Origin of the sequence: Burkholderia sp. Bp8994 (assembly GCF_003853805.1) — a bacterium.
Classification (GTDB): Bacteria; Pseudomonadota; Gammaproteobacteria; order Burkholderiales; family Burkholderiaceae; genus Burkholderia.
Genome location: NZ_QTQH01000002.1, coordinates 169,138 through 280,936 on the forward strand (window position 1 = coordinate 169,138; position 111,799 = coordinate 280,936).

Annotated in this window: 107 protein-coding genes and 2 pseudogenes (2 of these 109 running past the window's edge); 44 read left to right on the top strand and 65 right to left on the bottom strand. The window is 67.9% G+C overall.

What is annotated here, in order from left to right; translation table 11 throughout:
• A protein-coding gene (locus DIE04_RS02645) for an SDR family oxidoreductase (protein WP_124523727.1) crosses the window boundary here: on the bottom strand, positions 1–260 show its 5' end (the start). The gene continues 445 nt to the left of window position 1, outside the view; 260 of the gene's 705 nt are visible here — the first part of the coding sequence; the start codon lies at positions 258–260; its stop codon lies beyond the left edge, outside the window.
• Positions 261–380: 120 nt separating this feature from the next.
• Between DIE04_RS02645 and gcvA the strand changes: the two genes are divergently transcribed.
• From gcvA to DIE04_RS02660, 3 genes are all read left to right on the top strand, one after another.
• Positions 381–1,280 (top strand): transcriptional regulator GcvA, encoded by a 900-nt coding sequence (gcvA, locus tag DIE04_RS02650; RefSeq protein WP_124489037.1) that lies wholly within the window; start codon positions 381–383, stop codon positions 1,278–1,280.
• A 122-nt stretch (positions 1,281–1,402) separates the two neighbouring features.
• Positions 1,403–1,711: a helix-turn-helix transcriptional regulator gene (locus DIE04_RS02655; RefSeq protein ID WP_044846683.1), complete on the top strand. Its 309-nt coding sequence runs from the start codon at positions 1,403–1,405 to the stop codon at positions 1,709–1,711.
• A 71-nt stretch (positions 1,712–1,782) separates the two neighbouring features.
• Positions 1,783–2,844: an alkene reductase gene (locus tag DIE04_RS02660; RefSeq protein ID WP_044846682.1), complete on the top strand. Its 1,062-nt coding sequence runs from the start codon at positions 1,783–1,785 to the stop codon at positions 2,842–2,844.
• 15 nt (positions 2,845–2,859) lie between these two features.
• Here DIE04_RS02660 and DIE04_RS02665 read toward each other — a convergent pair whose 3' ends face one another.
• Positions 2,860–3,387 (bottom strand): GNAT family N-acetyltransferase, encoded by a 528-nt coding sequence (locus tag DIE04_RS02665; protein WP_124523725.1) that lies wholly within the window; start codon positions 3,385–3,387, stop codon positions 2,860–2,862.
• A gap of 83 nt (positions 3,388–3,470) precedes the next feature.
• Here DIE04_RS02665 and DIE04_RS02670 point away from each other — a divergent pair, with 83 nt between their 5' ends.
• Entirely contained in the window at positions 3,471–4,082 is a 612-nt protein-coding gene (locus tag DIE04_RS02670; RefSeq protein WP_044846680.1) for a LysE family translocator, read from the top strand.
• A gap of 40 nt (positions 4,083–4,122) precedes the next feature.
• Complete coding sequence (locus DIE04_RS02675) at positions 4,123–4,323, top strand: hypothetical protein (protein WP_124523723.1); 201 nt, start codon at positions 4,123–4,125, stop codon at positions 4,321–4,323.
• Here the strand turns inward: DIE04_RS02675 and DIE04_RS02680 are convergent.
• Entirely contained in the window at positions 4,309–5,229 is a 921-nt protein-coding gene (locus tag DIE04_RS02680; RefSeq protein ID WP_185500297.1) for a phosphatidylinositol-specific phospholipase C, read from the bottom strand. The two genes, DIE04_RS02675 and DIE04_RS02680, sit on opposite strands and share 15 nt — an antisense overlap.
• Before the next feature lie 6 nt (positions 5,230–5,235).
• Here DIE04_RS02680 and DIE04_RS02685 point away from each other — a divergent pair, with 6 nt between their 5' ends.
• Positions 5,236–6,258, top strand: a complete 1,023-nt coding sequence (locus DIE04_RS02685) for a LacI family DNA-binding transcriptional regulator (RefSeq protein WP_124523721.1) — start codon at positions 5,236–5,238, stop codon at positions 6,256–6,258.
• A gap of 9 nt (positions 6,259–6,267) precedes the next feature.
• Here the strand turns inward: DIE04_RS02685 and DIE04_RS02690 are convergent, their stop codons facing one another.
• From DIE04_RS02690 to DIE04_RS02760, 15 genes are all read right to left on the bottom strand, one after another.
• Positions 6,268–7,128, bottom strand: a complete 861-nt coding sequence (locus DIE04_RS02690) for a carbohydrate ABC transporter permease (protein WP_124523719.1) — start codon at positions 7,126–7,128, stop codon at positions 6,268–6,270.
• Positions 7,125–7,994 (bottom strand): carbohydrate ABC transporter permease, encoded by an 870-nt coding sequence (locus DIE04_RS02695; protein ID WP_124523717.1) that lies wholly within the window; start codon positions 7,992–7,994, stop codon positions 7,125–7,127. The genes DIE04_RS02690 and DIE04_RS02695 overlap by 4 nt, the downstream gene beginning before the upstream one ends.
• A 34-nt stretch (positions 7,995–8,028) precedes the next feature.
• Positions 8,029–9,267, bottom strand: a complete 1,239-nt coding sequence (locus tag DIE04_RS02700; RefSeq protein ID WP_124523715.1) for an ABC transporter substrate-binding protein — start codon at positions 9,265–9,267, stop codon at positions 8,029–8,031.
• Between the two features lie 193 nt (positions 9,268–9,460).
• The gene (locus DIE04_RS02705; RefSeq protein ID WP_124523713.1) at positions 9,461–10,669 is read right to left on the bottom strand and encodes a porin; all 1,209 of its coding nucleotides are present in this window, start codon (positions 10,667–10,669) and stop codon (positions 9,461–9,463) included.
• A 176-nt stretch (positions 10,670–10,845) separates the two neighbouring features.
• Positions 10,846–11,784: a helix-turn-helix domain-containing protein gene (locus tag DIE04_RS02710; protein ID WP_044846726.1), complete on the bottom strand. Its 939-nt coding sequence runs from the start codon at positions 11,782–11,784 to the stop codon at positions 10,846–10,848.
• A 60-nt stretch (positions 11,785–11,844) separates the two neighbouring features.
• The gene (locus tag DIE04_RS02715; RefSeq protein WP_124523711.1) at positions 11,845–12,435 is read right to left on the bottom strand and encodes a DUF3156 family protein; all 591 of its coding nucleotides are present in this window, start codon (positions 12,433–12,435) and stop codon (positions 11,845–11,847) included.
• Positions 12,432–13,934: an APC family permease gene (locus DIE04_RS02720; RefSeq protein ID WP_124523709.1), complete on the bottom strand. Its 1,503-nt coding sequence runs from the start codon at positions 13,932–13,934 to the stop codon at positions 12,432–12,434. Before DIE04_RS02720 ends, DIE04_RS02715 begins: the two co-directional genes overlap by 4 nt.
• 252 nt (positions 13,935–14,186) lie before the next feature.
• Complete coding sequence (locus tag DIE04_RS02725) at positions 14,187–15,527, bottom strand: aspartate aminotransferase family protein (RefSeq protein WP_044846672.1); 1,341 nt, start codon at positions 15,525–15,527, stop codon at positions 14,187–14,189.
• A 106-nt stretch (positions 15,528–15,633) separates the two neighbouring features.
• A complete protein-coding gene (locus DIE04_RS02730) occupies positions 15,634–17,136 on the bottom strand; it encodes an aldehyde dehydrogenase family protein (RefSeq protein WP_124523707.1) in 1,503 nt (500 codons plus the stop codon).
• Positions 17,137–17,454: 318 nt separating this feature from the next.
• A complete protein-coding gene (locus DIE04_RS02735) occupies positions 17,455–18,186 on the bottom strand; it encodes a LuxR C-terminal-related transcriptional regulator (protein ID WP_124524218.1) in 732 nt (243 codons plus the stop codon).
• 426 nt (positions 18,187–18,612) lie between these two features.
• Positions 18,613–19,491 carry a neutral zinc metallopeptidase gene (locus DIE04_RS02740; RefSeq protein ID WP_124489049.1) on the bottom strand — a complete coding sequence of 293 codons (879 nt, stop codon included), beginning with the start codon at positions 19,489–19,491 and terminating at the stop codon, positions 18,613–18,615.
• 365 nt (positions 19,492–19,856) lie between these two features.
• Positions 19,857–21,884, bottom strand: a complete 2,028-nt coding sequence (locus tag DIE04_RS02745; RefSeq protein WP_260426321.1) for a sigma-54-dependent Fis family transcriptional regulator — start codon at positions 21,882–21,884, stop codon at positions 19,857–19,859.
• A gap of 347 nt (positions 21,885–22,231) precedes the next feature.
• Positions 22,232–22,738, bottom strand: a complete 507-nt coding sequence (locus DIE04_RS02750; RefSeq protein ID WP_034180969.1) for an acetone carboxylase subunit gamma — start codon at positions 22,736–22,738, stop codon at positions 22,232–22,234.
• A gap of 40 nt (positions 22,739–22,778) precedes the next feature.
• Positions 22,779–25,103: a hydantoinase B/oxoprolinase family protein gene (locus tag DIE04_RS02755; RefSeq protein ID WP_124489050.1), complete on the bottom strand. Its 2,325-nt coding sequence runs from the start codon at positions 25,101–25,103 to the stop codon at positions 22,779–22,781.
• 11 nt (positions 25,104–25,114) lie between these two features.
• Positions 25,115–27,259: a hydantoinase/oxoprolinase family protein gene (locus DIE04_RS02760; protein ID WP_185500298.1), complete on the bottom strand. Its 2,145-nt coding sequence runs from the start codon at positions 27,257–27,259 to the stop codon at positions 25,115–25,117.
• A gap of 427 nt (positions 27,260–27,686) precedes the next feature.
• On the opposite strand from DIE04_RS02760, the gene DIE04_RS02765 reads away from it, so the two are divergent.
• From DIE04_RS02765 to DIE04_RS02785, 5 genes are all read left to right on the top strand, one after another.
• Positions 27,687–28,478 carry an SDR family NAD(P)-dependent oxidoreductase gene (locus DIE04_RS02765; RefSeq protein ID WP_124523703.1) on the top strand — a complete coding sequence of 264 codons (792 nt, stop codon included), beginning with the start codon at positions 27,687–27,689 and terminating at the stop codon, positions 28,476–28,478.
• 222 nt (positions 28,479–28,700) lie between these two features.
• Positions 28,701–29,741 (top strand): LysR family transcriptional regulator, encoded by a 1,041-nt coding sequence (locus DIE04_RS02770; RefSeq protein ID WP_124523701.1) that lies wholly within the window; start codon positions 28,701–28,703, stop codon positions 29,739–29,741.
• Positions 29,742–29,840: 99 nt separating this feature from the next.
• Positions 29,841–30,527: a DUF4286 family protein gene (locus tag DIE04_RS02775; RefSeq protein WP_124524216.1), complete on the top strand. Its 687-nt coding sequence runs from the start codon at positions 29,841–29,843 to the stop codon at positions 30,525–30,527.
• 90 nt (positions 30,528–30,617) lie between these two features.
• Positions 30,618–31,937, top strand: coding sequence for an MFS transporter (locus DIE04_RS02780; RefSeq protein WP_044846663.1), 1,320 nt, complete (start codon positions 30,618–30,620; stop codon positions 31,935–31,937).
• A gap of 49 nt (positions 31,938–31,986) precedes the next feature.
• Positions 31,987–32,688 carry a DUF2848 domain-containing protein gene (locus tag DIE04_RS02785; RefSeq protein WP_124524215.1) on the top strand — a complete coding sequence of 234 codons (702 nt, stop codon included), beginning with the start codon at positions 31,987–31,989 and terminating at the stop codon, positions 32,686–32,688.
• Positions 32,689–32,764: 76 nt separating this feature from the next.
• Here the strand turns inward: DIE04_RS02785 and DIE04_RS02790 are convergent, their stop codons facing one another.
• A complete protein-coding gene (locus tag DIE04_RS02790; protein ID WP_124524214.1) occupies positions 32,765–33,745 on the bottom strand; it encodes an NAD-dependent epimerase/dehydratase family protein in 981 nt (326 codons plus the stop codon).
• A 99-nt stretch (positions 33,746–33,844) separates the two neighbouring features.
• Between DIE04_RS02790 and DIE04_RS02795 the strand changes: the two genes are divergently transcribed.
• Positions 33,845–34,744, top strand: coding sequence for a LysR family transcriptional regulator (locus tag DIE04_RS02795; protein ID WP_124489057.1), 900 nt, complete (start codon positions 33,845–33,847; stop codon positions 34,742–34,744).
• Positions 34,745–34,786: 42 nt separating this feature from the next.
• Here DIE04_RS02795 and DIE04_RS02800 read toward each other — a convergent pair whose 3' ends face one another.
• From DIE04_RS02800 to DIE04_RS02810, 3 genes are read right to left on the bottom strand one after another with little or no spacing between them, the layout of a single operon-like run.
• On the bottom strand, positions 34,787–35,107 hold the full coding sequence (locus DIE04_RS02800) for a hypothetical protein (protein WP_124489058.1): 321 nt from the start codon (positions 35,105–35,107) through the stop codon (positions 34,787–34,789).
• A 26-nt stretch (positions 35,108–35,133) separates the two neighbouring features.
• Complete coding sequence (locus DIE04_RS02805; RefSeq protein ID WP_124524213.1) at positions 35,134–35,400, bottom strand: hypothetical protein; 267 nt, start codon at positions 35,398–35,400, stop codon at positions 35,134–35,136.
• A gap of 59 nt (positions 35,401–35,459) precedes the next feature.
• Positions 35,460–36,332: a LysR family transcriptional regulator gene (locus tag DIE04_RS02810; protein ID WP_044846723.1), complete on the bottom strand. Its 873-nt coding sequence runs from the start codon at positions 36,330–36,332 to the stop codon at positions 35,460–35,462.
• 159 nt (positions 36,333–36,491) lie between these two features.
• On the opposite strand from DIE04_RS02810, the gene DIE04_RS02815 reads away from it, so the two are divergent.
• Positions 36,492–37,952 (top strand): MFS transporter, encoded by a 1,461-nt coding sequence (locus DIE04_RS02815; RefSeq protein ID WP_124523690.1) that lies wholly within the window; start codon positions 36,492–36,494, stop codon positions 37,950–37,952.
• 69 nt (positions 37,953–38,021) lie between these two features.
• Here the strand turns inward: DIE04_RS02815 and DIE04_RS02820 are convergent, their stop codons facing one another.
• Positions 38,022–38,219 (bottom strand): oxidoreductase-like domain-containing protein, encoded by a 198-nt coding sequence (locus DIE04_RS02820; RefSeq protein WP_409333436.1) that lies wholly within the window; start codon positions 38,217–38,219, stop codon positions 38,022–38,024.
• A 105-nt stretch (positions 38,220–38,324) separates the two neighbouring features.
• Here DIE04_RS02820 and DIE04_RS02825 point away from each other — a divergent pair.
• A pseudogene (locus DIE04_RS02825) lies at positions 38,325–38,408 on the top strand (RidA family protein); the annotation flags it as partial.
• Positions 38,409–38,496: 88 nt separating this feature from the next.
• Here the strand turns inward: DIE04_RS02825 and DIE04_RS02830 are convergent.
• Positions 38,497–39,210 (bottom strand): SDR family NAD(P)-dependent oxidoreductase, encoded by a 714-nt coding sequence (locus tag DIE04_RS02830; protein ID WP_124523686.1) that lies wholly within the window; start codon positions 39,208–39,210, stop codon positions 38,497–38,499.
• 456 nt (positions 39,211–39,666) lie between these two features.
• Between DIE04_RS02830 and DIE04_RS02840 the strand changes: the two genes are divergently transcribed.
• Positions 39,667–40,344 carry a dihydrodipicolinate reductase C-terminal domain-containing protein gene (locus DIE04_RS02840; protein WP_124523682.1) on the top strand — a complete coding sequence of 226 codons (678 nt, stop codon included), beginning with the start codon at positions 39,667–39,669 and terminating at the stop codon, positions 40,342–40,344.
• A gap of 81 nt (positions 40,345–40,425) precedes the next feature.
• Here DIE04_RS02840 and DIE04_RS02845 read toward each other — a convergent pair whose 3' ends face one another.
• Together DIE04_RS02845 and DIE04_RS02850 are read right to left on the bottom strand one after the other, a co-directional pair.
• On the bottom strand, positions 40,426–41,235 hold the full coding sequence (locus tag DIE04_RS02845) for an SDR family oxidoreductase (RefSeq protein WP_124523738.1): 810 nt from the start codon (positions 41,233–41,235) through the stop codon (positions 40,426–40,428).
• Positions 41,235–42,065 (bottom strand): molybdenum cofactor biosynthesis F family protein, encoded by an 831-nt coding sequence (locus tag DIE04_RS02850; RefSeq protein WP_124523680.1) that lies wholly within the window; start codon positions 42,063–42,065, stop codon positions 41,235–41,237. The genes DIE04_RS02845 and DIE04_RS02850 overlap by 1 nt, the downstream gene beginning before the upstream one ends.
• A gap of 170 nt (positions 42,066–42,235) precedes the next feature.
• On the opposite strand from DIE04_RS02850, the gene DIE04_RS02855 reads away from it, so the two are divergent.
• From DIE04_RS02855 to DIE04_RS02865, 3 genes are all read left to right on the top strand, one after another.
• On the top strand, positions 42,236–43,030 hold the full coding sequence (locus DIE04_RS02855; protein WP_124523678.1) for an AraC family transcriptional regulator: 795 nt from the start codon (positions 42,236–42,238) through the stop codon (positions 43,028–43,030).
• Between the two features lie 206 nt (positions 43,031–43,236).
• Positions 43,237–44,196: a DMT family transporter gene (locus tag DIE04_RS02860; protein ID WP_124523676.1), complete on the top strand. Its 960-nt coding sequence runs from the start codon at positions 43,237–43,239 to the stop codon at positions 44,194–44,196.
• 125 nt (positions 44,197–44,321) lie between these two features.
• Positions 44,322–44,870, top strand: a complete 549-nt coding sequence (locus DIE04_RS02865; RefSeq protein ID WP_124523736.1) for a permease — start codon at positions 44,322–44,324, stop codon at positions 44,868–44,870.
• Between the two features lie 97 nt (positions 44,871–44,967).
• Here the strand turns inward: DIE04_RS02865 and DIE04_RS02870 are convergent, their stop codons facing one another.
• On the bottom strand, positions 44,968–45,102 hold the full coding sequence (locus DIE04_RS02870; RefSeq protein ID WP_059449563.1) for an entericidin A/B family lipoprotein: 135 nt from the start codon (positions 45,100–45,102) through the stop codon (positions 44,968–44,970).
• A 231-nt stretch (positions 45,103–45,333) separates the two neighbouring features.
• Here DIE04_RS02870 and DIE04_RS02875 point away from each other — a divergent pair, with 231 nt between their 5' ends.
• Positions 45,334–46,629 (top strand): aspartate carbamoyltransferase, encoded by a 1,296-nt coding sequence (locus DIE04_RS02875; protein WP_124523674.1) that lies wholly within the window; start codon positions 45,334–45,336, stop codon positions 46,627–46,629.
• Between the two features lie 138 nt (positions 46,630–46,767).
• Here DIE04_RS02875 and DIE04_RS02880 read toward each other — a convergent pair whose 3' ends face one another.
• A complete protein-coding gene (locus DIE04_RS02880) occupies positions 46,768–47,187 on the bottom strand; it encodes a type II toxin-antitoxin system VapC family toxin (RefSeq protein WP_124523672.1) in 420 nt (139 codons plus the stop codon).
• On the bottom strand, positions 47,184–47,423 hold the full coding sequence (locus tag DIE04_RS02885) for a FitA-like ribbon-helix-helix domain-containing protein (protein ID WP_124523734.1): 240 nt from the start codon (positions 47,421–47,423) through the stop codon (positions 47,184–47,186). Before DIE04_RS02885 ends, DIE04_RS02880 begins: the two co-directional genes overlap by 4 nt.
• A gap of 322 nt (positions 47,424–47,745) precedes the next feature.
• Here DIE04_RS02885 and DIE04_RS02890 point away from each other — a divergent pair, with 322 nt between their 5' ends.
• The 6 genes from DIE04_RS02890 to DIE04_RS02915 all read left to right on the top strand — a co-directional run bounded on the left by DIE04_RS02890 (position 47,746) and on the right by DIE04_RS02915 (position 53,126).
• The gene (locus DIE04_RS02890) at positions 47,746–49,989 is read left to right on the top strand and encodes a TonB-dependent siderophore receptor (RefSeq protein WP_124523671.1); all 2,244 of its coding nucleotides are present in this window, start codon (positions 47,746–47,748) and stop codon (positions 49,987–49,989) included.
• Between the two features lie 3 nt (positions 49,990–49,992).
• Entirely contained in the window at positions 49,993–50,748 is a 756-nt protein-coding gene (locus DIE04_RS02895; protein ID WP_124489071.1) for a tetratricopeptide repeat protein, read from the top strand.
• A complete protein-coding gene (locus DIE04_RS02900; protein WP_124523669.1) occupies positions 50,745–51,428 on the top strand; it encodes a Fe2+-dependent dioxygenase in 684 nt (227 codons plus the stop codon). The genes DIE04_RS02895 and DIE04_RS02900 overlap by 4 nt, the downstream gene beginning before the upstream one ends.
• Positions 51,429–51,540: 112 nt before the next feature.
• Entirely contained in the window at positions 51,541–51,780 is a 240-nt protein-coding gene (locus DIE04_RS02905) for a type II toxin-antitoxin system Phd/YefM family antitoxin (protein ID WP_011659184.1), read from the top strand.
• Positions 51,777–52,172, top strand: coding sequence for a type II toxin-antitoxin system VapC family toxin (locus tag DIE04_RS02910; RefSeq protein WP_044846647.1), 396 nt, complete (start codon positions 51,777–51,779; stop codon positions 52,170–52,172). The genes DIE04_RS02905 and DIE04_RS02910 overlap by 4 nt, the downstream gene beginning before the upstream one ends.
• Before the next feature lie 369 nt (positions 52,173–52,541).
• On the top strand, positions 52,542–53,126 hold the full coding sequence (locus DIE04_RS02915) for an NTP transferase domain-containing protein (RefSeq protein WP_124523732.1): 585 nt from the start codon (positions 52,542–52,544) through the stop codon (positions 53,124–53,126).
• 411 nt (positions 53,127–53,537) lie between these two features.
• Here DIE04_RS02915 and panE read toward each other — a convergent pair whose 3' ends face one another.
• Positions 53,538–54,476, bottom strand: coding sequence for a 2-dehydropantoate 2-reductase (gene panE / locus DIE04_RS02920; RefSeq protein ID WP_124523667.1), 939 nt, complete (start codon positions 54,474–54,476; stop codon positions 53,538–53,540).
• A 245-nt stretch (positions 54,477–54,721) separates the two neighbouring features.
• Here panE and DIE04_RS02925 point away from each other — a divergent pair, with 245 nt between their 5' ends.
• On the top strand, positions 54,722–56,275 hold the full coding sequence (locus tag DIE04_RS02925; RefSeq protein WP_124489075.1) for a methyl-accepting chemotaxis protein: 1,554 nt from the start codon (positions 54,722–54,724) through the stop codon (positions 56,273–56,275).
• 227 nt (positions 56,276–56,502) lie between these two features.
• Here DIE04_RS02925 and DIE04_RS02930 read toward each other — a convergent pair whose 3' ends face one another.
• The 3 genes from DIE04_RS02930 to DIE04_RS02940 all read right to left on the bottom strand — a co-directional run bounded on the left by DIE04_RS02930 (position 56,503) and on the right by DIE04_RS02940 (position 61,356).
• Positions 56,503–57,984 (bottom strand): virulence factor, encoded by a 1,482-nt coding sequence (locus tag DIE04_RS02930; RefSeq protein WP_260426320.1) that lies wholly within the window; start codon positions 57,982–57,984, stop codon positions 56,503–56,505.
• The gene (locus DIE04_RS02935) at positions 57,981–60,293 is read right to left on the bottom strand and encodes a hypothetical protein (protein ID WP_124572906.1); all 2,313 of its coding nucleotides are present in this window, start codon (positions 60,291–60,293) and stop codon (positions 57,981–57,983) included. The genes DIE04_RS02930 and DIE04_RS02935 overlap by 4 nt, the downstream gene beginning before the upstream one ends.
• A gap of 343 nt (positions 60,294–60,636) precedes the next feature.
• Positions 60,637–61,356 carry a response regulator transcription factor gene (locus DIE04_RS02940; protein WP_124522326.1) on the bottom strand — a complete coding sequence of 240 codons (720 nt, stop codon included), beginning with the start codon at positions 61,354–61,356 and terminating at the stop codon, positions 60,637–60,639.
• A gap of 375 nt (positions 61,357–61,731) precedes the next feature.
• Here DIE04_RS02940 and DIE04_RS02945 point away from each other — a divergent pair, with 375 nt between their 5' ends.
• Positions 61,732–62,223 carry a hypothetical protein gene (locus tag DIE04_RS02945; RefSeq protein WP_044846642.1) on the top strand — a complete coding sequence of 164 codons (492 nt, stop codon included), beginning with the start codon at positions 61,732–61,734 and terminating at the stop codon, positions 62,221–62,223.
• Positions 62,224–62,281: 58 nt separating this feature from the next.
• Here the strand turns inward: DIE04_RS02945 and DIE04_RS02950 are convergent, their stop codons facing one another.
• The 8 genes from DIE04_RS02950 to DIE04_RS02990 form a co-directional block, all read right to left on the bottom strand.
• A complete protein-coding gene (locus DIE04_RS02950; RefSeq protein WP_124522328.1) occupies positions 62,282–63,703 on the bottom strand; it encodes a sigma-54 dependent transcriptional regulator in 1,422 nt (473 codons plus the stop codon).
• Between the two features lie 112 nt (positions 63,704–63,815).
• Entirely contained in the window at positions 63,816–64,400 is a 585-nt protein-coding gene (locus DIE04_RS02955) for a hypothetical protein (protein WP_124522330.1), read from the bottom strand.
• Positions 64,401–64,555: 155 nt separating this feature from the next.
• A complete protein-coding gene (locus DIE04_RS02960) occupies positions 64,556–66,109 on the bottom strand; it encodes a chemotaxis protein CheA (RefSeq protein ID WP_124522332.1) in 1,554 nt (517 codons plus the stop codon).
• A gap of 44 nt (positions 66,110–66,153) precedes the next feature.
• On the bottom strand, positions 66,154–66,426 hold the full coding sequence (locus tag DIE04_RS02965) for a hypothetical protein (protein ID WP_124522334.1): 273 nt from the start codon (positions 66,424–66,426) through the stop codon (positions 66,154–66,156).
• Positions 66,427–66,498: 72 nt separating this feature from the next.
• Positions 66,499–67,089, bottom strand: a complete 591-nt coding sequence (locus tag DIE04_RS02970) for a hypothetical protein (RefSeq protein ID WP_124485385.1) — start codon at positions 67,087–67,089, stop codon at positions 66,499–66,501.
• A 111-nt stretch (positions 67,090–67,200) separates the two neighbouring features.
• The gene (locus DIE04_RS02975; RefSeq protein ID WP_124485384.1) at positions 67,201–67,524 is read right to left on the bottom strand and encodes a hypothetical protein; all 324 of its coding nucleotides are present in this window, start codon (positions 67,522–67,524) and stop codon (positions 67,201–67,203) included.
• Positions 67,525–68,649: 1,125 nt separating this feature from the next.
• Positions 68,650–69,345 (bottom strand): hypothetical protein, encoded by a 696-nt coding sequence (locus tag DIE04_RS02985; protein WP_124522337.1) that lies wholly within the window; start codon positions 69,343–69,345, stop codon positions 68,650–68,652.
• 91 nt (positions 69,346–69,436) lie between these two features.
• On the bottom strand, positions 69,437–70,363 hold the full coding sequence (locus DIE04_RS02990) for an AraC family transcriptional regulator (protein WP_044846637.1): 927 nt from the start codon (positions 70,361–70,363) through the stop codon (positions 69,437–69,439).
• Between the two features lie 180 nt (positions 70,364–70,543).
• On the opposite strand from DIE04_RS02990, the gene DIE04_RS02995 reads away from it, so the two are divergent.
• The 6 genes and pseudogenes from DIE04_RS02995 to DIE04_RS03020 all read left to right on the top strand — a co-directional run bounded on the left by DIE04_RS02995 (position 70,544) and on the right by DIE04_RS03020 (position 77,181).
• On the top strand, positions 70,544–71,005 hold the full coding sequence (locus DIE04_RS02995; protein WP_044846636.1) for a (2Fe-2S)-binding protein: 462 nt from the start codon (positions 70,544–70,546) through the stop codon (positions 71,003–71,005).
• A 2-nt stretch (positions 71,006–71,007) separates the two neighbouring features.
• The gene (locus tag DIE04_RS03000) at positions 71,008–73,218 is read left to right on the top strand and encodes a xanthine dehydrogenase family protein molybdopterin-binding subunit (RefSeq protein ID WP_124522339.1); all 2,211 of its coding nucleotides are present in this window, start codon (positions 71,008–71,010) and stop codon (positions 73,216–73,218) included.
• 472 nt (positions 73,219–73,690) lie between these two features.
• Positions 73,691–74,089 carry a winged helix-turn-helix domain-containing protein gene (locus tag DIE04_RS03005; RefSeq protein ID WP_044846633.1) on the top strand — a complete coding sequence of 133 codons (399 nt, stop codon included), beginning with the start codon at positions 73,691–73,693 and terminating at the stop codon, positions 74,087–74,089.
• A 431-nt stretch (positions 74,090–74,520) separates the two neighbouring features.
• Positions 74,521–75,688: pseudogene (sctQ, locus tag DIE04_RS03010) on the top strand (type III secretion system cytoplasmic ring protein SctQ).
• 3 nt (positions 75,689–75,691) lie between these two features.
• Positions 75,692–76,366: a type III secretion system export apparatus subunit SctR gene (gene sctR / locus DIE04_RS03015; protein WP_124485378.1), complete on the top strand. Its 675-nt coding sequence runs from the start codon at positions 75,692–75,694 to the stop codon at positions 76,364–76,366.
• Positions 76,363–77,181: a lytic transglycosylase domain-containing protein gene (locus DIE04_RS03020; RefSeq protein WP_124485377.1), complete on the top strand. Its 819-nt coding sequence runs from the start codon at positions 76,363–76,365 to the stop codon at positions 77,179–77,181. The genes sctR and DIE04_RS03020 overlap by 4 nt, the downstream gene beginning before the upstream one ends.
• A gap of 179 nt (positions 77,182–77,360) precedes the next feature.
• Here DIE04_RS03020 and asnB read toward each other — a convergent pair whose 3' ends face one another.
• From asnB to DIE04_RS03095, 15 genes are all read right to left on the bottom strand, one after another.
• Complete coding sequence (asnB, locus tag DIE04_RS03025) at positions 77,361–79,328, bottom strand: asparagine synthase (glutamine-hydrolyzing) (RefSeq protein ID WP_124522343.1); 1,968 nt, start codon at positions 79,326–79,328, stop codon at positions 77,361–77,363.
• A gap of 255 nt (positions 79,329–79,583) precedes the next feature.
• Positions 79,584–80,615 carry an EscU/YscU/HrcU family type III secretion system export apparatus switch protein gene (locus tag DIE04_RS03030; protein ID WP_124522345.1) on the bottom strand — a complete coding sequence of 344 codons (1,032 nt, stop codon included), beginning with the start codon at positions 80,613–80,615 and terminating at the stop codon, positions 79,584–79,586.
• Between the two features lie 24 nt (positions 80,616–80,639).
• Positions 80,640–81,449, bottom strand: a complete 810-nt coding sequence (gene sctT / locus DIE04_RS03035; RefSeq protein WP_124522347.1) for a type III secretion system export apparatus subunit SctT — start codon at positions 81,447–81,449, stop codon at positions 80,640–80,642.
• Positions 81,443–82,174: a hypothetical protein gene (locus DIE04_RS03040; protein ID WP_124522349.1), complete on the bottom strand. Its 732-nt coding sequence runs from the start codon at positions 82,172–82,174 to the stop codon at positions 81,443–81,445. Before DIE04_RS03040 ends, sctT begins: the two co-directional genes overlap by 7 nt.
• Complete coding sequence (gene sctN / locus DIE04_RS03045; RefSeq protein WP_124522351.1) at positions 82,167–83,552, bottom strand: type III secretion system ATPase SctN; 1,386 nt, start codon at positions 83,550–83,552, stop codon at positions 82,167–82,169. Before sctN ends, DIE04_RS03040 begins: the two co-directional genes overlap by 8 nt.
• Complete coding sequence (gene sctL, locus DIE04_RS03050) at positions 83,549–84,178, bottom strand: type III secretion system stator protein SctL (protein ID WP_124522353.1); 630 nt, start codon at positions 84,176–84,178, stop codon at positions 83,549–83,551. The genes sctN and sctL overlap by 4 nt, the downstream gene beginning before the upstream one ends.
• A complete protein-coding gene (locus tag DIE04_RS03055) occupies positions 84,160–84,900 on the bottom strand; it encodes a SctK family type III secretion system sorting platform protein (RefSeq protein ID WP_124485370.1) in 741 nt (246 codons plus the stop codon). The genes sctL and DIE04_RS03055 overlap by 19 nt, the downstream gene beginning before the upstream one ends.
• Positions 84,897–85,784: a type III secretion system inner membrane ring lipoprotein SctJ gene (gene sctJ / locus DIE04_RS03060; protein WP_044847610.1), complete on the bottom strand. Its 888-nt coding sequence runs from the start codon at positions 85,782–85,784 to the stop codon at positions 84,897–84,899. The genes DIE04_RS03055 and sctJ overlap by 4 nt, the downstream gene beginning before the upstream one ends.
• 53 nt (positions 85,785–85,837) lie before the next feature.
• On the bottom strand, positions 85,838–86,326 hold the full coding sequence (locus DIE04_RS03065) for a hypothetical protein (RefSeq protein ID WP_124485407.1): 489 nt from the start codon (positions 86,324–86,326) through the stop codon (positions 85,838–85,840).
• A gap of 124 nt (positions 86,327–86,450) precedes the next feature.
• Positions 86,451–86,660, bottom strand: a complete 210-nt coding sequence (locus tag DIE04_RS03070; RefSeq protein WP_044847609.1) for a hypothetical protein — start codon at positions 86,658–86,660, stop codon at positions 86,451–86,453.
• Between the two features lie 151 nt (positions 86,661–86,811).
• A complete protein-coding gene (gene sctD, locus DIE04_RS03075) occupies positions 86,812–88,170 on the bottom strand; it encodes a type III secretion system inner membrane ring subunit SctD (RefSeq protein WP_124522355.1) in 1,359 nt (452 codons plus the stop codon).
• Positions 88,151–90,190: a type III secretion system outer membrane ring subunit SctC gene (gene sctC, locus DIE04_RS03080; protein WP_124522357.1), complete on the bottom strand. Its 2,040-nt coding sequence runs from the start codon at positions 90,188–90,190 to the stop codon at positions 88,151–88,153. The genes sctD and sctC overlap by 20 nt, the downstream gene beginning before the upstream one ends.
• Entirely contained in the window at positions 90,190–90,468 is a 279-nt protein-coding gene (gene sctS / locus DIE04_RS03085) for a type III secretion system export apparatus subunit SctS (RefSeq protein ID WP_124485367.1), read from the bottom strand. Before sctS ends, sctC begins: the two co-directional genes overlap by 1 nt.
• Positions 90,465–92,678 carry a type III secretion system export apparatus subunit SctV gene (gene sctV / locus DIE04_RS03090; protein ID WP_124522359.1) on the bottom strand — a complete coding sequence of 738 codons (2,214 nt, stop codon included), beginning with the start codon at positions 92,676–92,678 and terminating at the stop codon, positions 90,465–90,467. Before sctV ends, sctS begins: the two co-directional genes overlap by 4 nt.
• Before the next feature lie 238 nt (positions 92,679–92,916).
• On the bottom strand, positions 92,917–93,750 hold the full coding sequence (locus tag DIE04_RS03095) for an autoinducer binding domain-containing protein (RefSeq protein ID WP_044847604.1): 834 nt from the start codon (positions 93,748–93,750) through the stop codon (positions 92,917–92,919).
• 280 nt (positions 93,751–94,030) lie between these two features.
• Between DIE04_RS03095 and DIE04_RS03100 the strand changes: the two genes are divergently transcribed.
• The gene (locus tag DIE04_RS03100; protein ID WP_124523028.1) at positions 94,031–94,936 is read left to right on the top strand and encodes a LuxR family transcriptional regulator; all 906 of its coding nucleotides are present in this window, start codon (positions 94,031–94,033) and stop codon (positions 94,934–94,936) included.
• Between the two features lie 83 nt (positions 94,937–95,019).
• On the opposite strand, the gene DIE04_RS03105 is transcribed toward DIE04_RS03100, so the two are convergent.
• On the bottom strand, positions 95,020–96,666 hold the full coding sequence (locus DIE04_RS03105; RefSeq protein ID WP_124485364.1) for an Nramp family divalent metal transporter: 1,647 nt from the start codon (positions 96,664–96,666) through the stop codon (positions 95,020–95,022).
• A 112-nt stretch (positions 96,667–96,778) separates the two neighbouring features.
• On the bottom strand, positions 96,779–96,916 hold the full coding sequence (locus DIE04_RS29645) for a hypothetical protein (RefSeq protein ID WP_185500299.1): 138 nt from the start codon (positions 96,914–96,916) through the stop codon (positions 96,779–96,781).
• Positions 96,917–97,985: 1,069 nt separating this feature from the next.
• On the opposite strand from DIE04_RS29645, the gene DIE04_RS03110 reads away from it, so the two are divergent.
• Both DIE04_RS03110 and DIE04_RS03115 read left to right on the top strand, forming a co-directional pair.
• Positions 97,986–98,255 carry a hypothetical protein gene (locus DIE04_RS03110; protein ID WP_124522363.1) on the top strand — a complete coding sequence of 90 codons (270 nt, stop codon included), beginning with the start codon at positions 97,986–97,988 and terminating at the stop codon, positions 98,253–98,255.
• A 112-nt stretch (positions 98,256–98,367) separates the two neighbouring features.
• Positions 98,368–99,858, top strand: a complete 1,491-nt coding sequence (locus DIE04_RS03115) for a carbohydrate porin (RefSeq protein ID WP_124522365.1) — start codon at positions 98,368–98,370, stop codon at positions 99,856–99,858.
• A 91-nt stretch (positions 99,859–99,949) separates the two neighbouring features.
• Here the strand turns inward: DIE04_RS03115 and treA are convergent, their stop codons facing one another.
• Positions 99,950–101,653 carry an alpha,alpha-trehalase TreA gene (gene treA, locus DIE04_RS03120; protein WP_124523027.1) on the bottom strand — a complete coding sequence of 568 codons (1,704 nt, stop codon included), beginning with the start codon at positions 101,651–101,653 and terminating at the stop codon, positions 99,950–99,952.
• A gap of 179 nt (positions 101,654–101,832) precedes the next feature.
• On the bottom strand, positions 101,833–102,033 hold the full coding sequence (locus tag DIE04_RS29650; RefSeq protein WP_185500302.1) for a hypothetical protein: 201 nt from the start codon (positions 102,031–102,033) through the stop codon (positions 101,833–101,835).
• On the opposite strand from DIE04_RS29650, the gene DIE04_RS03125 reads away from it, so the two are divergent.
• Both DIE04_RS03125 and DIE04_RS03130 read left to right on the top strand, forming a co-directional pair.
• Positions 101,984–103,372, top strand: coding sequence for an MFS transporter (locus tag DIE04_RS03125; protein WP_124485360.1), 1,389 nt, complete (start codon positions 101,984–101,986; stop codon positions 103,370–103,372). The two genes, DIE04_RS29650 and DIE04_RS03125, sit on opposite strands and share 50 nt — an antisense overlap.
• 346 nt (positions 103,373–103,718) lie before the next feature.
• Positions 103,719–104,930: a winged helix-turn-helix domain-containing protein gene (locus DIE04_RS03130; RefSeq protein ID WP_124523026.1), complete on the top strand. Its 1,212-nt coding sequence runs from the start codon at positions 103,719–103,721 to the stop codon at positions 104,928–104,930.
• A gap of 152 nt (positions 104,931–105,082) precedes the next feature.
• Here DIE04_RS03130 and DIE04_RS03135 read toward each other — a convergent pair whose 3' ends face one another.
• Entirely contained in the window at positions 105,083–106,141 is a 1,059-nt protein-coding gene (locus DIE04_RS03135; protein WP_185500300.1) for an alpha/beta fold hydrolase, read from the bottom strand.
• A 489-nt stretch (positions 106,142–106,630) separates the two neighbouring features.
• Here DIE04_RS03135 and atpG point away from each other — a divergent pair, with 489 nt between their 5' ends.
• Both atpG and atpC read left to right on the top strand, forming a co-directional pair.
• Positions 106,631–107,500: an ATP synthase F1 subunit gamma gene (atpG, locus tag DIE04_RS03140; RefSeq protein WP_124523024.1), complete on the top strand. Its 870-nt coding sequence runs from the start codon at positions 106,631–106,633 to the stop codon at positions 107,498–107,500.
• 11 nt (positions 107,501–107,511) lie between these two features.
• Positions 107,512–107,973: an ATP synthase F1 subunit epsilon gene (gene atpC, locus DIE04_RS03145; protein WP_044847595.1), complete on the top strand. Its 462-nt coding sequence runs from the start codon at positions 107,512–107,514 to the stop codon at positions 107,971–107,973.
• A 47-nt stretch (positions 107,974–108,020) separates the two neighbouring features.
• On the opposite strand, the gene DIE04_RS03150 is transcribed toward atpC, so the two are convergent.
• Both DIE04_RS03150 and DIE04_RS03155 read right to left on the bottom strand, forming a co-directional pair.
• Complete coding sequence (locus DIE04_RS03150; protein ID WP_006751720.1) at positions 108,021–108,239, bottom strand: DUF1653 domain-containing protein; 219 nt, start codon at positions 108,237–108,239, stop codon at positions 108,021–108,023.
• Positions 108,240–108,294: 55 nt separating this feature from the next.
• Positions 108,295–108,738, bottom strand: coding sequence for a GNAT family N-acetyltransferase (locus DIE04_RS03155; protein WP_044847594.1), 444 nt, complete (start codon positions 108,736–108,738; stop codon positions 108,295–108,297).
• Positions 108,739–108,884: 146 nt separating this feature from the next.
• Here DIE04_RS03155 and DIE04_RS03160 point away from each other — a divergent pair, with 146 nt between their 5' ends.
• Together DIE04_RS03160 and DIE04_RS03165 are read left to right on the top strand one after the other, a co-directional pair.
• Positions 108,885–109,145, top strand: a complete 261-nt coding sequence (locus DIE04_RS03160; RefSeq protein ID WP_124485354.1) for a type II toxin-antitoxin system Phd/YefM family antitoxin — start codon at positions 108,885–108,887, stop codon at positions 109,143–109,145.
• Positions 109,142–109,408: a Txe/YoeB family addiction module toxin gene (locus tag DIE04_RS03165; RefSeq protein ID WP_060348282.1), complete on the top strand. Its 267-nt coding sequence runs from the start codon at positions 109,142–109,144 to the stop codon at positions 109,406–109,408. The genes DIE04_RS03160 and DIE04_RS03165 overlap by 4 nt, the downstream gene beginning before the upstream one ends.
• 28 nt (positions 109,409–109,436) lie before the next feature.
• On the opposite strand, the gene DIE04_RS03170 is transcribed toward DIE04_RS03165, so the two are convergent.
• The gene (locus tag DIE04_RS03170; RefSeq protein WP_207671168.1) at positions 109,437–109,817 is read right to left on the bottom strand and encodes a DUF4087 domain-containing protein; all 381 of its coding nucleotides are present in this window, start codon (positions 109,815–109,817) and stop codon (positions 109,437–109,439) included.
• A 226-nt stretch (positions 109,818–110,043) separates the two neighbouring features.
• Between DIE04_RS03170 and DIE04_RS03175 the strand changes: the two genes are divergently transcribed.
• Complete coding sequence (locus DIE04_RS03175) at positions 110,044–110,667, top strand: HAD hydrolase-like protein (protein WP_124485353.1); 624 nt, start codon at positions 110,044–110,046, stop codon at positions 110,665–110,667.
• A 387-nt stretch (positions 110,668–111,054) separates the two neighbouring features.
• Positions 111,055–111,627, top strand: coding sequence for a DUF4142 domain-containing protein (locus DIE04_RS03180; RefSeq protein ID WP_124485352.1), 573 nt, complete (start codon positions 111,055–111,057; stop codon positions 111,625–111,627).
• 100 nt (positions 111,628–111,727) lie between these two features.
• Here DIE04_RS03180 and DIE04_RS03185 read toward each other — a convergent pair whose 3' ends face one another.
• Positions 111,728–111,799, bottom strand: the final stretch of a protein-coding gene (locus tag DIE04_RS03185; protein WP_124522379.1) for a GNAT family N-acetyltransferase. Its footprint extends 528 nt past the window's final position; 72 of the gene's 600 nt are visible here — the last part of the coding sequence; the start codon falls outside the window, past its right edge — the gene reads right to left on this strand; its stop codon occupies positions 111,728–111,730.

The following is a 111,799-nucleotide window of genomic DNA, read 5'->3' on the forward strand; positions in this document are numbered from 1 at the left end:
GGCGGATGCCCGGTATTGTTGACGACCGCATCGATACGGCCGTACTTCGCGAGCGTCTCGTTCACGAAGCGCGCGATGTCGGCGTCTTCGGTGACCGACCCCGCCACGCCGAACCCGCCGAGTTCCTTCGCCAGTTCGACCGCGCTGCCGGACGGCGACATCAGCGCGACGCGATAACCGTTGCCCGCGAGATCCCGCGCAATCGCGGCGCCCATGCCCTTGCCCGCCGCCGTCACCAAAGCCACTTTCTCTACAGTCATGCTGTTCTCCTGAATGGGTCGGCGCAGCGCCGCGATCATCGTCCATGGCAGCACTGTAGGACTCTATAATCGGCTTGTCGAACCATGATTTCTCCACCCACCCTGTAGAATTTCTACTGCATGAAGGCGCTATCGCGTATCCGCCGGTTCCCGCCGCTCAATGCGCTTCGCGCGTTCGAGGCCGCCGCGCGACACCTCAATTTCCGGCTGGCCGCCGACGAACTCGGCGTGACCCAGGGCGCGGTGGCGCAACAGGTCAGGCATCTGGAGGACGTCGTGGAGGTTCAGCTGTTCCGGCGGCTGCCCAGGGGGCTGGCGCTGACGCGCGAAGGGCTCGAGTATTTTTCGTCGGTCCAGCGTGCGCTGCAGATCATCTCCGACGCCACGGACGCGCTCGGGCAGCGCCCGACGGTTCTGGCGGTCAGCACGACGCCGTCGTTCGCGTCGAAGTGGCTGATTCCGCGCCTGTCGGACTTCGGCCGGCTGCATCCCGACATCGAAGTGCGCGTGATCGCCGACGAAAGGCTTGCGTCGTTCCGGGCCGACGGCGTCGACATCGCGATTCGACTGAGCAAGCCGCCGTTCCCGGCCGGCCTGGTCGCCGAGTTGCTGTTTCCGCTCGACATCTTTGCCGTCGCCAGCCCGAAACTGCTCGACAGCGGCTCGCCGATCCGGACGCCCGCGGACCTCGCAAAGCATGTGCTGTTGCACGACGCGCACGATCTGTGGCCCGAGTTCATCGACAAGCTCGGCGGCAAAGGCCGGGCCGATCCGACGAAAGGGCCGCGGTTCAGCCAATCGCTGCTCGCAATCGACGCCGCGGTCGCCGGCCAGGGCATCGCGCTGACCAGCGAGCCGCTGGTCGAACGCGATATCGCGGATGGCCGACTGCGGCGCGTGTTCGATTTTTCGTTTCCAATGTCGCTCGGGTTTTACGTCGTCTTTCCGCAGGCCAGTGCGCACTCGGAAGCGCTCGATGCGATGCGGCGGTGGCTGTTCGCGCAGTACGGGAACGGGTGACGCGCTGAAGTCCGACCGACCAACAACCCCACTTCCATCAGTGCCTTCACACGTATCGTTATTTTACGATATATGATTCGCCCATCGACGATACCCGTATGCCCAGAACACCACGCCCTTCCATGCCGACCGAACTCGACATCGACGCGATCCTGAAAGCGCTCTCGAACCCCGTGCGCCGGGAAATCCTCGTCTGGCTGAAAACGCCGGGCGCGCATTTCCCGGAGCAGACGCTGCCGTACGACCACGGCGTCTGCGCCGGGCAGATCGACGCGCGCTGCGGGCTGTCGCAGTCGACGGTTTCCGCGCACCTCGCGACGCTGCAGCGCGCGGGGCTCGTGACGTCGACGCGGATCGGCCAGTGGGCGTTCTTCCAGCGCAACGAGGCCGTCATCGACGCATTTCTCGACGCCCTGCGTCGCGAACTCTGACCCAGGACATGCGGGCCACCCGTCGCGCACGACGCGACGGCCATCCCGCCTTTCGTGAAGAGGTTACCTCCATGCCTACCCTGTTCGATCCCGTTACCCTCGGCGACCTGACTCTACCGAACCGCGTCGTGATGGCGCCGCTCACCCGTGCCCGCGCCGGCAGCGCGCGCGTGCCCAACGACCTGATGGCCCGCTATTACGCCGAGCGCGCATCGGCCGGCCTGATCATCAGCGAAGCGACTTCGGTCACGCCGCAGGGTGTCGGCTACGCGGACACGCCGGGCATCTGGTCCGACGAACAGGTGGAAGGCTGGAAGCGCGTGACGCAGGCCGTGCACGCGGCGGGCGGCCGCATCGTGCTGCAGCTCTGGCACGTCGGCCGGATTTCCGATCCGGTGTTCCTGGACGGCGACCTGCCGGTCGCGCCGAGCGCGATCGCCGCGGGCGGTCACGTGAGCCTCGTGCGGCCGCCGCGTCCGTACGTGACGCCGCGCGCGCTCGACATCGATGAAATTCCGGGTATCGTCGCCGCGTACCGCAGGGGCGCGGAAAACGCGAAGAAGGCGGGCTTCGACGGCGTCGAGATCCACGGCGCGAACGGCTACCTGCTCGATCAGTTCCTGCAGGACAGCACCAACCTGCGCACCGACGCGTACGGCGGCCCGATCGAGAACCGCGCGCGCCTGCTGCTCGAAGTGGTCGACGCGGCGATCGACGTGTGGGGCGCGGGCCGTGTCGGCGTGCACCTCGCACCGCGCGGCGACGCGCACACGATGGGCGATTCCGATCCGGCCGCGACGTTCGGCTACGTCGCACGCGAACTCGGCCGCCGCAAGATCGCGTTCATCTTCACGCGTGAATCGTATTCGGGCGACCAGCTGAGCCCGCGTCTGAAGGAGGCGTTCGGCGGCCCGCTGATCGCGAACGAGCAGTTCACGCTCGAATCGGCGCAGGACACGCTCGCGAGCGGCCACGCCGACGCGATCGCGTGGGGCAAGCTGTTCATCGCGAATCCGGACCTGCCGCGTCGACTCGAACTCGGCGCACCGCTGAACAAGCCGGTGCCGGAGACGTTCTACGCCGAAGGCGAAACGGGTTACACCGACTACCCGGCGCTCAGCGACGCGGCATGACGGCCGGCGGCACGTTCATGCGCACACGTCCGCGCGCATGAACACGCGCTGCGTCTCGTCGAGCCCACGCGCGACGTGATGCGCGCGGACCGCATGCAGCGTGTCGTCGAGCGATGCGTCGTCGATGATGTCGAAGCCCAGGCGCGCGTAGTACGGCGCATTCCACGGCGCGTCGCGAAACGTCGACAGCACGACCTGCGCGATGCCGTCTTGCGCGGCGCGTGTCATGATCCGTTCAATCAGGCGCGCGCCGATCCGCTGCCCCGCATGCGACGGCGCGACGTCCAGTTCCTCCAGATAAAGCCGCTGCGCATCGAGCAGCCGGTAGAACGCGAAACCCACGCAGCCCCCCGCTTCGTCCGTCGCCACATACGCGCGGCCGTCGTCGATGCGTGCGAGCACGTCGGCCGCATCGGTCGGCTCGCCTTCGGCGATGTCGGACATGCCGATGTCGCGAAAGCGCTGGGCGGCGGCCACTTCCACGGCGGCCATCGCGGCCGCGTCTTCCCGCGTGGCGGGACGAATCCGGATCGATACTGTCATCACGACGAGGTAGGCAGGCAGGAACGGCCGTCACTATAATCGAAACTTCATACCTTTCGAACGCCTTGCCCACGAGGTTCGCCATGACGCTGTCCGCGCTCGCCGTGTTCGCCATCGCCCTGCTCGTCACCGCCGGCACGCCCGGCCCGAGCGTCGCCGCGCTCGTCGCGCGCGTGCTGACGAACGGCGTGCGAGACGTGCTGCCGTTCCTCGCCGCGATGTGGATCGGCGAGGCGCTGTGGCTCACGCTGGCGGTGGCCGGGCTGTCGGCGTTCGCACGCACGTTCGAGACGGGCCTGCTCGTGCTGAAGCTGCTCGGCGTCGCGTACCTGCTGTTCCTCGCGTGGAAGATGTGGACCGCGCCGACCGACACGCAGGCCGGCGACCTGCCGCGCGGGCAGTCGCCGTGGCGCATGTTCGTCGCGGGCACGCTGGTCACGCTCGGCAACCCGAAGATCATGCTGTTCTATCTCGCGCTGCTGCCGACGATCGTCGATCTGACGCATGTCGGTGTGCTCGCGTGGGCCGAGCTGGTCGGCACGATGCTGGCGATCCTGATCCTCGCCGACTGCTTCTGGTCGCTGCTCGCGGTGCGTGCGCGCGCATTTCTGACGTCGGCACGCGCGAAGCGGGTCGCGAACCGCACGAGCGCGACCGCGATGGCGGGTGCGGCGGTGGCGATCGCGACGCGGTAGTCCGTCGATCGCACACCATCCCGTTCTCCGTAGACCTGCAATGCCGCAACTCGAGAAAATTCCCGCGGCACTTGCCGCACTGTCGATTTCTCGTCGCGAGATCGTGCTTCCGCTCGACGCCGCGCTCGAATGCATTGACTATTGCGAGCGTCATCGCATTCCGATCTATGGTTGGGAAGGTTGGGTCCTGACTGTCGGCGAGTTCGCGGTCTTCAATGCGAATGCGCTAACAACCCATTAGCCTGCGCCTGCCACCCACCACGGGCCCATCCTCATTACACTCGACCAACGCCCGCACCAGCGCCCAGTCATCGTCGTCGCAGAAATCGAGCAGCATCGCGCCACACGGACCGCGCGTTTCACGCAACCGCGCCGCGAGCCGCGCCTGAATCCCGACTACCCTGCCGTCGCCGCGCGCGACCACCGACGGATTCGCGCCCATCCCCGTGCCGCTGCAGAAATTGATCGCCCAGCGCCCGCTCTCCGGCGACGGCATGCGGCTCAGCAGCGCATCGATCACACGCCACTTGTAGTGGATCGACCCGGCGACAGGCACACGGTATTCATCCTGGATCACGAACGCCGCATCCGGATGATCGATCGTAAACGTCGCATTGTCGGGCCACGCGGTCAGGTCGATGCCCAGCGGCCGGCTGCTGCGGAACCGCCGCAACAGCACCATCGCGCCGCGCACATCGCCGAGCGCCGGCAGCGCGCGGCCCGCATGCCAGCGCAGCCGCGGATGCCGCGCGCAATGCGCATCGAACGTCGCGTCGAAACTGCGCGTGCACGCATGCGCGGGCCATTCGTCCTTCACCGACATCACGATGCATTCGCGCGGATGCGCATCGAGAAAGCGCGTGCAGTCCGCGAGCACGTCGTCGAACGACAGGCCGAGCGCGATGCCGCCGTGATGGATGTCGAACGTATCGCCCCGGTGCCGGCAGCGAATGTCGAGCAGCCGCACGCCATGCGCGAGCTGCGCATCGAGCGGCGCGCGCTGCGTGCGTACGAGCGGATCGTCGACCGTATACGCACAGGTGTCATGGCTGCCCGGTAGGGTCAGCGTATGCAGCGGCCGCGCGTCGTCGAGCGCCGACATCCAGTCGGCCAGCGGCGTGGAGGCTTCGTGTCGCGAAGGGATCATGAATCGATGACTGACAAGGAAAGAAAGACGTGGGTGACCGCGTCGGATGTCGCCGTGCGGGCCGGCGTGTCGCGCTCCGCGGTGTCGCGCGCGTTCTCGCCGACGGCGAGCATCGCGCCCGAGACGCGCGAACGCGTGATGGCGGCCGCGCGTGCGCTCGGCTACCAGGTCAACCTGATCGCGCGCGACATGATCACGCAGCGCAGCAGCATGATCGGCGTCGTGACGGCCGGTTTCGAGAATCCGTTCCGCGCACGGCTGCTGTCGGACCTGATGGCCGCGCTCGGGCAGCGCGCGTTCACGCCGCTCGTGACCAATGCGGACGATCCGCATCAGGTCCGGCAATCGCTGGAGCGGCTGCTCAGCTACCGGATCGCGGGCCTGGTGATGACGTCCGCTTCGCCGCCGCTGTCGGTCGCGCAGCAGTATCTCGACCACCGGATTCCCGTCGTGATGATCAACCGCGAAGCGAACCTGCCGGGCGCGGACGTCGTCGTCAGCGACAACGCGACGGGCGCCGTCCATGCGGCGCAACGGCTCGTGCGGGCCGGCGCGCGCCGGCTCGCGTTCGTCGGGCCGCGTACCGCGAGCTACAGCGCACGCGCGCGCGCGGAGGCGTTCGCGCAGGCGCTGCAACACGGCGACGCGTACGATGCGGCGCTCGTCCGCGTGATCGATACGGACTCCGACACGCACGCATGCGGCCTCGACGCCGCGCGGCAACTGTTCGCGACGGGCGAGCGGCCGGACGGTGTGTTCTGCTCGTCCGACCTGCTCGCGCTCGGCATGATCGACGCCGCGCGCGACGCCTTCGGCTTGCGCGTGCCCGACGACCTGCGCGTGATCGGCTTCGACGACATCCCCGCCGCCGCATACGACGCCTACCGGCTCTCGACGCTGCGCCAGGACACGCAAGGCCTCGCGCACGCGGCCGTCGACCTGCTCGCCGACCGGATCCAGACGTTCGACGGCGCGTCGCGCACGCGGGTCGTGCCGGTTACGCACGTGGCGCGGCATAGCTGCGCGTAACGCGTCGTGTCACTTCAGTCCGCCGGCGAAGCCGCGCAGCAGGTAGCGCTGCACGTAGCCGGCCACCGCAAGGGTCGGCAGCGACGCCAGCAGCCCCGCGCTCATCAGGTCGCCCCAGTCGATGCCGTTCTCCGTCACGTAACCGGCAATCGCGAGCGGCAGCGTAAAGCGGCTCGGCGTCGACACGAACAGCAGCGCGATCAGGAACTCGTTCCATGCGGCGATGAACACGAAGATCGCGGTCGCGATCAGCCCCGGCGCGCACAGCGGCAACACGATCTGCACGAGCCGCCGCGCGAGCCCCGCGCCGTCGATGCACGCGGCCTCCTCGTATTCGACGGGCACGTCGCGCACGAACGCGAGCAGCATCCAGATCGCCATCGGCAGCGCGTAGATCTGGTAAGCAAGCATCAGCCCGAGCGTCGAATCGAGCAGATGCAACCGCTTCGCGAGCGCGAACAGCGGCACCGCGATCGTGATCGGCGGCATCAGCTTCAAGGCCAGCACGAGCATCAGGAACAGCACATCCAGCCGCGCCGGAAACCGCAGCCGCACGAGCGCGTATGCGGCCGGAAACGCGAGCGTCAGCGCGAGCAGCGTCGTGCCGAACCCGACCAGCAGCGAATTGGCGAGCGGCGCGCCGATACCGTTCGACCACACCGACGCGAAATGCTCGAACGTCGGTGCAGCCGGCCAGATCCGTAGCGGATGATCGAGGCGTTCGAGCGTCGGCATGAACGCCGCGCCGGCCATCCACAGGCACGGCAGCAGCAACAGCGCGAGCGCAATGATGCGCAGCGCCAACGGCGCGGCATGCGCGAACGCGGCACCCTTTCGCGCGTGCGCGAGGTACGCGGATCGCGCCGTCATGCGCGCCGCTTGCGAACCGTCTGCCATACGTACCCCGAAACGAGCAGCGCGGACGCCGCGAGCATCAGCACCGACGCGGCGCTCGCCGGCCCGACGTTGAAGAAGCGGAAGCCCGTGTCGTAGATGTAGGTCGACAGCGTCTGCGTCGCGTTGCCGGGGCCGCCGCCCGTCAGCGCGTAGACCTTGTCGAACAGCTTGAACGTGTCGATCGATCGCAGCAGCAGCGCGAGGCCGATCTGCGGCGCCGCGAGCGGCAGCGTGATGTCGCGCAGGCACTGCCATTCGCTCGCGCCATCGGTGCGCGCGGCTTCGTACAGTTCCTGCGGGATCGATTGCAGCCCGGCCAGTACGATCAGGAACGCCATCGGCGTCCACTGCCACACGTCGACGAGCGCGAGCGACCACAACGCAAGATGCGGATCGGACAGCCAGCGCACGCCTTCGACGCCGAACGCGGCGAGCAGCGCGTTCAGGAAGCCGTCGAAGTTGAGCCAGTTGCGCCAGATCGCCGAGCACACGAGCGTCGACAGCATCATCGGCAGGATCGCGAGCGGCAGCGCAATGCGCCGCCCCGGAAACGCGCGCACGAACAGCAGCGCGAGACCGAAGCCGAGCCCGACCTCGACGAGCGACGCCGCGATCGTGAAGCGCAGCGTATTGCCGAAACCGGCCGCGAACGCGTCGTCGCCGAGCACCGCGCGATAGTTCGCGAGCCCCGCGAATGCGCGACGGCCCGCCGTGTAGTCGACCTGGCAGAACGAGTCGATCAGCACCTGCGCGACGGGGTACAGCGCGAGCGCGGCCAGCACCAGCAGCGCGGGCCCGAGCAGCGCGACGAACGGCAGGCTGCGGCCGAGGGCTTTCATGCGCGGATTCCGGACGATGCGTGGCGGCGTGCCGTCACTTGCCGGCCGCGGCCATCGCCTGCGCGATCTTCTGCTGCGCCTGGCGCAGCGCGGCGTCGGGAGTGGCCTGCCCGGTCAGCGCGAGCTGCAGCTGGTCGCCGAGAATGCTCTCGACCTGCTGCCAGTCCTTCACGCGCGGCCGCGCACGGCCGGCCTCGAGCGCCTTCAGCTGATCGGGGTACCAGCGGTACTGGCGCACCAGCGCCGGATCGGCGAACACGCTGCGGCGCGTCGGCGGAATGCCGATCCCGGCGAGACGCGTTTGCGTGTCGCGCGAGCTCAGGTAGGCCAGAAAATCCTGCGCGAGCTTCGCGTGCGGCGCATCCTTCGGAATGCCCATCTGCCAGATGCCGAGCATCGGCGCCGGGCCGGCCGTCTGCCCGGGCGGCGGCTGCAGCGCGATCTGCCCGACCACGCGCGACTGCTTCGGATCGTCGAGCGCCGGGATCCACGCCGGCCACACCTCGATCGACTGCGCGGCCGTGCCGCGCTGCAGTGCGTCGCGCACCTCGGCGGCGCCGTACACGTCGACGTCCTTCGGCGCGGCGGTCTTCAGCGCAAGGAAAGTCTTCAGCGCGGCCTGCGACTCACGCGAATCGATCGTCACGTTGCCGGCACGGTCGAACACGTCGCCGCCGTAGGCCCACAGGATCGGCAGGAAGCCCGTCACGACCGGGTTGCCCTTGGTGCCGCGGAACACGACGCCCGACACGCTCTTGTCCGCGCCGCCGATGGTCTGCGCGATCTTCAGCACGTCGTCCCAGTTGCGCGGCGGCTGCAGCTGGTACTTCGCGAGCAGATCCTTCCGGTACGCGAACATCTCGACGTTGCCGACGATCGGCAGCGCGTACAGCGCGCCCGCCGCGTTGCGGCCGAGCGCGACCGCGGACGGCACGAGATCGGCGTCGGCGAGCGCTGACGGCAGCGGCTTCAGCCAGCCGTTGCCGATGAATTCGGGTGCCCACGTATCGTCCATCATCACGAGGTCGTACGTGCCGGTGCCTTCGCGCATCGACAGCTTCAGCTTCTGGTACAGGTTCGCGTTCGGCAGCTTGAGCAACTCGATGTCGGTGCCCGGATGCAGCTTGGTGAAGCCGGCGACGGCGTCGGCCAGCCCCTTGCCGTAGATGTCGTCGCGGCCCGCGATGACGAGGTCCGCCGCGAAGGCGTGCGAGGCGGCAAGGGACAGCGCAACGGCGGCGGACAGCGCGCGCAGGCGGCTCAGCAGGGTCATGTGGTCTCTCTCGATCGGCGTGGTGGCGAGCCGCCGGGCGTTGCACACGTGTGCAACGCGGGCGACGCTTCGGGCGGCCTGAAGCGAACGCCATTGTTCACGTCGATCGTTAAGAATTTGTGGCACGCGGCGAAAGCGGCCGACGGTGCGGCCGCCCGCCCCGCCCACCGCCCGTGCCACCGTGTGCGTGCCGTCAGAAGTTCACGCGAATCCCGGCCATCACCGCGAGTTGCCGGCTCGAATTGCTGTTCGCGAGCACCGGAATCTGCGCGTAGTTCACCGCATTGCCGTTCGCGTCGGTGCCGAGCCCCGTGCCGCTCGCGATCTGGCCGATCGCGACCGCATACAGCGCGGTGCGCTTCGACAGGCTGTAGTTCGTGCCGACGTTGACCTGGTGAAAGCGCGTCGTGCCGCGGCCGTCCGTGTGCGCGGCGTTGAAGATGTACGCGACGCCGCCTTGCAGCGCGGGCGTGAACATGTACGTGGCGTTCAATTCTCCGATGTCGAACGTGAACGCCTGCGTGCGCGGCTGCGCGCCGGTCGAGAAATAGCGGCTGTCGCCGAGGCGCGTGTGCGTGTAGGTCAGCGCGAGCGTCGCCGCGCCGAGCGTCACCGAGCCGCCCGCGCCGAACGCGCGCATCGAGCCGGCGTCCTGCAGCAGGCAGTACATCGCGCCCGGATTGCTGCACGCGAAGTCGCCGATATAGCCGCTCGCGCCGCCGAGCGCCGCGTCGAGCGGCTGGTGCAGGTCGAGATAGCCGACCGAGAACGCGACCGGCGCACGCGTGTAGGTTGCGGCGACCGCATAGCCGCGCTTCGCGGAAAAGTCGCCGGCCTGGCCGCCGAAGCTGAACGTGCCGCCGAACGTCAGGCCGTTGAAATCCGCGCTGGTGAACTTCACCGCGTTGTTGAAGTTGAACGCGGCGTTCAGGTTGTCGACGTCGCCGAGGTGCGAGCCGTACGGCGTCGCCCAGTTGTTGCTCGATACATAGGCGCCGAGCATGTCCGTGTACGAGTCGTATTGCCGGCCGAGGCCGAGCGTGCCGATCGCATCCTGGCGCAGCCCGACCCACGCCTGCCGGCTGAACGCGGTGCCGCCCTGCAGCGCCTGCCCGCTCGCGGACAGGAACTGCTGTTCGAGCGAAAACACCGCGTCGAGCCCGCCGCCGAGCGGCTCGGCACCCTGGAATCCGAAGCGGGACGGCACGAGGTTGCCGCCGCCCATCTGCCATGCATGGCCGCCGCCCGTGCTGCCGTCGGCGCGCGTGAACTGCTGGTTCGTCGAATAGATGACGCCGGTGTCCACGGTGCCGTACAGCGTCACGCTGCCGGAGGTCTGCGCGTGCGCGTGCATGCAACCCAGCGTGGCCGCGGCCGCGGCCAGTCTTCGTCCGATCTTCATGTCCCGTCCCTCTGTTGTCATCGATTCGCAGTGCGAACCGATGGTGTTGTCGATTTCGGTGACAGGACTCTATCCAGCGAAAATTCGGGACCCCTATCCCAAATCAGCAAATGGTGAAACGAACGGAACGGGCGACACGCGGCGGCGCCCGGCGGCACCGTCGCGATGCGAAGACGTCATTCGGGGCGCAAGGTTTGCGACGGCAGCTCGCCGAACAGGTCGCGATACTCGCGCGCGAAATAGCCGAGATGCGTGAAGCCCCAGCTTGCTGCGGCCTCGCCGACGCCGAGCTGATGCGCGGACGTCGTGCGCAGCAGGCGCCGCACCGCGTTCAGCCGGATCGTGCGCAGATAGCCGACGGGCGTGACGTCGGCGACGCGCTGGAAGCTCGTCTGCAGCGTGCGGCGGCTGCAGCGCAGCGCGCGGCACAGCTCGAGCACGGTGACGGGTTCCTCGGGCCGGTCGCGCAGGTGTTTCTCGCAACGGCTGACGATATCGCTGTAGGTGGCGTGCGTGATGTCGCGGCGCTCGACGCCGATGCCCTGCTCGAGCGCATCGAGGAACATGCCGAGCATCGTGTCGCGGAACATCTTGCGGGTGGCCGCGTATTCGAGGCAGCCGGGGTTGCGCTGCGCGTCATCGATCAGCGACGACAGCCGCGCGCCGAGCGCGACGCCTTGTGCGTCCGACAGCCGCGTGACGTGCCGCAGCTTGCGCGCGCCGGCCGCACCGAATTCGGCCTCGCAGAGCTCGTCGACCATGTCCGACGCCGCGCTGATCCCGACCAGTCCCATCCCTTCCGGCGTATGGAATTCGAAATCCTCGCCGGCGCGCAGCGCGAGCAGCGCATAGCCGTCGACCGGCTGGCTCTGGAACGTGCCGGCGAGCGGCACCGACAGCGGCACCGCGAGCGACGTGCGCCCGGCCGGTGCGAGGCCGGTTTGCGCGACACGCCGGTTGGTCGTCTCGCGGAAGAAATGGAAGTCGTCGTACAGCACCTGCGTGACGGTGCCCCTGAAGCGGCCCGGCGTCATCTGGCGGTAGACCTGATGCCAACCCGCGATCGCGAGCCCGTGGTCATGCACGTCTTCGTGTGAGCGTGACTGGAACAGCATCGGCATCTCCGGTAAAACCCTGATTCCACGCTGCGGCCGCACGGCACGCAGCGCCACAGCTTACCCCCGCAAAATTCCGCGTAGTGCAGTTTCGAATGCAAGACAGGCCGCCGACAGCGCGGCGGCCTGCTCGCTGGTCACGCGCACGTAGCGGCGAAACGACGGCATCCGGTTCACGACCTCGCTGCCGCCGAACGGCACGACGGCGAGCGTCCAGCGGCCGTCGCGCGCGGCGATCGTGCAGTCGGTCAGGTGCAGCGGGCGCAGCGCGTCGGCGAGCGACGGCTGCGCGGCGAGTGCGGCCACCGTCCGCGCGAATCCGGGGTCGCTTCCCGGCTCGGGCGCGGCCGCGATGCCGGCGCGCCGCAGCCAGCCGGTCTGCAGCACGCGTGCAAGGCCCTGCGCGGCCGGGCCGTCCGCGCTGATCGACACCTGCACGCTGACCGTATGCATCAGGAACTGGCGGTCGACGCGTTCTTCGACGCTCACGCGCACGCCGTTCGGAAGCCGGGCCAGGATTTCGGCCGCGCCGCCGTTCGCGTCGCGCACCGCACCGAGGTCGGCCAGCACGCGCGCGGCGATCGCGCCGGGCCGGTGGCCGGGCGGCGGTGCGTCGGGCGCCGCGCGCCAGCGGGCGAGCGCGGCCCTCACGAGGCGACGTGCTCGTTGCGCAGCACTTCCTCGACCGGCACCGGCCTGAACGGATGCCGGCGCTGCACGACGAGCGTCCAGAACAGCGCGTACAGCGCGGTGAGCCCGAGCATCGCGCCGAACGGCACGTAGATGTCGCGCGCATTCATGCCGGGCGGCGTGATGTACCAGATCGCGAGCACGATGCCGACGCTCGACACGATCTGCGGCAGCGGAAACAGCGGCGAACGGTACGGGCGCGGCAGGTCCGGGCGGCGGATGCGCAGCATCACGACCGACGCGGTGACGAGCAGGTACGCCGTGCCCCATGCGCAGGTCGCGGCGAGCACGAGGTGCAGGATGCTGTCGAGGTTGCCGTTGATCAGCCACGCATGGAAGATCGGCACGATCGCCGACGCGACGATGCCGACCACCGGCGTCTTGAAGCGCGGATGCAGATACGCGAAACAGCGCGGCAGCGCGCCGTCGATCGCCATCCCGTACAGGATGCGCGGCAGCCCGGCCATCAGCGTGTTGATCGTCGCGGCGCCCGCGCACAGGAACGCGATGCCGAACCAGATGCGGCCGAAGGGCCCGAGCACCTGCAGCGCGAACGCGGGAATCGCGCCCGGCGTGTCGAGCAGGTGCGTGAGGCCGTCCGGGCTCACCGGCACGTTCGCGACCTGGCGCCGGATCGCCGCGCCGTACAGGAACATGCAGATCGCGACGCCAACGAGGCCGAGCGCCATCGCGCGCGGAATCGTGCGGCCCGGCGCCTTCATTTCCGGCGCGAGCGGCGTAACGAACTCGCAGCCGACGAACATGAACATCGCCATCCCGACCAGCGACAGCACGGCCGGCACCGACGTGCCGACTTCCGAGCCGCCGAACCAGCCGTCGAGATGCACGGCCGGCGCGGCCGCGAGGCCGAGGATGCCGAAGATCATCAGCGACAGCCACATGCCGGCCGTCAGCACGATCTCGAGCTTGCTGAACACCTTGATGCCGATGATGTTGGTGATCGCGAACGTGACCACGAGGCCGACGCCGACGAGCCACGAGCTGTTGTGCTTCTCGAGCGCGGCGTTCAGCGATTCGAAGTTCACGAGCGCCATGATGCCGCTCAGGATCGTCTCCGCCGTGCCGGCGAACACGTGCACGAGGAAATACGCGGAAATCGTGCCGGTGATCGCCCAGAAGCGACCGAGCCCGCATGACAGGTAATCGTAAACCGAGCCGGCCGTCGGCAGCATCGCGGCGGCTTCGGAGAACGTCGTGGCCTGCGCCTGCATCATCACGAACGCGATGAGCATCGCGACCGCGAACGCCCAGCCGCCCATCCCGAAGCCCGAGGTCGCGGTGAGAATCACCGGGCTCGCCATGATGAGGCCGACGGCGCTCGCCAGCGCGGTCGGAAACCCGACCGCCCCGGCCTTCAGCACCGTGCCGCCGCCCGCTTCAGCCGACGCACCGGCGGGCGTGTCGCCCGCTGCGCCGGTCATTCCAGACCATCCCGACATCTTCGTCTCCTTCCCTTTTCGGGCCGGAACCGGCGCTGCGGCGCCCGCTCCGAGCCATGCTTCGCGGTCGGCCCGGGGCGGCGCTCAAGCGCCGGCACCCGGGCCCCTGTCGATCCAAACCTGATCCGATGTCGAAAAAATACGCAGGCAAAATAATCCGGTCATAGCGCAAATCGGCAAACCGGCGGTGGCGAACGGGTTATCCCGCCCTCCACCGCCGGTTCGGCGTCATGCGCTCATGCCGTCACGGCCTCATGCGAACGGCACGGCCTCGAAGCCTGCCGCGAGCGCGTCGACGATCCGGTCGAGCTGCTCGCGCTGGATCACGAGCGGCGGCGACAGGATGATCTTCGTGCCGACCGGCCGCACCAGCACGCCGTGCTCGCGCGCCACTTCCGCGACCGCGTTCGCATAGCCGGACAGCGGGTCGATCGGCTCGCGGGTCTGCTTGTTCGCGACGAGATCGAGCGCGAGCATCAGCCCCTTGCCGCGCACCTCGCCGACCGCCGCGAAGCGTTCCGGGAACGACTGCAGCGCTTCCAGCAGATACGCGCCCTGCTTCGCCGCGTTCGCCGGCAGGTCTTCCTTCACGACGATGTCGAGGCTCGCGATGGCGGCCGCGCAGGCGACCGGGTGCCCTGCGTACGTGTAGCCGTGCATGATCGCGCCGCCGAAGTCCGCGTTCGCGGCGAACGCGTCCTCGATCCGCGCGTTCACGGCCGTCGCGCCGAGCGGCACGTAGCCGGACGAGATCCCTTTCGCGAGGCACATGATGTCCGGGCGCACGCCCCAGCCGCGGCTGCCGAACAGGCTGCCGCTGCGGCCGAAGCCGGTCACGACTTCGTCGGCGATCAGCAGCACGCCGTAGCGGTCGCACACCTCGCGCACGAGCGGCCAGTAGTTGGCCGGCGGCACGATCACGCCGCCCGCGCCCTGCACCGGCTCGGCAATGAACGCGGCGACCGTGTCGGGGCTCTGGAACTGGATCTCGCGCTCCAGCATTTCCGCGCAGATCCGCCCGAGTTCCTCCGGGTCCTGCGTGAACGGGTTGCGGTACAGCCACGGCGTCTCGACGTGGAAACAGCCGGGCAGGTTCGGCTCGTAATTGCGGCGGAACACCGTGTTGCCGTTCACCGACGCGCCGCCGAAGTGCGTGCCGTGATAGCCCTGCTTCAGCGAGATGAACTTGGTGCGGTCGGCCTGGCCGCGCACCTTCCAGTACTGGCGCGCGATCTTCAGCGCGGTCTCGATCGAGTCCGAGCCGCCCGAGCTGTACAGCACGCGGCGCATCCCTTCCGGCTCCATCATGTCGATCAGCTTCTTCGACAACTCTTCCGCGCGCGGATGCGAGATGCCGTCGAACAGCTGGAAGTATTCGAGTTCGTCGAGCTGGCGCACGATCGCATCCTTCACTTCCTGGCGGTTGTGCCCGACGTTCACGTTCCACAGGCCCGCGACGCCGTCGACCAGCTGCTTGCCGGTTTCGTCGAACACGTAGCAGCCGTCGCCGCGCACGATGCGGATCGGCTTGCGCTGTTTCATTTCGTTCGGGTGCAGCATCGGGTGCCAGAATTTCGCTTCGTTGTAGCTCATTGCAATCTCCACTTTCGGATCGTTTGAACCTCGACCGTCCGGGGTCGGGGTTCGAGGTTTTCGGGTTGTTCGCGGGGTTCGTGGTGTTCGGAGCAGGCGCCGCGCGTCAGTGCGCGATGCAGACGGATTTGGTTTCGGTGAAGCCTTCGATCGCGTACTGGCCGAACTCGCGGCCGATGCCCGATTGCTTGTAGCCGCCGAACGGCATCGACGGGTCGAGCGGAATGTGACAGTTCACCCACACGGTGCCGGCCTCGATCTGCGGCACGAGGTTCATCACGCGCTTCAGGTCGTTGCTCCAGATGCTCGCGGCGAGGCCGTACGGCGACGCGTTCGCGAGACGCACCGCGTCGGCCGCATCGTCGAACGGCACGACGACGATCACCGGGCCGAACACTTCGTCGCGCACGATCGCGCTGTCCGGATGCGGATCGGCGATCACGGCCGGCTTCACGTAGTAGCCGGGCAGGTCGTCGGCGGGCGTGCCACCCGCGAGGAACGTGAGGCCCGCGCGGCGCGCGCCTTCGATGTGCTGGACGACCTTGTCGCGATGGAGCGCGGACACCAGCGGGTTGATCTGCGCGGTGGTATCGAGCCCCGCGCCGAGCTTCATCGACTGCGCGACGCCCGCGAGGCCGTCCGCGAGCTGCGCGAATTTGCTGCGATGGACGTAAATGCGCGACGCGGCCGCGCACACCTGCCCCTGGTTGAAGAACGCGCCGGCGGCGACGCCGTCGAGCGCCTGCGCGACGTCGACGTCGTCGAGCATCACGATCGGGTTCTTGCCGCCGAGTTCGAGCGAGAAGCGCGTCATGTTCTGCACGGCAGCCGCGCCGACCAGCTTGCCGGTCGCAGTCGAACCCGTGAACGAGATCTTCGCGATCGACGGATGGCTCGACAGCGCGGCGCCGCACGTGCGGCCGCCGGTGACGACGTTGAACACGCCGGGCGGCACGCCGGCGTCGAGGGCGAGTTCGGCGAGGCGCAGCGCGGTGAGCGGCGTTTCCGGCGACGGCTTCAGCACGATCGTGCAGCCGGCCGCGAGCGCCGGTATCAGCTTCCACACCGCGATCATCAGCGGGAAATTCCACGGCACGATCGCCGCGACCACGCCGACCGGCTCCTTGCGCGTATAGGCCGTATAGCGGGCGCCGGGCGGGAACGGGATCGACACGTCGAGCGTCTGGCCGGTGATCTTGGTCGCCCAGCCGGCCATGTAGCGCACGTATTCGACGCTCGCGCCGACCTCGATCGCGCGCGACACATGGATCGACTTGCCCTGGTTCAGCGTTTCGAGCTGCGCGAGCGTTTCGGCGTCGGCCTCGATCAGGTCGGCGAGCTTCAGCAGGATGCGCTCGCGGTCCGCCGGGCGCAGCCCGCTCCACACGCGGGTGTCGAATGCCCGCTTCGCACTCGCGACCGCGCGGTCGACGTCGTGCGCGTCGGCATCCGCGACCGTCGCGAGCCGCTCGCCCGTCGCCGGGTCGTACACGTCGAGCCGCGTGGGCGAGTGCGCGCGCTGCATGGCGCCGTCGATGAAAAGGCCGAAGTCGCGTGCGACGAAGGTGCGCACGGTGTCGCTGACCGCGACGAAGTTCGTGGTGCTCATGGGCGTCTCGATGATTGTCATGACTGGGCCGCGTGCGCTTCGGCATGCGGGTGTCGAACCACTGTATCGACGGGGGATCGCGCCCGGTGAGCGCAAATTGGCAAGCGCGTGCGGGACCGGAACGCGGGTGACTCGGGAACGTGGAATGGCGGGGTGCGAGCGTCGCGTTATCGTCGGATCGATGGCGCGGTGTGGCGTGGTGCGATGCGGTGCGATCGGTGCGACGTGGACGTGGACGTGGACGTGGATGCGGACGCGGGTGCGGGTGCCGGTGCGGATGCGGATGCGGATGCGGATGCGGATGCGGATGCGGAAAAGCTACAGGAACAACGCGCCGACCAGCTCGGTGCGGTTCGACACGCCGAGCTTCCGGTACATGCGCATCAGATGTGTCTTGATGGTCGGCTGGCCGAGCGCGAGATCGCGTGCGATTTCCTTGTTCGAGCGGCCGTCGCGTACGAGTCGTGCGATCTGCTCCTCGCGGTAGGTCAACCGCTCCTCGCAGCCGATCCGGTGAATCCCGCGCCGCGCGCGCAGCAGCGGGGCCAGCGCGGCTTCGGCGACCGGCTGCAGCCGTGCCAGCGCGTCGATCTCGCCTGATGCGAACCGGCCCGCCGTGCGGTTGCCGTCCGCGTCGCCCGTCCCGAAGCGCAGCAGCGAAAACGCGCCGACCGTGCGGCCCGCGTCGTCGCGCAGCCAGATCTCGACGACGTCGGCCACCTCGTGCCGTCGCAGGAAACGGGTCCAGTACGCGGACGCATCGCGTCTTTCGTCAGGCAATTGGGACGCGAGCGTCACGACCGCACGTTCACCTGCCGCGCAGCGCGACGGGTGCAGCGGGTCGAGCATCCGGTAGCGCGCGATGTAGGTGCGATGCATCGCCTCCGGCATCCCGAACAGCTCGAAATCGGCCGGCTCGCCGCTGAGGTCGAGCCGGTAGAACACGGTCGCGGACGGGCTCGCAAATGCGTCGAACGCATCGACGCACGCGCGCAGCGCGCGCTGCCAGTCGGCGGCTTCGTGGTCGGCGGAAGCGGATGAGGTCGGCATGATGGGAGCGGCCGGCGGCCGAACGCGTCGAAGGTCGGGCCAGCCTACCCGCGCCGAAATGGGCCGGTGAGCACAAATCGGCAATTCGTCCGCAGGGGGCGGATGACGAAGCTGCCGGCCATGTCGCGACAACGGAGCCTGCGACGGGAAGTCTTGCGCCACGAGCCGTTCGGACGATGATGGCTGTCGAGGGTGACGCGAGTCATCGCACGCGCCGGCGGCGACCCGACGACAGAATCCGCGTCGCGTAGGCATGCGCCGCAAGCCGTGCAGTCGAGAATGGACGTCGAGGGTGGCGCGAGACATCGCGCGCGCCGATCGGGCACGATCGGAATGATCAGCGAAACCTGCGGAGCGGCCGCACGCGCAGCCGCGAAACGGCGGCGCGGCAGCGTGTGCGCCGCATCCTGTCAGGCAGGGTCCGCGTCAGTGCGCGTTCGCGGCGAACGTGTCGCAGGCGCTTACTTCACCCGACTCCATCCCGCGCCGCAGCCAGTACACGCGCTGCTCGCTGGTGCCGTGCGTGAAGCTCTCCGGTACGACATAGCCCTGGCCTTGCTGCTGCAAACGATCATCGCCGATCGCAGCAGCCGCCTTCAGCCCCTGTTCGAAATCGCCGGGCTCCATCAGCCGCTGGTTCGCGCGCTGCGCGTTGTTCGCCCACACGCCGGCGAAGCAGTCGGCCTGCAGTTCCATCCGCACCGACAGCGCGTTCGAGCGCGCTTCGCTCGAACGGCGGCGCGCGGCATCGACCTTGTCGGAAATGCCGAGCAGGTTCTGCACGTGATGGCCGACTTCATGCGCGATCACGTAGGCCTGCGCGAAATCGCCGCCCGCGCCGAAGCGCTTGCGCAGTTCGTCGTAGAAGCCGAGATCGATGTACACGTTGCGATCGCCCGGACAGTAGAACGGCCCCATCGCGGTCTGGCCGGTGCCGCACGCGGTCGGCGTCGAGTTCGTGAACATCACGAGCTTCGGCGCCTCGTACTGCGCATGCAACTGGGTGTTGAAGACGCCCGTCCACGTGCGCTCGATATTGCCGAGCACCTTGCGCGTAAATACCGCGCCGGGATCGTTCGCCGGCGCGCCCTGGTGCTGCGTGGGCGCGGGCTGCGCCTGCTGCTGGCGGCCCTGCAGCGCCGATGCGCCTTCGAGCACGACGCGCGGGTCGATCCCGAAGAAATACGATGCGGCCAGCGCGACCACGATCGTGCCGATGCCGATCGTCGCACGCCCGCCGCCGAACCCGCCGCCACCGCGTCGATCCTCGACGTTCACGCTTTCTCTTTCGTCGTCCAGCCTCATTGCCGGCCCCTCCCTTCCTTGTCGTTGTGCTGACCGGACAGCCCCCGGCAGACGATTGATTCCCGTTGCGACGTGCAGCGTCCGGCGCGCCATCGCACGGCGGCACCGCCCGGTCAGTGGCGCGGCACCATGCAGTACCGCGCCGCCCCGCCGTTACACGACGCACGCGGCACCCGGACGACAGGCTGGCGCACGCGCCATTTTGCCGACCTTGGCGTCTTATCGCAAAATAAGGAGCATAGAGCGACCGGACCGGCGACATCGTCATTCTTTGCAAAATGACGGCGCGTGCGGCCCGGGAGGACGAGATGACCGGCGGAAGAACCAGGCTTGCCCGTCTGCCGCCGGGCCAGGCCTGCCGCGACTTACTTCGCGTGACCTCGACGAACGTCGCTCACTGCTTCGAGCAAGCGGTACTTGCGGATCTTTTCATAGAGCGTGCTCTTCGCGATGCCGAGTTGACTCGCTGCCTTCGTCAGATTGCCGGCATGACGCGCAAGCGCGCGACGGATCGATTCCGCCTCGGCCATCTTCAACGAGTCGCCCGCATCCGGCGCGAGCGCGTCGACGGCCCGCGCGGCGCATGCATCGATCGGCGCCCCCGCGCCGATCTCGGCAGGCAGCTTGTCGGCCTTTATCACCGGGCTGTCCGACAACAGCAGCGCCCCCTCGATCGCGTTCCGCAGCTCGCGCACATTGCCGGGCCACGGATAGCGCAACAGGCGTGCATACGCATCGTCGTCGAACGACCTCGGGGAGAGGCCATACGACTCGCACAGATGCCCGAGCCAATGCGCAATCAGCGCCGGCAGGTCCTCGCCGCGCTCGCGCAAGTTCGGAATCGACACGGTCGTGACCGCGATCCGGTAGTACAGATCCATCCGGAACCGGCCTTTCGCGACTGCGTCCTTCAGATCCCGGTGCGTCGCCGCGACCAGCCGGAAATTCACCCTGCGCGGCGTGTTCTCGCCCAGGCGATAGATTTCGCTCTCCTCCAGCACGCGCAGCAGGTGCGGCTGGATATCGAGCGGCATTTCCCCGATCTCGTCGAGAAACAGCGTGCCGCCATCGGCCGCTTCGATCTTGCCCGCCGCACCGGACTTGCGTGCGCCGGTAAATGCGCCTTCCGCGTAGCCGAACAACTCGCTGGCCAGGAGGTCTCTCGACAACCCGCCGCAGTTGAGCGCAACGAACGGACCGTCGGCGCGATCGCTCGCCTGGTGGATACCCTGCGCGAACAGTTCCTTGCCGACGCCGGTTTCGCCAAGCAGCAGCACCGGCACCCTGGACGGCGCGAGCTGGCGCGCACGATTCACGGCCGCCCGCAATGCGGCGCTGTCGCCGACGATACGCTCGAACCCTCGCGGCTCACCGCCGTGCCGTTCCCGTCCGCGCGCGATCGGAACGGCGCCGCGGGGATTCGTGATGCCCGGCGTCACGATCATGTAGCCGAGCACGTCCGCACCGTCACGCACGGCTTCGATGTGGCTGCGCGACAGCCATGCCGGCGCACTCGCCGACAGGCGGCCGTCGCCCGCGTAGTGCTCGAGTTCGGGCAGCGCGAACGCCGCGTCGCACCGGATATCGAATCCGAGCCGGCGCAACACCGGAACGACCTGCGCGTTGGCCTTGACGAGTCGGCCGCGTTCGTCGACGACGATCACCGCATCGGAGGAAGACGCACCGAAGCGTGACGCGCAGCGGTCGAGCAGGCTCAGACGGCGCGCCATGCCCTCCTTCGCGAGCCGGCTTTCGATGCGGCCCGCAAGCGATACCGCGAGCGCAAGGCTGTATGGGTTGTAGGTCTGCGCGAGCCCCGAAATGTCGATCACGCCCAATACGTGCCCGTCGCGCGGATCCTGGATGACGGTCGCCGAGCAGGTCCAGCGCTTGATGCCCGCGCAGAAGTGCTCCGCGCCATGGATCTGGACCGGCTGCCTGAGCGCGAGCGCGGTGCCGATCGCATTGGTGCCGCAATTCAGCTCGGTCCACTCGCAGCCCGGAATGAGGCCGACCTCGCGCGCAGGCTCGACGATCCGCATGTCGCCCTCCTGCTGGAGGATCATCCCGCTCGGATCGGCCAGCAGCATTACCGTACCCGTCTGCGAAAGAAAATCCCGGGTGTGCTGCATCAGCGGCAGACTGGCATCGACGAGGCGACGGTTCGACGTGCGCCACTGCACGAGCCCGTCTTCATCGAGCGGCGGCGGCGCGCGGTCGACGCCGGGATCGACGCGACTGACGAGACAGCGCTGCCACGAATCGTCGACCACGCCGCGTACGTCGGGCGAACGCCACTCGCTGCCTGTCACCAGATGCTCCCATGCGGCCATGATGCTCGCGTCATGGCGTGGACTGGGAAACCAGTCCATCGGCGTGCCTCTCTGTTGCATGTCTGTCTCCTGGCGGTGTCGTGACGGCACCAACCGCACGGCCGTCTCAGCGGCCATTTTGTCGACTTTGTGGGGCGCCCGACCGCAGCCGGCGGCGAGCGTAGCGACTATCGTACTCCGTCCCGGCGCCTCGACGTCCGTCCGGACACCAATCACTGCAAGCAATGCGCGCGCCAGCAAGCGGTCGCCCGCGCGTCGTCGCGCGGCGCGGCACGCCGTCGAGAACCGGTGGCCGAAAAGAAACCGGCCGTTCGAAAATCGAACGGCCGGAAATCGAACGCTTTCCGCGCATGAAGCCGAGGCGAGGCCGGCGAACGCCGAGCCCGCGGACAGCGTCAAACGTCAGATCATTGCACGCGCTCCGGAACCGGCAGCTTCACCCATTCCGCGTAGAACGCATCGATGTCGGGTTCGAAGTCGTGAATGACCGGGTACCACGGCGTAGGCGCCTCGACGTCGTGCATCGCGCCGCAGGTCGGGCAGTAGTATTCGCGATAGACCTGCCATTGCGTATCGGGCGCCATCAAGCGTGGGTAGACCTCGTCCATCGCCTCTTCGGATTCGCGCACGAAGATGTTCGCGTGCAGTTTCCAGTTGTCGCGGTAATCGCAGAACACATGGCCGCAGTCGCATTGCGTGACCCAGTGCTTCGTCGCCCATTGCTGCACGATGTACAGGTGCGGGCCGAGCGGCAACACGATGCGGTCCTTCCAGCCGAGCTTCTGCTGCAGCGCATCGACGTACATCCGGAAGCGCTCGCCGTCCTTCGGCATCGACAGCATGCGCAACGTGGTGTCCCAGTCGAGCTTGCCGTCGACCATGTTCCTGATCTGTTCCTTGGTGTAGGTAGACATCTCCAGTCCTCCATGTGGGTGATAGTGCGCAGGGTCCGGCTCACTCCTCGACCAGCACCACCGTATTGACGTCGGGCATCTTCGACAGGTCCATGCGGAATTTCGAGCCGTAGGTCGGCACGTCGAGCTCGTCCTCGGTGAGCGTCCACGTGTCCGGCAACTCCCAGAACGCGCGGAACTGCTGCTCGAATTTCGTCGACAGACCGAAGCTCGTCGCGAACATGTGCCGCACCTGCGTCGATGCATGCTTGAGCAGGATCCGCTCGCGCTCGCCCTTCATCCATTCGCGGGTCGGTTGCGAGCGCGCGAGCCGCGCGTTGCGGATCTCGATGCGCCGCAGCGCGGTCGCTTGCGGATCGACCGTCCAGATGCCGTTGGCATCCCGCGTCGCGACCGCCCCATAGACCTTCTGCGCGTATTCGGGCAGCAGCACCGCGTTGTTGAGATCGCGTTCGATCGCGTCGATCTCGCGGTCGAGCGGATCGCCGAAGCCGGGGCCGCCGCGCAGATAGTTCAGGTAGAGATCGTAGTTGCTGTAGCAGTCCTCCGTGGTCATGCATTGCTGGTCGCGCTTGACGATCGCGCCGGCGTTCAGGTGGTTTTCGTAATCCGGCAGGTCCGGATTCGTATCGCCGCCGAGCGGCAGGCTCTCGCCGAGCGCGATGCGCTCCTCGATGCCCGTGCGATGCGCTTCGAAGCGGTAGCCGGTGGCGGGCGGGTAGCCGCCCATCAGGCCCCAGTCGCTGTTCATGTAGCCGTTGCCCATGAAGAACATCGTCCAGTCCTGCGCCTTCCAGACCATGCGCAGCGTCTCGAATCCGCAACCGCCGCGGTACTTGCCGTAGCCGCCCGAATTCGACTTCACGTTGCGGCCGAGGTACAGCAGCGGCTCGGCCATCTCCCAGATCTCGATGTCGCCCATGTCGCCTTCGGGGTTCCAGATCGCGGCCGCGTGATTCAGACCGTCCTTGATCGCGCACGCGCCGGTGCCGCACGACGACGCCTCGAAGCTGTTCACCGCATGGATGTCGCCGTCCTGGTTGATCCCGCCGCCCTGCAGCCAGTTCGACGTGTTGGCGTTCCCCGCGTTGACTTCCTCGAGATAGCCGCGGCTGAAGTACGCCTGCGACAGGGCGCGCCACATCGCGCTCCAGCCCGACACCAGGAAGTGCCACGCGTAAGCGTGTCCGGTGCGGCGGTCGTCCGGGTTCATCCACGCGCCCTTGGGCAGGTGGAATTCGGTGCCGAAATACGCGCCGTCGTTGATGCGCTGCGTCGGCACCAGCGTCTGCGTCATCATCACCCAGATGCCGCTCGTGAACGCGACCTGGTGCGCGTTGTACGAGTGCCAGCCCCAGCGGCTCGCGCCTTCGAAATCGAGACGCCACGAGCCGTCCTTGCGGATCTCCATCTCGACCGGCGAATGCATGATCGAGTCGAGCTTCGCAAACGCCGACGACGTCTGCACGTCCGGATGGTCGTACGGCACGTCGACGAACGCGACCTTGCGATACTTGCCCGGCAGCGTCATCGCCTTGAGGCGCGTCTGCAACCCGCGCCGTCCTTCCTCGATCACCTCGAAGCCGAATTTCTCGTAGGCGTCGAGGCCCTCCTCGTCGATCACTTCCTCGATCAGATCACGGATCATGTGGCAGCCGGCGATGCGCGTGCGCTCGTCGAGAATCCAGTACTTCGGCGTGCGAACCGAGCGCTGGCTCTCGTGCAGCCAGTCGCGCAGCGGCGTGTCGTTCACCCCTGTCTTACGGCACGTAATCATGTAGCCGTCGCCGAAACGCTGCACCTGGCCCGTCGACATCGATCCCGGCGTCACCGCGCCGGTATCGATCACGTGCGTGACGCCGCCAACCCACCCGACCAGCTTGCCGTGCGCGAAAATCGGCACGATCGTTGCGATGTCGCACGGGTGGACGTTGCCGATCGAGCAGTCGTTGTTGGTGAACATGTCGCCGGGCTGAATGCCCGGATTGGCTTCCCAGTTGTTTTCGATCATGTACTTGATCGCCGCGCCCATCGTGCCGACGTGGATGATGATTCCGGTCGACGTGAGCACGCAATCGCCCGCCGCGTTGTAGAGCGTGAAGCACAGCTCCCCTTCCTGCTCGACGATCGGGCTCGCGGCAATCTTCTTGGCCGTTTCGCGCGCATGCACGAGGCCGCCGCGCAGCTTCGAGAAGATCTTCTCGTAGCGGATCGGATCGCGCTCGCGCAGCTCGAGCCGTTCGAGCCCGTTGTAATGGCCGGTTTGCGCGGTGCGCTCGAGAATGCCGTCGCGAAACTGCTTGAGCGTCTGGCCGTTCTTCAGCAGATCGGCGAAGCCGACTTCCTGGCTGGACATCATGTTCATCGCATGTCTCCTTACTTGACTTCGCTGAGATGGAAGAGGCGGTGCTTGTCGAGCGTGGTGGCGAAGCCCTTCGGGACGACGAACGTCGTCGCGTCGGATTCGATGATCGCGGGCCCCGCGATCTCGTTGCCCGGCTTGAGCGACTCCATTCGCCAGATCACCGCGTCATGCCACTGCTTGTGCCGATACAGACGCCGCGTGCCGATACGCGCGTCCGCCGGCGGCGTGGGGCCGGCAATGGCGTCTTCCGGCAATACCGGCTTCTGCGTGACGACCATGCCGCGCATGATCGCGCCCGTGACCGAGAAACCCAGCTCCGGCGAGCGCGCGGAACTCGCGTACACGCGGCCGTAGGTCTCTTCGAAGGCCGTCACGATCTTGTCCCAGTCGTCCGCACCGGACGCGCCCGCGATCGGCGATTCGATTTCGAGGTCGTTGAGCTGGCCCATGTACTGCATCCGGAAGCCCGGCCGCAATATCACGTCCCGCTCGCCGAAACCGTTGATGCGAAACTCGTCGATCACCTTGGCGGTCAGTTCGGCCCAGGCTTTCTGGATCGTCTGCGCGGCCTGCGCCTTCTCGGCGTCGGACGCGAGCTGCGGCAGCGCGAGATCGACGCTCTTGTCGTAGCGATACTCGAAATCCGCGCACGCGCAGCCGAATGCCGAGAAGCCCGCCGCCCACGCCGGCACGACGACATCCTTGAAGCCGAGGCCCTCGGTGTAGCCATAGGTATGAACCGGCCCCGCGCCGCCATACGAGAAGCACACGAATTCGGTCGGGTTGTACCCTTTCGCGCTGACGTTCGAGCGCAGGTATTCGCGCAGTTGCAGGTCGAGCAGCTCGATCACGCCGGCCGCCGCATCCTCCACGGAGAGTCCGAGCGGCTCGGCGATCTGCACGCGAATGTGCTCGCGGGCGCGATTCACGTCGAGCTTGATCTGGCCGCCGAGGAAGTTGTCCGGGTTCAGGTAGCCGAGCACGACATGGCAATCGGAGACGGACACCGTCGTCAGGCCGCTGTCGGGCCAGCACGTGCCGACGCGATAGCCGGCACTGTCCGGCCCGAGCTTGATGGCCCCGCTGTACGGATCGAGCCGCACGAAGCTGCCGGCGCCCGCGCCGACCGAATCCATCGTGACGAGCGGCAGCGACAGCACCAGGCGCGCCATGTCCGGGTCGGACGCGATCGCGAATTTGCCCTTCGTGATGAGCGCCATGTCGAACGACGTGCCGCCGATGTCCGAGCATGCGATGTTGTCGTAGCCGAGCGCCTCGCCGAGGAGCTTCGAGCCGATCACGCCGCCGATCGGCCCCGACACGATGGTGCGCGCCAGTTCCTTCGCTTTCCAGCTGATCGTCCCGCCGTGCGTCGCCATCACGCGCAGGTCGAATTTCGCGCCGTGCTTGCGGAAGCGGTCGCTGACTTTCCTGAGCGTCTGCCGCGACGGCTCGGCCGCATACGCTTCGAGCACCGTCGTGTTCATCCGGTGGCTTTCCTTGCGCTGCGGGTAGTAGTCGACCGATGCGAACACCGGGAGATCGACGCCGCGCGCAGCCAGCTCGTCGCGCACGATGTCCCGCGCCTGGCGCTCGCTCGCGGCGTTCTTGTGCGACTGAAGAAAACAGATGACGATCGCTTTCGCACCGGCGGCGACGAGCTCCCGCGTAGCCTGCCGCACTTCGTTTTCCCGCAGCGGAATCACGATCTCGCCCTGGACGTCCGTACGCTCGGTGACGCCGCGGGTTCGCGACAACGGCACGAGCGGCTCGTCGTAGCGGTGCGTATTCAGGTGGATGCGCTCTTCGAGCGCGTACCCGAGGTAGCTCTGGATCGCCCGCCCCATCAGGTGCACGTGCTCGAAGCCCTTGTTGACGAGCAACCCGACGTCGAGCCCCTTGCGCTGCACGACGCGGTTGAGCATCGCAGTGCCGGAATACACGCAGGTGACCAGTTCCGGATAGACGTCGTCGACGTCGCGTTGCCAATGCGCGAGCGCGTCCTGCGACGAGTTGAAGATCGCGAGTGATTCATCCTCCGGATTGCTTTGCGCCTTGCCGACGACAAACCGTCCGTCCTCGCGCACGAAGAAGGTGTCGGTCATCGTGCCGCCCGCGTCGATGCCCAAGACCTGGACTTGCGAAAGTCCTTCCATGGTGATGTCTCCAATGATTGAAGTCGTGATGAGCCGCGCTCCGGTTCGAACGGGGTCATCGTTCGATCCCGGGCGTCGGCTCATCTGCAAGGAGGCAACAACCGTGCCATTCGGTGGATCCGGCCGGTCGGCGCGCCCCGGTCAAGCCAGGCGGGGCGCCCATCGGATGAAGCGGGTTGCTTCGGGTAGGCGGCTAACCTCGGGACGTCCGGATTCCGGACTGGTCAGGCGTCCGAATATCAGTCGGCTCCCCCGGCGGGCGGGTGCACGCTCGCCCCGGATCCGGAACGGCAGAAACGCGGGCGCCTCGCCGTGCGGCGTTACGTCATCGCCGGCCATCGCTACTCATTCACGTTCATCCTTTCGGCTGATACCGGCGTTCATCCGTGCCGCCTAAAGTGACCGGAACGCCCTTCCGGAGAACGACATGACGCACCCGCAACCCCGCACGATCGTGCTCACCGGCGCCGGCACCGGCATCGGCGCCGCGTGCGCGCGCCGCTTCGCCGCCCGCGGCGATCACGTCGTGCTGATCGGGCGGCGCCGCGCGCCGCTCGACGCGCTCGCCGCCGAGACGGGCGGCCTCGCGCTCGCCGGCGACGCCGCGAGCACGGCCGACTGGGCCCGCTTCGTGCCGGAGATCGCCGGGCGGTTCGGCCCCGTCGATGCGCTCGTCGCGTGCGCGGGGGGCCACGGTCTCGGCCGCGCGGACGAAACCGACGACGCGCAATGGCGCGACGCGCTGCATGCGAACCTCGACACCGCGTTCGTCAGCGCACGCGCGTGCCTGCCCGACCTGATCGCGCAGCGCGGCAGCATCGTGCTGGTCGCGTCGATCGCCGCGCTCGCGGCCGGGCCCGGCGTATGCGGCTATACGGTCGGCAAGCATGCGCTGCTCGGGCTCGCGCGATCGCTGGCACGCGACTACGGGCCGCACGGCGTGCGCGCGAACGCTGTGTGCCCGGGCTGGGTCCGCACGCCGATGGCCGATGCGGAAATGGAACCGCTGATGTCCGCATACGGCGACACGCTCGACGGCGCGTATTCCCGCGTGAGCGCCGACGTGCCGCTGCGGCGCGCGGCCGATCCGGACGAGATCGCGGCCGTGTGCGCATTCCTGGCATCACCGGATGCGTCGTTCGTAACGGGCGCGACGCTCGTCGCCGACGGCGGCGCAACGGTCGTCGACGTGCCGACCCTCGCATTCGACACGCTTTGATGCATGGGGATACGCCGCCCGCACCACGCATCTTCACTGCACGGGGACGCATCGCCCGCGCGCGCATCGTGACAGGCGGCCGCGCTCGCCCGCCGGCACGCGACCGCCCGTCCCTTCGCCCGGCGCATGCACCACGCCGCGCACGCTTCCCGCCCCGGAAATCCGCTAACATCGACCGATCCCGCCGCCCCTGCGCGGCCCTGCCTCACCGATCGGAATTCCATGAACATCCGGTTTCTAGAAACCTTCGTCTGGCTCGCGAAGCTGGAGAACTTCCGGCTCACGGCCGAGAAACTGCACACGACGCAGGCGGCCGTGTCGAGCCGCATCGCGTCGCTGGAAGAAGCGTTCGACGTGCGGCTGTTCGACCGCAACACGCGCTCGGCGACGCTCACGCCCGCGGGGCGGCGCATGCTCGCGTACGCGGAACGCATCGTGCGGCTCGACAGCGAGATGCGGCGCGACATCGACGCGGCGAGCGACGCGGGGCTGATCCGGATCGGCGTGATCGAGTCGATCGTCCACAGCTGGTTTCCGGCACTGATCGCGCAATTGCGCGAGCGCTATCCGCGCCTCGACGTCGAGATCACCAGCGACACGACCCTGCACCTGATCCGCCTGCTGAGCACCGACGGCGTCGACCTGATCCTGCAGACCGACCCGGTGCCGGGCCCCGACTTCACGAACCTGCCGCTGTGCGAATTCCCGGTGCGCTGGGCGGCGAGCCCGCGTCTCGGGCTCGGCGGCGAACGGCTCGACGTCGCGCGGCTTGCCGCGTACCCGATCATCAGCTTCTCGCGCCACTCGGGCCCGCACGCGACGATCGAGCGGCTGTTCGCGGCCGTCGAGCGGCCGGCCAGCATCAACTGCATCACGTCGGTCGCCGCGATGATCCGGCTCGTCGCCGACGGTTTCGGCGTGGCCGCGCTGCCGCCTGCGATCATCGGGCGCGAACTGCAGGAAGGCGCGCTCGAACTGCTCGACGTCGAACCCGAATTCCCCGCGCTGCCGCTCGTCGCGTCGTATCGCACGCAGGGGCTGCCGGTCGCCGCGCGCATCGCGGAACTGGCGAGCGAAGTCGCGCGCGCGATGCCGGCGGCTTCCAGTCATGCGAAGCCCGCCGCATCGGCAAAGGCCGAGGCCGACATCGTCGACAAGTCCCCCGCCCGCTCGGCGAAAAAAGCCCGACCCGCCTCGGCAAAACGCACGCTCCAATCCGCGTCGCCCGCCCCCCCGGCGAAACGCCGCCCGCGTCGCTCATAAGAAAACCTGTTCACCGCGAATTTGTTTTCTTGTTGGACGGGTGCGGCCCGTCTTCGGGACACTGCGGTTCCTGACACACCCCGTCACAAGGAACCCGCCATGTCCCGCCTTTCCCTTCCGCACGGCCAGCTCTGCGTCTGGACGGACATCGATCCCGCGCACGAAGCCGATTTCAACGCGTGGTACGACCGCGAGCACATGCAGGAGCGTGTCGCGATTCCCGGCTTCACGCATGCGCGGCGGTTTCGCGCGACCGACGGCGGCCCGCGCAAGTACCTCGCGCTGTACGTGACGGACACGCTCGACGTATTCCATAGCGACGCGTACCGGCGCGCGTTCACGCAGCAGACCGCGTGGTCGCTCGCGAACTTCGAACGGATGACGGGCACGCAGCGGCGGGTCGGCGACCTGACGATCGAGGCCGGCGACGGCGAAGGCATGCATCTCGCGCTGTTCGTGCTGCCGCCGGAGCGCGTCGACGTGCCGCACCTGCGCGAGCGCTTCGACGCGGCGCTGCACGAACCCGGCATCCACGCGGCCCGGCTGTTCCGCACCGCGCCGGACCTGTCCGCGCCGATCGGCGCCGATGCGGCCGCGCGTCCGGCCGCCGACGCGCTCGTGCTGATCGAGGGCAGCGATGCCGCGGCCACGCGCCGTGTCGCCGCCGCGATCGCCGGTCACGACGACGTGCGCACCTTCGACCTGCTGTGGCGCGCCGCCGCGCCGCTGCCGGCCGCCAGTCGCGACGCCCAAGCAAAACCAGCCGCCGCCGCGTTGCCGGCCTGAACGCCGACGCCGCCACCGGCCGCGCCGTCCGTGATCCACACGCGGCCCGCGCATCGGTCCCCGCGCGTCACCCCCGTCCTTCTTCACGACATGCCCGACACCATGAGCACTCTCGCCCAGCCCGCCGCCCACGCGCCCCGCCGCGTCCGCAACAGCCGACTCGCGACCGCGAGCATGATCGGCACGTCGCTCGAGTGGTACGACTTCACGATCTACAACACGCTCGCCGCGCTCGTCTTCAACCACCTGTTCTTTCCGTCGGTCGATCCGCTGGCCGGCACGATCCTCGCGTTCTCGACCTATGCGGTCGGCTACGTGTCGCGTCCGCTCGGCGGCTTCGTGTTCGGCAACCTCGGCGACCGCATCGGCCGCCGCGCGGTGCTGATGCTCACGCTCGTGCTGATGGGTGTCACGACCGCGCTGATGGGTGCGCTGCCGACCTATGCGCAGGCCGGCATCCTGAGCCCGATCCTGCTCGTCGCGCTGCGCTTCGTGCAGGGTGTCGCGCTCGGCGGAGAATGGGCCGGCGCGGTGCTGCTGTCGGTCGAGCACGGCGACCAGAAACGGCGCGGACTGTCCGCGTCGTGGACGCAGATCGGCCCGTCGTTCGGCACGCTGCTCGGCACCGGCTGCATCGCGCTCGTGACGCTCTCCACCACGTCCGACGCCTTCCTGTCGTGGGGCTGGCGCGTGCCGTTCGCGGCCAGCGCGCTGCTCGTCGTATTCGGTTTCTGGCTGCGGCGCGGCGTCGACGAAACGCCGCAGTTCGAGCAGCTCGCCGAGTCCCACGCGACCGCCGACGTGCCTGTCGCCGAAGTGCTGAAGTGTCACTGGCGGCGCCTGCTGATCGCCGGCGGCTCGCGGATCGGCTCCGACGTGCTGTACGCGCTGATCGTCGTGTTCACGTTGACCTACGTGACGACCGTGCTGCACCTGTCGCGCCCGGTCGCGCTGACGGCCGTGATGATCGGCACGGCCTGCAACGCGCTCGCGGTGCCGTTCTTCGGCGCGCTGTCGGACCGCTTCGGACGCCGTCCGGTATACCTCGCCGGCGCGATCGCCGGGATCGTGTGGGCGTTCGTGTTCTTCGCGATGCTCGATTCGGCGCGGCCGGGCGCGATCGTCGCGGCGGTCGCGATCGGCCTCGTGATCCATGCGGTGATGTACGGCCCGCAAGGCGCGTTCGTCACCGAACAGTTCCCGACCCGCGTGCGTTATGCGGGCTCGTCGCTGGCCTACACGCTCGCCGGCATCGCCGGCGGCGGCTTCGCACCGCTCGTGATCGCCACGCTGTTCCGCCAGACGGGCACGACGACGGCCGTATCGCTGTACGTCACCGCGGCGCTCGTCGTCACGTCGATCGCGCTGCTGGCCGCGCGCGAGACCGCGCACCGGCCGCTCGCGGATTGAACATCCCCGCCGGTCGTTTCACTCATTCGCACTTCGAACGGATACCCGCATGCAAGCCCTGTCGTTCAACGTGATGTCCCTGCAAGGCGCGCCCGCCCAGGTCGACGTCGAGATCGAACGTGTCGTGATCGCCGGCTGGGCCGGCCGCGATCCGGCTGCGATCCGCGCGCACATCGACGAACTCGCGGCGCTCGGTGTCGCGCCGCCGTCGGCCACGCCGTGTTTCTATCGCGTGTCGTCCGCGCTGCTCACGCAGGCGCCGTCGATCGGCGTGCTCGGCGCACGCTCGGGCGGCGAGATCGAGTGCGTGCTGATCGACAGCCCGGTCGGCACGCTGGTGACGGTCGGCTCCGATCATACGGATCGGGAAGTCGAGGCCTACGGCGTCGCGGTGTCGAAACAGGTGTGCGCGAAACCACTCGGCCGCGAGGCGTGGCGTCATGCGGACGTCGCCGATCATTGGGATGCGATCGAGATGCGTTCGTGGTGGATCAAACCCGGCGGCAGCCGCATCGCGTATCAGCACGGCGCGGTCAGCGGGCTGCTTGCGCCCGCCGCGCTGTGGCATCGCTTCGACGACCGGCGCACGATGCCCGCGCGCTGCGCGATGTTCGGCGGCACGGTCGCCGTACACGGCGCGATCGCGGCGATGGGCGACGGTGACGCGTTCGAGATGGAACTCCACGATCCGGTGCTCGGGCGCAGCCTGCGGCACCGGTACGAGGTCGAGGTATTGCCGGTTGTCGCGTAAAGGACGGTGGCGGGTGCGCAGGCAATAAAGAACATGACCCGCACGCGGCCCCGTCACCCGCCTTGAGCGCTCGCCGTCATCGCAAGCAGCCCAGCGCGGCCAGCGTCGCCTCCACCGCCGTATCGAGCGGCGTCACCGGCTCGCGGCCCAGCACCGCCGTCACCCGCGCGTTGTCCATCCGGAGCGGCTCGCGCCACAGATAGCGCATCTCGAGCATCTCGCGCATCGTCGTGACGAACGGCGCCGCGACCCACACGAGCCACCACGGGAAACGCCGCACCGTCGGGCGCATCCCGTGCCGCTGCGCGACGCGGCGTACGGCCTGCGCCATCTGCGTGCCGTCCGCGTCCCAGTGACCGCCGAAGTGGAAGCGCGCGAACGGCGCCAGCGTGTCGCGCCGCTCGAGCAGCTCGACCATCGTGCGCGCGACGTCCGGCAGGTACGCCCATTGATGGCCGACGCCCGGCCGGCCCGGCACGCTGATGGCCGCGACGGGCCGCCCGGCCTTGACGAGCGCCTGCCCGAACCAGTTGTTGCCCGCGTGCGCCCCGAAGAAATCGCCGGCCCGCACGATGATCGTCCGGACGCCCTGCGCGGTCGCCGCCTGCAACCGCCGCTCCATCTCGACGCGGATCGCGCCCTTGCGCGTCACCGGATGCTGCGGCGCTTCTTCGCGCAGCACCGGAAACGCGTCGGGGCCATAGTTGTAGACCGTCCCCGGCAGCACGACGGTCGCCTGCGCCAGCGTCGCCGCCGCGATCGTGTTGTCGAGCATCGGCAGCACCTGCGTCGACCAGTTCCGGTAGCCGGGCGGATTCACCGCATGCACGATCACGCTGCAGCCGCGCGCCGCGCGAACCACCGCCTCGCGGTCGAGCGCGTCGCCGCGCAGCCACGCGATCCCGTCGCGCTCCACCGTCTCGGCGTCGAGCCCGCGCTTGAGCGCGCGCACCTGCCAGCCGGCATCGCGCAACTGACGCGCGACCTCGCCGCCGATACCTCCGCTCGCGCCGAGCACGAGTGCCTGTCGTTGCGTCCCGCCTGCGTTCGCCGTCATTGCCGTTCTCCGTGAATGAACCGTTGTCAGCACCCATTCTGGCGCGAGGCAGCCTAACAAGGAATTGCCTAACCCGATGCATCGGCTATACATTTATGCATGGCCATCGATCTGAACTGGGAACGCTACCGCACCTTCCTCGCCGTGCTGACGGAAGGCTCGCTGTCGGGCGCGGCGCGCGCGCTCGGCATCACGCAGCCGACGGCCGGCCGCCACGTCGCGGCGCTCGAAGCCGCGTTCGGCCAGACGCTATTCACGCGCTCGCCGTCGGGGCTGCTGCCGACCGAGGCGGCCCTGGCGCTGCGCGGCCATGCCGAGGCGCTGCGCAGCGCGGCGGCCGCGTTCGAGCGCGCGGCCGCGAGCCACGGCGCGGGCGTGCGCGGCACCGTGCGGATCTCGGCCAGCGACGTGATCGCGGTGGAGGTGCTGCCGCCGATGCTCGCGCAGTTGCGGCGCGACCATCCGGGGCTCGTGATCGAACTGGTGCCGACCGACCGCATCCAGGACGTCCTGAATCGCGAGGCCGACATCGCGGTGCGGATGGCGCCGCCCGCGCAGGAGGCGCTCGTCGCGCGGCGCATCGGCGCGCTGGAAGTCGGGCTGCATGCGCGCGACGACTACCTGGCGCGCAACGGTACGCCGTCATCGACGGACGAACTCGCCCATCACGCGCTGATCGGCTTCGATACGGTCACGCCGTTCATCCGCGCGGCGGGGCGCGGGATGCCGCTGTGGAACCGCGATGCGTTCGCGCTGCGCACCGACAGCAATCTCGCGCAGCTCGCGATGATTCGCGCGGGCTACGGGATCGGCTTCTGCCAGAACCGGCTCGCGCAGCGCGATGCGCGGCTCGTGCGCGTGCTGCCGGACGGGCCCGCGACGAAACTGGAAACCTGGATGGTCATGCACGAGGATCTGCGGACGAGCCCGCGTTGCCGGGCCGTGTTCGATGCGCTGGCGAACGGGCTGCGTGCGTATGCCGAAGGGACGGCCGACTAGGCCGTTCCCGCCCGCCGCACGCGCGAATCGCCGCGGCGCGCGCTATTCGTGGATCTTGCCGGCGAACAGGATGTCGGCCATGCGCCGCCACGGGTTGTCGGGCAGGTCGTAGCAGCGCAGCCCCTCCTCGGACGCCTCGGCCCAGTCGACCATCGCCTCCAGGTACTCGCCGATCGAGCGGTTTTCCCAGCCGAGCGCGGCGGCCGCATACGGCGCCGGCGGCAAGTCGGCCTCGAGCTGGCGCTCCTTGTGCCAGTCATGGCCGAGCACGCGCAGGAAACGGATCAGCGAGCGCTCGTCGATCACCCGCTCGAGCGCGTGCGCCAATCGCGCGGCCATCTCGCTTTTCAGTTCGTCGTTCATGCGTATCGCCCCCTGCTACGCAACGTTCAGAACGCTTCCAGCTCGCACCAGCCGGGATACGTTTGCTCGACGATGAAGAAATCGTCGAAGTAGACCAGCCCGCGCCGTTCGAGCGACCTCATGCACGCATCGACGGCGTCGCCGCCGAAGAACGGGCCGAGCGACACCAGCCGGTCCGACTCGTCGAAACAGTCGGCGAAATTGAATTCGCGCATGAGCGCGGACAGGTCGACGTCTTTCTCGACCAGCGCCGCGCGTCGAACGACGATCCCGAAATCTCTCGATATTTTCATCGGTACCGACTCCCGTCGAATACGTGCCGCTGCGCCGACGCGCAAGCGTGCTTCACGCTTTACATCAGCAACTGCCGCGACAGCACCTCGCGCGCCTGCGTGACCGTCTCGCGCTCGCCCGGCATCGGCGGCGTCAGCGAGAACACCGCGTCGGGCAGCGTCGGCAGCCGGTATTTCGCGCCGAGCCGCACGAGGCCCTCGCCGATCGCCGACGCGCACAGGCAGCCGACGCCGAGCCCCGCCGCCAGCATCGACTGCAGCCCCGCGACGCCCGACGCGCTGTGCACGAGCACGTACGGCGCGTGCTGCTCGTCGAGCGAGCGCACCGCGATCTGATGCATCATGCAGTCGTCCGGCAGCAGCACGAGCGGCAACGGCTCGGGCAACTGCTCGGCGAGCGCGGGCGACGTGACCCACGACAGCGGCTCGCGCCGCAGCACCCAGCGCGTATCGGCCGACGCGGGCCGGAACGGGCCGCTCGACAGGTTCATCACGACGCCAAGATCGATCTGCCCGCGCGCATGGGCAGCTTCGATCTCCGCGCTCTTCATCGCGCTCACATGCAGGCTCAGTTGCGGGTAGCACTCCCGCAACCGCGCGAGCAGGCCCGCGACTTCATGCGTCCGGTAGTAGTCGGTGATCGCGACGCGCAATTCGCCCTTGATCGCCTGTCCGCGCACTTCGTCGAACGCGGCCTCGTTCAGCGCGACGATGCGCCGCGCATGCTGCAGCAGGCGCGCGCCGGCCGGCGTCGGCTCGACGCCGCGCTTGCTGCGCACGAACAGCGGCACGCCGGCGCGCGACTCGAGCTTGCGCACCTGCTCGCTGACCGTCGACTGTGACAGATGCAGCAGCGGCGCGGCCGCCGTAAGGCTGCCCGCATCCGCCACCGCCGCGAACGTGCGTAACTGATCCAGATCGAAACCGCGCATCGCACCCTCCATCCATCGAATAACCCGATGGATGCTACCACCAATTCCCGCTTTTCCGATTCATCGGCGGTCCGCAGAATATCGGTTCAACGGCCCGCCGAACCCGTTTCCACGGGATTCGGCATGCGTTGCGGCCGCCATTCTTCCGGATTTCCTTTCATGACCGACAACACCCTCGCCCGTTGCGCGCCGGCCGGCGCGGCTGCCGCGACACCGCCGCGCAGCCATCACGGCTGGGCGCTCGTGGTCCTGCTGGTCGGCGCCATTCTGCCGCCGCTCGACTACTTCATCGTGAATCTCGCGCTGCCGGCCATCCGCGACGGCATCGGCGCGCGGCCGGCCGAGCTGCAGCTCGTCGTGTCGGCCTACGCGTGCGCGAACGCGGTCGTGCAGATCACCGGCGGGCGTCTCGGCGACCTGTACGGCCGCAAGCGGATGTTCATGATCGGGATGGCCGGGTTCGTCGTCGCGTCGGCGCTGTGCGGGCTCGCCGGCAGCGGCGCGGTGCTGGTCGGCGGCCGCGTGCTGCAGGGCCTGTTCGCCGCGATCCTCGCGCCGCAGGTGCTCGCGACGATCCGCAGCGTGTTCAGCCCGCAGGAGCAGGTGCGCGTGATGGGCTTCTACGGTTTCGTGTTCGGCCTCGCGGCCGTGATCGGCCAGCTCGGCGGCGGCGCGCTGATCGACCTGCATCCGTTCGGGCTCGGCTGGCGCGCGATCTTCCTGGTCAACGTGCCGATCGGCATCCTCGCGCTGCTCGGCAGCTGGCGCTTCATCCCGGAAAGCCGGCCACCGCGCGGCCAGCGCATCGACGTGCCCGGCACGGTGCTGCTGTCGCTGTTCCTGCTGATGCTCGTCTATCCGCTCACGCACGGACGCGAGGCGGGCTGGCCGCTGTGGATGATCGCGTGCGTCGTCGGTGCGCTGCCGATGCTCGGCGCGCTGCTGGCGGTCGAAGCGCGCCGGCTCGCCAGCGGCCGCGACCCGCTGCTCGACGTGCGCCTGCTGCGCAATCCGGTCGTCGCGCTCGGGCTCACGCTCGCGTTCCTGTTCTACATGCTGAGCGCGTTCTTCCTGAGCTACGGCATCTATCTGCAAGGCTGCCTGAACTGGTCGCCGCTCGCGTCGGGGCTGGCGATCCTGCCGCTCGGCATCGGCTTTCTCGCGAGCCCGCTGCTGATGCCGCGTCTCGTCGAGCGGTTCGGCGGCTATCGCGTGCTCACGCTCGGCTTCGCGATGCTCGCGGCCGGCGTCGCGACCGCCGCCGCGCTGGCCGGCGATCATGCGCCCGGCCCGGGCTTTTACGCGGGCATCGCGGCGATCGGCATCGGGCAAGGCCTCGTGCTGCCGTCGGTCGTGCGGATCGTGCTCGCGGAAGTCGACGCGGCGCGCGCCGGGGTCGCATCCGGCATGGTCACCGCGATGCTGCAGATTGGCGCGGCCGTCGGCGCCGCGACGCTGGGCGGGCTGTTCTTCGCGCGGCTCGGCGCGCAGCCGCGTGCGCTCGACTACGTGCAGGGGTTCAGGACGGCGATGTGGGCGCTGGCGGCCGTGCTGCTGGCGTGCGTCGCGTTGTCGGCCGCATTGGGGCCGATGCATCGGCGGGGGCGCGCCATCGCGTGACGACGCCGGCCAGGGAAGCCCGCCCCGGCAGCGAATCGCGGCATGCGCGCCCGCTTGCCGGCGGCGGGCTCACTGGTGATGCTTGAATTGCGCGTGCCGTGCTTCCCATTCGGCCAGCTCGACGCGATAGCGCGCCAGCGCTTCGTCGTACAGGTCGAACACGCACGGCGAGCAGCCGCTGTTGCAGCAGTCTTCCAGTTCGGGTTGTTCGGGCGGGGTCGGACGCGGATCGTCGGCGAGCGTATCCGCGGAGGCAGGCTTGGTCACGGCTTCAGTCATATGGTGTGGAACGCCCAGTATACGGTGATGGTCAGCGGCATGCAGGCACGCACCGGGCGCAGCCGCGCATCCCGCACCGACAGGAATCGCGCCATGGCCGAAGCAGTGAATCCGCCGGAACGCCGGGCGCCGTTCGGCGCCCTCTCGATGGCCGCGATCCAGGGCGACGGCCGGATCTGATCGAAATCGCGACGATCGCGGAAATCTCGCGTGCGCGATTTCGCATGCCCCGCCGCCGCACTCGAATGCGATAACCCGCTCCCGACTACGCCACGCGACCGCTCACCGGAATCGATGCGCCGGTGATCGCCTGCGCGTCGGGCGACAGCAGGAACCCGATCGTCGCCGCCAGCTGTTCGGGCCGGACCCAGCGCGTGAAATCCGCATCCGGCATGTCCGCACGGTTCGGCGGCGTGTCGATGATGCTCGGCAGCAGCGCGTTCACGGTCACGCCGCGATCGAGCAGTTCCGCCGCCAGCGCCTCGGTGAGCCGCGCGACGCCCGCCTTCGCGGCCGCATAGGCACCCATCCCGGTGCCCGCCTTGAACGCCGCGCCCGCGCCGATGTTGACGATGCGGCCAGCCCGGCTCGTCACCAGATACGGCAGCGCGGCCTTCGACGCGTTCAATGCCGTCTTCACGTTCAGTTCGTACATGCGGTCCCACGTGGCCGCGTCGCCGTCGGCGATCGTCTGCCAGACGAACGCGCCCGCGATGTTCAGCAGCGCGTCGACCCGGCCGAATTCGCGATTCACCGCTTCAAGGGCGCGCGCAGCCGCCTGCGGATCGACGAGGTCGATGCCGCCGATGCGCAGCGCATCGGCCGGCACGCCGGGCAACGCCTGCGCGTCCGGCGGCGCGCCGCGGCCGATCAGCGCGACGCGCGCGCCGCGCTGGCCGAGCCAGGCGGCCGTGGCGACGCCGAGATGGCCGAATCCGCCGGTGATCGCGACTGCCTTGCCTTTCAGGTCGTGTTCCATCGATGTGCTCTCCTGGGTCGAGGGGGTTGGATGATACGTGGTTCGGGGCGATGCCGGTACCGACACGGACGCGCGTGGCCACCGTTTCGACAGCGTAGCGCCGTTCATGCCGCGTGCGCACGGCGATAAATGCGTCACCGCCAACGCAGCCGCTCGGTTGATCCGCAGCCATGAAGGCGCGCACCGCGCATGACGGTGGACGGCAGGAGGTAGGCGTTAGGCGGTGGGCGGTGGACGGTGGACGGTGGACGGTGGGCAGTGGGCAGTGGGCAGTGAGCAGTGAGCAGTGGGCGGTGGGCGGTGGGCGGTGGACGGCGGACAGCGGACAGCGGACAGCCGACGGCCGGGCATAATGCGCGAACACGGTGCGCCGCGCGGTGCCCCGTGATCGCGCCGGGTCCTTGAACGGCCCGCGCCGTTTCCGTAACGAAACCCGAACCTCAACCCGTCTATCCCATGCAAGTACTCGTCGTTGGCACCGGCAAGCTGGCAACCGAACTGCTCGGCTCGCACCGGCTCGACCCCGCAACCTGTCGCGTGACGGCCTGGTCGGACCCCGCACGCACCGAGACGCGTTCGATCGTCGTGCACGCCGGATCCGGCCGCGAGCTACCTGCCGCGATCGAATTCTGCCGCGCAACGGGCTCGCCGCTCGTCGAGCTGTCCACCGGCTCCGAGCTCGAAACCGGATCGCACGACTTCCCCGTCGTGCTTTGTCCGAATACGAACATCCTGATGCTGAAGTTCATGAGCATGCTGGAAACCAGCGGTCATCTGTTTCGCGACTGCCGCATCAGCGTGACGGAGTCGCACCAGGCCGGCAAGACGTCCGTGCCGGGCACCGCGGTCGGCATCGGCCAGTCGCTCGGCGTGCCGGCGCAGGACATCCGCTCCGTGCGCGACCCCGACGAACAGCGCGACGCCCTGCAGATTCCCGACGATCAGCTCGGCCGCCATGCGTTCCACCGGATCCGCATCGAGGATGGCGCATGCAGCCTGCAGTTCGAATCGCGCGTGTACGGCGCGTCGCCTTACGCGGACGGCGTGTCGCGGATCGTCGAGACCGTCCGGCAGCACGAACTCGAACCTCGCCGATACTCGATCGTGGAGTTCATCCGCAACGGCTGGCTGTAGCCGCGACGGTGCGCGGCTTGGCCGACGACACCGCGGCCGGCACATTCGACGGCCGCGATCGCACGATCGCGCACGCTCCGCTTACCCGTCGCCCAGCACGGCCCCGCTCTCCGGCAGCGTCGCGCCCCCGTCGACGACGATCGTCTGCCCGGTGATGTACGCCGCATCGGCCGACGCGAGAAACAGCATCGCGTTCGCGACGTCCTCCGGCTCGCCCATCCGCGCGAGCGGAATGTCGCGCGCGATCTGCGCGGCGACCGACGCGTCGCCGAGATTGCCGGCGGCCGGCGTGCGGATCATCCCCGGCTCGACGCCGTTGACCGTCACGTTGCGACGCGCGAGTTCGAGCGCCGCCGCGCGGATGAAGCCGTTCACGCCGGCCTTCGACGCCGCGTAGTGCGCGAGCCCCGGATAGACGACGCGCGGCCCGGTCACCGACGACGTGACGAGCAGCCGCCCCGCTCCCGCACGCTCGAACACCGGCAGCGCGGCCTGCGCGAGCCAGAACAGCGCCGACAGGTTGACCGACAGCGTGCGTTCGAGCATCGGCTCGTCGATCTGCGCAAACGGGGTCAGCGGGAAGTACGCGGCGTTGTGAACGACGACGTCGAGCCGGCCGCCGTCGCGCTCGACCGCCGCGACGAGCGCGCCGAGTTCGTCGCGGCTCGCGGCGTCGACGCGATACGCGCGCGCGTCGCCGCCCGCACTGGCGAGCGCGTCCGCCTGCGCGGCAGCGGCATCGCCGTTGAGATCGGCGAGCGCGACGAATGCATCGGATTCCGCGAAACGGCGCGCGATTGCCGCGCCGATCCCCTGCGCGGCGCCCGTGACCAGCACGACGCGTCCGCTGAAATCCGCACGCAGGCGGGCGCTGCCCGGCACGGCGCTCATCATTGCGCCTCGCCGCCGAGCGGATGCACGGTTTCGTTCAGCACCTGCGCATGCGCACCGATCGGGAAGTTCGACAACGTGCCGAAGTCGCCGCCCTGATAGCCGAAGATCTTGCCGTCCGTCTTGCGTTGCGCGAGGTCGATCAGCACGACGCCGAGCGTCGGCACCACTTTTTCGCGCCACACGAACAGATACAGTTCATCGGCAATCCTGAAGTAATGGCAGCGATCCACGTCCGCCAGCCCGCCTTCTACGCCCTGCAGGCACTGCCATGCGTAGAAGTTCTCGTTCAGGTAGATGTGCTCGTAGCATTCGGTCGGGCTGTAGCGATACATCGTCCGCTTGCCGATCAGTTCGCGCGTGGGCCCATGCAACGGGCCCGGCTGCGCATGGCCGCCGAGCGTGCCGTGCCGGAATGCCGCGTCGACGCCAGTCAGCGGCAACCCGCGCGCGACGCGCGTGAACGCGTCGACATGCGTGTCGGCCTCGGTCGGCAGCGTGCCGATCACCGACGTCCACACGCCGCGGCCGACGTCGATCACGAGGCTGACGGACGTCGCGCGCGCCACCGGATCGATGTAGTCGACGAAGTACAGGTCGTCGCGCAGCCGCGTGACGCGGCACGGCGCACGGCCGCCCGTGTCGGTCGCCGCATCGCACCATTGCAGCGCACCCGCCTCGAACGTATAGACGCGCCATGCGCCCGTTGCGTCGCCAAGGGCCAGGGACCGCCCGACGAGCGCGTTCACGGGCGTGAGGATGTTCGCGTCCGGCGCAAAGCCGTCCGCGAGCGCGCCAACCTGAATGAATACCGGATCCTGTCGTTCCACCTGCCGTCTCCCGCGCAGCTTCAGGCCCGGCGGGCCGTGTACGCTGCTCATGTGCACATGGTGCGGGCTGCACGCGCCGAACGGTATCGGCCAAAAGGATGAAGGGCGCGCGCCGCCGGAACGCGCTACAGTGCACGTGATCCGCGCCGCTGCCGGCGCGAGGAGCCCCCATGCACCGTGTCACCCACTACCGACGGACCGATGAAGGCATCGAGGCGATCAGCCTCGAGTCCGACCGCACGTTTCCGCGGCACGCGCACGACGAATTCGGGGTCGGCGTGATCGTCAGCGGCGCGCACCGGTCCTGGAGCGGCCGCGGGCAGGTCGACGCGCTGGCCGGCGACGCGATCATGGTCAATCCGGGCGAGATGCACGACGGCATGCCGATCGGGACGCGCACGGCCCGGCGCTGGCGGATGCTGTACCTCGCGCCGGCGCTGGTCGCGGGCGTCGCGGCGGAAGAAGGCGTCGGCGGCGTCGAGCTCGCGCATCCGGCCGTGCGCGACGCGCGGCTCGCGGCCGCGTTCGGCCGGTTGCATGCTCGAATCGTCGCAGGAGATACCATGCCGCTCGCCCGCGACGAGGCGCTCGTGACACTGGTCGCCGGGCTGCTTGCGCGGCATTCGAACCGGGCGCTGCCGGCCGCCGGCGTCGCGCCGGCGATCCGCGTGGCCCGCGAGCGGCTCGATGCGGCGCCCGCCGCACCCGTCTCGCTGGCCGAACTCGCCGGCCTGAGTGGCGTGAGCCGCTTCCAGTTGCTGCGCGGGTTCGCGCGCGAACTCGGCATCACGCCGCACGCGTATCTGGTGCAGTCGCGCACACGGCTGGCGCGGGCACTGCTCGCGAGCGGCCGGCCGATCGCGGATGCCGCGGCCGAAGCCGGTTTTGCCGACCAGAGCCACCTGACGCGCGCGTTCGCACGCCAGTTCGGGATCACGCCGGGACGATTCACGCAGGCCGGCTGACGGACGTCACGGTCCCGGCACGGCCGCCGCCGTGGCGCGACGTCGCCGATCGCCGCCGTTCAGCACCAACGATGACGCTTGATGGCGGTGCCACCGGTCATCCGGGGACACCGAGCGCAATACCCTTCCCCTCACCCGCTCCGCTCGCCGGCGCCGCTGCAATTTCGTTCAAGACGCCCGCGCCGCCGCACGCGACCATGCGGCACATGAAAACACGACTGATCGGCTATCTCTATCTCGCCGCCGCGATGGCGGGCGTCGGCAGCACCGTCATCGCGAGCCGCCTCGCGGCCGGCGGCCTGCCGCCGTTCGCCGCCACCGCGCTGCGCTTCCTGATCGCAACCCCGTTGCTGTTCGCGTTGATGCGGGCGCAGCGGCTGCGATGGCCGCGGCTCTCCGCACGCGACGCCGTGCTGCTGGTCGTGCAGGCTGCGGCGGGCGGGGTCGGCTATACGGTGCTGCTGATCAGCGGCACGAAGCTGTCGTCGCCGGTCGATGCGGGCGTGATGCTCGGCACGCTGCCGGCGATGTCGACGCTGATCGCGGCGGTCGTGCTGCGCGAGCGGCAGACGCGGCGCGACTGGAGCGCGGCCGCGCTCGCCACCGCCGGCGTGCTGTTGGTCACGTTCGCGCCCGGCCAGGCCATGCCGTCGCTCCGGACGCTCGCCGGCGACGCGCTGGTGCTGGCGGCCGTCGCATGCGAGGCCGTGTTCATCCTGCTCAACCGGCGGCTGTCGGCGCCGTTGCCGCCGCTCACGCTGTCGACGGCGATGTCGGGCCTCGGCTTCGTGCTCGCACTGGTGCCGGCCGCGTTCGAATGGCACGCGCTCGCGACGAACTGGAACGTCGGCGCGGTGTCGGCGATCGTGTACTACGCGCTGGTGCCGACCGTGCTCGGCTATCTGTGCTGGTATGCGGGTTCGGCGCGCACGAGCGGCACCGAAGCCGCGCTGTTCACGGCGGTTGCGCCGGTCTCGGCCGTGCTGTTCGCGGTCGCGCTGTTCGGCGAGACCCTGGGCGGCACGCGACTCCTCGGCATCGCGCTCGTCGTCGCGGGAATGCTGGTGGGCGCGACGCGGCGGCGCGAGCCGCCGGCATGCGCAACGGACTCACGGTCGAGGTCGCCAGCGCGCCCAGCGGCATCCACGTCGACTGCTACCGATTGATCCGCGTGCGCGGCGACTGTAGGAATGTATCCGCCCGCGGCAAAATCGTTGCGCACCGTCGCACAAGATGCAATATTCGCGTGGCCGGGCCATTTGACAACCACCGAACAATAATTCGCATCATCATGAACAAGAAGGAAGCCAAGACAAGAATCGCGGCGCTGCTGTCCGCGGGTGCGAGGAAAGCCGACGTGCTGGCCGAGCTGGCCGGACAGGGCCTCAAGGATCGCGTGCTCGCGCGCCTGATCGCGTCGCGCCCCGACCCCGAGCTGTGCAGGAAGAACAAGGTGCATACGCGGGTCCTGATCGGGCTCGGCGTCGCGCAGTTGGTGATCAGCGTCGCACTCGCCTATCTCATCCTGGTGGACACACTCAGCATCGGCGCCGCGGCGCTGTTCCTCGCACTGACGGTGCCGCTGTCGCTGCTGTTCATCTGGGGCTTCGCGACCCATCGCGTCGGCGCATATCACGCGTTCATCATTCTGTCGCTGCTGCAGGTACCGAAGACCATCGCCGATCTCGGCCGCGATCCGTCGACCGCGCTGCCGACCCTCGGGGTGACGGTCATCCTGGTCGGCTACGTCTGGTTCGTCCGCAACCGGCTGTTCCCCGACTTCGGCTGGTTCACGCCGCGCAAGGTCGAGGGCCGTTACGCGTTCGTGGAAACCGCCTGATACCGCACACCACGCACCACGCACCGTGAAAAAGGCGCCGGGCCGCCCCGCAATCGCGGGACGGCCCGGCGCCTTCTGCATTCCGGAACCCGGCAGCTTATTTGGCCTTCTCAGCCGTATCGCTGATTGCCTGGCCACCCTTCGAAATGTCCTGCCCCATGCCTGCAACGGTATTGCAACCGGCGAGCGCGGCGGTCACCACCAGCAGCACTGCAGCAATCGTACGCGTCATGCTCATTCTCCTTCGAGTCAACATGCCCGACCGGGCGAATCGTATGCGGCGTGGTGCCCTGCGGCGTGCAGGACACGGGGCCTGACCTGATTATACGGAGACGGCCGCCGTGCGCCAGTGCCGACCGCGCCAGCGCCCGAGCACGACACGGCCGGTCGCACAGATTTTCCTTGACTTCGTCGGCGCGCGAACTAATATACGCACCGCGTATATTCCCATCAGGTGCCCCCGATGACCGTTCCCCAGCAAGCCTTCCTGCGCGACGCGATGCGCCGCCTCAACATGACCCGCGAAGCGTTCGCGAACCGCATCGGCGTGAGCCGCCGCGCGCTCGACACGTGGCTGTTGCCCGACGACTCGCAGGAATCGCGCGGGATGCCCGAGATCGTCGAACGCTTCGTGTCGGAAATCGTCGAGCGCTCGGCACCGGACGGCGGAGACTATACGCAAAGCGTAGACAAACAGGAGCTCGCAAAGCAATTCCTGTTCGAAGGCAAGCCGCAGTTGATCTCGGTGGACCAGTTCTCGCGCGACTCGGTCGAGGCGCTGTTCCGCGTCGCCGACGTGATGCAGCCGATCGCGCGCCGCCACAAGATCTCGCGCGTGCTCGAGGGCGCGGTGCTCGGCAACCTGTTCTTCGAAGCCAGCACGCGCACGCGCGTGTCGTTCGGCGCGGCCTTTTGCCGGCTCGGCGGCTCGGTGTGCGACACGACCGGTTTCACGTTCTCGTCGATGGCCAAGGGCGAATCGATCTACGACACGAGCCGCGTGATGGCCGGCTACGTCGACGCACTCGTGATCCGCCACCCGGAGAAAGGCTCGGTAGCCGAATTCGCGCGCGCGACCAACCTGCCGGTGATCAACGGCGGCGACGGCCCGGGCGAGCACCCGAGCCAGGCACTCCTCGATCTCTATACGATCCAGCGCGAGTTCTCGCGGCTCGGCAAGATCGTCGACGGCGCGCATATCGCGCTCGTCGGCGACCTGAAATACGGCCGTACCGTGCATTCGCTCGTCAAGCTGCTCGCGCTGTACCGCGGACTGAAGTTCACGCTCGTGTCGCCGCCGACGCTCGAAATGCCCGCGTACATCATCGACCAGATTGCGACGAACGGCCACGTGATCGAGCAGACGAACGACCTCGCGGGCGGGCTGCGCGGCGCGGACGTCGTCTATGCGACGCGGATCCAGAAGGAGCGCTTCACCGACGAGTCGTTCGAGGGCTATACGCCGGATTTCCAGATCAACCAGGCGCTCGTCGACTCCGTCTGCAAGCCCGAAACGCTGATCATGCACCCGCTGCCGCGCGACAGCCGGCCCGGCGCGAACGACCTGTCGGTCGACTTGAACCGCGATCCGCGACTCGCGATCTTCCGGCAGACCGACAACGGCATTCCGGTGCGGATGGCGATCTTCGCGGTGCTGCTCGGCGTCGAGAATCTCGTCCAGCATTCGATGCGCGATGCGACGTGGCGCCCGCCGGCGTACCTCGGGCCGGAGGATGCGGTGTTTCACGGAATCGATTGACCCGCATCCAGTGTCGCGCGGCCAGACTCGAGATTGCTGAAGATCGAGCGCCGCGCGCCGAAGCAACGCACGACGCGCCGCCTTGCACGGCGCGTTTTCATTTTCGGCGCGGGTGATATCGAGGCGACCGGCCGGAAGTTAGCGAGCCCACGGATCGATCACGCGCAGGCCCGCTGCTTCGAACGGTGCGACGTCGCGCGTAGCCACGATCAACCCGTTGGCTGCGGCGGTTGCAGCGATGAAGCCATCGGCAGGCGCCATCGTGTGCCCCAGGGCGCGCGCCTTCCCGCGTAGGCTCGCATATGCGTCACTGGCCGCATCGTCGAACGGCAGAATCCGCCCGCGAAACAACGGCACGACGCGTTGCTCGATGTTTTGGTGCAGCCAGTCTCGCCTGCGCCCCTCCGGCAACGCGGCCACGCCGAATCGCATCTCGGCCAGACTGATCGCGGCAAGAAACAGCGTCTCGACGTTTTGCGCGTCGAGCCATTCGATCACGGCCGCGCTCGGTTCGCGTCGCAGCGGCTCCGAAATGACGTTGGTATCGACCAGAATCATTCGAAGCTCATCGGATCGGTTGGCGATTGATCGCGCTGAACCTCGAAATCGATGCCGCCGGCCTCTCTCCCGATCTCCGCCAGCAGCGTTCCCAGCCTGGGACGTCCGCCGGGCCGAACGGCCTGCTCGAGGATATCGCGCACCTCGGCCTCGGTACTGCGGCCATGTTGTGCAGCACGGATTCGAAGCGCGCGATGCACCTCGTCGGGCAGGTTTCTAACAGTGATCACAGGCATGATGCGCCTCACTACATTTGCTTTCAATGCAGTCATATTATCACCTTGCTGTCATTTTGGACGAGTGAAGACCCGATCACTGTAAATCGCCCGACACGCCTTTCCCACTCGGCCATTCGGCCATCGCCGCGGCCCCCACGCGCTCGGCAGCCCTCCGCCACATTCGTCAACATTCTCCTCGCAAATGCGAACAGGAACGCTTCTCATTTAAAAAGAAATTACATAGAATGCCGCCTGAAAACAAATCGTAATAATTCCGGGCGGCATGCACATTTCCGTAGCGCGTCGTTCCCGGGGCCATACTGCGAGGTCGAAGCGCACCATGAAGTCCCGTCCTGACGAGCAGAAGCTCGGCAAATTCACCACCCTGTGCAGCGTACTCGCCGCGAGCCCGGCGTTCGCCGACGGCACGCCGCCATCCGCCCCGGTCGGCACCGAAGGCCATCTCGCGCCGATCGAGGTCCAGGGCAAGGCCGAGCACAGCTACAAGGCCGACTTTTCCGCATCCGCGAAATTCACCGCGCCGCTCGTCGACACGCCGAAGTCGGTGACCGTGATCCCGCAGGAACTGATCCGGAACAGCGGCGCGGCGACGCTGACCGAAGCGCTGCGCACCGTGCCCGGCATCACGTTCGGCGCCGGCGAAGGCGGCAACCCGCTCGGCGACCGCCCGTTCATCCGCGGCTACGACACGCAGGGCAGCATGTTCGTCGACGGGATGCGCGACACGGGCGCGACCACGCGCGAGATCTTCAACACGGAACGCGTCGAGATCACCAAGGGCTCCGACGGCGCGTACGGCGGCCGCGGCGGCGCGGGCGGCAGCATCAACCTGATCACGAAGGCGCCGCACCTCGGCACGACGGCCGCCGCGAGCGCGGGCCTCGGCACCGACCGCTACCGCCGCTTCACCGCCGACGGCAACTGGCAGTTCGCCGATCACGCCGCGTTCCGCCTGAACCTGATGAGCCACAACAACGACGTCGCCGGCCGCGACGCCGTCAACAACGAGCGCTGGGGCGTCGCGCCGTCGATCGCGTTCGGCCTCGGCACGCCGACGCGCGTGACCGCGAGCTACTACCACCTGTCGACCGACGACATGCCCGACGGCGGCATTCCGTACTTCTACACGACGTCGAACAAGCCCGCGAACGTCGACACGATCTATCCGGCGCCGGTCGACCGTCACAACTTCTACGGCCTGATCGACCGCGACTTCCGCAAGACCACCTCGGACATCAGCACGATCAAGATCGAGCACGACATCACGTCGAATCTGACGGTGCGCAACACCACGCGCTACACGGAATCGACGCAGGACTACATCTGGACGCAGCCCGACGACAGCCAGGGCAACGTGGTCAACGGCCGTGTCTGGCGCCGCAACAACAACTGCGACAGCTCGATCAACAGCCTCGCGAACCTGACCGAACTGTTCGGCGAATTCCGCACCGGCCCGTTCAAGCACAGCTTCACGACCGGCATCGAGCTGACGCGCGAATGGGGCAAGCGCGATTCGTACACGGTCGCGACCGACAAGGGCACCATCTGCCAGAAAGGCATCGGCGCGCCGTCCGGCTACAACTGCACGAGCCTGTGGTCGCCTGATCCGAACGATCCGTGGGCCGGCTCCGTCACGCGCAACAACGACTATGCGCATGCACGCACCACGACCAAGTCGATCTACGGCTTCGACACGATCGAGCTCACGCCGCGCTGGCAGGTGAACGCCGGCGTGCGCGTCGACGATTACTCGACCCGCTTCACCGACACCAAGGCCAACGGCGGCAAGACCTACACGCGCGACGACACGCTCTTCAACTGGCAGGCCGGCCTCGTGTTCAAGCCCGCGCGGAACGGCAGCATCTACGCGTCGTATGCGACGTCGTCGACGCCGGCCGGCATGCTGCTCGGCGAAGGCAGCGAAACGCAGTCGCTCACGCCGGGCCGCGGCGGCGTCGGCCCGAACGCCGATCAGATGGCCCCCGAGAAGAACCGCAGCATCGAGCTCGGCACGAAGTGGAACGTGCTGAACGACAAGCTGTCGCTGACCGCCGCGCTGTTCCAGATCGACACGACGAATGCGCGCGTGACGCTGCCGAACAACCAGTACGCGATGGTCGGCAACAAGCGCGTGCAGGGTCTCGAACTCGGCGTCGCCGGGCAGATCACGAAGCAGTGGCAGGTGTTCGGCGGCTATACGTACATGAAGAGCGAGCTGCGCGACAACGGCAAGGATGCAGCGAACGACGGCAACCGCTTCCCGAATACGCCGAAGCACAGCCTGACGATGTGGTCGAACTACGACGTGACGCCGAAGTTCACTGTCGGCGGCGGCGCGTTCTACATGTCGGAAGTGTTCGGCGATCCCGCGAACCTGCGTGCGGTGCCGTCGTACTGGCGCTTCGACGCGATGGCGCAATACCGGATCAACAAGAAGCTCGACCTGCAGCTGAACGTGAACAACTTGTTCAACCGCACGTACTTCGATCAGGCGTATCCGGCGCACTATGCGTCGATCGCGCCGGGCCGCTCGGCGTTCGTCACGCTGAACGCACGCTACTGATCGATGGAAACCGTCTCGCTGAAGGCGCTCGCGTCAGTGTCGCCGCGCGCGTTCGCCGACATTCTGGCCGGGCCGCCCGAGCGCGCCGCCGCGTGGGTCGCGGCGGCCGCCGATAACGGGATCGTCGACGCGCAGGCCGTCTACGGCCAGTACCTGCTCGACGGGCACGGCGTCGCGCGCGATCCGGCCGCCGCATGCGGCTGGTTCCGGCACGCGGCGCGGGCCGGTCACCCGATGGCGATGAACATGCTCGGCCGCTGTTACGAGTTCGGCTGGGGGACGGCGGCATGCGCGCCGGTGGCCGTGTACTGGTATCGGCTCGCCGCGCAGGCCGGGCTCGACTGGGGCATGTACAACTACGCGACGGCGCTCGCGCTCGGCAACGGCATCGACGAGGATCGCGCGGCCGCGCTCGACTGGTTTCGCCGCGCGGCCGCGCTCGGCCATGCGAAATCGATCAACCTGATTGGCGGGTTCTACGAGGACGGCTGGGTCGTGACCGCCGATGCCGACGCCGCGTTCGACCACTATCGGCGCGCCGCCGAGGCCGGCGACTTTCGCGGCCAGTTCAACCATGCGCGACTGCTCGCCGAGCGCGGGCGCGTCGACGAAGCCCTCGTCTGGCTCGCGCGCGTGCCGGCCACCGCTACCCCCGCGTTCGTCGCGAAGATGCGCGCCTATCTCGCGTCGTCGCCGCTCGATGCGTTGCGCGCGGCGGCGATGCAGTTGCCGTCACACGGCATGGAATCCGAATCATGATGCTTCATATCCCCGGCGTGTTGACCAAGGCACAGGTCGCGCGATGCCGCGAGATGCTCGGTGCCGCCGACTGGGTCGACGGCAACGCGACGTCCGGCGCGCAGTCGGCGCTCGCGAAACGCAACCGGCAGTTGCCGGAAGGCTCGCCGGTCGCGCGCGCGGCGGGCGATGCGATCCAGGATGCGCTGGCCCGGCATGCGCTGTTCTTTTCGGCGGCGCTGCCGCTGAAGGTGTTTCCGCCGCTGTTCAATCGCTATGAAGGCGGCGAGACGTTCGGCACGCACGTCGACAACGCGATCCGGCTGCTGCGCGGCACGGATTTCCGCGTGCGCAGCGATCTGTCGGCGACGCTGTTTCTGGAGGAACCGGACGCGTACGACGGCGGCGAGCTGTGCGTGGAAGATACGTACGGCGTGCATCGCGCGAAGCTGCCGGCCGGCGATCTCGTGCTGTATCCGGCGTCGAGCCTGCATCACGTCACGCCGGTCACGCGCGGCGAGCGCGTCGCGTCGTTCTTCTGGATCCAGAGCATGGTGCGCGACGATGGCGACCGCACGCTGCTGTTTCAGCTCGATACGCAGATTCAGGCGCTTTCCGCGGAAAAAGGCGCGAAGGATCCGATGGTCATTTCCCTGACGGGGATTTATCACAACCTGTTGAGGAAATGGGCGGATGCGTAGGGCGGCAACTCGCCCAGCGCCGCCCCACTCGGCCAGGAAGGCCGACTACGCTACTTGCACCACTTCATCTCGACAACTAAAATGACCATCGTCAAATGACCATGCTCATATCATGATGCCGCACGCTCCCGTATCGAAATCCGAATTCAAGGCTCGCGCGCTCGAATACTTCCGGCTCGTCGAGGCGTCGGGAGAAAGCCTGATCGTCACCGACCACGGCAAGCCAACGCTCGAGATCCGGCCGTATCACGCACGCGAGGCTCAGCCGTTGGACATATTGCGCGGCTCGGTCATGCGCTACGACAATCCTCTCGATCCGATTGCGGAAGATGACTGGGAGGCGTCGCGGTGATCGTGCTGGATACGCATGCATTGGTGTGGTGGGTGGCGGGCGATCCGTCGCTCAGCAAGAAGGCGCGAAGCGCGATCGATCGCGCGCGCGGCGAGGGCGCACTCGCTGCGTCCGCGATCTCCGCATGGGAAATCGCGATGCTGGTGCGCAACGAGCGCCTCGCATTGACGATGGACGTCGATGCGTGGCTCGCGACGGTCGCGCAAATCGACGGCATGCGCTTCGTGCCGGTCGACGCCGACATCGCCGCGAGGTCCACCGCGCTGCCCGGCACTTTTCACAAGGATCCAGCCGACCGCATGATCGTCGCGACTGCGCGCCGGCTCGGTGCGCCGCTCGTCACCCGTGACGAAAAGATCCGTGCATACGCGCACGTCAAGACACTTTGGTGACGGTCATGGGCACGTCGGCCGAATCGCAACACCGACACATCCGCATGCCACTCGACAGACGATTCGTCTGACGGAACCGATGACGGCGATCACGCGAAGCCGTCCATGACCGATCGAGGTTTTACCTCGCACCCGCTTCACGTATTACCCGTCGGACTAGCGGCATTGGCCGTTCAGCGACCGCGATTGAACCGTGATGTAACGAGAATCGCACTCCATAAACGGCCCCGTCGAGGAAACCATGCTCGACGAACGCGCCCGCCGACATTCTTTCCGACGACAACGCCCCCGCGTCGGTAACATCCGCACTTGCCGATCCCCGCCCGCTCCCGCACAATCGGGCCACCTGCCTTCCCTCCCCCCGCGCCGATGTCCTATGCGTCACTCGCCACCGGCGTCCTGCTCGCCGGCGGTCTCGGTCAACGCTTCGACCCAAGCGGTCTGCACAGCAAGCTGCTCGCGCGGCTTCCCGACGGCACGCCGGTTGCGGTCGCCGCCGCCCGTCATCTGGCGGCGGCCACGGCCGAGGTGATCGCCGTCGTGCGTCCCGGCGCCGAAAAACTCGCGATTTTGCTGAACGACGCCGGCTGCCAGGTCGTCTATGCGCCCGACGCGATGCGCGGCATGGGCGCGAGCCTGGCAGCCGGTGTTCGCACCTCGCCGGACGCGCCCGGCTGGCTGGTCGCGCTCGGCGACATGCCGTGGATCGCTGCGTCCACCTACGAAGCGGTCACACGCGCCCTCGACGCCGACGATGCATCGATCGTCGCCCCCGTGCACCGCGGCGTGCGCGGCCATCCGGTCGGCTTTGCCGCGCACCACTACGAGGCGCTCGCCGCGCTGGACGGCGATACGGGCGCCCGCGCGCTGTTCGCCAGCGCGCCGGTGAACCTGCTCGAGGTCGACGATCCCGGCATCCTGCGCGACGTCGATACGCCCGCCGATCTGCGCTGACCGCGGCGCGCGCCGGCCGCACCCGCATCGTGGCGCTGTTTGCGCGCGATCCGGCGCGATACCTGCAGCGGCTCGCCTGTCGCCGGCAATCCGCATGCCGCCGCGAGAATCCCCCGGCAAACAGCCGTCCGATTGCCTATAACGGAGACGAGACGCGCCCGCCGCGCCACCGCCGTCACGCCTTGCGCGAGTTCCCCATGGACCACACGACCCCGATGCCCGAGCCCCCGGCCGACCCGAACCGCGATCCGGAAGACGATCCGCTGTCACCGCCGCCACCGGGGCATCCTCACGACAATCCGCAGCAACCCAACGGACCGCCAAGCAAGGATCCTGTCTAGCCGGCATCCGCCCGCGCCATCAGGCCTGCTCCGGCACTCGCCCTGACAAACGACACGGCCGCTGCCGCGGCTACGCCGCCGCGCCTTCCCGCGCTACGCGCACCTCGTACGTCTTGAGGTGGTTGTACGCGATCCGCAGCAGCGACAACGCATCCGCCGCCTGCGGGTCTCGGCGCGCGAGCAGGTCGCCGATCACGTGATCGGCTTCGACCCGCGCGCGATTTTCGACGTCGCGCAGCATCGACGCGGTCAGCGGCGACGGCGTCAGCACCATCCGTTGCATCCGCTCGACCGCGGCGGGATCGGGCCGGTAACCGTTGTGCGCGGCGATCGCGCTGCATTCGTCGAGCATCGTCTCGAGCAGGCGGCGGCCGTCCGGCGCGGCCAGAATGTCGCCGATCGAACCGCGAAACAGCGACGTGCTCGCCGCGAGCGTCGCGAGGAACACCCACTTGTCCCACATCCGCGAGGCGATGTCGTCGCTGAGCGTCGCATCGAAGCCCGCGCCGCCGAGCACGTCGGCCACCGCGCGCACGCGCGCCGATTCGCCGCCGGCGAGTTCGCCGAACGACAGCCCTGCCGTGTCGTTCAGGTGCACGACCCGCTGTTCGCGATCGAGCGTCGCCGCGATCACGCACAGGCCGCCGAGCACCTGCGCGGCACCGAACCGTTCGCGCAGCACGTCGAGGTGGCGCATCCCGTTGAGCATCGGCAGGATCAGCGTCGACGGCCCGACGAATGGCGCGAACGATGCAATAGCATCGTCGAGGCTATAGGCCTTGCAGCTCAGCAGCACCAGGTCGAACGGCCCGGCCGTGTCGCTCGCGCGCACCGTCTGCACGTTCGCGAGCGTCAGGTCGCCGCGCGGGCTGCGAATCAGGAGCCCGTCGCGCGCGAGCGCGGCCGCGCGGCCGTCGCGCACCAGGAACGTCACGTCGCGCCCCGCCGCCGCGAGCCGGCCGCCGAAGTATCCGCCGACCGCGCCGGCCCCCACCACCAGAATTCGCATCGTTGCCTCCTTTCAGGTTCGTTCGCCGCCGTGCGCCCGACCGTCGGGCACGGCGCGCCATCGCCCGACAGTATAGCGACGCCGAATATGTATATGCATAGATGCCCGCACCGCGCTCACCGGTATCGGGCCGCTGCCGTTTCTAAGGGATTTCCCGCCTACGGCAACGTTCGTTGCATGCCGTCAACGAGTTATCCCGTCACGCCGTTCCGGCGCGCCTGTTCGACCGACCGACCTCACTACCCATGCGCACCCTTTCCCTGAATCAGAAACTCGCCTCGATGATCGTCATTCTGTGGCTCGGTCTGCTCGTGATCGCCGGCATCGGCGCGTGGCAGACGCGCGCGTCGATGATCACGGACCGCCGCGATCAGCTTGCGTCGCTGGTCGCGCAGGCGACGAACGTCGCCGACCACTACTACAAGCTGTCGCAACAGAATGCATTGCCGGAGGCCGACGCGAAGCAGAAGGCGCTCGAGGCGATCGCCGCGATGCGCTACGGCACCGACGGCTACATCTCGATCAACGATTCGAAGCCGGTGATCGTGATGCATCCGATCAAGAGCGAGCTCAACGGCAAGGACGTGTCGAATTTCGCGGATCCGAGCGGCAAGCATCTGTTCGTCGAGATCGTGAAGGCCGGCAACATGGAAGGCGGCAAGGGTTTCGTCGAGTATCTGTGGCCGAAGCCGGGTGCCGACAAGCCGCAGGACAAGACCAGTGCGGTGCAGCGCTTCGCGCCGTGGGACTGGTATCTCGTGACGGGCATGTACATGGACGACGTGCGGTCGGCCGTGCTCGCGAGCGTCGGCCGCTGGCTCGCGATGACGGCCGTGCTCGGCGCGATCGCGACCGCCGTGATGGTGCTCGTGCTGAAAAGCGTGCGCGCGAACCTCGGCGGCGAACTCGAAGTGGCGCTCGACGCCGCGCGGCGCATCGCACAGGGCGACCTGACCGCGCGCGTGAACGTCAAGCATGACGACCGCGGCAGCCTGCTGCATGCGCTGCACACGATGCAGAGCGGACTGATCGACATGGTGTCGCGCGTGCGGATGGGCACGGAGAACATCAACGTCGGCGCGAGCGAGATCGCGTCGGGCAACACCGACCTGTCGCAGCGCACCGAAGAACAGGCGGCCGCGCTCGTGCAGACCGCGTCGAGCATGGATCAGATGACCGCGAACGTGAAGCAGAACGCGGACAGCGCCGCGCAGGCCGCCACGCTCGCCGGTCAGGCCGCGCAAGTCGCGACGCGCGGCAGCGAGGTGGTCGACGATGTCGTGCGCACGATGAACGAGATCACCGACCGCTCGCACAAGATCGGCGACATCATCGGCGTGATCGACGGAATCGCGTTCCAGACCAACATCCTCGCGCTGAACGCGGCCGTCGAAGCGGCGCGCGCGGGCGAACAGGGCCGCGGCTTCGCGGTGGTCGCGGCCGAGGTGCGCTCGCTCGCGCAACGCTCGGCCACGGCAGCGAAGGAGATCAAGTCGCTCATCGAGTCATCAAACGAAACCGTCGAGCACGGCGCGACGCTCGTCACGAACGCGGGCGAGACGATGGCCGAGATCGTGCAGTCGGTGCGGCGCGTGAACGAGATCCTCGACGAGATCAGTCATGCATCGCGCGAGCAGAGCGCGGGCATCGAGCAGGTCAACCGTGCGGTAGGCGAGATGGATCAGGTCACGCAGCAGAACGCGGCACTCGTCGAGGAAGCCGCGGCGGCCGCGCATTCGCTGCGCGACCAGGCCGAAGCGCTGCGCGACGCCGTTACGCGGTTCGCGTTGCCGGCTTGACGGCCGGGGTCCTGCCCCGCCCTTCCGCGCGTGTCGCGCCGGAGGGCGGGAGTGGCGCGTACCTCAACACGGCCAACCGCTGAATCCGCTTCCGTTCGGCGTCGCGGTTGGCGGCATCTCGAAGCCAGACCCGTTGGAACTGTCGACCGGTCATGTGTCCAGTCGATCGCGTTCCGACACGTCGCGAATCCGCAAGCAAAGCAATCACGCCACAGCGCTGCCTTACGTCACCACGAATAGCCCTGCATGCCGTAATCGGTGTCGTGTCGACGCCCCCACCAAGGGAGGTACGCGTTGTTTCCACCGCGTGCGCGGAACCAGTCTTGGTCCGGATCGATCGGAGTGAGCTTCGACGGTGGTCTGACGACGACGGCGACGGGGTGCTCGGGGTCGGTCGTGCCGGCGACCAAGGCATTGCCGCCAAAGTGGTTGATTCGGCCGATTGCGAGTGCGACGTCGGTCAATGCGCTGCCGGTTCCCATGTCGCCGAGGAGTGCTGCCGTGTTGAACGTCTGACTCCTGTGGTCATATTCAGGAAGGGTTTCGGTCAAGGTCTGCGCGAGCGAGACAACGCGTGACGACGCTGCGTCGCTGGGTACACCTGCGTCGTGGACGATGTAATTCAGGTCAGTGACCGCGACGCCGGCATTGCGTGCTGCTTCATCGATCGTGGCTTTCCACGCCTGCACGGCGCGTGTCGTGCCGACCTTCCGTGAAAAATCGTGCGTGTTGCCGGTTGCGGCCTTGCCGATCCAGGCGAGCGGCTCGCGCTCGGTGTTGAAGTTCGGGCCGGCGAGGAACAGCACGACGAGGTTTTCGTTGATCTGTGCATCCGTGGGCGGGAAGTTAGGAGCGTCCCAGTTCATTGCCCATACGGTCTTGTCGGGGTTCGCCTGCAAGTAGTCCAGCGCGTTGTTCAGCGATGTGAAGCCGGCGTTTGCGCCGCCTTGGGTGATTTGCACGTCGGGAGGCGTGTCGCGGCTCCAAAGCGTCTTCGGTGATGGCGGGCCAATTTCGAAGCATTCGACGAACTCATTGGTCAAGTACGTCTTCGCTTCGATCGGATCGAGCCTTGGAGGTAACGCGAACTCGATATGTGTTCCGGCAAGCTCGCGCCAATCTTTGGTGTTTTCGGATTTTACGGTGTAGAAATATTTTGCATTCGCAAAATAGCGAGAGCGCGGCAACAAGAGAAATTTTCTGACGTACTTGTGATAGAAGCCCTTGAACGTCTCCGTTCCGCGGTTGCCGTAGACGAGTGCACCGATCGATCGGAGGGACGAGAACTTTTCGGGCTTCGTGCGCACCATGTCATCATCCTTGTTCGGTGCGGCAAGTCCTTGCGTCCACAACAATTGCCATTCGGTCGGATAGTCCATGCGTTGCAGCGGATTCAACCAGATTAGGCCGACGACTTGCGCAACGAATGGCTTGACCTGCTCTTCTGCCACTGGTGCTGTCTTCACGGCAGGCTCTTTAACCGAGGCGGCTTGTGCCGGGCGCGTCATAGCCGTGGTGAAGAGAAACACCATGATCGCAGCCAGGCCAGGTACAACAATGAAGCGTTTCATCCAATCTCCTATTTCCAAATGTCCCGGGTCGGGCTGTTCTATGTGCGCCATCATCGTGATCATGAGAACGGTGGCGACTAGCCATACTGAAACAGCAATGGCCACACGTCGTTTCCATGTAGCAATCAGCGTCTTCATACGACACCCCCGACCTTCAGATAGAACTCACCTTCACGCTCGTCCGTGATCGCATCAGGAATCTTGCCTTCACTGTTATTGGCATGTACCCATTCGTGCATCGGCATTCGATCAAGATTTCCGGAGTCAAAGTACTTGCCGTACTTTTTGTTCGGGTTAGTATCGGGAATCCCATCTCCCATCCTCCAATCCGCCTCGATGCGCAAGTCGTAGAGTTGTTCGGGCGTGATGTAGCACAGGCCCACCGCAACGTCATACGCAAGCGCCTTTTCGGCATGCTCGGGGTTGGTCATCGTCGTTGAGTGATTCGTCGGGCTGTTGGTCGTGCCGCGATCGAGCCAATCGACAATCTGCTGGTCGCGCCATTCCTTGTAGCCTTCGGGCATCGCGCTCTTGCCGTCCTCGCCGATCACGTGGCCGTCGCGATCGAGCCATTCGGTGTTCAACGTCCGGCGCGCTTCCATGCGCATCAGCGCGCGGTCCTCGTAACGTTGTCCAGCTTCCGTTGCGGCCGTACCTCGGGCGACGCTGTCCTCGTTCTTTGCCTTGTACTGGTCGTACGGATCGTCAGCGCGCTTGTCTGCATCGCTCTTGTTCGCGTCGCGCCAAGCAGCCGGCGGATCGTTGCCTTCGTTGAAGTCGCTGATCGCGTCGCCGTCCCTAGTCTCGACTGACTTGCCGAATCGCAAGGCCTTCGGCGGGAAAGGTTCGTCAAGCGCCGGGGCATCCGCAACTACCGTCCAGCCCTTCGGCGGATCGGCGTTCACGCGGAGCATGTTCAATGCCGAACTGATGCCGGTCACGACGAACATGAGTGGCGCAGTCACGAGCGTCGCTGCCACGCCCAGAACCGACTCATTTCCTTTGACCGCGCCGACGAGATTGAATTTGGCCGGCGGCGACGGCGGATACCAGAACCCCGGCTTCGTTCCTTGTTTGCCATGCCGCCAATCGTCTTCCCAGTATCGGTACGGTTTCTGCACGCCAACCGGGAAACCGGAAGCAAAGACCCGTTGCGTCAGGATGCCGGCTGCCCCGATATCGTCGAGTTCATGCTTGCTGATGCCGCGCCATCCGATCCCTTGAACCGTCACCGCCGAAATCACCTGATCGTGCGGACAGCAATATGCAGTGACGCGGCCATACGTCGATTCATTCAATCCGTGCCTCGCGCGATCCTCTTGCGCCGCATAAGACCGATTGCTGGTCGGCGAGACCCGCTCGTTTTCCATGTCCTCATCGATTTTGTCGGCAGGCTGTTCGTATGCTTTTCGAGCACCGATGATCGAGAGGAATTTGCCGAATGTCTTCGTGCGCGCGGCGTAGGTTTGTCGTCCACGCCGGCCGCTGCCGTCTTTCGTCGCGCGTTGCGACCAGGTATCCATGAATGTGTCGGACTTGTTCGGGCCGTCAGCATTGGCGAGACTGTACGGTGCGTTCGCCAGCACGTAGGCGTCCGCCACGCAGTGGCCCGTGCGCCCCCACGGATCTTCGACATCGGGGAATGCGTCGCCGAAGAACGCCGCAGTGAGGCCCACGATATTTCCTTGGCTGTGGCATACGACGGTAATCGGGACATCGGCCTGCATGCTTCGGATCGACTCGATCAGTCTGGCCAAGCGCAGCGCCGCGAGTACGCCATACGCTCGAGGCGGCGCGCGGTACAGCGGCCGATTGGTCGGATTGATGCCTTGCACGGTCATCCAGCCCATCGTTCGATCGTCCAGACCGCCGTGCCAAAGATCGGGCAGACTGGCACAGCCGTTCGTGAACGGGCCGCCGCCCCAATAGTCCTTCTCGTTCAGGAAGATCTTGTCGCCGTACTCCTTCAATTCCGCAGCGGTCGCGCGATAGCCCCAGCGGAAATGAATGACGGGTGAGAACGACGGATCGGGCTTGATGTAATTGTCTGCCAGCAAATCAGGGTTCAAGAACCCATCCGGCGTCACACTCTCCGTGTACTTCGCGGGCGTCAGCTGTCCGGCATCGATACCGTGATACATCATCTGATCGTCCAGACGCCCGAGCCTGCGATTCAGGCCTTTGCACAGCCCTTCCTCCGACGCCTCGAACCATTCGCCTTCGGAATTCACCCCATGCACGAAGATCACGATACCGGGCAATGGCATCTGCTTGAGACAGATGAGCGGCGTGTTCTTCGCAAACATCGTCACGCCTTCGACGCGGCCGACGACGATCGGCGGCGGTTCGGGTCGCGGCGCCGGCCCGTCTCGGGCTATGGATTCAGGGCAGCTCTCCGCCGTTCGAGCGGCCGCTACTGGACGAGCATCTGGAAATGAATCACTCATCTGCATTCCTTCTTATATCTTGACCATTCTTCTTGATGAACCTCGTCGCCAGTCTCCCGAACCGGTCTGCGTCGGCCGCCGATCGCTTTCATTTACGCGCAACCCCATGCCGCACATAGCGCCGGAGCGGTATCGGCGCGCGCTTCCTTTCGCCCCGACCGACGATCGTGGAAGGCATGCAAGTCGGCGCCCCGTCAATTCCCTGCATCGGTCCTTCGCAGACGTCAGCAAGACGAAGCGCCGACGCGCTGGCCAATCACGCGTCGCACCTGTCCAATATGAAGGACGACCAAACGCTTATTCCAGTCGACGCGGCCCTAAGAAAGATTCCGGAATGTCACTGCTACCGAGATAGCGCTCGTGATTCCTGTTCTCGGCTCCCCGCCTGCTCCGCGCCGTCCAGGCAGCCCGCAACCTTGCCGCCGTCGAGCCCCAGCGCGGCCGCTCGCTGAACCAGCTCGATGTCGTTGCTCGCGCCGAGTTTCTTCATCGCGCTGATCTTCTGCGCGCTGACCGTTTGCTTGCCCTTGTTCAGCCGCTGCGCGATCGCCTTGATCGGCATGCCGGCCAGATAAAGGCGAATCACCTCGATCTCGCGCGTCGAAAGCTTCACCGGCGGCGCCTCGTGTCCGGCCAACGCATCGAGCGCGCGGCGCACAAGCGGCGACAGATAGTGACCGCCGCTATAGCTCGAGTGAATCGCGGTGACGATATGGCCCACCTCGTCGAACTTGCTCACGAGGCTCGCGCCGACTTGCGAGAGAATCGAACGGAAGATCACCGGGTTCTCGTTCCCGACCAACGCAACGATCCCGACGTTCGGACGCATGCGCCGCAGCCACTCGCACAGTGCGAAGCCGTTCATCTGCGCATCGCCGCGGACCGAATAATCGACCAGCGCGATGTCGCAATCGAGCGTGTCGAGGGTCGCGACGAGTTCGTCCGGCGTCCGGCAGACACCGACGAGATCGATTGCGCACACGTCGCCGGCAATGTGCTCCATGCCGGCGAGCGTCAACGGCCAGTCGTATGCAAAGATGGTGCGAATATTGAATTTCCCCATGCGCGGTTCCAGAAGGTTCACCGGGCGCGCGGCGCGGAATGCGCGTACGACCGGCGTGGCGTTGAATTTACGAGCGAGATATTTTTATCCCGATCGTTATTCTATGAGGCGACGCTTGGACGGGATATCGGACGGTGAATAGAGCGGCCCGCGGGAACGTAGTACAAGTTTGATTTTTGGCGCCGGCCCGACCGTTTGGCTGGCATCGCCCTCGTCCTGACAGCCAACGTGACGGGTCGCACGGGCCGCACCGACGGCCCGCGGGGTAAAATTGCGGCCTTTGCATGCCATTCCGGGCGACCGGCCAGGGCAGCGCGCCGTTGCCGGCCGCGCGCCCCGCCCGTTCGCCGGCGGCCCGTACTCCCCGCTTCCTCCATGACCGAATCCGATCTGCAATCCGACGACACCACCATCCACGAAGACGGCCTCTGGCGCGACAACGGCTGGACGGCCCGCATCATCAAGAACGAAGACGACGACGGCTGGGCCGTCGAGATGATCAAGGACGGCGAAGCCGAGCCCGCGCTCGTCGGCCCGTGGACCATGGGTCGCGACAAGAAGAACCCGAAGCCGATGGATGCGAACGCGTTCCGCACGCTGGTGAAGACCGCGACCGAGGTGCTGATGCGTCACGAGCAGCAGCGCCGCGCGATGCTGCACAAGGAAGTGACGGTGCAGGACGGCGACGGGCAGGATGTGTCGGTCACGCTCGACATCGTGCCGGACGAATTCGAGCCGTATGCGCAACTGAAGGCGTTCGACCCGTACGGCGAACTGCTGGCCGATGCGAAGGTGTCCGCCGGGTTCAAGCTCAACAAGGCCAGCGCCGCACGCTGGGTCGAATCGGGCTTCGAACGGCCGGCCTGACGCCGCGGGCCGCGGGCCGCGCGACGTCGGGCCGCGTGCCGCGCGGCCGCAACCGGCGTCAGCCGTGCAGGCCGAGCGCGGTCATCAGCCGGTACAGCGTCGCGCGCGAGATGCCGAGTTCCGCCGCGACGTCGGCATGCTGATGCCGATGCCGCAACAGCGTTTCCTCGATCGTGCGCCGCTCGGCCTGACGGCGCGATTCCGCGAGTGTCGGCGGCCGGTGCGACGTGTACTGGTTCAGTTCGAGATCGGCGGCCGAGATCAGCGGGCCGTTCGTCATCACGACCGCGAAACGGATCCGGTTGATCAGCTCGCGCACGTTGCCGGGCCACGCATAGTTGTGGATCGCCTCGATCGCGCACGGCATGAAGCCGCGAATCCGGTGCGAACTTTCGCCGCGATAGCGCCGCAACACATGATCGGCGAGCAGCATGATGTCGCGGCCGCGCGCGCGCAGCGGCGGCTCGTCGATGCGCAGTACGCACAGCCGGTAGTACAGGTCCGGGCGGAACCGCCCCGCCTGCATCGCGGACTCCAGATCGACGTGAGTCGCGGACACGATCCGCACGTCGACCGGAATCGACGCGCGCCCACCGAGCCGCTCGATCTTGCCCTCCTGCAGGAACCGCAGCAGGCTCGCCTGGCTCTCGAACGGCATGTCGCCGATTTCGTCGAGAAACAGCGTGCCGCCGTGCGCGGCCTCGATGCGGCCGATATTGCGCTGATGCGCGCCGGTGAAGGCGCCCCGCTCATGACCGAACAGTTCGGCCTGCAGCAGCGTCGACGGAATCGCCGCGCAATTCACGGCGACGAACGGCGCGTCGGCGCGCGACGAATGCTGGTGGATCGCCGATGCGGTCAACTCCTTGCCGGTGCCGGATTCGCCGGCGATGAACACGGTGGCTTCGGTGTTCGCGACCTTGCGGATCGTCGCGAACAGGCGGCGCATCGCGGCGCACGCGCCGATCATCACGCCGTCGGGCGGCGCGGCATCGACGGCCGGATCGCTTTCCGCCAGTTTCAGCATCCCGTACGCATGGCCGACGAGATATCCGATCGTCGTGTAGGCCGTCGCATTGCGCACGTAGTCGAAGCAGCACTGGCGAATCAGGCGCGCGATGGTGCCATCGCGCAGCCGCTCGCCGTCGGCGAGCGCGACCCAGCCGATCCGCGGATCGCGCAGCAGCGCCTCGAACGACGCGACGTCGGGCGACGCGAATCCGCCGAAATCGACGATGCCCGCATGCAGGCGGTTCGCCTTCACGAGATTGAATGCGTCCGCAACGGATTTAGCGCGCCACACCTCCCAGCCGCGCGACGCGAGACAGTCGACGAGCCCCGCATCGGGACGCTGCGACAGATAGACGAGCGGGCGCGACAGCACGGTTAGGTGACGCCGGGCCGCAACGAACGGCGGTGCGTATGCGGCCCGTTCGTCCTCGTGCGGGCCTGACAGTCTGATCTGGCAGCAATGGTTCATGATGGCCTCGCCGCATAGGGTTGTCTGACGGAGCGGGCGGCGCGAAGCGGTACGCGGCGAGCCTCCCTGCTCGCACGCGGCGCTACCGGCATGTCCGCTCCGGAAAGTTTCGTCATCGGCAGAACACGACACGCTGCGTGTAGATCTGCGGTTCGACGACGGGCCGCGCGGCCTGGTTGAGTTCCTCGCGATACGTGCGGTAGGTCTTGCCGTTCACCGTCACTTGCGTCGCGGGCGCCGTCTCGATCGTGTTCAATCCTTTGCGCCGCCAGTCGCTGACCCGCGCCGACGCGGACAGGTTCGACTCGCCGGCGATCTTCTGCGTGATCGCACTGCTGTCGCTCCACGGCTGTGTCTGCATGTCCTGCGCGTGCTGCATCGCGCCGACCGTCTTGCCGGTCGCGGTCGGCCCGTTCTGCGCTTCGAACGGCGCGCCGCGGCCGTACACCGGCGATTGCCACGACGGGGCGTGTCCCTCCTCCGGCATCATGTAGACCATCTGCGGATCGCCGACCATCATCATCGGCACGCATGCCGTGTTGTCCGCGCGGCCGAGCGTCGTCAGCGCCTGCTGGACGCTCGCGGCGTTCGCGAGGGTCTGCTCGCTCAGGATGACAAAGACCGCGGGGTTCTGGAAAACCGACTGTGCGGCGGCTTGTGTGTCGACCAGCAGCAGCGCGACCCAAAAGATCCTCATGATTGAGGCCTCCTCGTACCCTCGTCAGGCAAAAAGAGGTGTTGACCTCGGGGAGGGATCAACACCCGTCCAACTTGCACCGTGCGTCGCACAGCGGATCCCGGCGTTCCCGTGCGGCCCGGCTTGCCGGTCGCGCGGAAGCGTCGCCCGCGTGCTTACGACGATGTGCTCGTCGAGATGACGGTCGGAGCCGGCATCGCCGGCGCGGCCGGGGCGACCTGCTGGTCGGCCGCGGCCGGGGCTGGATCCGGCGCGGCCGGCATGTCGGCGGACGGCGCGGGCGCGGCGGCGGATTCGACCAAGCCGGTCGCCTTTGCGTCGACGGCTGGCGTGTCGGCAGCGGCTGCCGCCGTGGCGCGCGACGCGGCCTCCGGTGCGGGCGCTTCGGCTGCCGCCTGCGTTGCCGGCTCGGCAGCCTTCGCATCGACCGCGGGCTCGGGCGCTGCAGCGTAGGCCGGGGCCGGTGCGGCTTGCGCGGTGTCCGGCACCTTCGCGTCGACGGCAAGCGCTGCCGGGGCTTGCGCTGCGGTGTCGGTTGCAATCGGTGCCGGTTCCGGTGCCTTGTCGGCGACCGTCGACGCGGGTTCCGGCGCCATGTCAGCGGCCGCCAGCGCGGGTACCGGCGCCTTGTCCGCAACCGCTGGCGCAGATTCCGGCGCCTTGTCCGCGAAGCCCCCCGCGGCAACGATGGCGGCACCCGGCACCGCGCTCATCGCAGCCGGTGCAACGGCAGGCGCAGCACTCACCGCCGGTGCTGCCGCGGCAACCGGTGCGGTGACGACGGCAGGCACGACGGCAGCCGCTGATGCCTTCACGGCGGCCGCCTGCGTCCCGGCAGGCACCGCGCTGACGGCCGGCGCGACCATCGACGGCGCGGGCACCGGAACCGGAATCGGCGCCGCCTGGACCGCGGTCGTCGCCACCGGGCGCGTCAGCACGGGCGCGGCGGCATCGAGCGGCGGCAGGCCCATGCGGTTTCGCACGAGCGGATCGCGATACTTCACGTCGTCGGCAACGGTCGCTTCGGCGGACGGCGCCACATTCGAGCGCGCGAGCGGCGTGGTCGTCCCCGGGCACAGATGCCCGGTCGCTTCCACCGCGCGCCGGTTCGCATCGCTCTGGCAGAGCAGCGCGAGCGCGACGTCGGTCAACCCCATCGCGCGGAATTCCCGCGCATCGAGACGACGCACGCACGCCTGGTCGACCAGGGTCGTGCCGCCCGTCGCGCCGAAGCCCGGGAACGACACGCCGACGCTCACCGAGCCCATGCAGGTATCGGACAGCGTGGTCGTGAGGCCGGGCGCCTGGATCGACGGGTTCGTCTTGATCGTCTGGGTGCCCGAATAGTTGACGTTTTCCGACGCCTGGGTGTTGTAGGGGTTGGTGCCGGGTGAGCCGGCCGACTGGAGCGAACTCACGCTCTGCGGCGTCACGTTCGAGCCGCCGCTCGTGCTGGATGGCATCGTAACGTTCACGTTCACGCTCGAATTGCCGCTGCCGCGCACGCCGCTCGTGCTGGCACTGCTGGCGTTGCCGCCGCGCGAACTGGTGACGTTCGTGTTCATGCTCGAGCCGCCGCCCTGGCTGATCGCCGTCGACGACGTCGAGGACTGCGAACTTGAAGTCGAGTCGGCAGTCTGCGCCTGGGCACCGATCGCGGCCATCGCGAACATTGCGGCACATGCCGCCCTGATCTTGTTGCTGTTCATTTCACTCTCCGGACGAGGTTTGACCTCCGACCCAGGCAACCGCACTAATTCCCCCGAATGCCTTCAGCTTTGCCCGCTTCCCCGAACTGCTTCCAGCCGCTACCCAGCTGGGACCACGAACCGCCCGACATTCCCGGCCACGCCAGGGAATCCGGTGCGCCGATGGCACTGCCCGACGAAAGCGTGTGTTGTTCTGACGGATTGGTTGCAGGGTTCGACGTCTGCAAATTTGATTGCACGTCCTCGGCAGCGCGGTCAGCGCAATATGCCGTCAGAGACGCGAGCATCAGAGCGGCGGCAATCAGGTTCTGCTTCATGCCAACTCCTTACTTGAACAACAGTGCGGAAAAGAGACCAGCGTCGCTGGGAAACTGGTCCCCCGCACCCGACTAGTGACTGCTCCCGGTCGCGCTCGAACTCCCCTGGCTTCCGCCCGATGCAGACGGCGAACCGGCCGGACCGGTACTCCACACGGTCGACGCGTTGTAGTGATTCGAACCCGCGATCGCGCCCGACCCACCGCTGCCCGTCAACCCGGCAGCACCCGCGTTGGCGATACCCTGGTCGTTCCCGCCGCTGGCCGTGTAGTGGTTCGCGCCGAGGACGATCGTGGCGGTCACCCCTCCCGACAGCGCATTCGCGTTCTCGTTCGTGCTGCTGTTTCCACCGTACGAACCTGCGGCACCGATACCGCCGCCTGCCGCGAACGCGCCCCCGTTCGAGCCCCAGCCGCTGGCCGTCGAAGTCGAGTTGTGGAAGGCCGATGCCGTGCCGGTGGAACCAGCGGGTGTCACGGTACTTCCTGCGCTTGCGCCCGCGACCGAATTCGAATTGCTCGTATAGCTGCCTGAGCCGACCAGCACCGAACCGGACACACCCGCTGCAACGGATTGCGTCTGGTTGGTCGTGGACGGACCGGCGGCCAATACGGCCGACGAAAGGACGGTGAGCGCTGTCGCTAAAATGACTTTGGCTTTCATAGCAATTCCTTGCCGTGAGAAAGTTTGGTGGCGAGGTCGCCGGGCTCGCCCTCGCGAAACGAAACCCGGCGTCCGTGCCACCAGCCAATGACGAACGCTGCGCGCCGCGGCTCAGTGGTGATACGTCCAGCCGATCGAGCCGGCATTCGCACCGCTGTTGCCGCCCGCTTGCGCGCCGCCGAAGCCGAAGCCGCCCACCGTCGACGTTTGGACGTGGCTCGTGTACGAGATCGAACCGCTGCTGCCGCCGCCAGCCGTGGCACCTGCTGCGCCGAGTGCGGCACCCGAATCGGTCGCGGTGAAATGGCCGAATCCGGCAACCCCGGCAATCGTCGAGCCGCCGCTCGACGAATTGCTGGTCGATACCGTGCCGCTGCCGGCGAATGCTGCACCCGAAACCGCCAGAACTGCGACTGCAATCAGAAGCTTCTTCATGGTCGACTCCATAACGGCGTGGACGGAACAAGCGAGGAAAGCTGCACGCCTTCAACTTTCCAGCCCTGAGCAATCCCCATAACATAAGGATCACTATCTAATTACAAAGAATTTATTCATCTCGAATCCGATGGCCGCGCAATTTTTCGGCGATCCGAATCCTGGTTTCGTATTTTTTTAGTTTTCCGAAATTTTTATATTTATTCTCGATATGAGTTATCGATCATTTATCAATCGGAAAACGAATCGACGCACGCACCCGGAAACAGGCATTCGCCATTCGGGATCAGTCGTTTTCGAAATTTGCTTACACGGCATACCGGCACATGGCATCCGCTTCAGCGATCGAAAATGCGTGAGTACAGTTATCTACCGTGAATGCAGTGCCATCGAAAACATGCGCGTTATCGCGGCGATAACGGGCCTGCATTACAGTCAGGCGGCATCGCTTCTCCCTGGGCTACCGATCAAAGATCTTCCGGGCAATCCGGCCGACGGGTATGCGAGCTAGTCCAGCCACCGCCGGCATCGGCCCGGCGCAGCGGATACGGGTCGGCACGAGCGGAAACGATTCGGCGTCGAGCTGTCCGGCACGGACAGCATGGCCCATCCGGACGAGCTGAATGAAGGGGAGCACGGCTGTCGGCCGGTTGTCGTGAGAAACGACAGGCGGTCCAGCACGCGCAACGCGCGGATACCGGGAAACCGGCAACGAACCCGCGAAGCTGGCACTGCATCGCGAGTCCTGTTCCGAGCTGTCCGACTACCCCACGGGTGCGCAAGGAATGCGCGCATCAAGTTGTTGCTTCTGGTCTTCATCGCTATTTCCCCGACTGCTTATTGACGAACGGGCCGCCCCCCCATCTTTGTTGCATCAGGTCGACCGCTCGCCGGTGCGTCCAATATCGCAAACGGCATGCCATGCGTGATTCCACCGATGGTTGCGCGTCGCGTATCGTTCGCGGCGCCCGCAATATCGCCGGGAATCGAATTTTTTGTTTCAGGAATGTATCGCGATAGCGCTCGGCAGCACGCGCCGATCATCGAATGGCGCGAAGCAATGCCGGAAAAGGCGGACGAACGCGGCCCGCGGAGCCTCGCGCAAGGGGGTGTCGAACGGATGTTTCATACTTGAGAACTGCACCGTCGCATATCCCGGCCGATGTACATTTCGGCCCCGGCAAACCGCCTGCCGCAGCCCGTTCGGCAGCCTTCCCGTACGCGAAAAAATCGTGAATCGAAACGCGCGACAACCGGTTCTGCGGGACCCGCGCGGCCGACATCGCTATCGTTCCGGACGTGCGCACCCGCCGCCGCGAAACGCAATTGATTCATCCGTGAAAATACCGACGATATCGAGCATCGGCCGGCGATGCGAACGCGCGGCAAAAACCGGTAAATACGACGCAAGCCGACATGGCTTTCACGCCGCATATCGGAAAAAACGACGGCAGGTGCGCCATGCGGCCTTGAACACACTTTATCGATTTTTACTGTTTTCCTTCGATTCACCGACATCCAGTACCGGCAACCATCGTGCTCCAACGGATGGGATGAGAACACGCGCTGCGCGCGAGAAACATTTTCGAATCGAGTTCGACTGCTAATCTCATCGCGCGAAACATGGTCGTGAAACGCGCGATCCATGCAGAATGTGCGGGGCGGAGCGGCGTCATTGCGCGTTTCGGCCCGTCGGTTCGCATCCTGCCGGCATTTTCCGTATCGGTTCGCCCGTTCCCGGGATGCATGCTTGAAACAGAAGTTCGTGCGCGGCGCGGCGGCACGCTCCGCTGTCCCGTTGCGCCTGCGTGCGGCGGCCATGGCACATCGATTGCGTGTCATCCCGTTCCGGCGAGCCGCGCATCGCGCGACGAAGCCAGGCCGGATGCGGTCGACACGACCGGCACTGCCGTCAGGTGCCGAGCAATTCCTTCTTGCGCAGATGCACGACATCGCGCATCGGCGGCGCGCCGAACAGCCGGCTGTATTCGCGGCTGAACTGCGACGCGCTTTCATAGCCGACGGTCGCCGCCACCGACCCGACGTCGCCGCCCTGCCGCAACAGCAAACGCCGCGCCTCGTGCAGCCGCAGCTGCTTCTGGTACTGCAGCGGACTCAGCGTGGTCACGTGCTTGAAGTGATGGTGCAGCGACGACACGCTCATGTTGACCGCCTGTGCGAGCGTGTCGACGCGCATCGGCTCCGCGTAGTGATCGCGGATCCATTCGATCGCACGCGCGATCCGGTGCGTCTGGCTGCTCGCGACGGCCATGTGCCGCAGCCGCGTGCCCTGCCCGCTCGTCATCAGCCGGTACAGCAGTTCCTTTTCGATCAGCGGCGCGATCACCGGAATGTCGGCCGGCGTATCGAGCAGCCGCAACAGCCGCAGCGCGGCATCGAGCAGCGGCGGCGTCAACTCGGCGAGCGCGATGCCCTCGCCTTCCGGGCCCGCATCGGGCTCGGGCAGCCGCATCTCGGCCGCGAGTTCGACGATGCGCTGCAGATCGAGCGTGAGCGACAGGCACAGGTAAGGCGCGTCGGGCGACGCCTGCGTGACGCGCGAGAGGATCGGCAAGTCGATCGACGTAATCAGGCAATTGCGCGTGTCGTATTCGTAGGCCTGGCCGGCCACGATCACGCGCTTCGCGCCCTGCGCGGCGATCACGAGCGCGGCACGCGACACGCCGCAGCCGAGATCGACCGGATGCGCATGCCGATGCAGCATCAGCGCCGGCACGGCCGTGGAGTGGGAGCCGTCCGTCGGCGCGAAACGGCCGATCAGCGACGCCAGTTCGCGCCGCCCGGATTCGCGCGACGCCGCGATATCGGTCATGTCCATGACGGATTCCTCGCCTCATTTCCCTGAATCGCGGGAGCATAGCGAATCGCTCGCCGCCGCGCCGGGGATTTGCAGGATTGTTCAATAAATTTGCAGGATTGGGTAGACGTAAAAATCGGCCGTTCGCGCACACTGCCACCTGATCCGGCGCATGCCGGGTTTTCCCCACGGAGACAAAAAATGCCCACCACGTTTGTCCTGAACGGCAAGAGTGTCACGCTCGACGCCGATCCGTCGATGCCCGTCCTCTGGGCAATCCGCGAGCACGCGGGGCTGACCGGCACGAAGTTCGGCTGCGGCATGGCGCAGTGCGGCGCGTGCACCGTCCATCTCGAAGGCCAGGCCGTGCGCTCGTGCGTGCTGCCGCTCGCCGGCATCGCGGGCAAGCACATCACGACGATCGAAGGCCTCGAGAGCAAACCCGCGCAGGCCGTGCAGGCCGCCTGGGTGAAGCTGCAGGTGCCGCAGTGCGGCTATTGCCAGTCCGGCCAGATCATGTCGGCAACCGCCCTGCTCGAACAGAACCCGAAGCCGACCGACGCGGACATCGACGCCGCGATGAACGGCAACATCTGCCGCTGTGCGACCTACGCCCGGATCCGGGCCGCGATCCACGACGCGGCCGCGACGCTGGGAGCCTGACCATGACGATCGAACTCGACAACGCCGGCTCGGTGCGACCGTCGCGCCGCACGTTCCTGAAGGCCGCGGGTGCCGCGGCCGCCGTCAGCCTGACGATCGGCTTCGAATGGGCCGGCCTCGGCCGCCGCGCGCTCGCCGCGACGGCGGCCGCCGCCGACTTCGCGCCGAATGCATTCCTGCGCATCACGCCCGACGGCAAGGTCACGGTCATCGCAAAACATGTCGAAATGGGCCAGGGCGCGTACACGGGCATCGCGACGATCGTCGCCGAGGAACTCGACGCGGACTGGTCGAGCGTGCGCGTCGAAAGCGCACCGGCCGATGCGAAGCGCTATGCGAACCTCGCGTTCGGCACGATGCAGGGCACGGGCGGCAGCTCGGCCATGTCGAACTCGTGGCAGCAATTGCGCGAAGCGGGCGGCAAGGCCCGCGCGATGCTCGTGTCGGCCGCGGCGGCGCGCTGGAAGGTGCCGGCCGGCGAACTGACCACCGCCAACGGCGTCGTCACGCATGCGAAGAGCGGCAAGACGGCCGCCTACGGCACGCTCGTCGCCGACGCGTCGAAACTGCCGGTGCCCGACAAGGTCACGCTGAAGCAGCCGGCCGACTTCAAGCTGATCGGCCATCGCATTGCGCGCGTCGACGGGTCGGCCAAGTCGAACGGCACCGCGCATTTCACGCTCGACACGACCTTCCCCGGCATGCGCGTCGCGCTGCTGCAGCGCCCGCCGCGCTTCGGCGCGACGGTCAAGTCGTTCGACGCGACGGCCGCGAAGGCCGTGCCGGGCGTGGTGTCGGTCGTGCAGGTGCCGGGCGGCGTCGCGGTCGTCGCGAACGGTTTCTGGGCCGCGAAGCAGGGCCGCGACGCGCTGAAGGTCGACTGGGACGAAACCAACGCCGAAAAGCGCAGCTCGGACCAGCTCATGCGCGAGTACCGGCAGCTCGCCGCGCAGCCCGGCGCGTCGGCCCGCAAGGACGGCGATGCCGACGCGGCGATCGCGGGCGCCGCGCGCAAGGTCAGCGCGACCTACGAATTTCCGTATCTCGCGCACGCGCCGATGGAGCCGCTCGACGCGGTCGTCAAGCTGAGCGCCAACAGCTGCGAGATCTGGGCCGGCGACCAGTTCCAGACGGTCGACCAGGGCAACGCCGCCAGGGTCGCGGGCCTGAAGCCCGAGCAGGTGCAGATCCACACGCTGTACGCGGGCGGCAGCTTCGGCCGGCGCGCGAACGCGTGGTCGGACTACGTGGTCGAGGCCGTGTCGATCGCGAAGGCGCTCGGCGCGGACGGCAAGCCGGTCAAGCTGCAGTGGACGCGCGAGGACGACATCCAGGGCGGCTTCTATCGCCCGATGTACTTCCACAAGCTCGACGCGGGGCTGACCGCGGACGGCCGGCTGGTCGGCTGGCGCCACCGGATCGTCGGCCAGTCGATCCTCGCCGGCACGCCGTTCGAGGCGTTCATGGTCAAGGACGGAATCGACGCGACGTCGGTCGAGGGTGCGGCGAACCTGCCGTACGCAGTGCCGAACGTGTCGGTCGAACTGACCACCACCAAGGTCGGCCTGCCCGTGCTGTGGTGGCGCGTGGTCGGCAGCTCGCACACGGCCTACGCGGTCGAGGCGTTCATCGACGAAGCCGCGCACGCGGCGGGCAAGGATCCGTACCTGTTCCGCCGCGACCTGCTCGCGAAGGAGCCGCGGATGCGCGCGGTGCTCGAGCTGGCCGCGCAGAAGGCCGGCTGGGATCCGGCGAAACCGCTGCCGAAGGGCCGCGGGCGCGGGATCGCGGTGGCCGAGGCGTTCAAGAGCTACGTCGCGCAGGTCGCGGAAGTGTCGGTCGACGCCGACGGCAAGGTGAAGGTCGAGCGCGTGGTGTGCGCGGTTGACTGCGGAATCGCGATCAATCCCGACATCGTCGCCGCGCAGATGGAAGGCGGCATCGGCTTCGGGCTCGGCGCGGCGCTGCACAGCGCAATCACGCTGAAGGACGGCCATGTCGAGCAGCGCAACTTCGACGGCTATCACGTGCTGCGGATGGCCGAGATGCCGAAGGTCGAGGTGCATATCGTGCCGTCGGGCGAGGCGCCGACGGGCGTCGGTGAGCCGGGTGTCGCTCCGGTCGGGCCGGCGGTCGCCAACGCGATCTTCGCGGCGACCGGCAAGCGGCATTACGTGCTGCCGTTCGATTCGGGCGATACGGCGAAGGCTTGACGAGCGGAACGAAGAGACGCCGGGCCGGCCGCGTGACGGGAACGTTGCGCGGCCGGTTTTTTATTGCCGAGCCTGCGGCTTCCAATGTAGGGTTCCAAGTCGGCAAAAATCTTCTGCAAACCATTAATTCACTTATAAAAACGGCTAACCCGGATAGGGTTCGATGTAGGGTTCGTCATCCGCCCGAAACCCCGTTCGCGCTGGGCGAACCGCGCGTTCCGCACGTTACGCCGCCCGTAACGTCCGTAACGCCCGTAACGTTCCCGCCGGATGCTACGTAACAATCCTTCAATGTTGCTCCGACCCTTCCGAAGCACACCACACGCCCCACGTTAAAAATTCTTTTAGATTCAAGGCTGGCGCACCGCCCACCCCGCCCCGACCACCCGTCGATTCCTGTCAGCCCGTCCCTGGCCCGGAAGTTGCGGTACATGACCCGCAAACACTCCTTTACGGACATGCGAGGGCCAACATGGATTGCAAATACCTGTACATCGACAACATAAAAATCAACTTCGTGCGCCGCACGATCGAAATCGACAACAAAGTCGTCGACGTCACGCCGCGTGAATTCGATGTCGTCGAATTCCTGCTCGACAACATGAACAAGATCGTGCCGCGGCAAGCGATCCAGGAAGCGGTCTGGGGCCGCGAGCTCGGCGTGTCGTCGCGCACGCTCGACACCCATATCTCGCGCATCCGTTCGAAGCTGCAGCTCGATCACGACAAGAACCTGCGGATCATCCCGATCTATGCGGTCGGCTATCGGCTGGTGCTGTTCGGCGCGGCCATGACGCACGTCGAACGCCACGATGTGGCGCCGATCCTGCGCGCCGCACCCCAGCAGGCGCTGGCCGCCGACTACGCGTAACGCGTAGCGGCTCACCCGCGCGCCGCCGCAGCGCGGCGCGCCGACAAGGCTCCTCCACGGCGCTGCACGCGCGACCCGGAGCGTCTCGTGGCCGGGCACGCCTTCCCCGCCGCGACACGACCGCCGCCATCGGGCGGCGGCCGCGTTTGCGGCAGTCGCATGCAAGCGCGCGTGCCGTCGATTAGCGGCTGCGCTATCGCACGCCACGCCGCCGCGACACCGCGCCGACCCACCACCGCCCCGCCACGCCCCCCGACAAAAGGCTTCGTAGCTCGCCGCCACCCGCGCGGCCCCGCGCTGGACACGACTACGGATTCCGGCGCGGCACGCGGCCGGCGGCGTCCCTACAATCGACGCAGCAGCCGCGCGCCCCCTGCGCCGCCGGCCACAACAACCCGTCGAACCAACGCCGAATCCGCCCTGATCCCGCCGTGCCTGCGCTGTCCCTGACGAATGCCGACGCCGGCGACGCCGCGAATCGGGCTCCGCCCGCCGCCGCCACCCCGGCCGCCATCCCGCCCCCGCCGGCCGCGGTCGCGCTCGACGCGTCGCCCTGGCTGCCGCGCCTGTCCGCCGCCGCCGCGCGCGGGCTGTCGCATGCGTACGGCGCGACGGCCGCGGTCCCGGTCACGCTCGGCGAACACGCGTACGAGGTGCGCTGGCGCGCCGATGCCGAACCGGCCGCCGACGCGCATGCCTACCGCTTCGTCATCGGCCCGGCCGCCGGCACGCTGTGGATCGATCCGGTCGCGGAAAGCGCATGGCTCGGCGACGCGGCCGACCCGGCCGTGCCGGCCGTTATCCGCGCGGCGCTGCTCGCCGACCTTGCCGCGCCGCTCTCGGCCGTGTTGCAGGCCGCGACGCGGCAGCGCGTGGAATTGCTGCCGCCGCCGGCGAGCGTGCCCGCGTGGCGCACCGCGCCGGCCGCGCTGCGCTTCGAGCTGCGTCGCGCCGACGGCGCCTGGCGCTGCCACGGCGCGCTGCTGTTCGATGCGCCGGACGCGCTCGCGGTGTTCTTCGCGACACCGACGCCGGCGGCCGCGCGGCCCGACACCCGCGCCGCGTATGCGGGCCTGCCGGTGCCGCTGGTATTCGAGATCGGCCGGACCGAGCTGACGATGGCCGAACTGGCCGACGTCGTCGGTGGCGACATCATCGCGATCGAACGCTGGCGCGCGCACGAGCAGAACCTGCTGTGCGTCGCGCGGGGTGCCGGCCGCGCCGGCGTGGGAGATCACCGGACGGCCGTCGGGCAACCGGCTGACCGTCGAACGAATCAGGGAGATGCCATTGGAACCGACCCGCACCGAAACCCCGCCCACGAGCGCGCACGATGCGCCGCCCGACGATGCGCCGCGCTCGCTCGACGGCCTCGCGGTCGACCTGCGTTTCGAATTGCCGCCCACGTCGATCCCGCTCGGCGAACTCGGCGCACTGCAGCCGGGCGCGGTGATCGAGCTGCAGCAAGGCATCAACCAGAGCGTGATCCATCTCGTCGCGAACGGGATGCTGATCGGCACCGGCCACCTGATCGCGGTCGGCCAGAAGCTCGGCGTGCGCGTCGTCACGCTGACGCAGCCCGCGCCGCGCGAGCGCTGAACGATGGGCAGCCTGCCGAATCCGGTCGCGCTGATCGCGGTGATCGCCGCGCTCGGCATCGCGCCGTTCGCCGCGCTGATGGTGACGAGCTATACGAAGCTCGTGGTCGTGCTTGGCCTGCTGCGCTCCGCGCTCGGAATCCAGCAGGTGCCGCCGAACCTCGTGCTGAACGGCATCGCGCTGATCCTGTCGCTGTTCATCATGGCGCCGGTCGGGATGTCGATCCGCGACGCGCTGCAGGCACGCCACTTCGACGCGTCGGGGCAGCTGTCGACCGCCGATATCGGCGCGCTCGCCGATGCCGCGCTGCCGCCGGTCAAGGATTTCCTGGTGTCGCACACGCGGCAGCGCGATCGCGAATTCTTCGTGCGCACGGCAACCTCGGTCTGGCCGAAGAACCGCGCGGACGGCATCAAGGACGACGACCTGCTCGTGCTGGTGCCGAGCTTCACGCTCGCCGAGCTGACCAAGGCATTCCAGATCGGCTTCGTGATCTACATCGTGTTCATCGTCGTCGACCTGCTGGTCGCAAACATCCTGCTCGCGCTCGGGATGCAGATGATCTCGCCGACGACGATCTCGGTGCCGTTCAAGCTGCTGCTGTTCGTCGCGCTCGACGGCTGGTCGCTGCTCGTGCACGGGCTCGTGCTGTCGTACCGCGTATCGGGGGCGGGATGAACGCGCGCGCGTTGCGCAGCGTCGTGCCGAACCTGCGCGCAGTGATCGCGCCGGCCGTGCTGATCGCGCTGGCGTTGACGCTCGCCGGCGCGGGCCTGCAGCCGCGCAGCGCGCACGCGGCCGGCAGCGCCGCCGGCTTCGCGCAGCTCGCGCGCGCGTGCGCGCCGAACGTCGATCCCGACACGCTCGCCGCGCTGGTGCGCACCGAATCCGGTTTCAACCCGTATGCGATCGGCGTGGTCGGCGGCCACCTGACGCGCCAGCCCGCGTCGCTCGACGAAGCGCGCGCGACCACGAGCGAGCTGGCCGCGCGCGGCTTCAGCTACAGTGTCGGCCTAGCTCAGGTGAACGAACGAAACTTCGCGAAATACGGCCTCGACGACACGACGATGTTCGAACCGTGCCGCAACCTGCGGGCGGGCGGCGCGATCCTGACCGAATGCTTCGCGCGCTCGTCGAATACCGGCCGTCCCGCGCAGGCCGCGTTGCGCGCGGCGCTGTCGTGCTACTACAGCGGCAACTTCACGACCGGGTTCTCGAGCGGCTACGTGAGCCGCGTCGTCGCGAGCGCGCGGCGCAATGCGCGCGAAGGCGGCGTCGAGCCGATTCCGGTGGTGAGCGATACGCCGCCGCCCGCGCGACAACGGCGCATGGACGCGGCCGCGACCACGCCGCCCGAACGCGCGCGCAGGCTCGCGTCGCCCGCGGCCTCCGCCGACGCGCCGTCGTGCCATGCGCGCCCGGTCGTGATGATGTGCCGCGGCTTGCCGGCGAGCCAGGCGAAGCGGCTGTGCGTGCGCTGTCTCGATCAGTGAGCGTCGACGCGACGCCGGCATGACGTGCATCGGATGACGCGGCGTGCCGCGTCGCCCTGCTTCATGCGGCGCGCTGTGCCTCCAGCCGTGCCCGGAACTTCCGAACCGCGCCGCGTCATCCCGCTTCATGCAGCGCGCTGTGCCTCCAAGCGTGCGCGAAACTTCGGCACCGCCCCGCTTCACGCAGCGCGCTGCGCCTCCAGCCACGCCTGGAACATCAGCACCGTCCACAGCTGATGCTGCCAGTTCATCCGGCCCGACTGGTGCTGGCGCCACAGCCGGTCGACCGCCGCCGCGTCGAAGAAGCCCTCGTCACGCAGCCGCGACGGCTGCAGCAACGCGTCGGCCCAGTCGCGCAGCGCGCCGCGCAGCCAGTGATCGACGGGCGCGCAGAAGCCCTGCTTCGGCCGGTCGATCAGCGCCGACGGCACGTACCGGTCCAGCAGCCGGCGCAGCAGCGCCTTCGACTGCCCTTCCGGCAAACGCACCGACGCGGGCACGCGCCATGCGAATTCGACGACGTGATGATCGAGGAACGGCATGCGCGTCTCGAGGCTCACCGCCATCGCCGCGCGGTCGACCTTCGCGAGGATGTCGGTCGGCAGGTACGTGAGCGTGTCGATCGCCATCGCCTGCTCGGCGAAGCTCAGGTTCGCGGGCCATGCGGACACCGTATCGAGCGGGGTCGGCGGTTCCTTTCCGGCCAGCGCGATGCGCTCCGGATGATGCACCGACGACATCAGCAGCCGGTACAGCGCGATGCGGCTCTCGGCCGTCATCACGTGGCCGAGCTTGTGCAGCCGGTCGCCGATGCGGGTCGCCGAGTCGCGTGCTTCCACGCCGCTCCATGCGCCCTGCGCGACCGCCGCGAGCTGGTCCGCATGATCGGGACGCAGCGCATGCAGCGCGGCGGCGATCCGCGCGCGCACCGCCGCCGGCACGCGATGCAGCTTGCGCCACAGGCGCGGCGTCAGGAAGTAGCGCGTATAGCCGCCGAACAGCTCGTCGCCGCCGTCGCCGGACAGGCTCACCTTCACGTGCCGGCGCGTCAGCTCCGACACGAGGAAGGTCGGAATCTGCGACGCATCGGAGAACGGCTCGTCATAGATCGTCGGCAGTTTCGGCACGACGCCGAGCGCATGGTCGGCCGTCACGTAGAGCTCGGTATGCCGCGTGCCGAGGTGGCGCGCGACCGCCTTCGCATAGCCGGCCTCGTCGTAGCCGGCCTCGTGAAAGCCGATCGTGAACGTGTCGACCGGCTTCGCCGACTGCGCCTGCATCAGCGCGACGATCGCCGACGAATCGATGCCGCCCGACAGGAACGCGCCGAGCGGTACGTCGGCTTCCATCTGCCGCGCGACGGCCTGGCGCAGGATCGTGTCGAGCTGATCGACGGCCTCGTCGGCGCTGCCCTCGAATGGCCGCTCGCGGCCGGCTTCGATCGCCTGCTCGAGCGTCCAGTACGCGCGCAGGCGCGGCGTGTCGCGCGCATGCTCGAACTGGATGAAGGTGCCCGGCGGCAGCTTGCTGATGCCGCGATAGATCGTATGCGGCGCGGGCACGCTCGACTGGCGCAGGTACAGGCACAGCGCGTCGCGATCGATCGTGCCGTCGAAGCCCGGGTAGCCGCGCAGCGCCTTCAGCTCCGACGCGAACACCAGTGCGTCGCCGATCCGACCGTAGTAGAGCGGCTTCTCGCCGATCCGGTCGCGCGCGAGCGTCAGCACCCGCGACGCACGATTCCACAGCGCGAACGCGAACATGCCGGTCGTGCGCCGCAGCGCCGCCTCGACGCCCCACGCGGCGATCGCCGCGATCAGCACCTCGCTGTCGGAGTGGCCGCGCCACGCCGGTGCGCGACCCGCGCGCCCGAGCTCCGCGCGCAACTCGCGATGGTTATAGATTTCGCCGTTGAAGACCATGACGTAGCGGCCGCACGCGGATGCCATCGGCTGCCGGCCGTGGACCGACAGATCGACGATCGCAAGCCGCCGGTGGCCGAGCGCGATACCGGCTTCCGGGTCGACCCAGAGGCCCTGCCCGTCGGGGCCGCGATGCGCGAGGCTCGCCGTCATTCGCGCGAGCGTGCCGCGCGCTGTCTCCTCATCGAAGGCGACGCTATTCAGAAAGCCGTCGATTCCGCACATTGATTTGTCTGCCTCTGTTGACCTGTTCCGTCAGCGGCGGCGCAACCTCGCAGCCCGCCGTCCGGCTGACGGTCGAGCCATATTACGAAGAAATAAATCAGCAATAATTCATGGGTGAATCTCGGACGACCCCGGAAAAAAACCGGCGTCAAGCACTGCGTGCGACCGGCCCGGTGAAGCGGAAACAGGGCCCCATCACGACGCATCGCTGAACCGCGCGCCTTTCGATGTTCCGGCCCCGACAGTTCGAGCACGTCAGGCCGCGCCGGTCGCCCACTTCAGCAACTGCGCGACTTCGCGGAAATGCCGTTGCTGGATCGTGCCCTTTTCTGGCGTGCTCTCGTACAGCGCCTGCGCGAGGCCGGCGTTCGCAAGCGTCGGACGCAGCGCGTCGCGCGCGAGCCGTACGATCCGTTCGGCCGCCTCGCCCTCGCCGCGCGCGAGCACCCATGGCAGTGTGCCGACGCCGCCGTAATAGAGCGCGACCGCGACGCTCGACGAATAGACGACCACCGACGCGAAGCCGATCCGGTCGGGCAGCGACGAGAACTGCGCTTCGCGCGCGAGCTGCCGGCGCTTCGCCTCGATGTGCGGGTCGCCTTCGTCTTCCTTGTGCTCGCGCCGCACTTCCTCGATCGACATCTTCATCTTCTGATTGAACTCGCGCCGCTGATGCACGATGTCGATCAGCGCCATCACGATATAGATCAGCGCGGCCCAGCCGAACAGCAGCATCAGCAGCTTCACGATCAGCGCGAGAATCGACATCGGCCGCGTGAAGCCGGACTGCACCGCCGGGTCGAGCGACTCGACGATCAGCCAGCCGAGCGTCGCGACCAGCAGCACGGTCTTCAGCAGCATCTTCGCGAGGTTCACGAGGTTGCGCATCGACACCATGTTCTTCAGCCCCTCGGCGGGATTGAGCCGCGACAGCTGCGGCACGAGCCGGCTCCACGCCATCACGCCGCCCACCTGCACGAAGCCGGCCAGCAGGCCGGCCAGCAGCCCGGCCGCGACGATCTGCGCGGACAGCAGCGCCCAGTCGCGCGCGGCGCCGTCGATCAGCACCGCGAGCCGCGCGAAAGGATCGCTGGCGCCCGCCGCATCGAACACGAGCCGGAACAGCGCCTGCAGCCGCGCGAACAACGTGCCGAGCCCGACCGCGAGCGCGACGCACACGCCGACGAAGAACGCGGACGAGATCGTCTCCGCGCTCTTCGGCACATCGCCTTTCTGGCGCGCCTCGCGCAGGCGCTTCGCGGTCGGCTGCTGGTTCTTTTCGGCCATCGTCGCTCCGGTCCGGCGGGGCCGTCACGCGCCGCCGTGCGCGGCGAACAGCGCGCGCAGCAGCGCCATCAGCCCGCTGTCGGGGCTCAGCAGCGCGCGCAGCGACGCGTATACCACCGGCAGGAACAGCACCATCATCAGCACCGCGAGCGCGCTCTTCAGCGGCTGCGCGAACACGAAGACGTTCAGCTGCGGCACCGCGCGCCCGACGAGGCCGATGCCGAGCTCGACCAGCACCAGCACGATGATCACCGGCGCGGCGAGCTTCACCATCCATTCGAAGATCGTGTCGGTCTGCCGCACGACGAAGGTCTGCAGCATCGACGAGAAGTCGGGGCCGAGCGAGCCGATCGGCCACCACGCGTACGACTGCGCGAACAGTTGCACGAGCACCTGCAGGCCGCCCGCGGTGACGAACAGCGCGATCGCGACGAAATTCAGGAACCCCGACGTCGGTCCGCCCTCGTGCCCGCCCATCGGATCGAAGAACGCGGCGCTGCCGCTGCCGGTCTGGAAATCGATCAGGTAGCCGACGCCCTGGATCGCGAACAGCACCGCGCTGAACGCACCCGCGAGCAGCATGCCGATCACCGCCTCCTTCGCGACGAGCAGGCACCACATCAGGAACGGCAGCGCGGCGACCTGTGCCGGGTCGATCACCGGCGCGACGAACGCGGCGATCACGACCGCGATGCCGTTGCGCACGAGGCCCGTGACGATCTGCTCGTTGAACACCGGCACGACGAACATGATCGGCAGCAGGCGCGGCATCACGTAGAGCAGCGGACGCAGCGTGCCGGCGATGTCGTTGAAGTTCGCGGCGTGGTCTAGCATCGGCGCTCCGCGGCGGCGGGCGGCGCCGGATCGTCGATGGTGGCGGCCGGGACAGTTGCGCCGCCCGGATCGGCGTTGCCGGCCGCTGCGCGCGTGTTTGCCGTGTTTGCCGTGTTTGCCGTGTCCGTCGCGTCCATCGCGTCTACCCCCGCCGGTCGCGACACCATTTCCGCATCGAACGCGGCGGCCATGTCAGGCTGCCCCGATGCATGCCCCTGCGCGTCGCCCGCCCACACGCCGGCCGTCGCGAAGCGCCGCACCGCATGCGCATCCGCGACTTCATCGGCGTCGCGCTCGACCCGCGCCGCGCGCGCCTGCAGGGCCTTCTCGCCGGCCTTGTCCAGCTTGTCCTCAGCGGCCTTCGCCTTGCGCGCGGCGCGCTGCAGGTCGGCGAGCGTGGCCTCGTGACCGCGGTGCAGGTGCGCGGCCTCGCTGACCGACGCGTGCGCGACACCGATATGGCGGTCGAACGTGCGCGTATCGGCCGCCGCGTTCTGCAACGCGCGCGCCTCGCGCACGTCATCGGCGAGGCGCGTCTGGATCGCGGCCTTCGCCGCGACCTGCTGCGCAAGCTGCGCGTGCGCGGCGTCGAGCGCGCGCCGGCTCTGCGCAGCGATGCCCTGCTGGCGCGCGGCCGCCACGCGCGCGATCTGGCTGCGCATCTCGCGCACGCGCTTCAGGCGGGCGAGCGTCGCGAGCACGAGACGGTCGTCGGCTTCAGACATGGTCGTTCGCGAGTTTCGTCAGCTTCGCGAGCAGCGCGTCGAAACGCACGTCCTCGTGCGACGCCTGCGCGCAGAACGCACCGATCGCATCGCGCGCACGCAGCGCGAGATCGCCGAGCCGGTCGCTGCCTTCGCGGTACTCGCCGATCTGCACGAGCAGCTCGATTTCCTGGTACTTCGCGATCAGCTCGCGCACGCGCGCGGCCGCTTGCTGATGCGCGCGGCTCGCGACGAGCGGCATCACGCGCGACAGGCTCGCGAGCACGTCGATCGCCGGATAGCGGTTCGCGAGCGCGATCTTGCGCGACAGCACGATGTGACCGTCGAGGATCGAGCGCACTTCCTCGGCGATCGGATCGGATTCCTCATCGCCTTCAACGAGCACCGTATACAGCGCGGTGATCGAGCCGGTCGCGCCCTGCCCCGCGCGTTCGAGCAGGCGCGGCAGCACGGCGAACGTCGACGGCGGGAAGCTGCGCCGCGTCGGCGGCTCGCCGCTCGCGAGGCCGACCTCGCGCTGCGCGCGAGCGAAACGCGTCAGCGAATCGACCAGCAGCAGCACGCGCTTGCCCGCATCGCGGAAGTGCTCGGCGATCGCGGTCGCGACCAGCGCGGATTTCACGCGCTCCATCGCCGGACGATCGGACGTCGACACGACGACGATCGAGCGCGCGCGCACCTCGGGCGACAGGCTGTGCTCGATGAACTCGCGCACTTCGCGGCCGCGTTCGCCGACCAGCGCGATCACGTTCACGTCGGCCTGCGCGCCGCGCGCGATCATCCCGAGCAGCGTGCTCTTGCCGACGCCGGACGGCGCGAAGATGCCGACGCGCTGGCCGATGCCGAGCGTCATCAGGCCGTCGATCACGCGCACGCCGGTCGGAAACGGCGTGTCGATCAGCTTGCGCGCGAGCGGGTTCGGCGGGTCCTGCTGCGTCGACACCCACGCGGCGCCCGTCACCGGCCCGCGATCGTCGAGCGGCCGGCCGAGCCCGTCGAGCACGCGGCCGAACAGCGCTTCGCCGACCGGAAACACATGCTCGCGCCCGGACGGCACGACGCTCGTCTCCGGCGACAGCCCGGCCACGTCGCCGAGCGGCGTAAGCAGCGTGGTCTGCCGCGAGAAGCCGACCACTTCGGCGAGCAGCGTCGGCTGGTTCGGCGTGCGCAGCTCGCAGATCTCGCCGAGCCGCGCGCGAATGCCCGTCGCATTGAGGATCTGCCCGACCGCGTGATTGACGCGGCCCTGCACCGACACCGGCGAGAAGAACGCGAGCCCCGCGTCGAGATCGCCGACGAGGCGGCCGCGATCGAACGACGCGGCATCGTCGTCGCTCTCGAGGCCGTTCGGTTGCGGATCGTCGAGCGGCGCGTTCATCGCGGCGAGCCCTTCAGCGCGTCGCGGCGGATCGCCTGGCGCAGCGCGTCGATCTGCAGGTCGAGGCTCGCATCGATGCGCCCGGACGGCGTCTCGACCGTGCATGCGTGGCGTTCGAGCTGCGCATCCTCGACGATGCGGATCCGTTGCCGGTTCGACTGGCCGGCGAACGCGCGCTCGAGCGCGTCGCGCATCTCGTCCTCGCGGCCCGGCGCGACCCGCACGATCAGGAACGCCTCGTCGCGCACGAGCGGCGCGATCCGCGCGAGCGCGGCCTCGTACAGCTTCTGCGTGGCCATCTCGCCGACGATCGCGCGCACGGCCTTCACGACGATGTCGGCCATCGAATCCTTCATCGACTCCATCGTGCGCGCGGCGGCCAGCGCCTGCGTATAGGCCTGCGCCGCATGCTCGCGCTGCGCGCGGCGCATCCCTTCGTCGTAGCCGGCCGCCTGGCGCCGGTCGAATTCGCGCTGCGCATCGGCGACGATGCGCGCGGCCTCGTCGCGCGCGGTCGCGATCACCGCGGACGCGTCGAGCAGCGCCGCGTATTCGCGCTCCTTGAGCACCTTGCGCTCCGACAGCAGCTGCAGGTTGTCGCTCGTGATCAGAAAAGCCAGTCCCATGACGCAAGCCTCTCGGGAATCAGAAACAGGAACAGCAATTCGCCGAACTGGTCGCGCTGCGCGCGGTTCAGCCAGTACGGCGCTTCGTCGTCGATCGCGCGGTTGAATTTCAGGCGCGCGCGCCGCGCGACCGCATCGCCCGCCACGCCGATGAAATCCGCGAGCAGCCGCCCGCCGCGCGCACGGATCACCACCGGCAGCGCGGCCGGATCGGCGCGCCACGGCTCGAGCGTGTCCGAGAGCGCACCGAATTCCGGCGCGCGCTCGAGCGCGAGCTCCAATGCATCGCCGCCGAGCTTCGCCGCGACTTCCGCGCGAATGCGGCGCACGGCCAGCGCATCGCGCAGCCAGCCGCGATGCAGCAGCAAGCCCGCATACGATGCGAGCTGTTCGAGCGCCGCGCCGGGCAGCAGCGCAAGCCGCGCGCACGGATTCGCGAGGTCGAAGTCGTGATGTTCGGCCACGCCGTTCGCATCGAGCAGATGGCGCGCAAGCAGCTTGCGACCGGCCGGGCCGAACGCGTCGGGCGAGCGGTAACGCGCGGGCCAGTCGGCCGGCACGCGCGTCACGTGCAGATAACGGTCGGGCCGCAGGTTGAATTCGCAGACGAGCGCATGAAACGCCGCGCGCCGCGCAGCGGGCGGCGCCGCGAGAGATTGCAGCCACGGCAGCGACACGGCATCGGGCGCAACGCCCGGCGGCAGCACATGCGGCTCGTTCATGCGCCGTCGCGCGCGCCGTCCGGCGTGCGCAGGCTGCCGCCCGACTGCGCGGACGCGCCGCCTGCACCGTTGCCGCCGCGCGGTGCGCCGCCGACCAGCCCGGCCAGCCGCGCGCCGAACATCCCGCGCCGCGCGGCCGACAGCGCGATCACCGCGCAGGTCAGCAGGATCAGCGCGAACACCAGCCAGCCGAGCGGCGAGCGCAGCCGCAGGATGTCCGACACCGCGCTGCCGATCCCGTCCACGCGCGCCGTGCGCGCGGCGGCCGGCTGCAGGAACAGCGACACGTTGTCGTACTGCAGCCCTTCGATGCTGTGCGCGACGAGATCCTTCACCATCGGCGCCATCGCGCGCAGGTCCACGCCGGGCCGGTAGCGGATGTACACGGCCGCCGACGACGGCTTGATCTTGTCCGCAAGCGGATCGTTCTCCGGAATCACGACCTGCACGCGCGCGACTACCACGCCCTCGATGTCCTGCAGCGTGCGCGACAGGTCCTGCGACACGCCATACAGGTAGCGCACGCGCTCCTCGGCCGGCGTCGACACGAGCCCCTGCTTCTGGAACAGCTCGCCGAGGCTCGCGTAGCTCGGCTTCGGCAGCCCGTTCGCCTGCAGCACGGTGAGCGCCGACTGCATGTCGCCGTCCGCGACGCTCACCTGCCATGCGTTGCGATCCGACGTGTCGCGCGCGTCGTTGTCCTTCGCCGCGCTGATCCCTGCGTCGCCGAGCACGGCAACCATCTGGTTCGCATCGCGCTCCGACAGGCCGGAGTAAAGCTCCTTCTGGCAGCCCGCCAGCAGCGCGAGCAGTCCCGCGAGCAGCGCACGCGCCGCCCGGCTGCGCCACGCATGCAGGCGCGGCGTCGAATCGATCGTCGTCATCGTTTGTCCGCTTCAGGGCGCGCGGCCGGTTCAGGCGCACGCACCGGCTTTCGCTACTCCTGGGTCTTCAGCACCGTGTGCGTGAAGCCGTTCGCCGCCTGCGCGACCGACAGGCTCAACTGGTATTCCGAAATCGTGGTGGTCGCCGTCCACTGGAAATCCATCGCCTTCACCATCGTCATCAGCGGATCGCTGCGGTTGTCCGCCATCGACGTCAGCATTTCGGTGCGGTGCTTGTCGATGTTCGCGTACCGCGTGTCGAGATCGTTGCCGTAGGTGCGCAACCGCTCGACGAGCGACGAATGGTTCGCCTGCGCGGGTGTCGCGGGCGTCATCTGCACGGCCGGCGCCGCATCGGCCGGCGCGCGCGACATCGCGACGCCCGACGCCGACGGCGACGCCGCGGCCGGCGCGGCACCCGGCTGCATCAACGCATCGAACTGGCGCACCTGCGCCGGATCGGACGCCGTGCCCGCCTGCTGCACGGCACCCGCGAGCGCGGCCGCGCCCGGGGGTGCCGCGCCTACGCCTGTTACCGACATGATCGTGTCCTCCTTGACCGGCAGCGCCGGGAACGGGCCGGCCGCCACGCGCACACGCCCCGCCGGGCGCCCGTCACGGGCGGCCCCGGCATCCGGCGTCGCGCGGCACGGCCGGCGACCGGCGTCATGCGCGGCCGGCGGAACTCAGGTGTTGCGCAACCTGGGCGTTCGCCGTCCCTTCCTGCGCGGTCACTGCGTTGCTGGTTTCGAACGTCGCGGTCGACTGCTGGACCTGGAAGTTGATCTTCGTCAGTTCGAGCTGCGTCTTGGTCAGGTCGTCCGCCTGCTGCTGGACCTGTTGCGTGTTGTTGGCACCAGTCGGGGGGGTACTCATGTTTCGCTCCTTTGCATGTACGTCATTGAACTGCTTCCCTGTTCCGGCGGCGGCCCCATGCCCCACCGGCGACGTGACGCGCCGCATGCGCGCGGCGTGTCGCGTAATGCGCGCACCGCGCGACGCGCGATGCGCAAGTCCTGTCGCGGCGCTAACGCGCCGCCGCCTTCGATGCGCCGGCCGCAGCAACCGCCGGTACCGCCGGCGCATCCGGCAACAACGCCGGTCCGGGCACCGGCTGTGCGACGCCGGCCGCCGCGCCGCTCGCGAGCGGCGGCACGGGCGGCGCCGATGCCCGCTCGGGCGCGCTCGCGGACGGACCGCCGAGCGGCATCGTGATGCGCTGGCCATTGCGTTCGAACACCACTTCGTCGGGGCCGATCGACACCACGGTCGGCCCTTCCTTCAGCCGCGCGCCTTCGAAATAGCGGCTGCCGTCGGCCGTCTCGATGTAGCGCTGGTCCCCGTCGCCCGCGAACACCGTCGTGATCTCCGGAATCCCCGCGACGCCGCCGAGTGTCGTCGCGGTGCGCGGCGCGGCCGCATCGGCGTCGCGCACGTGGTCGACCACCTCGAGCGCCGGACGCGCGTCCTTCATGTAGTTGCGGATACGCGGCTCGATCTGCGCGCGCTCGGCCGCCCCCGTCAATTCGATCCGGCCGCGGCCGAGATAGGTGACCGTCAGCGCCGTGTCGCTGAAATACGTCTGCGCGGTCGCGACGAGATCGCTTACCACGTAGAGGTTGCCGAGCGCCGCGTTGTCGACGCCCGCGACGATCTGCGCGACGCGTTCCCGCGCGGCCGGATCGCTCACGTAACCCGACACGATCACGCCGTCGTCGCGCGGCGCGACGGCGAGCTCCGGATACGCGTGCAGCAGCTGCTGCAGCCGGTGCGTGCGCGCGAGCACCGACTCGTGCTGCCACGGCAGGCGCCCCGACCATGCGACGAAGCCGTAACCGAGCGCGCCGAGCAGCACGCCGATCCACAGCGCGACCACCGCGATCACGAGCCGCCGGCTGCCGAGACGGCGCAGCCCGCCGGTGAGCCAGCCGAGCCACGCGGCCTCGCGCGCGGCGTCCGGCGTGTCGGCCTCGTCGGGCACCGCGACGCTCGCCTGCGCGTGACGCGCGATGCCGAGCTTGATCGAGCCGACCGTCACGACGTCCTGCGGCGTCATCGAGCGGCGGCCCGCGCCGAGCGGCGCGTCGTTGAACAGCACCGGCGCGCCGCCGTCGCCGCCGTGGTTCTGCACCGTCACCGCGAGCGCGCCGACCTGCAGGCATACCTGTTTCGCGCCGATCTCGCGATCGGGCAGGATCACTTCGCAGTCGGCCGCGGTGCCGACCCAGTTCGCGCCGCGCGCGAGCGACATCGTGCGGCCGTACATCGGCCCGCTGAGGAAGCACAGGTTCCACGGCGACGCGAGCGCGGGCGCCCCGGCCGCGGCGCCCGCCGCGCCGCCGGACAATGCGCCGTCGCCGTGCGGGTCAATGATGGTCGTCGACATGGGTGGACGCTCCTGCGGTCGTCGCCACCGGCTGCGCCGCCGAATCCTTCGGCGGCGGCAGCGCGGGCGGGCCGAACTTGGTGCCGGGCAGCGGCGCGGGCGTGAGCGGCACCGCGATGTCGTTGTCCGGCGGGCGATACATCGACGTGCCGTTCGAACCGGCCGGCCCGTCCGCGCCCGGGTTCACCGGCGAGCCGTCCGGCGCGTACATCGACGCGGTCGTCACCACGCGCGGCGTCAGCAGGTAGAACCGCTCCATGTGGTTGCCCGACTTGTCGGTGTACTTGAACAGGTTGCCGATCAGCGGGATGTCCGACAGCCACGGCACGCCGCTCTTGTTCAGCCGCACCTCGTCGTCGTTGAAGCCCGCGATCAGCAGGCTCTTGCCTTCGTCGATCATCGTCTTGGTGACGATGTTGCGCTGCTGGATCACCGGCACGTTCGACACGGCCTGGCCCGGCACGATGTTGCCGTCCTGGATGTCGATCGACATCATCACGCTCTGCGGGTTGCCGGACACGGCGGCCGCATTGCGGATCGCCTCGTCGACGATCATCGGCGTCACCTTGATGCTGGTGCCGGTCGTCACGCTGTACAGCGACGAATCCTGGTAGCCCTGCACCTGCACGTAGAACTGCGTGAGGTTCTCGAGAATGGCCTCGGTGTTGTCGAGCGCGAGCACCTTCGGCTTCGAGCGCAGTTGCGCCTGCCCCTTCTGCGCGAGCGCGTTCACGCGCGTGAGCAGGTAGTTGCGCAGCGAGCCGCCGATCGACGCGGTCAGCGCGATGCCGGTCGGCATGAAGGTGCCGGTCTGCCCCGTCTCCGACGCGCCGACGCCGAACGTCAGCGGCGGATTGCCGGCGCCGTTGTACTGCGTGTTGCCGTTCAGCGGATTCGCGCCGTTGCCGATCTGCACGTCGCCGTGCGTCGTGTGCAGGCGCCAGTCGATCCCGAGACTGTCGAGCGAATCCTCGTTGATGTCGATGATCGTCACGTTGATCTCGACGATGCGCGGCCGCTCGTCGAGCTGGTTGATCAGCGCCTGGTAGCGGTACATGTTCTCCGGCAGGTCGCGCACGATCACCGCGTTGATCGCCGGATCGGCGACGATCTGCGGCAGCGTGTCGCCACCGCCGCCGTTCGAGAACGGCGAGACGCCGCCGGCAGCGCCGTCGGCACCGCCATAGCCGCCCTGGCGCGGGCCGCCGGCAATGTCCGGAAAATCGAGCCGCGGCACCGCGATCGTCAGCCCCGAGCCGAGCTTCACCTGGCGCGCGGCCTGCCCGAGCGGCGTGCTCGACGGCAGTTCGCTCGTGCCGCCGCCCTTGCCGAACAGCCGGCGCAGGATCGTCGCGACGCCCGGCACCGTCACTTCCTTGCCCGAGCGGTTGATCGTGAAGTCGGACGCCCAGCCGTACCGGAGCCGGAACGCGCGGATGTCCGCATGCGCGCCGTTCGCCGACGGATCGCCGACCGAGCCGACCGCCTGCCGCACGAGCTCCACGTAACGACGCGGGCCGGCCACGTACACGCTGTTCGCGCGATCGTTGATCACGAGCGTGTAGCGCTTGTCGGGAATCTGCATCGCCTGCAGCGCGCGGCCGATCTCGCCGGCCGCGTTCGGCGGGATCGGGATCATCTGCGTCTGCGACTGGTCGGCCGGGTCGACGTACAGGAACGAGCCGTCGTAGTACCACGTGAGCCCGTAGGTCGAGCAGATCGTGTCGAGCGTCTGCTGCGGCGTGCCCGAGAAGCGGCCGCTGATCACGCCGTCGACCTTCGGGTCGACCACGGCCGTCACGCCCTGCGACGATGCGAGCTCGCGAATGAAGTCGCCGATCTTCTTGCCGTTCGCGACGATCGTAAACGGCTTGTTGCGCCAGCGCAGGTCCGCCGCGCGCGCCGGCTGCGCGACCGTCACGCACAGCGACGCGGCGAGCAGCGCGGTCGCGCACATGGCGAGCGCGGCCCGTTGCAGGCGGCGCGGTTGAAACCGGATCGGGGCGACGCGTCGACGCATCAAAACACTCCTGTGGAAGAAACGAACATGCGTTCCAGCGCCTGCTGCGCGAAGCGCAGCACCTCGCTGCCGAGCCAGCCCGACAGCAGCACGAGCGCGACCATCACGGCGATCAGCCGCACCGCGATGCCGAGGTTGGCGTCCTGCACCTGCGTGACGGCCTGCAGGATCGCGACGACGAGGCCGGTGACGGTGGCGATCAGCACGATCGGCAGCGACAGCAGCAGCACCAGCATCAGCGCCTGCCGGGTCAGGTCGAGGATCGTCGAGCTCGTCATTGCACGACTCCCGGCGCACGCACGCCGGCGCCCGCGCCGAGCGTGCCGTCGTCGGGCGGGTTCTTCACCCAGCCGACCGTATGCAGCTGCACGTCCTCCTCGACCTCCTGGTACGACAGCACCGCGAGTTCGGGCAGCACCGGCTGCAAAATCGTCTTCACGTAGCGGCGCGCGCCGAGCGCGACCATCACCGCGAGCCGCGCGGCGCCCGGCGGGTTGCCGTGACCGCCTGCGCCTGCCGGCTGCGCCGCCGTCGCGGCCTGCACGATCGCGCGCACCTGTTCGCCGATGTCCTGCTTGATCGCGCTCGACAGCGCGAGGAAATTGCCCTGCTTCGTGCGCATCACCGCGTTCTCGATCCGCTCCTGCAGGTTCTGCTCGAACAGCACGACGCGCAGCTGCCGCGTCGCGCCCGCATGGCGATCGGTGATCATCCGGCGCAGGTCGACGCGCACCAGCTCGACCAGCGCGATCACGTCGTCCGGCTCGTTCGGCGCCCATGTGATCAGGCTTTCGAAAATCACGCGCAGGTTGCGGATCGGCACCTGCTCGGCCAGCAGCCGGCGCAGCACCTCGGTCACGCGCTGCAGCGGCACGAGCCGCGTCAGTTCGCCGACGAGTTCCGGATGCTCGCGGCGCACCAGGTGCACGAGCGCCTGCGTTTCCTGGATGCCGAGCAGCTCGTCCGCATGCTGGCGCACGATCTGCTCGACGTGCGCGGCGAGCGCGCCTTCGCTCGTCAGCCACTTGCCGTCCGGCGCCGCGCCGTCGGGCTTGATCCACAGCGCGGTCGCGAACGGGCCGAAGGCCTCGGCCGGCTGGCGCTCCGCGCGCTCCGGCAGCGGCGCGACGCCGTCCCACAGCAGCCAGCCCGGCTTCAGCGCGCCCTGCGCGGCGAGCACGTCCTGCAGATAGATCCGGTACGTGCCGGGCGCCGCCCCTTCGTCGTCGTTCAGCGTGATGCGTGGAAACACCGTGCCGATGTCCGCGTCGACGCGCGCCTTCGCGCTCGACAGCGCGGTCTGCAGCTGCGCGAGGTTCAGCGTCGTGCGCAGGTCATCCGACAGCGACACCGCGATCAGCGACGTGACGCCTGCCGCATGCGACACCTTCGCGGGCTGGCCGTCGTCGGTCGCGCCGATGCGACCCGCGATGTGAATCAGGTTGAAGCTCGGCGCGGTCGTCTTGCGCTTGAGCTGCGTGAAGGCGAACGCGCCGAGGCCGAGCGCGATCAGCGCGAACGACCATTTCGGAAAACCGGGCACGACGAGGAACCCGGCCAGCACCAGCGCCGCGATCAGCAGCGCGCGCGGATGCGCGCCGAGCTGCTCGCCCAGCTGTTCGCCGAGCTGGCGCTGCCGCGTGTCGCGCGTCGCGACGCGCGTCGTCACGATGCCCGCCGCGATCGACACCAGCAGCGACGGGATCTGCGACGCCATCCCGTCGCCGACCGTCAGGATCGCGTAGCGCTGCAGCGCCTCGCCGATATTCATCCCGTGCATCAGCGTGCCGACCGCGATGCCCGCGACGATGTTGATGAACGCGATCACGAGGCCCGCGATCGCATCGCCCTTCACGAACTTCATCGCGCCGTCCATCGCGCCGTGCATCTGCGATTCCTGTTCGAGCTTCTCGCGGCGCTCGCGCGCTTCGTCGGCGCTGATGATGCCCGCGCGCAGGTCCGCGTCGATGCTCATCTGCTTGCCCGGCATCGCGTCGAGCGAGAAGCGCGCGCCGACTTCGGCGACTCGCTCCGAACCCTTCGCGATCACGATGAACTGCACGACGGCGATCACCAGGAACACCACGCCGCCCACCACGACGTTGTTGCCGACCACGAGCCGGCCGAACGCGTCGATCACGTGGCCCGCGTTCGCGTGCAGCAGGATCAGCTTGCACGACGCGATGTTCAGCGCGAGCCGGAACAGCGTGGTGAACAGCAGCAGCGCGGGAAACGACGAGAAGCTGACCGCCGACGGCACGTAGGTCGACACCGTCAGCAGCACGACGCTCGCGGCGAGGTTCAGCGAGATCATCCCGTCGAGCGCGGCTTGCGGCAGCGGCAGGATGAACAGCGCGACCACCGACACGATGAACGCGGCGAGAAACAGGTCGGCGCGCGGCGATGCCCCGAGACGTCGCCCGGACACGCTGCGGCCGGCGGAAAAGATCCGCTGCCAGTCGCGAGGGAGCGCCTTCGGTTCTGCCATCGTGCCGTCGTCCTGTCGTTGTCGCCGGCGGGCGCGGGCCGTCATGCCCCGCGTAGCGCGGACCGTTGAATGGGACGAGTGTAGCGACGCGCAACCGCGTAAAAAGGGAGGCGCCTCGTAGCGTCGCAGCCGTTTTCCGGTGACGATCGGATCGGACTACGAAACCCGGCGGCGCCTGCGCGCGCGCATCGCCGGAACCGCTTCCATCGCGCGGCTGGCGCCGCGCGGGGAGACAGGGTCAGGACTCCAGACGGCGCGCGGCGAGATACGCGAGCTGCGCGCGGTTCTGCACGTTGAAGAGTTTTTCGAGCGAGCGGATATGGTGACCGACCTTGTGCAGCGACGTGCGCAGCGCGCTCGCGATCTCCTGGTCGGACAGCCCGTGCACGAGCCGGTCGAGCACCTGCTGCTGCTCGTCGCCGAGCGCGAAGCCGCGCATGCGCGCGATGCGCGCCTCGAGAAACGGCAGCGCGACGCGATGCACGGCAAGGCTCACCGACAGCGCGCCGCCGATCACGCGATCGTCGATCCATTCGGTGCCGTGGGCTTCAGACGTCACGTTCACGGCAACGCGCAGGTCGAGCCGCGGCGCCGACAGGCTGAAGATCACGCCGCTGTTCATTGCATGCGCGCGCAGATGGCCGGCCAGCGCGAGCACCTTGCGGTCGCCGCTGCCCTGCGCGGCCGACTCGATCTCGTCGAGCCGCCACGCGACCGGGAAGCCGCTGCTGCGCACCTGCGCGAAACGCGGGTCGCTCTCGTAGAGCATGCCCTCGATATACGGCTGCATGAACGTCGCGGGCGCGAGGTCGCGCAGCAGATGCGCGCACAGGATGCGCCGCCCGATCATCTCGTAGGCGCCGTAGCCGAGCGTGCTGAAACCGATTTGCCGCAATCGCGCATGGCATTGGGAGAAATCGACGGAAGCGAGGTCGGATTTACCGGGCGCGATTTGAATGCCGGTAAAAACGTCGCGCTCGATTGCATGAATTTCTTTCGAATAAGCGGCAGCGGCCGCGATATCGGCTTGCGAGAACCACTCGACGCGTGGCGCGTCGTCAGCATATGTCATGAGGAGCCCACCCTTTCCCAATATGTGAACCTGCCCCGTCACGATTTGGTCTTTTCTTTATGATTTTCTGGTCGACTCTATACCGGTGCGAATATGAACCTTTCGCCCGAATTAGTATTACGGCATATTACGCGCAGACAGGCATTTTTGTACAATGCCCCCGCGTTTCGTCTGGATGACGATCGGCGCATATCATAAAGATGCTCGATCGCATCGTCGCGGGCACCGTGCACGACACGGCTGCCGCTGCGCGATGCGCGTCGATTCCGAGGGATGGCTCATGTCCGATATTGCATTGCAAGAAGAAGCGGTCGCCCCAACCTTGCCCCGTCCGCCGCGGCGGACGGTCGCCTGTGCCGACGCGTCGAGAGCGCGCCCGGTGCAGGTCGTCTGGTGCGACGACGTCAAGCGCGACGACATCGCGCAGCCGCACGCGCCGAAGCTCGGCGTCGCCGATACGCTCGCGCACGCGCAGAGCACCGCCGAACGCAACCGGATCGTCATCAGCCTGCTGCACCTGACGGGCTTCTCGACGTTCGCGTATTTCGCGCTCGAATTCTCGCGGGAGCGTGTCGAAAGTCTCTACCTGCACGAGGCGTTCACGCCGCCCACCTATCGCGGCGACTACGTCCGGCACAACCATCACGACATCGATCCGCGCACGCTCGACGCGCGCGTGTGCAACATGCCGATCGTGTGGGACCTGCAGCAGCTGCGCCGCGAACACCGCGCGCGCGACGGCGGCCCGTGCGTGAGCCCGGCCGCGCTCGACGGTTTCCTGCAGACGATGCAGGACGACGGCATGTGCAGCGGCATCATGTATTCGATGGCCGTGCCCGGCACGCGGCTGCACGCGTTCATGAGCTTCACCGCGCCGCGCCGCACGCGCGAATGGATCACGCCGGCGACGATCGAGCAGGCGCTGTCGATCGGGCTGTCGGTGCACAAGTTCGCGTCGCCGCAACTGATCGCGACGTCGCGCGAACGCGCCGTGAACGGGCTCACGCCGTTCGAGCAGGAACTGCTGCTGGGCATCGCGGAAGGCGCGTCGGACAAGGAGATCGGCCGGCGCCTCGACACCAGCGCGCACAATGTCGACTATCACCTGCGCAAGCTGCGCAAGCGCTTCGGCGTCGCGAACCGGATCCAGCTCACGTACCTGACGTCGAAGCTCGAGCTGATCTGACGCGCGCGCTCTGCCCGCGTAAACGCACATGCCGGCCTCGCGGGCCGGCATGTGCGCACACCAGGAGATGACGCCGAACGGCGTTACTTCAGCAGCGTCATCTGCACGACCTTGACGATCACGAGACCGACCGCGATCACCAGATAGCCGCGCAGCACGGCCATCCAGACGCGCGTCGCGACCGTCATGTTCTGCGGTTCGAGCGTGTCGAGCGGCGGCATGCGCCAGGTGGCGCGCAGCGCGCGATCGATGCCCGGCTCGACGACGCGCTTGTTGCGGCGGATCAGCACCGTCGCGAGATAGCCGGTGATCGCGAGCACGGTGCCGCCGACCAGCACGTCGATGATCGCTTCGCCGCTGATGTCCGGATACATCACCGACGCGGTCAGGATGATCGACAGCAGCACGAGCACCCAGATCACCGCGCCCGTGAAGATGTTGAGCTTCGTCGAGTTGACCCACGGGCCGAGCACCTGGCGATCGTTGCACAGCACGAGCAGGAACACCGTCGCGCTCGGCAGCAGCACGCCCGCGAGCGTCTGCACCGCTTCGGTCAGCAGGCCGAGCGGGCTGCCCGGGATCAGCACGAGCGCGGCAGCGGCAGCGACGATCCCGAAGTAGACGAGATAGAAGCCCTTCGCATCGGACACGCCGCGATGCAGCGAATGACGGATCTTGAACACGTCGCCGATCGCGTACGCGGTCGACAGCGACACCGCCGCCGCGCCGATGATGCACGCGTCGAGCAGCGCGACCGCGAACAGCGTCGCGCTGGTGCGGCCCGCATACTTCTCGAGGCCGGCGATGATGCCGCCCGCGTCGCTGAAGTTGCCCGCTTCCGGATGGCCGCCGAACAGCGCCGCGCTGAAGCCGATCATCGCGACCGCGCCGATCAGCACGAACGCGATGCCGATCCACAGATCGACCTTCTCGTACTTCATGAAGCGCGGCGTGATGCGCTTGTCGATCACGTAGCTCTGCTGGAAGAACAGCTGCCACGGCGCGACCGTCGTGCCGACGATGCCGATCACGAGCAGCATCACGTCGGACAGCTTCGCGTGCGCGGGCCAGTTCGGCACGAAGAAGTCGCGCGACATCTGCGCCACCGGCGGGTGGATCGACACGAGCACCGGCACGAGCAGCAGGCTCAGCACGCACAGCACGATCGCGAACCGCTCGAAGCGCCTGAAGTCGCCGGTACTCACGGCCGCCATCGTCAGCGCGGCCGCCACGCACACGCCCGCGATCTTCGGGAGCCCGAAGAAAGCCAGCACGAACGTGATGCCGATGAACTCGGTGACGATCGTCAGCGCATTGAGCAGGAACAGGTCGATCACGCTGAACGCGCCCCAGAACTTGCCGAAGCGCTCGAAGATCAGGCGCGCATGGCCGACGCCCGTGACCGCGCCGAGGCGCAGCACCATTTCCTGGTTCACGTACAGCACCGGCACGAGCAGCAGCAGCGTCCACAGCAGCGTCGTCCCGTAGTTCTGGCCGGCCTGCGTATAGGTGCCGAAGGCGCCCGCGTCGTTGTCGCCGACCATCACGATGAGGCCGGGGCCGATGATCGCGAGCAGCGTGCGCAGGCGCGCCCACCACGTGCCGCGCGCGGCGGTGTCGTGATGCGCGATGGTGCCGAGCGCGCCGCGGATGTCGCCCAGGTGGGCTTCGTCGAGCACGGCACTGCGTTCGACGGCGATCGGTGGAGAGACGTTGGATGGCGTGGACATGATGAATTCCGTACGGCTGGTTTTTTTCGGTCAAGCGTGTGGTCTTGGAATACGCGCGCGTAACAGGCCCGGGGCCCGCGCGCGCATGCCGAGACGCGCTCGGTGTTTCAGTTCAGCGAAGCAGCGATTTCAACCGGTTGAACAACCGGGAAAACACCCGCGGACGGGCGTCGAGCATCGGCATCGCGTCGTAGTGCGGATGCGATCGCGTGACTTGCGGAAGATTCGACAGCAGAAGGCCGAAGTTCATGGTCTGGCTCCTGGCGGCAACGGCATGCATGCCGGCCGCGTGGTGGGTGCGGGGCCAGTCCGGGGCCTGAACGACGTGTCAGGCTAGTCGGCCGGCATGTCCCTGCGACCCGGGTTCAAAAGGGTCTGTTGGTGCAACGGGCATAAGGGACAACTGTCACTGTCGTTCATGGCGGCTCCTGTGCGGTGTTCCGGAGAACACGGTTGGCCGCCGCCCGGCGCGCGGGCCGCCATTCGGGTGCATGCGAAACGCATGCGCGAACGCGGCCGCGCGCCGGGCGGCGGCGAAACCGGATGGCGCGTGCGCAAACGCATCACGCTAACCGGCGCGAATCAGGGTGCACGAGGGGGTTACTGCGAAATACTGCTGCGCGCACCGTTTGCCTGTGGGACAAACGGCGGCTTCGATGAGGCGCGGACGTCGGTCGCTCAGGCGGAAACTTCGTTCGAAGATCGACTACTGCAGGCGTCCAAGGCGGCGGCCCCAAGAGTGAAGATGGCGGATTCTATGGACCGGCCGAAACGGAAGTCAACCCTTTGGAACAGGCTTGACGGAATATTTTTTCGGGTTCATGCGGACTGAAAGATTCGCGCCCCAAATGACGCGCCGCAACCTTTCAGCGCCGCGGAGCGCATGCGCCGCCGATGCGTGCGAGCAACAGTCGCCGCGCGCCGCCGGCGGGCGGTCGCAGCGGGCATCGACCGGCCCCGGTGGGGCGGCGCACGCGGTGCGAAATGCGCAGCGTCGCCGCCTTTTTTGCTTGCACCGCAGCAAAACTCGCGACTACAATCCGCCCCAATTCATCAAGGGAGTCCCTTCGTGGACGCATGCTCCAGTTGCAGTTCGATGCCGGTCCAGGCCGGCCAAGCCATCGCGAGATAGCAGCCAGGCGCATGTCTTTCGCCGCTAGCTCGCCATCGTCGGGTTAGCGCGCTTCCTCCCGGGCCGGCATCGCCGGATCGTCCGTGTCGCACGCTCCGTTACGTTCCAATCGCCGAGCGCCGGTCGCGTCATGCACCCGTGCTCGATCACGTCGTCCGGCAAGCGCCGGACCGGACGGAGGCACGTCATGTTGTTTCAATCGCTCATGGTCAGACTCAGGCAACTCGCGCGTGTCGTGTCCGACCGCTCGTTCGCTTCGGCCCTTGCACCGCTCGCCCACACGTTCGGCAACTGGCGCGGCAGCGCGCTCGCGCACCTGCCGGCGGCACCGCGCCCGCTCGACTGCGTGCTGGCCGGCGCAATGGCGGCCGCCGTCGCGCTCGTCGCGCTGCTCTGTGCGACCGCATCGCGCCTCGGCTTCACGCACGTATGGCGGATCGGCGGCTGGCTGCCGTAACGGGTCGCGCGCGCAACGCGCAGCATGCCCGCGCGCCGCCGCCCGCACCTGCGCCATCGCTTGACGTTTTCACTGCTTCAGCCAAACCAATCACTCGAATCATGGAGCCCGCATGAAAAATCGCTTCGCATCCGCGCCGCGCACAGCGCGCCTCGACGCGCTCGCCGCGCTGTTGCTGTCGCTCGCGGCCGCGCCTGCGTTCGCGCAATCGTCGTCACCGGCCATCGCGGCCGAACCGGCCGCCGGAGCCAGCGACACTGCCGCCGCCCCCGCACCGGCCGCCGATGCTGCCGCGCCCGCCCCCACCGGTTTCTGGGAACGGTCGAACCTGCTCGGCAACATGGGCGGCCTGCGCGACGTGCTCGGCGATCACGGCGTCACGCTGAACCTGCAGGAAACCAGCGAGTACCTGTACAACGCCGCGGGCGGCACGCAGCGCGGCGGTGCCTATCAGGGCCTCACGCAATTCGGCTTCAACGTCGATACGGAGAAGGCGATCGGCCTGCCGGGCGGCACGTTCAACGTGTCCGGGTTGCAGATCCACGGCACCAACCTCACGCAGCGTTATTTGCAGACGCTGCAGACCGCGACTGGCATCGAGGCGAATTCGACCACGCGGCTGTGGGAACTCTGGTACCAGCAGGCGTTCCTCGCCGGCAAGGCCGACGTGAAGATCGGCCAGCAAAGCGTCGACCAGGAATTCATGGTCAGCCAGTACGCGGCGACGTTCATGAACGCGACGTTCGGTTGGCCCGTGCTGCCGGCGACCGACCTGCCGGCCGGCGGCGCTGCCTATCCGCTGTCGTCGCTCGGCGTGCGGCTGCGCGTGAAGCCGGCCGACGCGTGGACCGCGATGGTCGGCGTGTTCGACGGCAATCCGGCCGGCCGCAGCGACGGCGACGCGCAGGTGCTGAACGCGCACGGCACCAACTTCAACCTGCGCAGCGGCGCGTTCGTGATCGGCGAACTCCAGTACGCGCTGAACGCGCCGCCCGCCGACCCGAAGGCACCGCAACCGGCCGGCCTGCCCGGCACGTACAAGCTCGGCTTCTGGTATCAGTCGCAGCACGCGAACGATCCGCGCGTCGGCACCGACGGGCTGTCGCTCGCGGATCCGGCCAGCAACGGGATCCCCGCCACGCATCGCGGTAACTACGGTTTCTATGCGGTCGCGGATCAGATGGTATGGCGGCCGTCGGCGGACAGCCCGCGCTCGGTCGGCGTGTTCGCGCGCGTGATGGGTGCGCCGGGCGATCGCAACGTCGTCGATTTCGCGGCGAATGCGGGCGTGACGCTCAAGGCGCCGTTCAAGGGCCGCGACGACGATACGGCCGGCATCGCGGTCGGCTACGCGAAGATCGGCTCGCATGCGCGTGCGCTCGACGGCGACACCGGCAGGTTCACGACGCCCGGCTATCCGGTGCGGCGCGCGGAAACGGTGATCGAGGCGACCTACCAGTACCAGGTCGCGCCGTGGTGGCAGGTACAGGCCGACCTGCAGCACTTCTTCCGGCCGGGCGGCGGCATTCCGGACCCGAACGCGGCCGGCGCGCGCATCGGCGACGAAACGGTGGTCGGCGTGCGCACGACGATCACGTTCTGACATCCGCGCATGCGAAACGGGCCGGACTGCCGCGCGCGCGGCGATCCGGCCCGTGCTCGTTCAGGTGCGTGCATGCAATGCACGCGGCCTGTCACTCGCCATACAGCCCGAGCAGCTTCAGCGTGACGCCGTTGGTCCAGCCGAAGCCGTCCTGCAGCGGATATTCGCCACCCCCGCCGCCGCCCGCGCCAGCCCCTTCGACCACGTACTTCTCGACGAGCTTGCCTTCGGTTGCATACACATGCTTCACGTCGGTCAGAAAGCGCGTGCCGATGTCCTTCGCGAGCGCCGGCTCGCCGTAGCGGCGCAGCCCGTCGATCGCGATCCACTGCAGCGGCGCCCAGCCGTTCGGCGCGTCCCATTGCTGGCCCGTGTTCGCGGTCGTCGTCGCGAGGCCGCCCGGCTGCAGCAGCGTCTTGCGCACCTCGCGCGCGGTCGCCTTCGCACGCTCGGGCCACGCGACGCCCGCGAACAGCGGATACAGCGCGGCCGCCGTCACGCCGTCGCGCGGCTTGCGCAACTGCCAGTCGTAGTCGCCGTAATAGCCGCGACGGTTCCACAGATAGTGGTTGATCGCGGCCGCGCGCCGCGCCGCCCGTCCGGAGAAATCCGCGACGCACGCGAAGTCGCGCGTGACCGCGCAGCCTTTCACGATCGTCGTCTCGAGATGGAACATCAGGCTGTTCAGGTCGACCGGCACGATCGCCGTCGTGCGGATCGTCGCGAGCGTCCGGCCGTCGCCGAACCAGCGCGAGCTGTAGTCCCAGCCGCTTTCGGCACCCGCGCGCAGGTCGCGGTACACCTCGTTCGCGGGGCGATCCGGCACGGCCTTCGCGGTCGTCACGTCCTCGAGATACGACTCGTCGCGCGGCGTGTCGCTCGCGTCCCAGTAGCGGTTCAGCACCGCACCGTCCGGCATCGCGACCACGTTGCGCGCGGCCTGCCCGCGCGGCGTCGTCGTTTCGCCCTGCATCCAGTACGCATGCTCCTTGCGCAGCGCCGGCAGGTATTTCTGGTAGACCTTGTCGCCCTCGGCCTGCGCGGCGAGCGTGACCATGTACGCGAAGAACGGCGGCTGCGAGCGGCTCGCGTAGTACGTGCGGTTGCCGTTCGGGATGTGGCCGATCGTGTCGATCAGGTATGCGAAGTTGTCGAGCATGTCGTCGACGAGATCCTCGCGCCCCGACACCTGCAGCCCGAGCATCGTGAAATAGGTATCCCAGTAGTAGCCTTCGCGGAAGCGGCCGCCCGGCACCACATACGGCTTCGGCAGCGCGATCAGCGAACTGTACGGCGGCACCGTCGTGCTGGTGCGCGTGAGCTGCGGCCACAGCCAGTCGATGTGCTGGCGCAGCGTCTGGTTCGCGGGCGGCGTGACCCCGCCTTCCGGCGGCGGCGTGAAGTGCTGGTCGACGAACGCCTTCAGCGAGAAGCCCGGCTGCGACTTCTGTTGCTGATACAACTGTACGATCGTCGCCGGATCGGCGTTGGGCGTCGCGTCGACGAAGGTCTTCTGGTCGGGATAGAGTTGCGCCGTCTGCACCGCGACGAACAGGTCGCCGTAGAGCTGGCTCGGCGGCGGCAGCAGCGTGCCGGAAGCCGGCGCCGTGGCGGGCGCGGCGGACTGGCTGGCCGCCTGCATCGCGGCCTGGTTCGCACTGTCGGCCTGCGCGGCGCAGCCGGCGACCGCGAGGTAAGCGACGGCGAGCACGGCGGCCCAGCGCAGACGCGGCGCGGGCACGGACGGATGCGAGGCAGGATGCGATGCGGTCGATGCGGCGCGACGTGACGTCATGACGTGTCCCCTCCTTTCGATGATGAATGGTTCGGCAGGGGTCTCGTTCGCGCGTGCGCTCGTCTCGATGGCCGTCGATCGATGCGCGTCGTTGTCATCCGCAGATGAGTTCCGACTGTCGCACGAAACGCGCATCGCACGCAAGTTTCGCGGCCGCCTCCGGGGGCGCGCGTCATGTGTCACGTCATGGACCGCACCGGCAGCGCGGTCGTCTCTTCTTCCACGCGCGCTAACAGGAACGACTGTTGCAACATGCGGAACGAGCGTTGTCTCGCGTGACGCAACGACCACATTGTGGGCATAATGGCGTCTTTACCGCGCGCCCTGCCCATGTCGCCCGTCTTTCTAGCACCGCTCATCGTTGCCTGTGCGTTGTTCATGGAAAGCGTCGACGCGAACATCATCGTCACCGCCCTGCCCGCGATGGCGAGGGACTTCGGGCACAATCCCGTCACACTGAACATTGCGATCACGGCCTACGTGGTCGGCCTCGGCGTCTTCATCCCGATCTGCGGATGGCTTGCCGACCGCTTCAGCGCGCGCTCCGTGTTCCGCACCGCGATCGGCATCTTCGTCGCCGGCTCGCTGATGTGCGCGGCCTCCAATTCCCTCGGCGTGCTCACGTTCGCGCGCTTCGTGCAGGGCGTCGGCGGCGCGATGATGGTGCCGGTCGGCCGGATCATCATCTTCCGCGCGGTGCCGCGCTCCGATCTCGTGCGCGCGATGAACTACCTCGCGATTCCCGCGCTGTTCGGGCCGACGGTCGGGCCGCTCGTCGGCGGCTTCATCACGACCTACCTGCACTGGCGGATGATCTTCTTCATCAACGTGCCGATCGGCATCTACGGGATCTACCTCGCGAGCAAGCACATCGCGAACACGCACGAGGCCGATCCCGGCCCGCTCGACTGGTTCGGCTTCCTGCTGTCGGCGAGCGGCGCCGCGCTGCTGCTGATGGGGCTCACGCTGATCGACGGCGCGCTCACGTCGCGCGGCAACGCGCTCCTGATGTGCGCGGCCGGCGCGGCGATGCTCGCGCTCTACGTGCCGTACGCGCGCCGCAAGGCGCGCCCCGTGCTCGACCTCAGTTTCCTGAAGATCCCGACTTACCACGCGAGCGTGGTCGGCGGGTCGCTGTTCCGCATCGGCCTCGGCGCCGTGCCGTTCCTGCTGCCGCTCGCGCTGCAGGAAGGCCTCGGCATGAGCGCGTTCCACTCCGGGCTGATCACCTGCGCATCGGCACTCGGCGGCGCGGTGAGCCGCTCGACGGCCACCCATACGTTGCGCCGCTTCGGCTTTCGCACGGTGCTGATCTACAACGCCGCGTTCGCCGGGCTCGCGATCGCCGCCTACGGCGTGTTCCATCCGGGCATGGCGACCTGGGCGATCTGGATGATCGTGCTGGTCGGCGGGATCTTCCCCGCGCTGCAGTTCACGAGCCTGAATTCGATGATCTACGCGGATATTTCGCAGGCCGATGCAGGCCGCGCGACGAGCCTCGGCAGTGTCGTGCAGCAGATGTCGCTCGGGCTCGGCGTGACGGTCGCCGGCCTCGTGCTGCACCTGTCGCACTGGCTGCAGGGGCATCAGACGATGGTGTGGTCGGATTTCTGGCCCGCGTTCGTCGTGGTCGGGCTGTGTTCGTTCGCATCGATTCCGATCACGCGGCGGCTGCCGCCCGGCGCCGGCGACGAGGTCGCGCGCGGCAAGCGGCAATGAACGGGCTGGCTGGCGGGAAAAGGCTGGCGGCGGAAAAGCGAAACAACAAAAAAATCAGCGGACATCCACACGGGGCCGGTGCACAGCCGCATGGATGTCCGCTCAGGGCTCCGGGTCTCTCGTTGGGGGTTGAGAATCCCGGATCTGCTTCCTGCGTGCCATGGACATATGTGCGTCGGAAGCCGAATCGTTGCGCGCACATTTCGTCGCGCCATGACTGCACTATAGGGAAAGTCGCGCCGCGCATCTGTCAAGCATTGTCAGACGTGTCGCGCGAAAGCGTCGCACACGTGCGCCGCTTTCGCGCTAAAGTGGTGCCCGACCGCCACCTTCAGCCGCCGCTCCGATGCTCACGCTTTCGCCCGCCGCCGCCCGCGCGCTGCATCTCGCCGCGCAGGGCCTGCTGACCCCGCCCCGCCGCAAGGCCACCAAGGCCGACGTGCTCGACACGATCCGCCGAATGGCGCAGTTACAGATCGATACGATTCATGTCGTCGCGCGCAGTCCGTATCTCGTGCTGTTCAGCCGTCTCGGCGACTTCGCCCCGCAGTGGCTCGACGAGCATCTCGCCGAGGCGCGCCTGTTCGAATACTGGTCGCACGAAGCGTGCTTCCTGCCGGTCGAGCAATTCGGGCTGATGCGCTACAAGATGCTCGATCCGTCGGGGATGGGCTGGAAATACGCGGCCGACTGGCACGCGCAGAACCGCGCCGAGATCGAGCGGCTGCTCGCGTGCATACGCGACGAAGGCCCCGTGCGGTCCGCCGATTTCATCCGGGAAGACGGGGTGAAAGGCAACGGATGGTGGGACCGCAAGCCCGAGAAAAAACACCTGGAAGTGCTGTTCACGACCGGCCACCTGATGGTGTCCGAGCGCCGCAATTTCCAGCGCATCTACGACGTGCGCGAGCGCGTGCTGCCCGACTGGGACGATGCGCGCGACCTGCCGCCGCGCGACGCGGTGCTGCCCGCGCTGCTCGACTACACGTGCCGCGCACTCGGGATCGTGCGCGCGGACTGGGTTGCCGATTACTACCGGCTGCCGCGCCGTTCGTACCGCGCGGAACTCGAGCGGCTCGCGGACGCGGGCGAGCTGATCCCGGTGGAGGTCGCCGACTGGAAGGAGCCGGCCTACGTGCATCGCTCGCTCGACGCGCTGCTGCCGGCCGCCGCGGCAGACACGCTGCGCTCGACGGTCACGACGCTGCTGTCGCCGTTCGATCCGGTGGTATGGGACCGGCGGCGCGCCTCGACGCTGTTCGGGTTCGACTACACGATCGAGTGCTATACGCCCGCGCACAAGCGGCGCTACGGCTACTTCTGCCTGCCGGTGCTGCATCGCGGCCGACTGATCGGGCGCGTCGACGCGAAAGCGCATCGCGCGCTCGGCACGTTCGAGTTGAAGACGGTGCATGTCGAGCCGGGCGTGCGGTTCGGCACGGGGCTCGCGGCCGACGTCGCGAAGGCCGTGAAACGGCTGGCGGCGTGGCATGGCACGCCGGAAGTCACGGTCGGGCACGCGCCGACAGCGCTCGCGGACGCACTGCTCGGCGGCTGATCTGCCGCGGCGGCGCGACCGCTCGCCCGCCGCATGCATGCGCGCCGGCACCGTTGCCGTATCGACGCGCCGACGCATCGACCCATCGACCCATCGACCCATCGCGGCGCCGCCGCGCATGCCCACCGCGCGGTGGGCCTCCGCTGCAACCGCTACCGCTTCGCGGCAATCCAGCGGGCAATGCCCGGCCACACGTCCTTCAGCGTGCGCGATCCCATGAACAGCCCGATATGTCCGCCCGGCACGAGTTGGCGCGTCACCTGCGAGGCGGGCGTCCCCACCAGGTCCTGCGCGGCGAACACCTGCTCCTGCGTCGTGATGTCGTCGGCCGCGCCGGCAAGCAGATAAACGGGGCACGTGATCGCCTTCAGGTCGAGCATCCGCCCGAGCGCGACGAACGTGCCCTTCGCGAGCCGGTTCTCCTTGAAGATCTGCACGATCGCCTGCAGATACCAGCGCCCCGGCAGGTCGATCGGACTTTCGTACCAGTTCGCGAATGCTTCGCGCTTGCGCAGGTAGTCCGCATCGTCGAGGTGTTCGTACAGGTCGACGTGCTCGGCGAGATAGTGCTGGTCGGGATGCATGTTCTTCCAGCCGCGCAGCATGAAGCGCCCGCGCATCAGGCCGCCGCCCATCGTCACCAGTTCCTCGTAGAACGACGTCGGATAGGTGTGCGCCATCTGCTTGATCGGACCGTCGCCCGCATCCGTGTCGATCGGCGCGCCCGCGAGCACGAGGCTCGCGACCTTGTGCGGAAAGCGCGCCGCATACATCGCGGACATCCACCCGCCCTGGCACAGACCGACGAGATTCACGCGCCCGCCGAGTTCGTCGACGCAGACGTTCAGCTCGGCCAGGTACTGGTCGATCTCGAGGTCCCGCATGTCTTCGGTCGCCGAGCGCCAGTCGGTCAGGTACACGCGCGTCACGCCGTGCTCGCGCAGCGTCTGCATCAGGCTCTGCCCCGGCTGATAGTCGGCGATCATCGCCCGGTGTCCCGCATACGGCGCTTCGACGATCGTCGGCAGCCCGTGCGCCGGCGCGACCGAATAATCGCGGAACGTCATCGTGCGCAGTTCCAGCAGCGCGCGGTTCGGCGACGCCAGCGCCGGATGCGGTTCGCAATGCAGTTTCTCCTCTTCCGCGACGAAACGCAGGTTGCGCGCGGTGAGTGCCGAGCCGAGCCGGACCATCGCGGCGGCGGCGGCCATCGGCCAGAAGATCGGCAACGCCGGCGCGCTGGCGGACGTCGCGGAAGGCGGGACGGTATCGGTATCGCTCGAATTCACTGAATTCATCGAATTCCTGGCTACTGGGAACATGAAGGGAAAAAGCCGTACGCGGGCTGCGCGACGATCGTCCGCGCTACACCCGCGGCGAATCGCACGTCACGCGCGCGGCCGTGTCGTATGCATGACGTTTGCGCCCTTCGATGCGTCCGCAACGATCTTCCGATGCGGACGGCAATCGGTCATCGAACGCCCGGTGCGACGATCGGCGAAACCATTCTGGTCCGTAACCGGAAGCGATCGCTTGATCGTCGTCAATCGTTTCAGGTGAAATCCCGATAGCATGAAATCGCGCGATGACAGTTCGATGGCCGCGGCGCGATATCCGCCGACCTCGCTGCCGGCCTCGCGGCCGACATCGCGTCGCCACAGCGCACCGGCGACACCGGGCGACCTGCCTCCCCGCCTCACATGCACATCCGCGAAATCCGCTCGAAGATCAGCAGTACCTCGTCCACGCGCAAGATCACGAAGGCGATGGAAATGATGGCCCGCACCAAGATGGCGGTCGCGCAGCGGCGGGCGCGCGATTTCCGGCCCTATGCGGCGCGCATCCGGGAGATGGCCGAGCGCGTGCTGCGCGACCGGTCCGGCCACGTCTCCGCGCTGATGGCGAGACGCACGCCCGTGCGCCGCGTCGGCCTGATCGTCGTCAGCACCGATCGCGGGCTGTGCGGCCCGCTCAATACGCGGCTGCTGGTCGAATGCGTGGATGCGCTCGAACGCTGGAACCGCGCCGGCGTCGCGTGCGAACTCAGCGTGATCGGCGCACGCGGCATTGCGCCGCTGATGCGCCATGGCGCGACCATCACCGCCCGCGCGAGCGGCCTCGCCGCCGCGCCGCACTTCGAGCAGCTGCTCGGCGCGCTGCTCGTGCCGCTCACCGCATTCGTCAACGGCGAACTGGACGAACTGCACATCGCGTACAACCGGTTGACGAGCCCGCTCGCGTATTCGCCGCGCATCGACGCGGTGCTGCCGCTCACCGGCCTCGACACCGGCACGCCGCCCGGCGACACCGCGACATCCGACTATCTGTACGAGCCCGCGCCGAAACCGGCCGTGGATACCTTGCTGCTGCGCTACGTCGAGGCGACGCTCTACCAGGCCGTCGTCGAGAATTACGCATGCGAGCAGTGCGCGCGGATGTTCAGCATGCAGACCGCGACGGAGAACGCCGATCGCGTGCTGCGCAAGCTGCGGCACCTGTATCAGAAGACGCGCCAGGCGCAGATCACCACCGAGCTGTGCGAGATCGTCGCCGGCGCGGCGGCGGTCTGAAGGAGGCACGCATGCCGACGTCGATGAAGCTCGACATCCTCAGCGTGGAAGACGTGCTGTATTCGGGCGACGCACATTTCGTCGTCGTGCCCGGGGAAAGCGGCGAGCTGGGCATCTACCCGCATCACGCGCCGCTGCTCACGCGGCTGCGGCCCGGCGTCGTGACGCTCGTTGCCGCACCGGGCGGCGAGCACCGCCGGCTGCTCGTCGCGGGTGGCCTGCTGGAAGTCAGCCGCGACGGCGTGACGCTGATTGCCGACCACGCACTGCGCACGCCCGAACTCGACGACCTGCGCGCACGCGAAGCACGGCATGCGGCGGACGAGTGGCGCCGGCGCTTCGCGCACGACAACCGGCGCGCCTTCGATTTCGCATCGGCGCGTGCGGAGTTGATGGACGAAATCCGGCGCTTCTTCGCGCTGGCGATGCACCGGGAGTCCGCGCCGCGCGACACGCCGGGCGCCGCCGGCTAGGCCGGGCGCCGGCACCGCTCGTCGTGCGATCGGCGGGCGTGCTCAGTTCAGTCGCGCAGCTTGCGAAAACGCGGCGTGCCGTCCGGCAGGTTCTCGTTGAACATCGCTTCCGGCCGCACCCACAAGCCGCGCGCATGCGGCCACAGATGCTCGTACACGACCACCGACTCCTCGGTTTCGGAATGACGGGCGACGCCGATGTAGCGATACAGCCCGCCCTTGTAGTGACGATGCGTGGCGAGCTGTTCGGCTTCCTGTTCGGTCATGATCTGCTTCCCTTCGGCAAAAACGAAAGCGCGTATTGTATGCGCTCGCCGCGCGTCAGCGTTTCGCGTAGATATCGGGGCGGCGGATTTCCATCAGCCGTTCGGGATTCGCGGACGGCCCGAAACCGACCGGCCGGTACAGTTCGTGCGCGTCGGTCGTCACGAGCATGATGCGGCGCAGGCCCTGCACCATCGGCTGCGCAAATACGTGGTCGATCAGCGCGCGGCCATAGCCGTTGCCGCGCTCGGCCGGCAAGACGAATACGTCGCACAGGTAGGCGAACGTCGCGTGGTCGGTCACGAGCCGCGCGAATCCGACGAGCCGGTCGCCCACATACGCGCCGAAGCACAGCGAGCCGTCGATCGCGCGCTCGACGACATCGCGCGGAATGCCCTGCGACCAGTACGCATCGCGATGCAGGAAATCGAAGATCGCGTCGATGTCGAGCTCGCGCTTGTCGGTGGAAAATCTCAGCGGGGCGGGGGTGGCTGCGGGCACGTCGGCTCTCCGGTCGGCTGGGGGAGCAGCAACGATAGCGCGGTGCGGGGTGGGCGACAAGCGATGCCGCCTCGACATGTACAACATTCCGTACAATGGACGCCCATGCCATACTTGTACAGTTCAAAGTACAAGTATGGCGAATCATGCGCACGATTCACTTTTCGGATGCCCGCAGCAATCTGAAGACGGTCATCGACCAGGTCGTCGACGACGCGGACGTGACGCTCATCACGCGTCGCGATGCGCCGAACGCGGTCATCATGTCGCAGGAATACTATGACAGCCTGATGGAGACGGTTCATCTGCTCCGCTCACCGGCCAACGTTGCCCACCTCGAACGCTCGATCGCGCAACTGCGCAAGGGCAAGACGAAAGAGCACAAGCTGGCGGGGGACGATGAATGAGCGTACGCCGCGTGCTCTTTACTTCCGACGCGTGGGACGACTGCGTTTATTGGCAAGGGCAAGACCGCAAGACGCTCAAGCGCATCAACCAGCTCATTCGCGAAGCCCAACGGACACCGTTTGAAGGCATCGGCAAACCCGAACCGCTGAAGGCCAATCTGTCCGGGTTCTGGTCCCGCCGCATCGACGATACGAACCGCCTCGTCTACGAAGCGGACGATCTTCAAATCAGCATCGTGTCCTGCCGCTACCACTACGCGTAGCACCAATCCCGCCGCCGTCCCCGCCTCTTCAAGGCGCCGGCAACGCCCGATCGGCCTTGCACCGCTTCAGCGGCAGCGGCCGGGCCGCCACGATCCGCGTCACCTCGCGGGTGCGCGGGTCGATTTCCAGGTCGAGGCACGCGCAGCCGTAACCGTGCATCCCCGCATTGGTGACGACCCAGCCGCGTGTCGACATGTCCGGCATCTCGTCGAGGCCCGGCACCGGCGGGCTGCCCTGGGTCGACAGCGTCCAGCTGTTGTCCTTGTCGACGAGCCACCAGTTGGCCGGCGTCGGATTCTCGAGCCATCCGCAGCGCTTCTCCGCGGCGGCGGCCGCGGGCGTCGCGGACGTCAGCGCGACGAACACACCGAGCATCCACATCGCAGAACGGGCACGGGCGATTTTCATTTCAGGGAAGTCCGGACGAAGGAAACGGGGGGAAACGATAGCGTCGACAGCATACCGGGCTTTCATGCCCGTTATGTCATGCACCGCGTTTCGCGGGCGGCATTCCGTCCGATGCAAGGAAGCTGCCCGACCATCCCGCTTCGCCGCGGACCCAACCGCTCGCGCGGGCCACGCGGCTCGATTCGGTGATATCGTCACCGGCTCGATCAACTCGCGGCATCGCTTCATGCCTTATCGACTCATCGCGTTCGACTTCGACGGCACCCTCGCCGATTCGCTCGACTGCTTTCTCGCGGCGCTCACGGAGGCATCGCGCCTGCACGGCTTTCGCGACGCGACGCCCGAGCTGCGCCCCGCGCTGCGCGGCATGTCGGCGCGCGAGATCATCCGCGCGCTCGAGGTGCCGATGTGGAAAGTGCCGCGTGTGACGCTCGACATGCGCCGGCTGATGCGGCCGCGCATCGCGCACGTAAAGCTGTTCCCCGGCGTCGACGCGACCTTCGACGCGCTCGCCGCACGCGGCATCCGCATCGCGATCGCGACGTCGAACACCGAGGACATCGTGCGCGACCGGCTCGGCCCGCACGCGAGCCGTTGCGTCGACACGTTCGCGTGCGGCATTCCGCTGTTCGGCAAGGCGCGCCGGCTGCGCGCGCTCGTGCGCGAAGCGGGCATGCAGCCCGACGACGTGCTGTATGTCGGCGACGAGATCCGCGATGCCGAAGCGGCGCGCCGCGCGCGTATCGCATTCCAAGGTGTCGCATGGGGTTACACGGCGCCCGACGCGCTGCAGGCGCATTGCGCGACGCCGTTGCTGCCGCGTCTCGACGCATTGCTCGATCGCGTGTGAGGACGCCGTACGAATCGCGCGCTCGATTCGACGAATCGCGAAACAACCCGCCCGCGAAACGATGAAACGTCGATGACATGCGCGCGCATTGCAGCGATCGAATGCACGCTGCGCACGCAAAAATTGCCGCCACGATGCACGTAACAGGTACGCCCTACCTGGCCGCGCGCGCATCCATCGTTTCGTCTTACCAACCGTTACACAAACCACAGCGCGGTTGCACCTGCTACCTGAGCGCTCTCCTAGAATCAGTCGGGCCGGGAAACACTTCGAACGCCGCCGCGGCAGAGCGGCGATCGAGCCCGGCCCGGGCGCGCCCGGTCTCTCGCACAGCTGCGGATCACGCGATCCGTCCGTTAATCAGAGCCCCGATCGTAAGGAGGTCCCATGAACCGCTTCCCCCAAGTCTCGCGCCTTGCATTGTCTGCCGCTGGCCTGCTTCTCGTCGCCGTGACGGCGACCGCGCAAACCGCGCAACCGGCGCCGTCCGCACCGGCCGCCGCCACGCAGACGCGCATCCACGAAGCCGACCAGGCCTTCATCAACGACGGCACGAAAACCGTGTCGACCCAGCACGACGCCGCACGCATCGCCGATTCGCGCACGTCGGACAGCCAGGTGAAGGCGTTCGCGCAACGCGTGTCGACCGACGATGAGAAGATCATCCAGGCGATGCGCGCGGCCAGCCCGCGCGGCGTCGACGTGCCGGCCAACGATCCCGACACGGCCGTGCTGGACAGCATCAAGACCCTGCGCGGCGCGGAATTCGACAAGGCGTATATCGAGCAGGTCGCGCTCGCCGGCCAGCAGAAGACGATCTCGGCATTCCAGGCCGAAATCGCGTCGGGCCGCGACACGAAGCTGAAGGAAGTCGCGCGCCAGGCGCTGCCGATCCTGCAGGCGCACTACGCGGCCGCGCAGAAGCTCGCGCAGCGTCATCACCTCGCATCGGCGCAGTAACGCGCTGCCCGCCGCGCACCGCGCGCGGCACGCCGCTTCCCCCCTCGTCGCGTCGCCGCCTCCTTTGCGGCGGCGCGACGCACGCGGCACCCGCCTCGCGTCAGGTCGCGAGCTTCGCCCGCAACCGCTCGCTCACCTCCGGCCATTCGTCGTCGATGATGCTGAAGCGCAC

Bases quoted from the DNA above. Each gene is read 5' to 3' on its own strand.
- gcvA (WP_124489037.1), top strand. From the start codon at position 381: ATGAAGGCGCTATCGCGTATCCGCCGGTTCCCGCCGCTCAATGCGCTT.
- DIE04_RS02745 (WP_260426321.1), bottom strand. From the start codon at position 21,884: ATGCAACAGAGAGGCACGCCGATGGACTGGTTTCCCAGTCCACGCCAT.
- DIE04_RS03180 (WP_124485352.1), top strand. From the start codon at position 111,055: ATGAACCGCTTCCCCCAAGTCTCGCGCCTTGCATTGTCTGCCGCTGGC.
- DIE04_RS02790 (WP_124524214.1), bottom strand. From the start codon at position 33,745: ATGACGGCGAACGCAGGCGGGACGCAACGACAGGCACTCGTGCTCGGC.
- treA (WP_124523027.1), bottom strand. From the start codon at position 101,653: ATGACGTCACGTCGCGCCGCATCGACCGCATCGCATCCTGCCTCGCAT.
- DIE04_RS02930 (WP_260426320.1), bottom strand. From the start codon at position 57,984: ATGAAGACGCTGATTGCTACATGGAAACGACGTGTGGCCATTGCTGTT.
- DIE04_RS02695 (WP_124523717.1), bottom strand. From the start codon at position 7,994: ATGAAAGCCCTCGGCCGCAGCCTGCCGTTCGTCGCGCTGCTCGGGCCC.
- sctD (WP_124522355.1), bottom strand. From the start codon at position 88,170: ATGTCGACGACCATCATTGACCCGCACGGCGACGGCGCATTGTCCGGC.
- DIE04_RS02865 (WP_124523736.1), top strand. From the start codon at position 44,322: ATGAACAAGAAGGAAGCCAAGACAAGAATCGCGGCGCTGCTGTCCGCG.
- DIE04_RS02770 (WP_124523701.1), top strand. From the start codon at position 28,701: ATGAACATCCGGTTTCTAGAAACCTTCGTCTGGCTCGCGAAGCTGGAG.
- DIE04_RS03160 (WP_124485354.1), top strand. From the start codon at position 108,885: ATGCGCACGATTCACTTTTCGGATGCCCGCAGCAATCTGAAGACGGTC.
- DIE04_RS03125 (WP_124485360.1), top strand. From the start codon at position 101,984: ATGTCGCCCGTCTTTCTAGCACCGCTCATCGTTGCCTGTGCGTTGTTC.
- sctN (WP_124522351.1), bottom strand. From the start codon at position 83,552: ATGAACGCGCCGCTCGACGATCCGCAACCGAACGGCCTCGAGAGCGAC.
- DIE04_RS02685 (WP_124523721.1), top strand. From the start codon at position 5,236: ATGACTGACAAGGAAAGAAAGACGTGGGTGACCGCGTCGGATGTCGCC.
- DIE04_RS02720 (WP_124523709.1), bottom strand. From the start codon at position 13,934: ATGTCGGGATGGTCTGGAATGACCGGCGCAGCGGGCGACACGCCCGCC.
- DIE04_RS02925 (WP_124489075.1), top strand. From the start codon at position 54,722: ATGCGCACCCTTTCCCTGAATCAGAAACTCGCCTCGATGATCGTCATT.
- sctJ (WP_044847610.1), bottom strand. From the start codon at position 85,784: ATGACGACGATCGATTCGACGCCGCGCCTGCATGCGTGGCGCAGCCGG.
- DIE04_RS02840 (WP_124523682.1), top strand. From the start codon at position 39,667: ATGCAAGTACTCGTCGTTGGCACCGGCAAGCTGGCAACCGAACTGCTC.
- DIE04_RS02795 (WP_124489057.1), top strand. From the start codon at position 33,845: ATGGCCATCGATCTGAACTGGGAACGCTACCGCACCTTCCTCGCCGTG.
- DIE04_RS02780 (WP_044846663.1), top strand. From the start codon at position 30,618: ATGCCCGACACCATGAGCACTCTCGCCCAGCCCGCCGCCCACGCGCCC.
- DIE04_RS03115 (WP_124522365.1), top strand. From the start codon at position 98,368: ATGAAAAATCGCTTCGCATCCGCGCCGCGCACAGCGCGCCTCGACGCG.
- DIE04_RS03040 (WP_124522349.1), bottom strand. From the start codon at position 82,174: ATGTCTGAAGCCGACGACCGTCTCGTGCTCGCGACGCTCGCCCGCCTG.
- DIE04_RS03065 (WP_124485407.1), bottom strand. From the start codon at position 86,326: ATGTCGGTAACAGGCGTAGGCGCGGCACCCCCGGGCGCGGCCGCGCTC.
- DIE04_RS02985 (WP_124522337.1), bottom strand. From the start codon at position 69,345: ATGGCCGCCGCACGCAGGCGCAACGGGACAGCGGAGCGTGCCGCCGCG.
- DIE04_RS02710 (WP_044846726.1), bottom strand. From the start codon at position 11,784: ATGCTGTTCCAGTCACGCTCACACGAAGACGTGCATGACCACGGGCTC.
- sctC (WP_124522357.1), bottom strand. From the start codon at position 90,190: ATGCGTCGACGCGTCGCCCCGATCCGGTTTCAACCGCGCCGCCTGCAA.
- sctT (WP_124522347.1), bottom strand. From the start codon at position 81,449: ATGCTAGACCACGCCGCGAACTTCAACGACATCGCCGGCACGCTGCGT.
- DIE04_RS02755 (WP_124489050.1), bottom strand. From the start codon at position 25,103: ATGAACATGATGTCCAGCCAGGAAGTCGGCTTCGCCGATCTGCTGAAG.
- DIE04_RS02670 (WP_044846680.1), top strand. From the start codon at position 3,471: ATGACGCTGTCCGCGCTCGCCGTGTTCGCCATCGCCCTGCTCGTCACC.
- DIE04_RS02700 (WP_124523715.1), bottom strand. From the start codon at position 9,267: ATGACCCTGCTGAGCCGCCTGCGCGCGCTGTCCGCCGCCGTTGCGCTG.
- DIE04_RS03055 (WP_124485370.1), bottom strand. From the start codon at position 84,900: ATGAACGAGCCGCATGTGCTGCCGCCGGGCGTTGCGCCCGATGCCGTG.
- DIE04_RS03110 (WP_124522363.1), top strand. From the start codon at position 97,986: ATGTTGTTTCAATCGCTCATGGTCAGACTCAGGCAACTCGCGCGTGTC.
- DIE04_RS02915 (WP_124523732.1), top strand. From the start codon at position 52,542: ATGTCCTATGCGTCACTCGCCACCGGCGTCCTGCTCGCCGGCGGTCTC.
- DIE04_RS03130 (WP_124523026.1), top strand. From the start codon at position 103,719: ATGCTCACGCTTTCGCCCGCCGCCGCCCGCGCGCTGCATCTCGCCGCG.
- DIE04_RS02810 (WP_044846723.1), bottom strand. From the start codon at position 36,332: ATGCGCGGTTTCGATCTGGATCAGTTACGCACGTTCGCGGCGGTGGCG.
- atpC (WP_044847595.1), top strand. From the start codon at position 107,512: ATGCCGACGTCGATGAAGCTCGACATCCTCAGCGTGGAAGACGTGCTG.
- panE (WP_124523667.1), bottom strand. From the start codon at position 54,476: ATGCGAATTCTGGTGGTGGGGGCCGGCGCGGTCGGCGGATACTTCGGC.
- DIE04_RS02970 (WP_124485385.1), bottom strand. From the start codon at position 67,089: ATGAAAGCCAAAGTCATTTTAGCGACAGCGCTCACCGTCCTTTCGTCG.
- DIE04_RS02905 (WP_011659184.1), top strand. From the start codon at position 51,541: ATGATGCCGCACGCTCCCGTATCGAAATCCGAATTCAAGGCTCGCGCG.
- DIE04_RS03175 (WP_124485353.1), top strand. From the start codon at position 110,044: ATGCCTTATCGACTCATCGCGTTCGACTTCGACGGCACCCTCGCCGAT.
- DIE04_RS02690 (WP_124523719.1), bottom strand. From the start codon at position 7,128: ATGACGGCGCGATCCGCGTACCTCGCGCACGCGCGAAAGGGTGCCGCG.
- DIE04_RS02765 (WP_124523703.1), top strand. From the start codon at position 27,687: ATGACGCACCCGCAACCCCGCACGATCGTGCTCACCGGCGCCGGCACC.
- DIE04_RS02680 (WP_185500297.1), bottom strand. From the start codon at position 5,229: ATGATCCCTTCGCGACACGAAGCCTCCACGCCGCTGGCCGACTGGATG.
- DIE04_RS02875 (WP_124523674.1), top strand. From the start codon at position 45,334: ATGACCGTTCCCCAGCAAGCCTTCCTGCGCGACGCGATGCGCCGCCTC.
- DIE04_RS02860 (WP_124523676.1), top strand. From the start codon at position 43,237: ATGAAAACACGACTGATCGGCTATCTCTATCTCGCCGCCGCGATGGCG.
- atpG (WP_124523024.1), top strand. From the start codon at position 106,631: ATGCACATCCGCGAAATCCGCTCGAAGATCAGCAGTACCTCGTCCACG.
- DIE04_RS02940 (WP_124522326.1), bottom strand. From the start codon at position 61,356: ATGGGGAAATTCAATATTCGCACCATCTTTGCATACGACTGGCCGTTG.
- DIE04_RS02800 (WP_124489058.1), bottom strand. From the start codon at position 35,107: ATGAACGACGAACTGAAAAGCGAGATGGCCGCGCGATTGGCGCACGCG.
- DIE04_RS02735 (WP_124524218.1), bottom strand. From the start codon at position 18,186: ATGCCGACCTCATCCGCTTCCGCCGACCACGAAGCCGCCGACTGGCAG.
- DIE04_RS02890 (WP_124523671.1), top strand. From the start codon at position 47,746: ATGAAGTCCCGTCCTGACGAGCAGAAGCTCGGCAAATTCACCACCCTG.
- DIE04_RS02895 (WP_124489071.1), top strand. From the start codon at position 49,993: ATGGAAACCGTCTCGCTGAAGGCGCTCGCGTCAGTGTCGCCGCGCGCG.
- DIE04_RS02730 (WP_124523707.1), bottom strand. From the start codon at position 17,136: ATGAGCACCACGAACTTCGTCGCGGTCAGCGACACCGTGCGCACCTTC.
- DIE04_RS03105 (WP_124485364.1), bottom strand. From the start codon at position 96,666: ATGTCCACGCCATCCAACGTCTCTCCACCGATCGCCGTCGAACGCAGT.
- DIE04_RS02955 (WP_124522330.1), bottom strand. From the start codon at position 64,400: ATGAGGATCTTTTGGGTCGCGCTGCTGCTGGTCGACACACAAGCCGCC.
- DIE04_RS02655 (WP_044846683.1), top strand. From the start codon at position 1,403: ATGCCGACCGAACTCGACATCGACGCGATCCTGAAAGCGCTCTCGAAC.
- DIE04_RS02975 (WP_124485384.1), bottom strand. From the start codon at position 67,524: ATGAAGAAGCTTCTGATTGCAGTCGCAGTTCTGGCGGTTTCGGGTGCA.
- DIE04_RS02660 (WP_044846682.1), top strand. From the start codon at position 1,783: ATGCCTACCCTGTTCGATCCCGTTACCCTCGGCGACCTGACTCTACCG.
- DIE04_RS03165 (WP_060348282.1), top strand. From the start codon at position 109,142: ATGAGCGTACGCCGCGTGCTCTTTACTTCCGACGCGTGGGACGACTGC.
- DIE04_RS02855 (WP_124523678.1), top strand. From the start codon at position 42,236: ATGCACCGTGTCACCCACTACCGACGGACCGATGAAGGCATCGAGGCG.
- DIE04_RS29645 (WP_185500299.1), bottom strand. From the start codon at position 96,916: ATGAACTTCGGCCTTCTGCTGTCGAATCTTCCGCAAGTCACGCGATCG.
- DIE04_RS03000 (WP_124522339.1), top strand. From the start codon at position 71,008: ATGACGATCGAACTCGACAACGCCGGCTCGGTGCGACCGTCGCGCCGC.
- DIE04_RS02870 (WP_059449563.1), bottom strand. From the start codon at position 45,102: ATGACGCGTACGATTGCTGCAGTGCTGCTGGTGGTGACCGCCGCGCTC.
- DIE04_RS02815 (WP_124523690.1), top strand. From the start codon at position 36,492: ATGACCGACAACACCCTCGCCCGTTGCGCGCCGGCCGGCGCGGCTGCC.
- sctV (WP_124522359.1), bottom strand. From the start codon at position 92,678: ATGGCAGAACCGAAGGCGCTCCCTCGCGACTGGCAGCGGATCTTTTCC.
- DIE04_RS02950 (WP_124522328.1), bottom strand. From the start codon at position 63,703: ATGAACCATTGCTGCCAGATCAGACTGTCAGGCCCGCACGAGGACGAA.
- DIE04_RS02945 (WP_044846642.1), top strand. From the start codon at position 61,732: ATGACCGAATCCGATCTGCAATCCGACGACACCACCATCCACGAAGAC.
- DIE04_RS02995 (WP_044846636.1), top strand. From the start codon at position 70,544: ATGCCCACCACGTTTGTCCTGAACGGCAAGAGTGTCACGCTCGACGCC.
- DIE04_RS03005 (WP_044846633.1), top strand. From the start codon at position 73,691: ATGGATTGCAAATACCTGTACATCGACAACATAAAAATCAACTTCGTG.
- DIE04_RS03150 (WP_006751720.1), bottom strand. From the start codon at position 108,239: ATGACCGAACAGGAAGCCGAACAGCTCGCCACGCATCGTCACTACAAG.
- DIE04_RS02990 (WP_044846637.1), bottom strand. From the start codon at position 70,363: ATGGACATGACCGATATCGCGGCGTCGCGCGAATCCGGGCGGCGCGAA.
- DIE04_RS02965 (WP_124522334.1), bottom strand. From the start codon at position 66,426: ATGAAGCAGAACCTGATTGCCGCCGCTCTGATGCTCGCGTCTCTGACG.
- DIE04_RS02830 (WP_124523686.1), bottom strand. From the start codon at position 39,210: ATGGAACACGACCTGAAAGGCAAGGCAGTCGCGATCACCGGCGGATTC.
- DIE04_RS02775 (WP_124524216.1), top strand. From the start codon at position 29,841: ATGTCCCGCCTTTCCCTTCCGCACGGCCAGCTCTGCGTCTGGACGGAC.
- DIE04_RS03070 (WP_044847609.1), bottom strand. From the start codon at position 86,660: ATGAGTACCCCCCCGACTGGTGCCAACAACACGCAACAGGTCCAGCAG.
- DIE04_RS02665 (WP_124523725.1), bottom strand. From the start codon at position 3,387: ATGACAGTATCGATCCGGATTCGTCCCGCCACGCGGGAAGACGCGGCC.
- DIE04_RS02750 (WP_034180969.1), bottom strand. From the start codon at position 22,738: ATGTCTACCTACACCAAGGAACAGATCAGGAACATGGTCGACGGCAAG.
- asnB (WP_124522343.1), bottom strand. From the start codon at position 79,328: ATGTGCGGAATCGACGGCTTTCTGAATAGCGTCGCCTTCGATGAGGAG.
- DIE04_RS29650 (WP_185500302.1), bottom strand. From the start codon at position 102,033: ATGAACAACGCACAGGCAACGATGAGCGGTGCTAGAAAGACGGGCGAC.
- DIE04_RS03100 (WP_124523028.1), top strand. From the start codon at position 94,031: ATGTCCGATATTGCATTGCAAGAAGAAGCGGTCGCCCCAACCTTGCCC.
- DIE04_RS02760 (WP_185500298.1), bottom strand. From the start codon at position 27,259: ATGGAAGGACTTTCGCAAGTCCAGGTCTTGGGCATCGACGCGGGCGGC.
- DIE04_RS03020 (WP_124485377.1), top strand. From the start codon at position 76,363: ATGAACGCGCGCGCGTTGCGCAGCGTCGTGCCGAACCTGCGCGCAGTG.
- DIE04_RS02705 (WP_124523713.1), bottom strand. From the start codon at position 10,669: ATGAAGATCGGACGAAGACTGGCCGCGGCCGCGGCCACGCTGGGTTGC.
- DIE04_RS03170 (WP_207671168.1), bottom strand. From the start codon at position 109,817: ATGAAAATCGCCCGTGCCCGTTCTGCGATGTGGATGCTCGGTGTGTTC.
- DIE04_RS02805 (WP_124524213.1), bottom strand. From the start codon at position 35,400: ATGAAAATATCGAGAGATTTCGGGATCGTCGTTCGACGCGCGGCGCTG.
- DIE04_RS03095 (WP_044847604.1), bottom strand. From the start codon at position 93,750: ATGACATATGCTGACGACGCGCCACGCGTCGAGTGGTTCTCGCAAGCC.
- DIE04_RS03135 (WP_185500300.1), bottom strand. From the start codon at position 106,141: ATGGCCGCCGCCGCCGCGATGGTCCGGCTCGGCTCGGCACTCACCGCG.
- sctR (WP_124485378.1), top strand. From the start codon at position 75,692: ATGGGCAGCCTGCCGAATCCGGTCGCGCTGATCGCGGTGATCGCCGCG.
- DIE04_RS02885 (WP_124523734.1), bottom strand. From the start codon at position 47,423: ATGCCTGTGATCACTGTTAGAAACCTGCCCGACGAGGTGCATCGCGCG.
- DIE04_RS02845 (WP_124523738.1), bottom strand. From the start codon at position 41,235: ATGAGCGCCGTGCCGGGCAGCGCCCGCCTGCGTGCGGATTTCAGCGGA.
- sctL (WP_124522353.1), bottom strand. From the start codon at position 84,178: ATGGGACTGGCTTTTCTGATCACGAGCGACAACCTGCAGCTGCTGTCG.
- DIE04_RS02740 (WP_124489049.1), bottom strand. From the start codon at position 19,491: ATGAGGCTGGACGACGAAAGAGAAAGCGTGAACGTCGAGGATCGACGC.
- DIE04_RS02900 (WP_124523669.1), top strand. From the start codon at position 50,745: ATGATGCTTCATATCCCCGGCGTGTTGACCAAGGCACAGGTCGCGCGA.
- sctS (WP_124485367.1), bottom strand. From the start codon at position 90,468: ATGACGAGCTCGACGATCCTCGACCTGACCCGGCAGGCGCTGATGCTG.
- DIE04_RS02880 (WP_124523672.1), bottom strand. From the start codon at position 47,187: ATGATTCTGGTCGATACCAACGTCATTTCGGAGCCGCTGCGACGCGAA.
- DIE04_RS02785 (WP_124524215.1), top strand. From the start codon at position 31,987: ATGCAAGCCCTGTCGTTCAACGTGATGTCCCTGCAAGGCGCGCCCGCC.
- DIE04_RS02725 (WP_044846672.1), bottom strand. From the start codon at position 15,527: ATGAGCTACAACGAAGCGAAATTCTGGCACCCGATGCTGCACCCGAAC.
- DIE04_RS02960 (WP_124522332.1), bottom strand. From the start codon at position 66,109: ATGAACAGCAACAAGATCAGGGCGGCATGTGCCGCAATGTTCGCGATG.
- DIE04_RS03030 (WP_124522345.1), bottom strand. From the start codon at position 80,615: ATGGCCGAAAAGAACCAGCAGCCGACCGCGAAGCGCCTGCGCGAGGCG.
- DIE04_RS02675 (WP_124523723.1), top strand. From the start codon at position 4,123: ATGCCGCAACTCGAGAAAATTCCCGCGGCACTTGCCGCACTGTCGATT.
- DIE04_RS02935 (WP_124572906.1), bottom strand. From the start codon at position 60,293: ATGAGTGATTCATTTCCAGATGCTCGTCCAGTAGCGGCCGCTCGAACG.